The sequence below is a fragment of the Micromonospora thermarum genome, from assembly GCF_012034245.1.
In the GTDB taxonomy this organism is placed as follows: domain Bacteria; phylum Actinomycetota; class Actinomycetes; order Mycobacteriales; family Micromonosporaceae; genus Micromonospora; species Micromonospora thermarum.
Window position 1 is genome coordinate 57,672 of the sequence record NZ_JAATEO010000016.1, and the last position, 83,520, is coordinate 141,191.

Annotated in this window: 76 protein-coding genes and 2 pseudogenes; 42 read left to right on the forward strand and 36 right to left on the reverse strand. The window is 73.8% G+C overall.

The genetic code is table 11. The annotated features are described in order from the left end of the window. The first annotated feature begins 106 nt into the window (after positions 1 to 106). Together HCJ94_RS16110 and HCJ94_RS16115 are read left to right on the forward strand one after the other, a co-directional pair. A complete protein-coding gene (locus tag HCJ94_RS16110; protein WP_168001841.1) occupies positions 107 to 916 on the forward strand; it encodes an SAM-dependent methyltransferase in 810 nt (269 codons plus the stop codon). A gap of 307 nt (positions 917 to 1,223) precedes the next feature. Then, a complete protein-coding gene (locus HCJ94_RS16115; protein ID WP_168001910.1) occupies positions 1,224 to 2,879 on the forward strand; it encodes a putative bifunctional diguanylate cyclase/phosphodiesterase in 1,656 nt (551 codons plus the stop codon). A gap of 187 nt (positions 2,880 to 3,066) precedes the next feature. Here the strand turns inward: HCJ94_RS16115 and HCJ94_RS16120 are convergent, their stop codons facing one another. The 8 genes from HCJ94_RS16120 to HCJ94_RS16155 form a co-directional block, all read right to left on the reverse strand. After that, positions 3,067 to 4,191, reverse strand: coding sequence for a glycosyltransferase family 4 protein (locus HCJ94_RS16120; protein WP_168001842.1), 1,125 nt, complete (start codon positions 4,189 to 4,191; stop codon positions 3,067 to 3,069). Beyond that, positions 4,188 to 5,447 carry a M48 family metallopeptidase gene (locus HCJ94_RS16125; protein WP_168001843.1) on the reverse strand — a complete coding sequence of 420 codons (1,260 nt, stop codon included), beginning with the start codon at positions 5,445 to 5,447 and terminating at the stop codon, positions 4,188 to 4,190. Before HCJ94_RS16125 ends, HCJ94_RS16120 begins: the two co-directional genes overlap by 4 nt. Positions 5,448 to 5,667: 220 nt before the next feature. Beyond that, a complete protein-coding gene (locus tag HCJ94_RS16130; protein ID WP_168001844.1) occupies positions 5,668 to 6,459 on the reverse strand; it encodes an ABC transporter permease in 792 nt (263 codons plus the stop codon). Further along, positions 6,456 to 7,409, reverse strand: a complete 954-nt coding sequence (locus HCJ94_RS16135; protein WP_168001845.1) for an ATP-binding cassette domain-containing protein — start codon at positions 7,407 to 7,409, stop codon at positions 6,456 to 6,458. Before HCJ94_RS16135 ends, HCJ94_RS16130 begins: the two co-directional genes overlap by 4 nt. Positions 7,410 to 7,434: 25 nt before the next feature. Beyond that, positions 7,435 to 8,283 (reverse strand): DUF4097 family beta strand repeat-containing protein, encoded by an 849-nt coding sequence (locus tag HCJ94_RS16140; protein WP_168001846.1) that lies wholly within the window; start codon positions 8,281 to 8,283, stop codon positions 7,435 to 7,437. Between the two features lie 65 nt (positions 8,284 to 8,348). Continuing rightward, entirely contained in the window at positions 8,349 to 8,867 is a 519-nt protein-coding gene (locus HCJ94_RS16145) for a toxin-antitoxin system HicB family antitoxin (protein ID WP_168001847.1), read from the reverse strand. A gap of 166 nt (positions 8,868 to 9,033) precedes the next feature. Further along, complete coding sequence (locus HCJ94_RS16150) at positions 9,034 to 9,246, reverse strand: hypothetical protein (RefSeq protein WP_168001848.1); 213 nt, start codon at positions 9,244 to 9,246, stop codon at positions 9,034 to 9,036. Positions 9,247 to 9,452: 206 nt separating this feature from the next. Then, positions 9,453 to 10,901: an NYN domain-containing protein gene (locus HCJ94_RS16155; protein WP_168001849.1), complete on the reverse strand. Its 1,449-nt coding sequence runs from the start codon at positions 10,899 to 10,901 to the stop codon at positions 9,453 to 9,455. Positions 10,902 to 11,070: 169 nt separating this feature from the next. Here HCJ94_RS16155 and HCJ94_RS16160 point away from each other — a divergent pair, with 169 nt between their 5' ends. From HCJ94_RS16160 to HCJ94_RS16180, 5 genes are all read left to right on the forward strand, one after another. Continuing rightward, positions 11,071 to 12,828, forward strand: coding sequence for a DEDD exonuclease domain-containing protein (locus HCJ94_RS16160; protein WP_168001850.1), 1,758 nt, complete (start codon positions 11,071 to 11,073; stop codon positions 12,826 to 12,828). Positions 12,829 to 12,957: 129 nt separating this feature from the next. Next, on the forward strand, positions 12,958 to 14,748 hold the full coding sequence (locus HCJ94_RS16165) for a RelA/SpoT family protein (protein WP_168001851.1): 1,791 nt from the start codon (positions 12,958 to 12,960) through the stop codon (positions 14,746 to 14,748). 53 nt (positions 14,749 to 14,801) lie between these two features. Further along, positions 14,802 to 15,344 carry an NUDIX hydrolase gene (locus tag HCJ94_RS16170; protein WP_168001852.1) on the forward strand — a complete coding sequence of 181 codons (543 nt, stop codon included), beginning with the start codon at positions 14,802 to 14,804 and terminating at the stop codon, positions 15,342 to 15,344. A gap of 134 nt (positions 15,345 to 15,478) precedes the next feature. Continuing rightward, the gene (locus tag HCJ94_RS16175) at positions 15,479 to 16,372 is read left to right on the forward strand and encodes a nucleotidyltransferase family protein (RefSeq protein WP_168001911.1); all 894 of its coding nucleotides are present in this window, start codon (positions 15,479 to 15,481) and stop codon (positions 16,370 to 16,372) included. Further along, a complete protein-coding gene (locus HCJ94_RS16180; RefSeq protein ID WP_168001853.1) occupies positions 16,369 to 16,656 on the forward strand; it encodes an Lrp/AsnC family transcriptional regulator in 288 nt (95 codons plus the stop codon). The genes HCJ94_RS16175 and HCJ94_RS16180 overlap by 4 nt, the downstream gene beginning before the upstream one ends. 88 nt (positions 16,657 to 16,744) lie before the next feature. Here the strand turns inward: HCJ94_RS16180 and HCJ94_RS16185 are convergent, their stop codons facing one another. From HCJ94_RS16185 to ctaE, 5 genes are all read right to left on the reverse strand, one after another. Next, positions 16,745 to 17,410, reverse strand: a complete 666-nt coding sequence (locus HCJ94_RS16185; protein WP_168001854.1) for a DUF4142 domain-containing protein — start codon at positions 17,408 to 17,410, stop codon at positions 16,745 to 16,747. Between the two features lie 137 nt (positions 17,411 to 17,547). Continuing rightward, complete coding sequence (qcrB, locus tag HCJ94_RS16190) at positions 17,548 to 19,170, reverse strand: cytochrome bc1 complex cytochrome b subunit (RefSeq protein WP_168001855.1); 1,623 nt, start codon at positions 19,168 to 19,170, stop codon at positions 17,548 to 17,550. Beyond that, positions 19,167 to 20,255 carry a cytochrome bc1 complex Rieske iron-sulfur subunit gene (gene qcrA / locus HCJ94_RS16195; RefSeq protein WP_168001856.1) on the reverse strand — a complete coding sequence of 363 codons (1,089 nt, stop codon included), beginning with the start codon at positions 20,253 to 20,255 and terminating at the stop codon, positions 19,167 to 19,169. Before qcrA ends, qcrB begins: the two co-directional genes overlap by 4 nt. Before the next feature lie 67 nt (positions 20,256 to 20,322). Beyond that, on the reverse strand, positions 20,323 to 21,159 hold the full coding sequence (qcrC, locus tag HCJ94_RS16200) for a cytochrome bc1 complex diheme cytochrome c subunit (protein WP_168001857.1): 837 nt from the start codon (positions 21,157 to 21,159) through the stop codon (positions 20,323 to 20,325). 73 nt (positions 21,160 to 21,232) lie between these two features. Beyond that, positions 21,233 to 21,832, reverse strand: a complete 600-nt coding sequence (gene ctaE, locus HCJ94_RS16205) for an aa3-type cytochrome oxidase subunit III (protein WP_168001858.1) — start codon at positions 21,830 to 21,832, stop codon at positions 21,233 to 21,235. A 108-nt stretch (positions 21,833 to 21,940) separates the two neighbouring features. Between ctaE and HCJ94_RS16210 the strand changes: the two genes are divergently transcribed. The 4 genes from HCJ94_RS16210 (at position 21,941) to HCJ94_RS16225 (ending at position 24,840) form a co-directional block, all read left to right on the forward strand. Then, positions 21,941 to 22,885: a cytochrome c oxidase assembly protein gene (locus HCJ94_RS16210; protein WP_168001859.1), complete on the forward strand. Its 945-nt coding sequence runs from the start codon at positions 21,941 to 21,943 to the stop codon at positions 22,883 to 22,885. A gap of 95 nt (positions 22,886 to 22,980) precedes the next feature. Further along, complete coding sequence (locus HCJ94_RS16215; RefSeq protein ID WP_168001860.1) at positions 22,981 to 23,376, forward strand: helix-turn-helix domain-containing protein; 396 nt, start codon at positions 22,981 to 22,983, stop codon at positions 23,374 to 23,376. 84 nt (positions 23,377 to 23,460) lie between these two features. Beyond that, on the forward strand, positions 23,461 to 24,507 hold the full coding sequence (trpD, locus tag HCJ94_RS16220; protein WP_168001861.1) for an anthranilate phosphoribosyltransferase: 1,047 nt from the start codon (positions 23,461 to 23,463) through the stop codon (positions 24,505 to 24,507). 126 nt (positions 24,508 to 24,633) lie between these two features. Further along, positions 24,634 to 24,840, forward strand: coding sequence for a hypothetical protein (locus tag HCJ94_RS16225; RefSeq protein WP_168001862.1), 207 nt, complete (start codon positions 24,634 to 24,636; stop codon positions 24,838 to 24,840). A gap of 283 nt (positions 24,841 to 25,123) precedes the next feature. Here HCJ94_RS16225 and HCJ94_RS16230 read toward each other — a convergent pair whose 3' ends face one another. Together HCJ94_RS16230 and ctaC are read right to left on the reverse strand one after the other, a co-directional pair. Next, a complete protein-coding gene (locus HCJ94_RS16230; protein WP_168001863.1) occupies positions 25,124 to 25,549 on the reverse strand; it encodes a cytochrome c oxidase subunit 4 in 426 nt (141 codons plus the stop codon). 10 nt (positions 25,550 to 25,559) lie between these two features. Next, a complete protein-coding gene (ctaC, locus tag HCJ94_RS16235; protein ID WP_168001864.1) occupies positions 25,560 to 26,531 on the reverse strand; it encodes an aa3-type cytochrome oxidase subunit II in 972 nt (323 codons plus the stop codon). A 313-nt stretch (positions 26,532 to 26,844) separates the two neighbouring features. Between ctaC and HCJ94_RS16245 the strand changes: the two genes are divergently transcribed. After that, positions 26,845 to 27,996 (forward strand): cysteine desulfurase family protein, encoded by a 1,152-nt coding sequence (locus HCJ94_RS16245; protein WP_168001865.1) that lies wholly within the window; start codon positions 26,845 to 26,847, stop codon positions 27,994 to 27,996. Further along, positions 27,993 to 28,226 carry a sulfurtransferase TusA family protein gene (locus tag HCJ94_RS16250; RefSeq protein WP_168001866.1) on the forward strand — a complete coding sequence of 78 codons (234 nt, stop codon included), beginning with the start codon at positions 27,993 to 27,995 and terminating at the stop codon, positions 28,224 to 28,226. Before HCJ94_RS16245 ends, HCJ94_RS16250 begins: the two co-directional genes overlap by 4 nt. Positions 28,227 to 28,364: 138 nt before the next feature. Here the strand turns inward: HCJ94_RS16250 and HCJ94_RS16255 are convergent, their stop codons facing one another. From HCJ94_RS16255 to HCJ94_RS16270, 4 genes are all read right to left on the reverse strand, one after another. Continuing rightward, positions 28,365 to 29,564 carry an IS110 family RNA-guided transposase gene (locus HCJ94_RS16255; RefSeq protein WP_168001867.1) on the reverse strand — a complete coding sequence of 400 codons (1,200 nt, stop codon included), beginning with the start codon at positions 29,562 to 29,564 and terminating at the stop codon, positions 28,365 to 28,367. Positions 29,565 to 29,842: 278 nt separating this feature from the next. Continuing rightward, on the reverse strand, positions 29,843 to 30,820 hold the full coding sequence (locus HCJ94_RS16260; RefSeq protein WP_168001868.1) for a carbohydrate kinase family protein: 978 nt from the start codon (positions 30,818 to 30,820) through the stop codon (positions 29,843 to 29,845). Positions 30,821 to 30,986: 166 nt separating this feature from the next. Beyond that, positions 30,987 to 31,355 (reverse strand): iron-sulfur cluster insertion protein ErpA, encoded by a 369-nt coding sequence (erpA, locus tag HCJ94_RS16265; protein WP_168001869.1) that lies wholly within the window; start codon positions 31,353 to 31,355, stop codon positions 30,987 to 30,989. 164 nt (positions 31,356 to 31,519) lie between these two features. Next, complete coding sequence (locus tag HCJ94_RS16270) at positions 31,520 to 32,656, reverse strand: glycerate kinase family protein (RefSeq protein ID WP_168001870.1); 1,137 nt, start codon at positions 32,654 to 32,656, stop codon at positions 31,520 to 31,522. Positions 32,657 to 32,724: 68 nt separating this feature from the next. Between HCJ94_RS16270 and nadA the strand changes: the two genes are divergently transcribed. From nadA to HCJ94_RS16285, 3 genes are all read left to right on the forward strand, one after another. Beyond that, positions 32,725 to 33,924 carry a quinolinate synthase NadA gene (gene nadA, locus HCJ94_RS16275; protein ID WP_168001871.1) on the forward strand — a complete coding sequence of 400 codons (1,200 nt, stop codon included), beginning with the start codon at positions 32,725 to 32,727 and terminating at the stop codon, positions 33,922 to 33,924. Positions 33,925 to 34,135: 211 nt separating this feature from the next. Next, positions 34,136 to 35,491 (forward strand): UDP-N-acetylglucosamine 1-carboxyvinyltransferase, encoded by a 1,356-nt coding sequence (murA, locus tag HCJ94_RS16280; RefSeq protein WP_168001872.1) that lies wholly within the window; start codon positions 34,136 to 34,138, stop codon positions 35,489 to 35,491. A gap of 90 nt (positions 35,492 to 35,581) precedes the next feature. Beyond that, positions 35,582 to 36,178 carry a DUF3043 domain-containing protein gene (locus HCJ94_RS16285; RefSeq protein WP_168001873.1) on the forward strand — a complete coding sequence of 199 codons (597 nt, stop codon included), beginning with the start codon at positions 35,582 to 35,584 and terminating at the stop codon, positions 36,176 to 36,178. A 100-nt stretch (positions 36,179 to 36,278) separates the two neighbouring features. On the opposite strand, the gene HCJ94_RS16290 is transcribed toward HCJ94_RS16285, so the two are convergent. Beyond that, the gene (locus tag HCJ94_RS16290; RefSeq protein WP_168001874.1) at positions 36,279 to 36,587 is read right to left on the reverse strand and encodes an AzlD domain-containing protein; all 309 of its coding nucleotides are present in this window, start codon (positions 36,585 to 36,587) and stop codon (positions 36,279 to 36,281) included. Next, on the reverse strand, positions 36,572 to 36,808 hold the full coding sequence (locus HCJ94_RS30230; RefSeq protein ID WP_240944259.1) for a hypothetical protein: 237 nt from the start codon (positions 36,806 to 36,808) through the stop codon (positions 36,572 to 36,574). Before HCJ94_RS30230 ends, HCJ94_RS16290 begins: the two co-directional genes overlap by 16 nt. Here HCJ94_RS30230 and HCJ94_RS16300 point away from each other — a divergent pair. Then, the gene (locus tag HCJ94_RS16300) at positions 36,798 to 37,073 is read left to right on the forward strand and encodes a cupin domain-containing protein (RefSeq protein WP_309227309.1); all 276 of its coding nucleotides are present in this window, start codon (positions 36,798 to 36,800) and stop codon (positions 37,071 to 37,073) included. The two genes, HCJ94_RS30230 and HCJ94_RS16300, sit on opposite strands and share 11 nt — an antisense overlap. Here HCJ94_RS16300 and HCJ94_RS16305 read toward each other — a convergent pair. The 3 genes from HCJ94_RS16305 to HCJ94_RS16315 are packed head-to-tail and all read right to left on the reverse strand — an operon-like array spanning position 37,019 to position 39,694. Beyond that, on the reverse strand, positions 37,019 to 38,032 hold the full coding sequence (locus tag HCJ94_RS16305; RefSeq protein WP_168001875.1) for an ABC transporter ATP-binding protein: 1,014 nt from the start codon (positions 38,030 to 38,032) through the stop codon (positions 37,019 to 37,021). The two genes, HCJ94_RS16300 and HCJ94_RS16305, sit on opposite strands and share 55 nt — an antisense overlap. After that, on the reverse strand, positions 38,029 to 38,850 hold the full coding sequence (locus HCJ94_RS16310; protein WP_168001876.1) for an ABC transporter permease: 822 nt from the start codon (positions 38,848 to 38,850) through the stop codon (positions 38,029 to 38,031). The genes HCJ94_RS16305 and HCJ94_RS16310 overlap by 4 nt, the downstream gene beginning before the upstream one ends. Next, entirely contained in the window at positions 38,843 to 39,694 is an 852-nt protein-coding gene (locus tag HCJ94_RS16315) for an ABC transporter permease (protein WP_168001877.1), read from the reverse strand. The genes HCJ94_RS16310 and HCJ94_RS16315 overlap by 8 nt, the downstream gene beginning before the upstream one ends. 100 nt (positions 39,695 to 39,794) lie before the next feature. Between HCJ94_RS16315 and HCJ94_RS30780 the strand changes: the two genes are divergently transcribed. The 3 genes from HCJ94_RS30780 to HCJ94_RS16325 are packed head-to-tail and all read left to right on the forward strand — an operon-like array spanning position 39,795 to position 46,473. Continuing rightward, a complete protein-coding gene (locus HCJ94_RS30780) occupies positions 39,795 to 39,929 on the forward strand; it encodes a hypothetical protein (RefSeq protein WP_255481059.1) in 135 nt (44 codons plus the stop codon). Continuing rightward, positions 39,926 to 45,451: a WG repeat-containing protein gene (locus HCJ94_RS30235; RefSeq protein WP_240944260.1), complete on the forward strand. Its 5,526-nt coding sequence runs from the start codon at positions 39,926 to 39,928 to the stop codon at positions 45,449 to 45,451. Before HCJ94_RS30780 ends, HCJ94_RS30235 begins: the two co-directional genes overlap by 4 nt. Positions 45,452 to 45,474: 23 nt before the next feature. Then, a complete protein-coding gene (locus HCJ94_RS16325; RefSeq protein ID WP_168001878.1) occupies positions 45,475 to 46,473 on the forward strand; it encodes an aldo/keto reductase family protein in 999 nt (332 codons plus the stop codon). Positions 46,474 to 46,533: 60 nt separating this feature from the next. Here the strand turns inward: HCJ94_RS16325 and HCJ94_RS16330 are convergent, their stop codons facing one another. Then, positions 46,534 to 47,331, reverse strand: a complete 798-nt coding sequence (locus HCJ94_RS16330) for a site-2 protease family protein (RefSeq protein WP_168001879.1) — start codon at positions 47,329 to 47,331, stop codon at positions 46,534 to 46,536. Continuing rightward, positions 47,331 to 47,531 (reverse strand): hypothetical protein, encoded by a 201-nt coding sequence (locus HCJ94_RS16335; protein ID WP_168001880.1) that lies wholly within the window; start codon positions 47,529 to 47,531, stop codon positions 47,331 to 47,333. Before HCJ94_RS16335 ends, HCJ94_RS16330 begins: the two co-directional genes overlap by 1 nt. A 119-nt stretch (positions 47,532 to 47,650) precedes the next feature. Between HCJ94_RS16335 and HCJ94_RS16340 the strand changes: the two genes are divergently transcribed. From HCJ94_RS16340 to HCJ94_RS16355, 4 genes are all read left to right on the forward strand, one after another. Then, positions 47,651 to 49,576 (forward strand): serine/threonine-protein kinase, encoded by a 1,926-nt coding sequence (locus HCJ94_RS16340; protein ID WP_168001881.1) that lies wholly within the window; start codon positions 47,651 to 47,653, stop codon positions 49,574 to 49,576. Positions 49,577 to 49,647: 71 nt separating this feature from the next. Further along, on the forward strand, positions 49,648 to 51,588 hold the full coding sequence (locus HCJ94_RS16345) for a bifunctional adenosylcobinamide kinase/adenosylcobinamide-phosphate guanylyltransferase (protein WP_168001882.1): 1,941 nt from the start codon (positions 49,648 to 49,650) through the stop codon (positions 51,586 to 51,588). After that, positions 51,578 to 52,351 (forward strand): adenosylcobinamide-GDP ribazoletransferase, encoded by a 774-nt coding sequence (locus HCJ94_RS16350; RefSeq protein ID WP_168001883.1) that lies wholly within the window; start codon positions 51,578 to 51,580, stop codon positions 52,349 to 52,351. Before HCJ94_RS16345 ends, HCJ94_RS16350 begins: the two co-directional genes overlap by 11 nt. Positions 52,352 to 52,417: 66 nt before the next feature. Next, positions 52,418 to 53,713 (forward strand): DUF2314 domain-containing protein, encoded by a 1,296-nt coding sequence (locus HCJ94_RS16355; protein WP_168001884.1) that lies wholly within the window; start codon positions 52,418 to 52,420, stop codon positions 53,711 to 53,713. Between the two features lie 120 nt (positions 53,714 to 53,833). Here HCJ94_RS16355 and gcvT read toward each other — a convergent pair whose 3' ends face one another. Further along, the gene (gene gcvT, locus HCJ94_RS16360) at positions 53,834 to 54,964 is read right to left on the reverse strand and encodes a glycine cleavage system aminomethyltransferase GcvT (RefSeq protein ID WP_168001885.1); all 1,131 of its coding nucleotides are present in this window, start codon (positions 54,962 to 54,964) and stop codon (positions 53,834 to 53,836) included. A gap of 161 nt (positions 54,965 to 55,125) precedes the next feature. Between gcvT and HCJ94_RS16365 the strand changes: the two genes are divergently transcribed. After that, positions 55,126 to 56,697 carry a leucyl aminopeptidase gene (locus HCJ94_RS16365; protein ID WP_168001886.1) on the forward strand — a complete coding sequence of 524 codons (1,572 nt, stop codon included), beginning with the start codon at positions 55,126 to 55,128 and terminating at the stop codon, positions 56,695 to 56,697. Positions 56,698 to 56,751: 54 nt separating this feature from the next. Here the strand turns inward: HCJ94_RS16365 and HCJ94_RS16370 are convergent, their stop codons facing one another. Next, positions 56,752 to 57,081: a hypothetical protein gene (locus tag HCJ94_RS16370; RefSeq protein WP_168001887.1), complete on the reverse strand. Its 330-nt coding sequence runs from the start codon at positions 57,079 to 57,081 to the stop codon at positions 56,752 to 56,754. 180 nt (positions 57,082 to 57,261) lie between these two features. Between HCJ94_RS16370 and lpdA the strand changes: the two genes are divergently transcribed. Continuing rightward, on the forward strand, positions 57,262 to 58,650 hold the full coding sequence (gene lpdA / locus HCJ94_RS16375) for a dihydrolipoyl dehydrogenase (RefSeq protein ID WP_168001888.1): 1,389 nt from the start codon (positions 57,262 to 57,264) through the stop codon (positions 58,648 to 58,650). Between the two features lie 67 nt (positions 58,651 to 58,717). Continuing rightward, positions 58,718 to 60,523, forward strand: coding sequence for a 2-oxoglutarate dehydrogenase, E2 component, dihydrolipoamide succinyltransferase (sucB, locus tag HCJ94_RS16380; RefSeq protein ID WP_168001889.1), 1,806 nt, complete (start codon positions 58,718 to 58,720; stop codon positions 60,521 to 60,523). 61 nt (positions 60,524 to 60,584) lie between these two features. Here sucB and HCJ94_RS16385 read toward each other — a convergent pair whose 3' ends face one another. Continuing rightward, positions 60,585 to 61,535: an SDR family NAD(P)-dependent oxidoreductase gene (locus tag HCJ94_RS16385; protein ID WP_168001890.1), complete on the reverse strand. Its 951-nt coding sequence runs from the start codon at positions 61,533 to 61,535 to the stop codon at positions 60,585 to 60,587. Here HCJ94_RS16385 and HCJ94_RS16390 point away from each other — a divergent pair. From HCJ94_RS16390 to HCJ94_RS16410, 5 genes are all read left to right on the forward strand, one after another. Next, a complete protein-coding gene (locus tag HCJ94_RS16390) occupies positions 61,534 to 62,127 on the forward strand; it encodes a TetR/AcrR family transcriptional regulator (RefSeq protein WP_168001891.1) in 594 nt (197 codons plus the stop codon). The genes HCJ94_RS16385 and HCJ94_RS16390 overlap by 2 nt on opposite strands. A gap of 46 nt (positions 62,128 to 62,173) precedes the next feature. Further along, entirely contained in the window at positions 62,174 to 63,505 is a 1,332-nt protein-coding gene (locus HCJ94_RS16395; protein WP_168001892.1) for a low temperature requirement protein A, read from the forward strand. Between the two features lie 47 nt (positions 63,506 to 63,552). After that, positions 63,553 to 63,822, forward strand: coding sequence for a type II toxin-antitoxin system Phd/YefM family antitoxin (locus tag HCJ94_RS16400; RefSeq protein WP_168001893.1), 270 nt, complete (start codon positions 63,553 to 63,555; stop codon positions 63,820 to 63,822). After that, complete coding sequence (locus HCJ94_RS16405) at positions 63,755 to 64,228, forward strand: type II toxin-antitoxin system VapC family toxin (RefSeq protein ID WP_168001894.1); 474 nt, start codon at positions 63,755 to 63,757, stop codon at positions 64,226 to 64,228. Before HCJ94_RS16400 ends, HCJ94_RS16405 begins: the two co-directional genes overlap by 68 nt. Before the next feature lie 105 nt (positions 64,229 to 64,333). Further along, on the forward strand, positions 64,334 to 65,536 hold the full coding sequence (locus HCJ94_RS16410; protein WP_240944273.1) for an LLM class flavin-dependent oxidoreductase: 1,203 nt from the start codon (positions 64,334 to 64,336) through the stop codon (positions 65,534 to 65,536). Here HCJ94_RS16410 and HCJ94_RS31475 read toward each other — a convergent pair. From HCJ94_RS31475 to HCJ94_RS16425, 3 genes and pseudogenes are all read right to left on the reverse strand, one after another. Further along, a pseudogene (locus tag HCJ94_RS31475) lies at positions 65,524 to 66,081 on the reverse strand (RloB family protein); the annotation flags it as partial. The gene HCJ94_RS16410 and the pseudogene HCJ94_RS31475 overlap by 13 nt on opposite strands. After that, positions 66,081 to 67,328, reverse strand: a complete 1,248-nt coding sequence (locus HCJ94_RS16420; protein WP_168001896.1) for an AAA family ATPase — start codon at positions 67,326 to 67,328, stop codon at positions 66,081 to 66,083. The pseudogene HCJ94_RS31475 and the gene HCJ94_RS16420, both read right to left, overlap by 1 nt. Before the next feature lie 81 nt (positions 67,329 to 67,409). Next, positions 67,410 to 67,637, reverse strand: a complete 228-nt coding sequence (locus tag HCJ94_RS16425) for a GntR family transcriptional regulator (RefSeq protein ID WP_168001897.1) — start codon at positions 67,635 to 67,637, stop codon at positions 67,410 to 67,412. Between the two features lie 334 nt (positions 67,638 to 67,971). Between HCJ94_RS16425 and HCJ94_RS16430 the strand changes: the two genes are divergently transcribed. Both HCJ94_RS16430 and HCJ94_RS16435 read left to right on the forward strand, forming a co-directional pair. Further along, positions 67,972 to 68,307 carry a hypothetical protein gene (locus HCJ94_RS16430; RefSeq protein WP_168001800.1) on the forward strand — a complete coding sequence of 112 codons (336 nt, stop codon included), beginning with the start codon at positions 67,972 to 67,974 and terminating at the stop codon, positions 68,305 to 68,307. Between the two features lie 80 nt (positions 68,308 to 68,387). After that, positions 68,388 to 68,561 (forward strand): hypothetical protein, encoded by a 174-nt coding sequence (locus HCJ94_RS16435; protein WP_240944262.1) that lies wholly within the window; start codon positions 68,388 to 68,390, stop codon positions 68,559 to 68,561. Positions 68,562 to 68,599: 38 nt separating this feature from the next. On the opposite strand, the gene HCJ94_RS16440 is transcribed toward HCJ94_RS16435, so the two are convergent. Next, positions 68,600 to 68,956 carry a MerR family transcriptional regulator gene (locus HCJ94_RS16440; protein ID WP_168001898.1) on the reverse strand — a complete coding sequence of 119 codons (357 nt, stop codon included), beginning with the start codon at positions 68,954 to 68,956 and terminating at the stop codon, positions 68,600 to 68,602. Between the two features lie 53 nt (positions 68,957 to 69,009). Between HCJ94_RS16440 and HCJ94_RS16445 the strand changes: the two genes are divergently transcribed. Both HCJ94_RS16445 and HCJ94_RS16450 read left to right on the forward strand, forming a co-directional pair. Continuing rightward, complete coding sequence (locus HCJ94_RS16445) at positions 69,010 to 70,017, forward strand: aldo/keto reductase (protein ID WP_168001899.1); 1,008 nt, start codon at positions 69,010 to 69,012, stop codon at positions 70,015 to 70,017. Between the two features lie 46 nt (positions 70,018 to 70,063). Beyond that, positions 70,064 to 70,963 carry a TIGR01777 family oxidoreductase gene (locus HCJ94_RS16450; RefSeq protein WP_168001900.1) on the forward strand — a complete coding sequence of 300 codons (900 nt, stop codon included), beginning with the start codon at positions 70,064 to 70,066 and terminating at the stop codon, positions 70,961 to 70,963. A 54-nt stretch (positions 70,964 to 71,017) separates the two neighbouring features. Here the strand turns inward: HCJ94_RS16450 and HCJ94_RS16455 are convergent, their stop codons facing one another. Next, entirely contained in the window at positions 71,018 to 72,226 is a 1,209-nt protein-coding gene (locus HCJ94_RS16455) for an extracellular catalytic domain type 1 short-chain-length polyhydroxyalkanoate depolymerase (protein ID WP_168001901.1), read from the reverse strand. A gap of 209 nt (positions 72,227 to 72,435) precedes the next feature. On the opposite strand from HCJ94_RS16455, the gene HCJ94_RS16460 reads away from it, so the two are divergent. From HCJ94_RS16460 to HCJ94_RS16475, 4 genes are all read left to right on the forward strand, one after another. After that, positions 72,436 to 74,253 (forward strand): DUF6311 domain-containing protein, encoded by a 1,818-nt coding sequence (locus HCJ94_RS16460; protein WP_168001902.1) that lies wholly within the window; start codon positions 72,436 to 72,438, stop codon positions 74,251 to 74,253. 58 nt (positions 74,254 to 74,311) lie between these two features. Next, a complete protein-coding gene (lipB, locus tag HCJ94_RS16465; protein WP_168001903.1) occupies positions 74,312 to 74,950 on the forward strand; it encodes a lipoyl(octanoyl) transferase LipB in 639 nt (212 codons plus the stop codon). A 152-nt stretch (positions 74,951 to 75,102) separates the two neighbouring features. After that, positions 75,103 to 75,813 carry a hypothetical protein gene (locus HCJ94_RS16470; protein ID WP_168001904.1) on the forward strand — a complete coding sequence of 237 codons (711 nt, stop codon included), beginning with the start codon at positions 75,103 to 75,105 and terminating at the stop codon, positions 75,811 to 75,813. Beyond that, a complete protein-coding gene (locus HCJ94_RS16475) occupies positions 75,810 to 76,484 on the forward strand; it encodes a DUF4166 domain-containing protein (protein WP_168001905.1) in 675 nt (224 codons plus the stop codon). Before HCJ94_RS16470 ends, HCJ94_RS16475 begins: the two co-directional genes overlap by 4 nt. Positions 76,485 to 76,608: 124 nt before the next feature. Here HCJ94_RS16475 and HCJ94_RS16480 read toward each other — a convergent pair. Then, positions 76,609 to 77,287 (reverse strand): annotated as a pseudogene (locus HCJ94_RS16480) (amino acid--tRNA ligase-related protein); the annotation flags it as partial. A gap of 308 nt (positions 77,288 to 77,595) precedes the next feature. On the opposite strand from HCJ94_RS16480, the gene lipA reads away from it, so the two are divergent. Further along, a complete protein-coding gene (gene lipA, locus HCJ94_RS16485; RefSeq protein WP_168001906.1) occupies positions 77,596 to 78,645 on the forward strand; it encodes a lipoyl synthase in 1,050 nt (349 codons plus the stop codon). A gap of 66 nt (positions 78,646 to 78,711) precedes the next feature. Next, a complete protein-coding gene (locus HCJ94_RS16490) occupies positions 78,712 to 80,325 on the forward strand; it encodes a glycosyltransferase family protein (protein ID WP_168001907.1) in 1,614 nt (537 codons plus the stop codon). Between the two features lie 126 nt (positions 80,326 to 80,451). Here the strand turns inward: HCJ94_RS16490 and HCJ94_RS30925 are convergent, their stop codons facing one another. Then, positions 80,452 to 83,427, reverse strand: a complete 2,976-nt coding sequence (locus HCJ94_RS30925; protein WP_168001908.1) for an ATP-binding protein — start codon at positions 83,425 to 83,427, stop codon at positions 80,452 to 80,454. Positions 83,428 to 83,520 lie beyond the last annotated feature (93 nt).

Consider the following 83,520-nt stretch of genomic DNA (forward strand, 5'->3'; position numbering starts at 1 on the left):
TTTTCATCGACCGCCGTGTTCGGCCGGTGCGGTGACGCGCTATGGTCTCCCCCGGCGGAAGGCGGTCCACGGGCGGCGCGGCCCGTGCGCGCGAAGAGGGTGAGGCATGGGACGGCCGAACTGGGCACCCGACGAGATCGACATCGAACGCCCCAGCGTGGCCCGCATGTACGACTACTACCTTGGCGGGTCGCACAACTTCGCGGTGGACCGCGCGGCGGCGCAGGCGATGGTGGCGGCGGTGCCCGAGGCGCCGCTGATGGCCCAGGCCAACCGGGCCTTCCTCCGGCGGGCCGTGCAGTTCCTGGTCGACGCCGGCGTCCGGCAGTTCCTCGACATCGGCTCGGGCATCCCCACCGTCGGCAACGTGCACGAGATCGCGCAGCGGGCCGCGCCGGACGCCCGGGTCGTGTACGTCGACGTCGACCCGGTGGCCGTGGCGCACAGCCGGGAGATCCTCGCCGGCAACGACGGGGCGACGATCGTGCAGGAGGACCTGCGCCACCCCGAGCGCATCGTCGACCACCCCGACGTCCGCCGGCTGATCGACTTCGACCGGCCGGTCGCCGTGCTCATCGTCGCCGTCCTGCACTTCGTCCCCGACGACGACCGGCCCGCCGAGTTGCTGCGGACGCTGCGCGACGCGCTCGCCCCGGACAGCTGGCTGGTGCTGTCGCAGGCCAGCGCCGACGGGCGGGGTGACGACGAGCGGGCCGAGGCCGAGGCGGTCTACCGGCGCACCGACAATCCCCTGTGGATCCGTAGCCGGAGCGAGCTGACCGCTCTGTTCGACGGTTTCGAGCTGGTGGAACCGGGCGTGGTCTGGGTGCCCCAGTGGCGTCCGGAGTCGCCCGAGAGCGCCGAGGAGGCCGAGCGGTCGGCGTTCATCGGCGGGGTGGGGCGCCTCGGTGGCTGAGAGGCTGCCGGGGAGTTCCGGGGCGAGCGAGGCGGAGCCCAGGCGGCGGTCCGGCAAGGCGGGGACCGGTCCGGACACCACAGTGGTGTCCGGACCGGCCTCCGACGCCGCCGGTCGCCGGCTGGGCCCGCCGCCGTCGCGTGCTTTCCCGGCAGCCTCGGAACCGCCCGGAACGTTCGTGCCCGGTGGTCCGGCCGGGGGCGGCCCGGCGGCGTGGCCCGCGACCGGGGCCGGCGCCGCGACGTCCGGCGCGGCGACCTTCGCCGGCGCGTGGGCGAAGGCGGTCAGCGGGACGAGCTACCTGCCGATGACCCAGGCCCAGCTCGAGGCGCTGCTGTGCCGCCTCGCCCAGGACCTGGCGGCGGCCCTGCTCGCCGAGCCGTTCGACCTGCGGGCCGGGCAGCGGGTGGGTGCGGAACTGGTGGCCGCGCACATCGCGTCCGCCGAGGGGCTGGGTCGTACGGTCGAGGTCGTCCAGCTCCGGCTGGTACGCGACCTGGGGCTGGTCGCCGACGACGTCGAGGACCGGATGGCCCGGCTCCTCGCCGCGGTGGCAACCGGATACGCACGGGCGCTGCGCGACCGCACGCTGGACGAGCAGGAGTCGATCCGGCGGGCCGCGATGACCGCGCGGGCGGAGGCGGAGCGGGCGCTGCGGGCCAGTGAGGCCCGCTTCCGGCACCAGGCCACCCACGACCCGCTCACCGGCCTGCCGAACCGGGCGCTGTTCACCGAGCGCCTCGCCGCGGCCGTCAACACCCCCGGCCGGGCGGCCGACCGCGTCGGGCTCTGCTTCCTCGACCTGGACCGTTTCAAGCGGATCAACGACTCGTACGGGCACCAGGTCGGCGACGCCCTGCTCACCATGGTGGCCGACCGGTTCCGGCGGGCCCTCGACGGCCACCTCGTCGCGCGCCTCGGCGGCGACGCGTTCGTCGTCCTGATCGAGAACACCGGGGGCACCCGGGACGTCATCGCGGTCGCCGAGGCCGCCCTCGCCGCCGTGCACGAGCCGGCCCTGGTGGCGGGTCACGAGGTGGCCGTGACGGCGAGCGTCGGCCTCGTCGAGCGGCAGGTCGCCGGCACCTCCCCGGGCGAGCTGATGCGTGCCGCCGACTGCACCATGCACTGGGCCAAGTCGGCCGGCGGGGACTGTTGGGAGCTGTACGACGCCGAGCGCCACCACCGCCAACTGGCCCGGCAGGCCCTGTCGGCGGCGATCCCGGCCGCGCTGGAGCGGGGCGAGTTCTTCCTCGACTACCAGCCGCTGGCCTCCCTGCGCGACGGCCGTCTCATCGGTGTGGAGGCGCTGGTGCGCTGGCGCCACCCCCAGTTGGGTGTGCTGCGGCCGGACAGCTTCATCGACCTGGCCGAGGAGACCGGGCTGATCGTGCCGCTCGGCGGTTGGGTGCTCGCCGAGGCGTGCCGGGCGGCGGGGACCTGGTCGGCGAGCGGCGGGGCGGCGCCCTTCGTGAGCGTCAACCTGGCCGTACGCCAGGTGCACCGTCCGGGCCTGGTGCAGGAGGTCCGCACGCTGCTGCGGCACACCGGCCTGCCACCGGAGCGGCTGCAGCTGGAGATCACCGAGAGCACCATGATGAGCACCGCCGAGGAGCCGGTCCGGGCGCTGAGGGTGCTCGCCGACCTCGGCGTGCGGATCGCCATCGACGACTTCGGCACCGGCTACTGCAACCTGGCGTACCTGCGGGACCTGCCGGTGACCGAGCTGAAGGTGGCCGGCGAGTTCGTGGCCGGCCTACGGACCCCGGAGGCCCGGGCCGACGAGCGGATCCTCGCCTCGCTGGTGTCGCTGGCGCACGCGCTGGACCTGACGGTCACCGCCGAGGGCGTGGAGACGGCCGGCCAGGCCGAGCGGCTGCGCGCCATCGGCTGCGACGCGGGGCAGGGCTGGCACTTCGGCCGCCCGGAACCGGCCGACCGCATCCTGGCCCGCCTCTCCTGACCTCTCCTGACCTCTCCTGACCACCCCACATTCCCCCGCCCTCCCCGCGCGCCTTCCCCGTCGATCTTGCACTTTCGGTCCTCCTTATGGCCTTTTTGCTCCCTTATGTCGGGGCAGGAAGTGCAAGATCGACGCCGGAAGGAGCGCGGGGCGTGGCGCGCGCGGGGGCGTGGGGCCGTGGGGTGGGTCAGCTCTCGAGGAGGGTGGTCATCCTCTGGGCCTGGGTCTCCCAGCGCCACTCGCGTTCGACCCAGGCGCGGCCGGCGGCGCCGAACTGGCGGGCCAGGTCACGGTCGGCGAGCAGCGTCGCCACCCGGTCGGCGATCTGGGCGACGTCCCGTCCCCGCACCACGTAGCCCGTCTCCCCGTCGCGGACGGCGTCCGGCGCGCCGCCGGAGTCACCGGCGACCACAGGCAGGCCGGTCGCGGACGCCTCCAGGTAGACGATGCCGAGCCCTTCCACGTCCAGCCCGCGGTTGCGGGTGCGGCAGGGCATCGCGTACACGTCGCCGGCCGCGTAGTGGGCGGGCAGCTCGGCCGCCGGGACCGTGCCGGTGAACACGACGTCCCGCTCGACCCCGCTCTGCCGGGCCAGCTTCTCCAGCGTCGCCCGGTACGGGCCGCCCCCCACGACGAGCAGCGCGGCGTCCGGGACCCGACGGCGGATCTCCGGCAGCGCCCGGATCAGCACGTCCTGACCCTTGCGCGGCACCAGCCGGGACACGCAGACCACCACCGGGCGGTCGGCCAGCCCGAGCCGTACGCGCACCGGCTCGCCGTCGACCGACGGGTGGTACGCGTCCACGTCGACACCCGGCGCGAGGCGGTGCAGCTCGGTCACCCCGTGCAGCGCCCGCTCCAGCCGGACCCGGGTGTACTCCCCGAGGTAGGTCGTCACGTCGACGCCCCGCCCGATGCGGCGCAGCGCGGCCCGGGCGCCGGGCAGCGCGGCCCAGCCCACCTCGTGCCCGTGGGTCTGCGCCACGACGCGCCGGATCCCGGCCCGCCGGCGCAGGCCCGCCGCGAGCAGCCCGAGCGGGGCCGCCGCGCCGAACCACACGGTGTCGCAGTCGTACGCCCGCGCCAGCCGCGCCGCCCGCCGGGCCACCAGCGGGGTGGGCAGCAGCACGCGGGTACGTTCGCGGACCACCTCGAACGGCTGGTCGGCGTCGAACTTGTCGGCGCCCCGCCAACTGGACGCGTAGACGACCACCGACCCCGGGGGCTGCCGGACGGCGAGGTTGTGCACGAACGACTGGATGCCCCCGGGTCGGGGCGGGAAGTCGTTGGTGACGAGCAACGTCCGACTCATCGACCGGTCTTCCTGGCGTAGGCGCGGGCGGCGGCGATCCGCTCCACGGTGGACGGGTGGGAGGCGGAGTACAGGTACTCCAGGCGAGGTGGATCGGGGTCGGCGAGGTTGATGCCGGCGAGCCGCCGCTGCATCGCCTCGAAGGCTGTCGGATCGCCGGTGAGCGCGAGCGCGTGGGCGTCGGCGCGCGCCTCGACCCGCCGCGACATCAGCGCCTGCGCCGGCGCGGACAGCAGCCCGGCCACCGTCACCAGGGCCACCAGCAACGGGAACGCCCGGGGTTGGGCGACCGAGTCGACGCCGGCCAGGCGCAGCAGCGGGCCGGAGGAGCCGAGCAGGTAGAGCGCCACGACCGCCGCCGCCGCGCCCAGCGCGCCGGTGAGCGTGCCGGCCGCCACGTCCCGGTCCTTCGCGTGGCCCAGTTCGTGCGCCACCACGGCCGTCACCTCGGCCGGGCTGGCCTCGCGCAGCAGCGTGTCGTACACGACGATCCGCCGGGTCGGGCCGAGCCCGGAGACGTACGCGTTGACCGCGCGGGTGCGGCGGGACGCGTCGGCCACAAGCACGTCGCGGACCGGTACGCCGTCGCGGGCCGCCAGGTCCATCAGCTGGGTACGCAGCGGGCCCGGCTCCATCGGGGTGAACCGGTTGAACACCGGCTCCACCAGCACCGGCAGCACGAACGACAGCAGCACGACCAGGCCGGCCGCCCCGGCCGCGCCGAGCGCCCACCACCAGCGCGGCGCCAGCCGGATCACGCTGTAGAACCCGAGCAGGGCCACCGCGCCGATGACGGCGCTGACGGCGTACGACTTGAGCAGGTCGACCGACCAGCCGCCCCAGCCGTTGGTGGCCAGCCCGTAGCGGGTCAGCACGGTGTGCCGCCAAGCGGCGAAGGGCAGGGTGACCAGGTCGGCGAGGAGCACCACGGCGAGCCCGCCGAGCACCGCCTGCGCGGCCCAGTGCCCGCCGAAGGGGCGCCCGGCCAGCTCGACCAGGCGGCTGCCCAGCGGGGTGAGCCCGAGCGCGAGCGCCACCAGCAGCCCGATCCCGAGGGCGGCCCAGCCGCCGGGCCGCAGCGCCGCGCGGAACTCACGACCCCGGGCGACCTGCTCGGCCGGCAGGTCCCGCAAAGCGGCGAGCTGGTCGGCGCGGGGAGCCGGCGGGCGCTGCCACGGGATGAGGACGGCGGCGACGACGGCCAGCGCCACGAGCAGCCCGGCCAGCGTGAGCACGGCCCAGCCGCGGGGGCTCACGCCGTCATCTCCCGCGTGCCGCCGGGGTGGCCGACGGCCATCGCGACGGGGCCCTCGTCGCCCGGGCGTACCCGATTCATGCCGCCGCTCCTCCCGTCGTGACCGCCCATCGTAGTGCCCTCGCAGTTCGCCACGGCGGCGTGTCCACGACCTGACCCGCGGCGTGGAAAGCCGGCGACGGGTGCCACGTGGATCACGTGACAGCCGTCAACGGTGTGGATCAGCGGGAGGGGTCGCGGTTGTACAGCTTCCTGGCCCACAGGTAGCAGGCGACGGTGATGACGACGCTCCAGGCGATGGCGAGCCCGGCGCTGTTGCCGATGCCGGTGCCCAGGAGCAGGCCGCGGAGCGTTTCCATGACCGGGGTGAAGGGCTGGTACTCGGCGAACCAGCGCACCGCGGCCGGCATGGAGTCGGTGGGGACGAACCCGCTGCCGAGGAACGGCAGGAGGATCAGCGGCATGGGGAGGTTGCTCGCCGTCTCGACGGTCTTGCTGACCAGGCCACAGGCGACCGAGAACCAGATGACCGCGAAGGTGATCGCGGCGAGGATGCCGAGGGCGGCGAGCCATTCGATCGGGGTGGCCGTGGGTCGGAAGCCCACGAGCAGGGCCACCCCGGTGACGACCAGCAGTGCGAGCAGGGTCTGGATCATGCTGCCGACGACGTGGCCGGTCAGCACGGCGGGCCGGAAGATCGCCATGGTCCGGAAGCGGGCGATGATGCCCTCGGTCATGTCCATCGCGACGGAGATCGCCGTGCCCTGGACGACGCCGGCGATGGTGATCAGGAGGACGCCGGGGGTGATGTAGTTGGCGTAGTCCGCTCGGCCGCCGGAGACGCCGCCGAGCCCGGCGCCCATGGTGCCGCCGAAGACGTAGACGAACAGCAGCAGCAGGACGACCGGCATGCCGATGAGCATCAGCGTCATCGACGGGTAACGCTGCATGCGTCGCAGGTTGCGCCGCAGCATGGTGGTCGAGTCGCGTACGGCGTAGGTGGCGGAGCTCATCGCACGGTTGCCCTTTCCTTGTGGGGTTGCCCGGTGAGGGTGAGGAAGACGTCGTCGAGGTCCGGCGTGTGCACCGACAGTTCCTCGACCTCGATCGAGGCGTCGTCGAGCCGGCCGAGCAGGGTCCGCAGCGACCGGACCCGACCGTCGTTCGGGATCCGCAGCGTGAGCGCGTCGTCGTCGCGTGACCCGTCGCCGAACATGCGGGCGGCCAGGTCGAGGCCGGTGGGGTCGGTGAACCGCAGCTGGACGTGACCACCGGGAATGCGGCGCTTGAGCTCGTCGGGGGTGCCTTCGGCGACCAGGCGCCCGTGGTCGAGCAGCGCGATCCGGTCGGCGAGCTGGTCGGCCTCCTCCAGGTACTGCGTGGTGAGGAAGATGGTCACCCCACCGCCCACGAGGTCACGGATGACCTGCCACATGGTGCGGCGGCTGCGCGGGTCGAGGCCGCTGGTCGGCTCGTCGAGGAAGATGACGCGCGGGCTACCGACCAGGGTCATGGCGAGGTCGAGGCGGCGGCGCATGCCGCCGGAGTAGGTCACCACCGGCTTGCGGGCGGCCTCGACCAGGTCGAACCGGTCGAGCAGTTCGGCGACGCGTCGCCGCCCGGCGGCCCGGTCCAGGTGGCGCAGGTCCGCCATCAGCTTCAGGTTCTCCTCGCCGGTCAGCAGGTTGTCCACCGCGGAGAACTGCCCGGTGACGCCGATCGCGTCGCGTACGGCGTCGGGGTCGCGGGCCGGGTCCCGCCCGTCGATCCGGATGTCGCCGGCGTCGGCGTCGATCAGGGTGGAGAGGATCTGGACGGTGGTGGTCTTGCCGGCGCCGTTGGGGCCCAGCAGCGCGAAGATCGTTCCGGCCGGCACCTCCAGGTCGATGCCGTCGAGTACGAGCTTCTTGCCGTACGCCTTGCGCAGGCCGGTGACCCTGATCGCCGGGTGTGGTGTGGACACGGGATCTCCTCCAGGTAGCTACAGGTCAGGCGCGGCGGATGAGGATGTCGCCGGCGTAGGTGCGGGCCCGCACCTCGACGGTCTGGTCGGTGCTGTCCGGCCCCGGGGTGGTGGCGAGTTCGTTCCGGACGCGCCCGGCGGAGGTCTTGAGGTCGAGCCAGGCGGCCGTGCCGGCGCTGATGCCGACCTCCAGGGAGCCGGCCGCGGACTCGACCGTCACCGCGCCGCGGGTGACCTCGCCGATCCGTACGCCGCCGCTGGCGGTCTTCGCGGTGACGCCGGCGTGGGCCCGGTCCACGGTGACGTTGCCGTTCGCCGCGTTGACCCGCAGGTCGCCGGTGGCCTCCCCGATCCAGGTGTCGCCGTTGGAGTTCTTCACCCTTGCCGGTCCGGCGATCCGGCCGACGCGGACGACGCCGCTGCCGGTGGTGACCTCGGCACCCCCGTCGACGTGGTCGACGATGACGTCCCCGAAGCCGCTGCTCGCGTTCAGCTGGCCGGCCTCGTCGAGTCGGATCGGTCCGTGGCCGCTCCTGAGCCGGCAGTCGCCGAGCCGGCCCTCGCAGTGAAGCTCCCCCATCCCGGTGTCGGCCTGCACCTGGGAGCCCGACGGCAGTTCGATCGTGACGTCCACCCCACCGGTCCGGGTGAACAGGGAGCTGAGCTGCTTCGGCACCCTGACCGTGAGCGTGCCGTCGGCGTACTCGACGCGGGTCTGTTCGGCGACCTTCAGGTCCGCCTTGCTGGACCCGTCCATGGGTCGCACGTCGACGGTGGTGTCGCTGCGGTCGCTGGCGCTGATCCGTACGTTGCCGACGACGAAGCTGAGGCTGACCGAGGCGGAAATCGGGTTGGGAGTGTCAAAGGTTGGCATCGCTGATCCCCAATGGTGAGTGGCTACGGGATGGCCGGCCGGCTGGTCGAGGTTCCGCTGACGGGTCAGCGCACCCAGCCGGTGAAGCGCTGGCCGGAGCTGGCGGCGGGGCCGCTGACGGTGGGGCCGCTGCCCAGCGCGGCGCCGGCAGCCCGGACGAGCCAGGAGTTGACCGACAGCCGCTCGCGGGCGGCGGCTTCCTCGACCCGCGCCTTGAGGTCGTCCGGGAGGCGGAGGTTGATGCGAGCGGTGCCGCCCTTGTCGCCGGCGGACGACACGGGCTCGTCGATCGCCGCCGCGGGGACGGTCGGTGTCTGGTCGACGGCTACCGGCCGCTCAGTGGCCGCAGGGGTCACGACGAAGTCCGGGTCCCGCCCGTTGAGGCGCAGGTGGACCGAGCCGGGGGCCAGGTCACGGGTGATCTCGGTGGTGGCTGCCGAGAGCGCCTCGAGCAGGGTGAGCCGGATCGCCGACTCGAGGGGCGCGGTGAGGCGCTCGGCGAGCTCCCGCGCCTCGTCTCCGCCGGCCGCGGCAGCGACCGCCAATTCCCGTCGAAGCAGCTCGACATACGGCGTGAGGTTCATGGTGCCATGATGGCACCATGATGGCACCATGGGCAAGCCATCTTGGCTCTGCACGGTGCCATGAGGGTGACGCGTTGATGCCATAGCTGGCCTGAGCAGGGGCGACGGAAGGGCACCAGCACTCGCGTCGGCGAACTGCGCGCGCCGGCGGGGTGGGACGAACGCGTCAGGCCACCCGGCGGCGGCGAGTGCGGGAACGACCGGCGGGGGGCCCGGGCAGCACCTCCACCTCGAACCCGGCCCGGGCGAACACCTCGATGGCCCGGGCCTCGGCGGAGCCGAGCCCCGCCGTCGGGGACGCCTCGTCGAACAGGGCCGTCACCAGGCAGCCGGAGCAGCCGTCGCCCCGGATCCCGCACCGGTCACACTCGATCAGCATCTCCGCCTCCTGATGCGCTGGTGGCGGCCCTGCGCCGTCGTCGCCGCCTGACCACCGTCCGTCACATCGACGCTAGGCGCGGGGTACGACAGAAACCGGACAAGCGGCGGCCATCGGGGAGATCCTGGAAGGAAACGGCCCCTGGCCGGGAACCGACTCGCCCCGGATCCCGCGGCCGACGCGACGGCTGTCGGCGCAGGAGCCGGTCAGGAGCGGGCGAGGCGGCGCAGCAGCGCGTCGGCACCGAGCGGGTACGCGCCGTGCCTGCGGACCCCGTCGGCCACCTCGCGGTCCGAGGAGACCACCACCACCGGCCGGCCCGGCGGCTCCGCCCGGACCAGGCGCCGGATCAGCTCGTCGGCGGTCTCCCCCTTGCGGGAGAAGAGCACGCGTACGCCGCGCGGGCTCGGCGGCAGGCCATGCATCCGCTCCGCGCCGTCGAAGACGACCGTCACCTCGTCACCGGTCTGCGCGGCGATGCCGCCGAGACCGGTGATGAGCCGCTTGCGCTGCTGCTCCAGCGACATCTCGCCGAAACCGCGCTTGGTGACGTTGTAACCGTCGACCACCAGGTGCGCCCGGGGCAGGCCGAGCAGCTGGTCCAGCCGGGCCGGGTCGTCGGTGTCCCGGGCGCGGGCCGCCGTGCCGGCCGCCGTGGTGCCGGACTGGTCGGCGAAGGCGTCGGCGACGAAGTCGGCGGGCAGCTTGTCCACCGGTTCCAGCGCCAGCTCCCGCCGCAGCCCGACGGCGGCCTGGCCGATCGTCTCCAGCAGCAGCCACAGCCGGGCGTCGTCGACCGACCGGGCCTCCTTCGCGCTGGCCCGCGCGACCCCCGCCGCGGCCTCCGCCTCGGCCAGTCGCGCCCGGGCCCGGCGCAGCTCGGCGTCGGCGTCGGCCGCCGCCCGGGCCGCCCGGCCGCGCTCGGTGGCGAGCAGCTCGGCCGCCTTCCGTTCCCGGGCCTGCGTCTCGCGCAGCGACCGGGCGAGCTGCCGCGCCTCCTCGCGGATCTGCCCCAGCTCCTCCCGGACCCGGGCCAGCTCGTCGCGGAGCTTCTCCGCCTCGACCCGGGCCACCGCCCGGTCGTGCTCGGCGCGGGTGGCCCGCTGTTCGGCTTCCCGGACCAGCTCGGCCACGACCGCGCTGTCCGCCTCGGCGCGCACCGCCGCCCCGCTGGCCTCGACCAGCTCCCGCCAGCCGCTCGGACGCGCGAGGTACGCCAGTGCCGCCACCTCCACCGGGTCGGCGGCGGCCGGCGCGGTGCCCTCGACCACGGCCGCGCCGAGGTCGCCGGCGTCGGCGAGCACCCGGGCGGTGACCCGCTGGCGGAACAGCGGGTCGCCGGTGAGCTGGGCCGCGATCGCCGGCGCGCCGAGGCGCGCGCGGCGGTTGGGGGCGAACTTCGCCACCCGCCGCAGCGGGACCGGCACCTCGTCGGCCGGCAGGCCGGGCAGGACGGCGGCGGCCAGGGTCACGATCCGCTGGCGGACCGGCTCGGGCAGCACCGGCTCGGGCTCCGGACCGCCGTCGTCGGCGGTGGCGCCGGCCGCGACGGGGTCGTCGAGGGCGCCCCCCGTACCCTCGACGCCCGCGTCGGGCGCGGCGGCGACCGGTTCCTCCGCGGGGAGGTGGTCGTCGTACGGCTCGGCGAGGGGCATGGGCCAAGTCTCCCACCGCGAGCGGGCCTACCGCCCATCGAGTGAGCCGATCTCTCGTTGCGGCGGATTTCCCGAGCGTCCAACGGCGCTCCCGGGCATTTCGGGACGACCGTGGCCGGTGGGGGCGGTGGGGCGCGAGTGTCGGACCGGGCCGCTAGCGTGCCGGCCGATGGCACAACAGGAGTATGTCCAGGAGTCGCTCGCCGGTCTCGACCCGACCGTGGGCGGCGTCGACCCGGAGCTGCCGCTCCACGCGACCACGTTCGTCGTGGTCGACCTGGAGACCACCGGCGGCGCACCGGACGGCGGCGGGATCACCGAGATCGGCGCGGTGAAGGTCCGCGGCGGCGAGGAGCTGGGCGTGCTCGCCACCCTCGTCAACCCCGGCGTGCCGATCCCGCCCTTCATCACCGTGCTCACCGGCATCACGCAGGCGATGCTGCTGCCGGCCCCGCCGATCGAGCAGGTCCTGCCGAGCTTCCTGGAGTTCCTCTCCACCGACGCGGTCCTGGTCGCCCACAACGCCCCGTACGACGTGGGTTTCCTCAAGGCCGCCTGCGCCGCGCACGGCTACCGGTGGCCCAACCCCCGCGTGCTGGACACGGCCGCGCTGGCCCGGCGGGTGCTGACCCGGGACGAGGTGCCCAACCGCAAACTCGGCACCCTGGCGGCGTACTTCCGCACGGCCACCCAGCCGACGCACCGCGCGCTGGACGACGCGAAGGCCACCGTCGACGTGCTGCACGGGCTGATCGCCCGCCTGGGCGGGCACCGGGTGCACACGATCGGCGACGCGATCGAGTTCGCGCGTGCGGTCACGCCGACCCAGCGCCGCAAGCGGCACCTCGCCGAGGGGCTGCCCAAGGCCCCGGGCGTCTACATCTTCCGGGCCGCCGACGACCGCCCGCTCTACGTCGGCACCTCGATCGACATCGCCACCCGGGTCCGCAGCTACTTCACCGCGGCGGAGAAGCGGGCCCGCATCTCGGAGATGCTCGCCGCCGCCGAGCGGGTGGAGGCGGTGGAGTGCGCCCACTCGCTGGAGGCGGAGGTGCGGGAGCTGCGGCTGATCGGCGCGCACGCCCCGCCGTACAACCGGCGGTCGAAGTTCCCGGAGCGGGTGGTCTGGCTGAAGCTCACCGACGAGCCGTACCCCCGGTTGTCGGTGGTCCGCGACCTCGCTCCCGGCGACGAGGCCTACCTCGGGCCGTTCACCTCCCGCCGGGCCGCGGAGCTGGCCGCGGCGGGCTTCCACGACGCCGTGCCGCTGCGGCAGTGCACGCACCGGCTCTCGCTGCGGACCGTGACGCCGGCCTGCGCGTTGGCCGAGCTCGGCCGGTGCGCGGCGCCCTGCGAGCACCGGATCACCCCCGAGGAGTACGCGGCCCGCGCGGCCACGCCGTTCCGCACCGCCACCGCCAGCGACCCGCAGGTGGTGGTGGACGCCCTGCTCGCCCGGATCGAGGTGCTCTCCGGGAGCCAGCGCTACGAGGAGGCCGCCGTGGTGCGGTCCCGGCTGGCCGCGGTGCTGCACGCCGCCGTGCGCATGCAGCGGCTCGCCGCGCTCACCGGGATCGCCGAGCTGGCCGCCGCCCGGCCGGCCGCGCGCGGGGGCTGGGAGCTGGCGCTGGTCCGGCACGGGCGGCTCGCCGGCGCCGGCGTGTCACCGCCCGGCGTCCATCCACGACCGACGATCGCCGCGATCCGGGCCACCGCGGAGACCGTCCTGCCCGGCCACGGGCCGGTCCCCCGCGCCTCCGCCGAGGAGACCGAACGCATCCTGTCCTGGTTGGAGCGTCCGGAGACCCGGCTGGTCGAGATCTCCTCCGGCTGGGCGTCCCCGGTGGCCGGTGCGGGCCGCTTCCGCGACCTGCTGGCCAAGGCCGAGGGCGCGGCGTCCCACCAACTCTCGACCGAAAGCTCATGACCAAGTGACCGATCGGACGACGTCGACTCCCTTACGCTGTTAAGGAAGTGCAGTCCTGCCCGTTTCGTGGGCCTGCTCCCGGTTGCCGGGGTCCGGCGGCCGTGGGGCCGGGGTGAGGAGGTGTCCCACGTGGACGTCGACGCCGGACACGGCGCCGCCCTGGGGGGCGCGCTTCCGACCCAGCCGGGCGACCTGCCGCTGACCCGCCGTCTGCGTTCGCTGCTGACCTGGCCCACCGCCGAGACCGACCCGGTCGGCCACCTGGTCCGCACCCACCGCAACATCCACTCCGGGACCGACCCGTCGGTGCTGCGCCGGGCGTACACCATCGCCGAGACCATGCACCGGGGGCAGTTCCGCAAGAGCGGTGAGCCGTACATCACCCACCCGCTCGCGGTCGCCCAGATCTGCGCCGACCTCGGCATGGACACCACGACCCTGGTCGCTGCGCTGCTGCACGACACCGTCGAGGACACCCGCTACACCCTCCAGGCGCTCGCCGACGACTTCGGGCCGGAGGTCGCCCACCTGGTCGACGGGGTGACGAAGTTCGACAAGGCGTTCTACGGCCAGGCCGCCGAGGCGGAGACGATCCGCAAGATGATCATCGCGGCCGGCAAGGACGTCCGGGTGCTCATCATCAAGCTGGCCGACCGCCTGCACAACATGCGCACCCTCGGGGTCCGGTCGGCCGCGTCCCGCGAGCGGATCGCCCGCAAGACGCAGGAGGTGCTGGTCCCGCTCTGCGACCGGCTGGGCATCCAGACCCTCAAGCGCGAGCTGGACGACGTGGTGCTGCTGCACCTGGAACCGGAGGAGCACGCCCGGATCGCCCGCCACGTGCACGACCGGCCGGGCTGGGACGCGTACCTCCAGGAGGTCGTCGCCCGGGCGAAGACGGCACTGCGCCGCAGCCGGGTCGACGCCGAGGTGACCCCCCGACCACGGCACCTGTACTCGATCTGGAAGGACACGGTCGCCGGTGGCCACGCCGCGCCGTACGACCTGCCCCGCATCGCGGTCATCGTGGACGGTCCGGCCACCGACTGCTACGCGGCCCTCGGCGCCATCCACGGCGTCTGGCGCCCGGTGCCCGGCCGCTTCAAGGACTACATCGCCTCCCCGAAGAACAACCTGTACCGGTCCCTGCACACCAGCGTCTGCGGCCCCAAGGACCACACGGTGGAGGTGCTGATCCGCACGGCCGAGATGCACCGCTCCGCCGAGTACGGCATCGCCGCGAGCTACCGCTTCCCCCGCGCCGAGACCGGTGCCGCCGCCCGGGCCGAGCAGCTGGACTGGCTGCGCCGGGTGCTGGACTGGGAACAGGAGACGGCCGACCCGGCCCAGTTCCTGGAGTCGCTGCGCTGCGACCTCGCCGAGTCGCAGATCCAGGTCTTCGCCGACGGGCAACAGGTGGTGCTGCCGGCCGGCGCCACCCCGGTCGACCTGGCGTACGAGCTGGGCACCGAGCGCGGCGACCACTGCCTGGCCGCCCGGATCAACGGCCGGCTCGCCCCGCTGTCGTCCTGTCTGGAGGACGGCGACGTGGTCGAGATCTTCACCGAGACGGACGCGGCCAACGGCTTCGACGCCGACGTCGCGCCGCGCGGGCCCCGCAAGGAGTGGCTCGGCTTCGTCAAGTCGCCGCACGCGCAGATGCAAATCAACCGGTGGTTCGCCGACCACACCGAGCCCGGCATCTCGATCAGCGACAAGGTCCGGCTCGGCCGGGCCACGATCGGGCTGGCCCTGCGCAAGCACAATCGCGGCCTCGCCAGCGACCTGCCACTGCTGCGGCTCGCCGAGGAGCTGGGCTACCCCGACCTGGAGACGCTGCTCGTCGCGGTCTTCGACCGGGTCATCGAGCCGGACACGGTGGTCCAGCAGCTCATCGACCTGGTCGACCACCGGCAGTGACCGGTCGCGCCCCGGACCGACCGAAGGTTCCTCACGGGCACTAGCCTGGACGCATGATCCCCCGTTCCCGCGTCACCGGGCGCGCCGTGGCGTACCAGGTCTTCTACCGGCTGCCGCTGCCGGTGCGGCGCCGCCTGGTCCGGCTGGCCGTGCCGAAGTACATCGTCGGCGCGGTCACCCTGGTCCGCGACGCCGAAGCCGAGGGGGCGGGCCGACTGCTGCTGCTGCGCCAGCCGCCGGGCAACGGCTGGACACTGCCGGGCGGGCTGCTCGAGAAGCGGGAGGCGCCGGTGGTCGGCGCGGCCCGCGAGCTGCACGAGGAGACCGGCGTCCGGCTGTCGCCCCGCGACCTGCACCCGGCCGTGCCGAACGCGATCGTCCACGACAAGGGCTGGGTGGACTTGGTGTTCACCGCCGAGGTGCCCGCCTCGACCACCACCTTCACGGTCGACGGCGCGGAGGTCTTCGAGGCCGCCTGGCACCCGCTCGACGACCTGCCCCGGCTGACCTGGCCGACGGCACGCCTGCTCGCCTACTACGACATCGGGCCGCTGGCCGGGCAGTTCCCGCCGCCGGTACCCGACGTCCGGCCGTGACCCCGCCGAGCGGGTCTTCGCTCGCGACTGCGGGACTCGCAGGCCCGGCTCATTCCTCGCGCTCGCCGAGCGGGTCTTCGCTCGCGACTGCGGGACTCGCAGGCCCGGCTCATTCCTCGCGCTCGCCGAGCGGGATCTGTGCGGTGGTCCTCGCCGCCGGCGAGGGCACCCGGCTGCGGCCGTTGACCGAGCGGGTCCCCAAGGCGCTCTGCCCCGTGGGGAACGTGCCGTTGCTCGACCGGGCCCTCGCCCGCCTGGCCGGGCTCGACCTGACCGGCCCGGCGCGGGTGGCGGTCAACGCCAGCTACCTCGCCGACCAGGTGGTCCGTCACGTCGGCGACCGCGCGTACCTCTCGGTGGAGCCTGACGGGCCACTCGGCACCGCGGGGGGCGTGGCGAAACTGCGCGACTGGATCGACGGGCGGGGCGTCCTGGTGGGCAACGCCGACGCGTACCTCGCCGACCCGGCCCGTCCGCCCGGGGCGGACATCGCCGCGCTGCTGCGCGACTGGGACGGCGAGACCGTACGCCTGCTCGGCCAGCCCGCCCCGGACCCAGCCGCGCCGGGCACCTTCGACGGCCACGCCTTCACCGGGTTCTCGCTGCTGCCGTGGCGGCGGATCCGGGACCTGCCGGTGGAGTTCGGCGACCTCGTCCGGTCGGTATGGCGGCCCGCCGAGGCCGCCGGGGAACTGACCGTGGTCCCCTACCGGGGCACGTTCTACGACACCGGCACCCCCGCCGACTACCTCGCCGCCAACCTGCACGCGGCGGGCGGCGGCACCCTCGTCGACCCCGACGCCGTGGTGACCGGCCGGTGCCGGGAGGCGGTCGTCGGCGCGGGCGCGGTCGTACGCGGCGACGTCACCCGCGCCGTGGTCTGGCCGGGCGCCATGGTCCACCCGGGCGAGCACCTGCGGGACGCCGTCCGTGCGGGCACCGACCTCACCGTCGGCGTCGGCCAGCCGCCCCGCCTGGGAGCATCTAGCATAAGCGACGACGCCGACGAACGGAGAAATGTCCCGTGATCACCGCGATCGTGCTGATCGACTGCGCCACCGACTCGATCCCCGAGGTGGCCGAGGCCCTGGCCGCTCTGCCCGGCGTCAGCGAGGTCTACTCGGTGGCCGGGCACGTCGACCTGATCGCGATGGTCCGGGTGCGCGAGTTCGAGCAGATCGCCCAGGTCATCGCCGGGAGCATCTCGAAGGTGCCGGGCGTGCTCAACACGGAGTCCCACATCGCGTTCCGCGCGTACTCGCAGCACGACCTGGAGGAGGCCTTCGCGATCGGCCTCGCGGGCGCTGACTGACCACGGACGCCGGGCCGGCGCGGCCCGACCCGACGCAGGCGGCCGGCCCACCCGAAGGTGGACCGGCCGTCGTGCTGCGTACCGTCGGTCAGCTCTCGCCCGGAGCCGGCGTCTCGGTGTTACCCGGTGCCGGCGACTCGGTGGTGCCGCCCGGAGCCGGGGTCTCGGTGCCGGGACCGGGGGTGGTCCCACCCGGGCTCGGCGTACCGGTGCCGGTGGCCTGCGGGACCGGGATACCCAGCTGCTCCGCCAGCTTGACCAGTTCGTCGTAGTGCGCCTGCAGGGTCGGCAGGGCGGTCTGCGCCAGCTGGACCACCGTCTGCTCGGAGCCCTGCGAGATCTCCGTCTGGCTGGCCTGGATGGCCTGGACGTGGCCGGTCAGCTGGCTGGTCACCCAGAGCCGGTCGAACTCCTCGCCGTCGGCGTTGTTCAGCTGGTCGATCACCTGCTGCTGATCCGCCGTGGGCTCGTCCGGCAAATCCACGTTGAGCTGGTCGGCGAGGTCCTGGACCGACTCGTCCAACTGGGTGTGGTCGGTCTTGAACATCTCACCCAGGTTCTTGACCTGCTCGTTCTGGCCCTTCTCCTGGGCCAGCTCACCCGCGGTGATCTCGAACAGGTTCACCTGGTGAATCGCCTGCACGTACTGGGTGTCCTGTTGTGATGGCTGCACCGCGGCCTGGGCGGCCGCGGCGGGTGCGATACCCACCAGCACCAGTGCGGCCAGCAGGCCCAGGCGCTTGATTCCCAACATGCCTTCCCCCCCTTGAGACGTTGGACCGCACGGATACCCGGCTGGCCCGGGTTATTCCTCCGTCTCCATCGGTGGGAGAAACGCCGCGGCGCCCGCCGGACGAATCCGGCGGGCGCCGCGAGACGGTACGAGGTGGGTCAGCGGCGTTCGCCGCTGCCGATCTCCTCCCGCTCGGCGCGGGGCTCGACCGGCGGGTGCCCCGGCGAGACCGGCGCCTCGGCCGGCTTCTCGATCGGGTAGAAGAAGCCCCGGATCGCCGGGCCGAGGGCACCGAGCCGGTTCATCTTCTTCGGGACGACCCAGCCGCCGTACTCCAGAGCGCCGTGCCCGTCGTGGTCGGCCGCGCTGAGCGGCTGGTGGACCTCGATGAACCGGCCGTCCGGCAGCCGCCGGATGATGCCGGTCTCGACACCGTGGGCGAGAACCTCCCGGTCGTGCTGCTGGAGGCCCAGGCAGATCCGGTAGGTCACGTAGTACGCGAGCGGCGGCACCACGAGCAGACCGATCCGGCCGGCCCAGGTCATCGCGTTCAAGCTGATCTGGAACTTGTCGGCGATGACGTCGTTCGCCCCGGAGAGGGTCAGCACCATGTAGAACGAGACGGCCATGGCGCCCACCGCGGTGCGGGCCGGGACGTCCCGGGGCCGCTGCAGCAGGTTGTGGCTCTTGCGGTCCTTGAGGTGCCGGGCCTCCAGGAACGGGTAGAGCGTCGACAGGCCCACCAGGATGCCGGGGAGGACGACCGTCGGCCAGAACAGCGGCGGGATCACGTACCCGTCGCCGATCGGGATGTTGATCTCCCAGGCGGGCATGAGCCGGGTGGAGCCGTCGAGGAACATGACGTACCAGTCCGGCTGGCTGGCGGCCGAGACCACCCACGCCTCGTACGGGCCGAACAGCCAGATCGGGTTGATCTGGAACAGACCGCCCATCAGCGCGATCACGCCGAAGACGACCATGAAGAAGCCGCCCTGCTTGATCGCGTAGCGGGGGAACATCCGCTCGCCGACCACGTTGCCGTTGGTCCGGCCGGGGCCGGGCCACTGGGTGTGCTTCTGCTTGAAGACCAGGCCCAGGTGGACGCTGATCAGCGCGAGCAGCAGACCCGGGATCAGCAGCACGTGGGCGATGTAGAAGCGGCTGATGATGATCGTGCCGGGGAACTCACCGCCGAAGATCGACGAGGTGAGCCACGAGCCGATCACCGGGATCGACAGCATGATCGCGGAGGCGATCCGCAGGCCGGTGCCGGAGAGGCCGTCGTCCGGCAGCGAGTAGCCGGTGAAGCCGGCGAGGAAGCCCACCCAGAACAGCAGCGAACCGATGATCCAGTTCGTCTCGCGCGGCTTGCGGAACGCGCCGGTGAAGAAGACCCGCAGCATGTGCACCACGATCGCGGCCATGAACAGCAGGGCCGACCAGTGGTGCATCTGCCGCATGATCAGGCCACCCCGGACGTCGAACGAGATGTCCAGGCTGGAGGCGTACGCGGCCGACATCGGCGTGCCCCGCAGCGGGGCGTAGCTGCCGTTGTAGACCACCTCGGTCATCGCCGGCTCGAAGAAGAAGGTCAGGAAGACACCGGTCAGCAGCAGGACGATGAACGAGAAGAGCGCGATCTCGCCCAGCAGGAAGGACCAGTGGTCCGGGAAGACCTTGTTCAGCAGCCGGCGCAGCGGGGTGGCCACCTGGAAGCGGTCGTCCACCCCCCGGGCGGCGTTGCCCGGGACGGCTGCCATGTCAAACTTTCGCCGCTTCACGGCCGCTCCCAGAAGTCGGGCCCGACGGTCTCGGTGTAGTCGGACTTCGCCACGAAGTAGCCCTCGGCGTCGACCTCGATCGGCAGCTGGGGCAGCCGCCGGCTGGCCGGGCCGAAGATGGGCTTCGCGTTGTCGGTGATGAGGAACTGCGACTGGTGGCACGGGCAGAGCAGCCGGTTGGTCTGCTGCTCGTACAGGCTGGCGGGGCAGCCGGCGTGCGTGCAGATCTTCGAGTACGCGGCGTAGTTGCCCCACATGTAGTCGCCGTGGCCGATCCGCTCGTTGGCGCGGCGGGCCTCCTGCGCGTCGGAGTCACGCAGGTGGATCAGCAGCGTCGGCGAGTCGGCGTGCCGGTTGCTGACGCCGTGGTCGATGCCGGGGAACACGGTGAGCTGACCGCCGCTGCTGATGTCGGCCGGGCGGATCGGCCGGCCGTCCTCGCGGACCAGCCGGACCTTCTCGCCACCCTCGGCGGGCGCGAAGCCGGTGGTGAACATCTGGTTGTTCTTGTGCGGGTCGGAGATCAGGCCACCCACCAGCGGCGCCGCGGCCACCGCGCCGACCGGCGCCAGACCGGCCAGCAGCGAGATGCCGAGCAGCGGCCGGCGCTTGACACCCAGCTCGTCGGCCATGTAGAGCATCGTCTGGCCGGTGATGGTGCGCTCGTCCTCGGAGACGGCGCCCTCGTGCCGGTCCTGGATCGACACCTCCTTGGGCAGCAGCTTCTTGCCCCACGTGAGGATGCCGAAGCCGATGCCGAGCAGGGCGACGCCCAGGGTGACGCCGAGCAGCGGCGTGTACCACTTGTCCCCGCCGCGGCCCGGCGCGTACTCCCACGGCCACCAGATGTAGATCGCCAGGAAGGCCGTCGCGGCGAGGCCGGTCAGCAGGAAGAACGACGCGACCGTACGGACCAGCCGGCGCTCGGCCTTGCTGCCGGGGACGACCTGCGGCTCGTAGTGGACGATCTCGATGTCGTCCCGCCGCGCGCCCTCCTGCACGATCTCGAACCGGCTGAGCCGGGGGTCGTTCACGTCGAGCGGCTCCCGGCTCTGCTGAGCCTGGTGCTCGGTGTGGGTGGTCATGCCGTCACCTCGCTACGGACGGTGCCGACACGCGACACCAGCGCAATGTTACTCACGGGTCGCCCGGTCACGACTTGCCCGCAATCCACAGGCTGGCGAAGACCAGCGCGACGATGCCCACCAGGAAGATCGCCAGGCCCTCGGTCGAGGGGCCGTAGCGGCCGAGGTTGAAGCCGCCCGGGTCCTGGTCGTGCTTCAGGGTCTCCTGGATGTAGGCGATGATGTCCGCCTTCTGCTCCGGCGTGATCTGGTTGTCGCCGAAGACCGGCATGTTCTGCGGGCCGCTCAGCATCGCCGCGTAGATCTGGCGGTCGGTGGCCGGGCGCAGGCTCGGCGCGTACTTGCCCGAGGAGAGGGCGCCGCCGCCACCGCCGAAGGCGTGGCACTGCGAGCAGTTGATGCGGAACAGCTCGCCACCGGCGGCGATGTTCGCGTCCTCGTGGAGGTTGGCACCCTCCGGCACCACCGGGCCGCCGCCGAGCTCCTGGATGTACTGGGCGAGCTGGCGGGTCTCCTCGTCGTTGAAGACCTCCGGCTTGCGCTGCGCCTGGGCCTCCTGCCGGGCCATCGGCATCCGGCCCGTGCCCACCTGAAACTCGACCGAGGCGGCGCCGACGCCGATCAGGCTCGGGCCGCGGCCCTCGACACCCTGCGCGTTGCGACCGTGACAGGTCACACAGCTCACGTCGAACAGCGCCTTGCCCTCCGCGGCGGCGCCGGACAACGGCGGGTTGTCCTGCGCCTGCACGCCGGGGGCGAAGACGGTGTAGGCACCGCCGGCCAGCATGAGCGCGGCCAGCAGCCGGACCGCGGCACCCAGCCGGCGGCGGCCCCTGCTGCGCGCTGCGGGCCGCCCGCGCAGCCGCGCGAGCAGACCGCGTCGGCGGTCGTTGTCAGAAGTCATGACCTGTGTCCTTAACCGGTTGGACCTTGCCTGAGGGAGACGGAGCAGCGGCGCGGTTCGTGACGCGCCAAGATCACTGGAGCCAGTAGATCATGGCGTAGAGCCCGATCCACACGACGTCGACGAAGTGCCAGTAGTACGACACGACGATCGCCGCGGTGGCCTGTGCCGGCGTGAACCGGCCCATGGTGGTGCGGATCATGAAGACGATGAACGCGATCAGACCGCCGGTCACGTGCAGACCGTGGAAGCCGGTGGTCAGGTAGAACATCGACCCGTAACCGTCGGAGTTGATCTTGATGCCCTCGTGCACCAGCGCGCGGTACTCGTTGACCTGGCCGAGCACGAAGATCAGGCCCATCACGAAGGTGACGGTGAACCAGCGCCGCAGGGCGTGCACGTCGCCCTTCTCGGCGGCGAACACGCCGAGCTGGCAGGTCACCGACGAGAGCACCAGGATCACCGTGAACGTCGTCGCGTACGGGATGTTCAGGTGCGGGGTGTGCTCCGCCCACTGCTCCGGCGCCGCCGCGCGGATGGAGAAGTACATCGCGAACAGTGCCGCGAAGAACATGAGTTCGCTGGAGAGCCACACGATCGTCCCGACGCTGACCATGTTGGGTCGGGTCAGGGAGTGGATCCGGCTCTTGTCAATGGCTGGGGCCGCAGTCACGCGGTCATTATTGCCCTTGACCGGGGCCCGCGATCAGCGGGGTGCCAAACCGGTGGTCGAGGCAGCCCGATCGGGGTGGTCCGGTTCGCCTGACCTAGGCTGAAAAGCGTGTTGCACGTCGATCCGATCTCCACCGCGACCTCGGTCGCCGCGCCGGCGGTGACCGCGGCCACCCCGCCGCCGTTCACCGTCACCTCGGTGTTCACCGAGACGCGCCTGGACAGCTGGCTCGCCGTCGGCCTGGTGCTCGCCGCCGGACTCTACCTCTACGGGGTGCACCGTCTGCGGATCCGCGGCGACCGCTGGCCGGTCGCCCGCACGGTCTTCTTCCTCGGCCCGGGCCTCGGCGGCATCGCGGCGGTGACGGTCAGCGGGCTGCACGCGTACGACACCGCCCTGCTGTCGGTGCACATGGTCCAGCACATGGTGCTGTCCATGATCGCGCCGATCTTCCTCGCGCTCGGCGCGCCGATGACGCTGGCCCTACGGACGCTGCCGACCCGCCCGCGCAAGCGGCTCCTGGCGATCGTGCACAGCCGGATCGCCCGCGTCTACAGCTACCCGCTGGTCGCCTTCGCCATCTTCGTGGTGAACCCGTTCGCGCTCTACTTCACGGACCTGTACCGCTACACGCTCGAACACGCCTGGGCACACGAGCTGGTGCACGCGCACTTCATCCTGACCGGCTGCGTGTTCTTCTGGCCGCTGCTCGGCCTGGACCCGCTGCCGGGCCGCTGGCCGTACCCGGGCCGGGCCCTGCTGATGCTGCTGTCCGTGCCGTTCCACACCGTGCTCGGGCTCACGATCATGCAGTCGAGCACGCTCTTCGGCGGCGACTGGTACCCGTCGCTCGGGCTGACCTGGTCGGACCCGTGGGAGGACCAGGTCGTCGCCGGAGGCGTCCTCTGGGCCGGCGGCGAGTTCGTCAGCGTCACCATGCTGGCGGTGCTGGTCGTGCAGTGGATGCGGCACGCGGAGCGCGAGGCCCGCCGGATCGACCGCGAGCTGGACCGCCAGGAGGCCCGCCAGCGCGCCGCCGAGACCGCGGCCTGAGCTGCGCCGACGGGTACGCCCCGGGCAGGGCGTCACGTATCTCACACCGACCGGTACGATCGGCGGGCAGCTACGAGGTGGGAGCCAGTTGAGCCATGAGCGATCGTGAGTGCACCGTCCTGCTCTACAGCGACGACCCGCAGGTCCGCGACCGGATGCGGCTCGCCGTCGGCACCCGGCCCGCACCCGGCCTGCAGATCGAGTTCGTCGAGGCGTCGACCTACGCCGAGTGCGTCCGCCTCGTCGACGACTACGAGATCGACCTGATGCTGCTCGACGGTGAGGCGACCCCCGGCGGCGGCATCGGCATCGCCCGCCAGCTCAAGGACGACCGCGAGGACGCTCCCCCGACCTGCGTGGTGATCGCCCGCGCCGCCGACCGATGGCTCGCGGCGTACGCCGAGGTCGACGCCACCCTGGTGCACCCGCTCGATCCGGTGACCACCGGCACCACGGTGGCCGAGCTGCTGCGGACGCACGCCCCCGCCTGACGTCCCCCGCTCCGGCACCACCTCGGCGCCGGACCCGCCGGCGCCGGTTCCCCCCATCCACCTGGACCGCTCGGGAGGCCCGCCATGGGCGAACGGACCTGGCCGCACCTGCTCTCCGCGCTGCTGCGCGGTGAGGAACTCTCCACCGCCGACACCGCCTGGGCGATGGGCGAGATCATGTCCGGGTCCGCCGCACCGGCCCAGATCGCCGGCTTCGCGGTGGCGCTGCGCGCCAAGGGCGAGACGGCCGCCGAGGTGGCCGGCCTGGTGGAGGCGATGCTGGGGCACGCGGTGCTGGTCCAGCTCCCCGACGAGCTGCGGGCCACCGCCCTCGACGTGGTGGGCACCGGGGGTGACCTCGCGCACACCGTGAACATCTCCACCATGGCCTCGCTGGTGGTCGCCGGCGCCGGTGTCCGGGTGGTCAAGCACGGCAACCGGGCCGCCTCCTCGTCCTGCGGCACGGCCGACGTCCTGGAGCACCTCGGGCTGCCGCTCGACCTCGGCCCGGAGGGCGTGGCCACCTGCGTCGCCGAGGCGGGCATCGGCTTCTGCTTCGCCGCCCGCTTCCACCCGGGCATGCGGCACGCCGGCCCGGTCCGCCGCGAGCTGGGCGTGCCGACCGCCTTCAACTTCCTCGGCCCGCTCACCAACCCGGCGCGACCCCGGGCCGCCGCGGTCGGCTGTTTCGACGCCCGGATGGCTCCGGTGATGGCCGACGTCTTCGCGGCGCGCGGCGACTCGGTGCTCCTCATGCGCGGCGAGGACGGGCTGGACGAGTTCACCACCGCCGCGCCGACCCGGGTCTGGGCGGCGCAGGGCGGCACGGTCCGGGAGGCGCTGCTGGACGCGACGGACCTGGGCGTACCCCGGGCCACCCTGGCCGACCTGCGCGGCGGCGACGCCGCCTACAACGCCGGCGTGGTGCGCCGCCTGCTCGCCGGGGAGACCGGCCCGGTACGCGACGCGGTGCTGGTCAACGCGGCCGCCGCGCTGGCCACGCAGGGCCCGCTCGACGGGGACCTGACCGAGGCGCTGCGCGGCGGTATGGCCCGCGCCGCCGAATCGATCGACTCGGGCGCCGCCGCCCGCACCCTCGACCGCTGGATCGAGGTCGCCCGCTCCCTCTGATGCCGCCGCATTGAGCCGATCATGGCGCGGGTGGGTGGCGCACGGAGGAATGTCGGGGGTGCGTGGAAAACTACAGGCGAGTAGTTCTCCGCCCCGTCGGCGGAGCAGCAGCGAGAGGAGCCGCCCGTGTCGACCCGCGAGATGCACTGCGACGTCTGTGAGGGCGTGCGGCCGTTCGAGGTCCCGCCCTGCGTCGACGGCCACGGCACCGACTGTCCCGAGCTCATCTGCACCGGCTGTGGCGCGGCCGTGCTCATCGCCACGTTCGCCTTCCGCACCCCGCGCCTGACCACCCACCGGCGGCAGCCCGCCGTCCACCGCCGCGCCGCCTGAGCCACGCCACCCGACGCGCACCGGCCACCGCCGACGGACCGCCCGACACCACCGCCACCTCCCGCGTGGCACCAGCGGCGGCCATGCGGCTCGCAGACGACCACCGCCGGGCGATCTCGGAAGGTTGGCGCCCTGGAGGGGCGCAAATCGTCCACGACTGTGTGGGGGCACGACGCGCAGAGCGCGGGCACAGGCGCGGGTGCGGGAGTCGACGCGGCGGGCACACCGCACACGCAGGCCCGCCTCCCCTCGGGGGAGGCGGGCCTGCGTGTGCGTTACGGGCTCAGTGCTCGGCGGTGCGCCGGGTGCCGCTGTAGTACTCGAAGAGCAGGCCGCAGGCGGCGAAGATGACCGCCACGAGGCCGACGCCCAGCAGCCAGAACTGCCAGAACACCAGGCCGAGGCCCGCAGTCGACGCGGAGAGCGCCAGACCGAACGGCCAGTAGCTGCCCGGGCTGAAGAAGCCGACCTCGCCCGCTCCCTCGGCGATCTCCGCGTCCGGCCGGTCCTCCGGACGCAGGTCGATCCGGCGGGACACGAACCAGAAGAAGCCACCGCACATCGCGCAGAGCAGGAAGCTCAGCAGCAGGCCGATGGTGCCGACCCACTCGACCCGACCGCCGTCCGCGGCGGTCCAGCCGCCGTAGAGGAACGTGGCGAAGAGCAGGAACCCGGCGATGACGAGGAAGATGCGCCACTCGGTCTTCATGCGTGCCCCCTCAGTTGCCCGCGCCGGCGGACGCGTTGTCCGGGTTGAAGTTCGCTTCGGTACGCCGAGTCTCGAACGGGAAGGTCTTCGTCGCGTACGGCTCCTCGCCGATGGCGGTCAGCGCCTCCTGCGTCGACCGGCCCTCGCGCTTCGCGGCGAGGAACTGGTCGTACTTCTCCGGCGAGACGACCCGCAGCTCGAAGTTCATGAAGGCGTGGTAGCTGCCGCACAGCTCGGCGCAGCGGCCCACGTACGCGCCCTCGGTCTCGAGCTTGGAGACCTCGAAGACGTTGCGGACCTTGCCCGGGAAGACGTCCCGCTTGAACAGCATCTCCGGCACCCAGAAGGAGTGGATGACGTCGCGGCTGGTCTCCTCGAAGCGGATCGACCGGTCGGTCGGCAGCACGAGGACCGGGATGACCTCGCTGGTGCCGAGGACCGAGGCCACCGTGTTGGCCTCCGGGCCCTGCCCGTCGCGGTAGTTGAACTGCCAGTTCCACTTGAAGGCGACCACCTCGACGGTGACGTCGGGGTTCTTGGTCGTCCGCACCACGTTCGTCTGGACGATCGCCGTGTAGTAGAAGAGCACGGAGACGATCAGGATCGGCGCGATGGTGTAGAGGAACTCCATCGGCATGTTGTAGCGGGTCTGCACCGGCAGCTCGTTGCCCCGCTTCCGGTAGCGCACCACGCACCAGAAGATCAGGCCCCAGACGAACACGCCGACCGCGAGCGCCGCGATGCACGACGCGATCCACAGGTCGTACATCCGGTGCGCCTCGGGCGTGATGCCGCCCTGCGGCCAGCCGAAGCCGTCGAACGTGGCGCCGACGTCGCAGCCCGTGAGCAGGACCAGCAGCGCCGCTCCGCCGAGACCGAGCCCGGCGAGCCGACCGGCACCCCGCGCCCGGCGCCCACCGGCTCCCGGGGAAGCGCTGCGCCGTACGGCCGACGGCCGTACCTCCGAACTCCTTGCGACCACCTGGTCCTGCCTCCCTAGCGCGCCGCGGTGTATGTCTTGTCTGCCGGCTCCGCCGGGCGGAGCGACAGCACCGGCGGCAAAGGCGTCACCGACGGTCGCAGATTACTCGACCATGACGGGCTGGACCGTGTTGGGGTCGCTGTCCGCCCCCATCGGGGAGATCACGGGCCGGACGGCGCGATAGCGTGGGCTTCCGTGAGCGCGAGGAGTGAGCCGGGGTTGCGAGCCCCGCAGTCGCGAACAAAGGCGGCACCGTGAGCGCGAGGAGTGAGCCGGGGTTGCGAGCCCCGCAGTCGCGAACAAAGGCGGCACCGTGAGCGCGTCCCCGGTCTACCTGGACGCGGCGACCGCCGCGCCGCTGCACCCGGTCGCCCGGCAGGCGCTGCTGGCCGCGCTCGACGACGGCTGGGCCGACCCGGCACGCCTGTACACGCAGGCCCGCCGCGCCCGCCAACTCCTCGACGCCGCCCGCGAGGCGACCGCGGCCACGCTCGGTGTACGACCGGACGAGCTCTCCTTCACCCCCAGCGGCACGACGGCCGCGCACTCCGCCGTGCTCGGCGGCCTCACCGGCCGGCGCCGGGTCGGCGCCACGCTGGTGCACTCGGCGATCGAGCACTCGGCGGTGCTGCACGCCGCCGAGACGCACGTGGCCGGCGGCGGTACGGCGACGTCCGTACCGGTGGACCGGCTCGGCCGGGTCGACCTCGACGCCTGGTCGGCGGCGGTCGGCGCGCCCGGCGTGGCGCTCGCCGCGCTGATCGCCGCGAGTCATGAGGTCGGCACGGTGCAGCCGGTCGGCGTGGCGGCCGACGCCTGCACGGCGGCCGGGGTCCCGCTCTACGTCGACGCCGCCCAGGTGGTGGGCCGGGCGCCCGTTCCGGAGGGCTGGTCGGTGCTGACCGCGAGCGCCCACAAGTGGGGCGGGCCACCAGGAGTCGGGGTGCTGGTCGTCCGCAAGGGCACCCGCTGGGAGTCGCCGTGGCCGGCGGACGAGCGCGAGTCGGGGCGTACGCCGGGGGTGTTGAACCTCCCGGCGGTCGTGGCGGCGGCGGCGGGCCTGCGCGCGGCGGCGGCCGACGCCTCGACGGAGGCGGCCCGGCTCGCGCCCCTGGTGGACCGGATCCGGGCGCGGGTGGCGGCGGAGGTGCCGGACGTCGAGGTGGTGGGTGATCCGGATCACCGGCTCCCCCATCTGGTGACGTTCTCCTGCCTGTACGTGGACGGCGAGGCGTTGCTGCACGCGCTGGACCGGCACGGCTTCGCCGTCTCCTCCGGCTCCTCGTGCACGTCGTCGACGCTGCGCCCGTCGCACGTGCTGGAGGCGATGGGTGTGCTGTCGCACGGCAACGTACGGGTCTCGCTGCACCGGGAGACGACCGAGGCGGACGTGGAGCGTTTCCTCGCCGAGCTGCCGGGGATCGTGGCGGGGCTGCGCGCCGAGGCGGGGGTGGTGGGGCTGTGACGATGCCGGAGGAGGTGCTCGACTGCCGGGGGCAGCGCTGCCCGCTGCCGGTGATCGCCGTGGCGCGGCGCCTGCCGGACCTGCCGGTCGGCACGGTGGTGCGGGTGTTGGCGGACGACCCGGCGGCGGCCGTGGACATCCCCGCCTGGTGCCGCATGCGCGGCCAGGAGTTCGTGGGCCGGCTCGACGGCCCGGACGGCCCCGCCTACGACATCCGCCGCCGCCACTGACCCACCCTCACCCTCCCGCCCCCACCCCGCCATCCCCCGCGATCTTGCACTTTCTGCCTAGACGTAAGGCACAAATGCCGCAGAACGGGGGCCGAAAGTGCAAGATCGACGCGCAAGGGGGGGTCCCTATGGGTTTGGTCAAGTAGCGATCTGTGCTGTTGGGCGGTGCTGGTAGGGGATTTTGTCGCGGAGCATGGCGAACAGGACGTCGCAGCGGCGGCGGGCGAGGCAGATGAGGGCGGCGTTGTGACGCTTGCCTTCGGCTCGTTTGCGGTCGTAGTAGGCCCTGCTGGTGGGGTCGGCTAAAGCTGCGAACGCGGCGAGGAAGAATGCGCGTTTGAGGTTCTTGTTGCCGCCGCGGGGTGGGTGCTCGCCGCGGATGCTGGTGCCGGATCGTCGGGTGACAGGGGCGAGGCCGGCGTAGGCGGCGAGGTGGCCGGGGGTCGGGAAGGCGGTGCCGTCGCCGACTTCGAGCAGGATCCGGGCTGCGGTCCTGACGCCGATGCCGGGCATCGAGGTCAGGACCGGGGCAAGAGGGTGCGCATCAAGGATCCTCTCGACCTCGCCGGCGACCTGGTCGCGCTGACGCAGGACGTCGCGGAGGCTGTCGGCGAGGCGGGGCAGGATCGTCTCCGCAGCTTGGGTGCCCGGGACGGTGACGGTCTGCTCGTCGAGGGCGGTCATGATCTGCTCGACCAGGCGGTCGCCCATGCGTGGTGCGTGGACGGCGGCGATCGACAGCAGCTTGCGGCGGCCGGCTTTGCGGAGTCCGGCGGGGCCGCCGCAGCGTGACAGCAGCTCCAGCACGGCCTTGTGGTGCACTTTCGGGCCGAGGACTCGTTCCAGGGCGGGGTGGATCTGGGTGAGCAGTCCCCGGATGCGGTTGGACACGCGGGTGGCTTCGCCGGCGAGGTCGTCGTCGAAGCCGACGAGGACTTCCAGCTCGGCCAGAGCCTCGTCGCCGGTGTCGACCCGCCGCAGGGTGTGCGGCAGGGTGCGGGCGGCGTCAGCGATGACGTAGGCATCACGGGCGTCGGTCTTCGCCGTGCCGGGGTGCAGGTCAGCGATGCGACGCATGGCCAGTCCGGGCAGGTAGGCCACCTGATGCCCGCACGCCCGGGCGACCGCGACCGGCAGGGCGCCGATCGAGGCGGGCTGGTCGACCACGACCAGGACTCGGCCGTGACGGGCGAGTTTGTCGAACAGCTGCCGCAGCCGGGCCTCGGTGTTCGGCAACGCCGCGTCGTGCAGCCTCCTGCCGTCCGGCGCCAACCCGACCGCGTGGTGATCACCTTTACCGACGTCCAAGCCGAGGTATACGCCGTATCCGTCGTTCACCAGACCCCGCCTCCACGCATCGCATCGTGGCCTCGGCCGCTGGTCCAGGCGTCGGACTGCCGGCAGCCACGTTACGACGAGACCTACCCCAACACGGGTGGCCGTGTCCCTATCAGCGGTCCACCGACGCCACCCGACCCGGCGACAACACCCCCCGGATCATCCGTACGACAGGGGCAGTAAGTCATACCGGGCCGGGCGACCGAGGAGTCCCCGGCTGGGGACGATCAAAAAGGTAACGGGGGTAACGGGCGGGGGGCGCGGGGGCGCGCCGGGGGTTAGGGCAGGAGGTGCGGTCGCACGTCCTCGGCTGCCTCGTCGCCGTACGACTCGGCGAGGCGCTTGACGAACAGGTCACGGCGGACCTGGTACTCCTGGGTGCCGACGGTCTCCAGCACCAGCGTGGCGAGCAGCGACCCGACCTGGGCGGCCCGCTCCAGCCCGAGGCCCCAGGAGAGCGCGGTGAAGAAGCCGGCCCGGAACCCGTCGCCGACACCGGTGGGGTCGACCGCACGGATCTCCCGGGCGATCGGCACGTGGATCGGGTCGATGCCGCGCCCGGCGATCTCCACACCGTGCTTGCCCAGCGTGGTGACCCGGACCTTGACCATGTCGAGCAGCTGCTCGTCGCTGAGGCCGGCCTTGCTCTGCAGCAGCGACTTCTCGTAGTCGTTGGTCATCAGGTATTCCGCGCCGTCGATCAGCGCGACGACGTCCTCGCCGGGCATCCGGGCGAGCTGCTGGGAGGGGTCGGCCGCGAAGGCGTACCCCCGCTCGCGGCACTCGGCGGAGTGCCGCAGCATCGCGTCCGGGTCGTTGGCGCCGACCAGCACCAGGTCGAGGCCGTCCAGGCGGCGGGCGACCGGCTCCAGCTCGATGTTGCGCGCCTCGCTCATCGCGCCCGCGTAGAAGGACGCGATCTGGCACATCTCGGTGTCGGTGGTGCAGACGAAGCGGGCGGTGTGCGCGACCTCGCTCACGTGCACCGAGTCGCAGTCGACGCCGTGCCGCTCCAGCCAGGAGCGGTAGTCGGCGAAGTCCGCACCGACCGCGCCGATCAGGACCGGGCGCAGGCCGAGCTGCCCCATGCCGAAGGCGATGTTGGCGGCCACCCCGCCGCGGCGCAGCACCAGGTCGTCGACCAGGAAGGAGAGCGACACCTTGTGCAACTGGTCGGCGATGAACTGGTCGGCGAACCGACCGGGGAAGCTCATCAGGTGGTCGGTGGCGATCGAGCCCGTCACGGCGATCTTCATGTCAACCCTCGGGGGTCGGGAGCAGGGCGCGGTCAGCCTACCGGTCGGGCCACCGCGGGGTGACCGGTCGGTCGGACAGCGGCCACGTCCCGCACACCAAGCGGACACGCGACGGCGGGGCCGTCCCCCTCGACGACGAGGGGGACGGCCCCGCCGTCGGGAAGGCTCAGCTGAACGAGTCGCCGCAGGCGCAGGAGTTGCCCGCGTTCGGGTTGTCGATCGTGAAGCCCTGGGCGTCGATCCGGTCGGCGAAGTCGATGGTGGCGCCGGTCAGGTACGGGGCGCTCATGCGGTCGACGACGACCTCGACGCCGTCGAAGTCGCTGACGATGTCGCCGTCGAGCGAGCGCTCGTCGAAGAAGAGCTGGTACCGCAGGCCGGAGCAGCCGCCCGGCTGCACCGCGACGCGGAGCCGCAGGTCGTCACGGCCCTCCTGCTCGATCAGAGCCTTGACCTTCTGCGCCGCGACGTCGGTGAGGATGACGGTCGTGGGGGCCTTGGCCTCGGTCGACTCGGTCTGCGCTGGCGTGGTCACGTGGAATTCTCCCTGCACGCGTACGGTGTGGTCGTCCTGGCCAACGTCACCCGTCGGTCAGCGATTCCCACAGTGGTCCAATTTCCGATTGTAGGCCGCCGCGCGGGAGGTCACCCAGGTGACGCGGCCCGCACCGCCGCCCCACGCTCCGCGGGCCCCGCCGGTCACCGGCTCCACTGCCGGGCCAGCCGGGCGCCCAGCGCCCGCAGGCCCTCGGCCGGGCGGCCCATCGCCGCCTCGATCCCGCCGCGTTCCTCCCCGCCGAAGTGCTCCACCAGGCTGTACGCCTCCGTGACGCCGGCGGCGGCGGCCTCGCGGCGGCCGGTGCTCACCCGTCCCGCCAGCACCACGCAGGGCACCCCCCGGTCCCGGGCGGCGCCGGCCACCCCGGCGACCACCTTGCCGCGCAGCGACTGGTGGTCGAAGGACCCCTCGCCGGTGATCACCAGGTCGACGGTGTCGAGCGCGGTGTCCAGCCCGATCGCCCGGGTGACCAGGCCGATGCCGGACTCGCACGAGCCGCCGAGGGCCAGGATGGCGGCGCCCAGCCCGCCGGCCGCCCCGCCGCCGGGCAGGACGCCCAGCCCGGCGGGGCAGCCGGGCAGGTCCCGTTCCAGGACCGCGGCGAAACGCTCCAGCGCGGCGTCGAGCAGCAGCACGTCCGCCTTGTCGGCGCCCTTCTGGGGGCCGAAGACGTTGCTCGCGCCGTGCAGCCCCAGCAGCGGGTTGTCGACGTCCGTGGCGGCCACCAGGCGGGCGTCACGCAGCCGGGGTGCGCCGCCCAGCGCCGCGACGGCGGCCAGCGCCGCTCCCCCGTACGGGAGGGCGAGGCCGGCCTCGTCGAGGGGCGTCACGCCCAAAGCGGTGAGCATGCCGGCCCCGGCGTCGTTCGTGGCGGAGCCGCCGAGCCCGATCACCACCTGCCGGGCGCCGTGTTCGACGGCGGCGGAGATCAGCAGGCCGAGCCCGTACGAGGTGGTGGCCTTCGGGTCGCGTTCGGCCGGGCCGAGCAGGTGCAGGCCGCAGGCCTGGGCGCTCTCCACGTACGCGGTGCCGTCGGCGGTGACCAGGATCTCACCGGCCGCCGGCCGGCCGAGCGGGTCGACGGTCGGCACCGGCACCCGGCGGGCGTCCAGCGCGTCGGCGAGCACGTCCAGGAACCCCGGGCCGCCGTCGGCGAGGGGCCGCACGAGCAGTTCGTCGCCGCCCGCCACCTCGTGCCAGCCGTCGGCGACGGCCTCGGCCACGTCCGGGGCCGACAGCGTGCCGGCGAACTTGTCGGGACAGAGCAGCACGCGCATGCCGAGCAGTGTGGCAGCACACACCGGCGGAGGCGGCGGCGCGTCCGCGTTGTGGAACCATGGGGTACGTGACGTCGACCTGGGTAGAACCTTCCAACACGGCCACGGCACTGCTCCTGCTCGGTCGGGGCAGCGACCCCGCGACCGAGCGCGGCGTCGAGTGCCCGGGCGACCTGCCGGCGCCGAGCGACCCGGATCTGGTGGCCCGCGCGGCGGCGGCGAAGGCGAAGCTGGGCAGCAAGGTGTTCGTGCTGGGCCACCACTACCAGCGCGACGAGGTGATCCAGTTCGCCGACGTGACGGGTGACTCGTTCAAACTGGCCCGGGAGGCCGCGGCGCGGCCGGAGGCGGAGTACATCGTCTTCTGCGGCGTGCACTTCATGGCCGAGAGCGCCGACATCCTCACCTCGGACGCGCAGAAGGTGGTCCTGCCCGACCTGGCGGCCGGCTGCTCGATGGCCGACATGGCGGTGCTGTCGCAGGTCGAGACCGCCTGGGACGTGCTGACCGACCTCGGCATCGCCGCGCGCACCGTCCCGGTGACGTACATGAACTCCTCGGCGGACATCAAGGGCTTCGTCGGGCGCAACGGCGGCGTGGTCTGCACCTCGTCCAACGCGAAGCGCGCCCTGGAGTGGGCGTACCAGCAGGGTGAGAAGGTGCTCTTCCTGCCCGACCAGCACCTGGGCCGGAACACGGCGGTGCTGGAGATGGGCTTCTCGCTGGACGACTGCGTCCTCTACGACCCGCACAAGCCGAACGGCGGGCTCACCCCGGAGCAGCTGCGCGACGCGAAGATGATCCTGTGGCGGGGCCACTGCTCGGTGCACGGCCGGTTCACCCTCGACAGCGTCAACGACGTGCGGGAGCGGGTGCCGGGCGTGAACGTGCTGGTGCACCCGGAGTGCCGGCACGAGGTGGTCAACGCCGCCGACTTCGTCGGGTCGACCGAGTACATCATCAAGACGATCGAGGCCGCGCCGGCCGGTTCGGCGTGGGCGGTCGGCACCGAGCTGAACCTGGTCCGCCGGCTGGCGCTGGCCAACCCGGACAAGCAGATCATGTTCCTCGACAAGGCGGTCTGCTACTGCTCGACGATGAACCGCATCGACCTGCCCCACCTGGTGTGGGCGCTGGAGGAGCTGGTCGCCGGTCGGGTGGTCAACCAGATCACGGTGGACGCGGACACCGCGCACCACGCGCGGGTGGCGCTGGACCAGATGCTCGCCCTCCCCGGGGCCGACACGCCGCCGCCGATCGCGATCTGATCACTCTGTGTAGCAACATTGGTACGGGATAGTGCCTGATCGCCCATAAGTGCCCGGGAGGGCGAAGTGACCGGGTCCATTCTCGTCACGGAGGGCTATGCTGCCGGGGCGACGACGCACGGGGGTCCCGGTTACGGCCACCGCCGATCCGGGTAGCAGGACATCCCGCCCCATCATCTACACGGCACCACCCGACGCGCTGGAGGTTGCGTTGACCGACGACGTCCTGGTCGTACACGGAGGCACTCCGCTGGAAGGGCGGATCCGCGTGCGCGGCGCGAAGAACCTGGTCTCGAAGGCGATGGTCGCCGCCCTGCTGGGTGACAGCCCGAGCCGGCTGTACGACGTGCCGAAGATCCGTGACGTCGAGGTCGTCCGCGGGCTGCTCGGCCTGCACGGGGTCAAGGTCACCGACGGCGACGAGGACGGCGAACTGGTCTTCGACCCCGCCAACGTGGAGAGCGCCAGCACCGACCAGATCAACGTGCACGCCGGCTCCAGCCGCATCCCGATCCTCTTCTGCGGGCCGCTGCTGCACCGGCTGGGGCACGCGTTCATCCCGGACCTGGGCGGCTGCCACATCGGTCCCCGCCCGATCGACTTCCACCTCCAGGCGCTGCGCGAGTTCGGCGCCACCGTCGAGAAGCGGCCGGAGGGCCTGCACCTGTCGGCGCCGAACGGCCTGCACGGCACCAAGTTCGCCCTGCCGTACCCGAGCGTCGGCGCCACCGAGCAGGTGCTGCTCACCGCCGTGATGGCCGAGGGCGTCACCGAGCTGCGCAACGCGGCGGTCGAGCCGGAGATCATCGACCTGATCTGCGTCCTCCAGAAGATGGGCGCGATCATCAAGGTGCACACCGACCGGGTGATCGAGATCCAGGGCGTGCCCAAGCTGCACGGCTACACCCACCGGCCCATCCCGGACCGGATCGAGGCGGCGAGCTGGGCGGCGGCGGCGCTGGCGACCCGCGGCCACGTCGAGGTGCTCGGCGCGCAGCAGGCCGACATGATGACCTTCCTCAACATCTTCCGCTCGGTCGGCGGCGAGTACGAGGTGACCGACGCCCGGCCGCCGAAGCTGGGCGACCCGGGCCAGGAGGGCGGCATCCGCTTCTGGCACCCCGGTGGCGAGCTGAAGTCGGTCGCGCTGGAGACCGACGTGCACCCCGGCTTCATGACCGACTGGCAGCAGCCGCTCGTCGTGGCGCTGACCCAGGCGCGGGGGCTGTCGATCGTCCACGAGACGGTCTACGAGCAGCGGCTCGGCTACACCGAGGCGCTCAACTCGATGGGCGCCAACATCCAGGTCTACCGGGACTGCCTCGGCGGCACGCCGTGCCGCTTCGGCCGGCGCAACTTCAAGCACTCGGCGGTCATCGCCGGGCCGAGCAAGCTGCACGCCGCCGACCTGGTCATCCCGGACCTGCGGGCCGGCTTCAGCCACCTGATCGCCGCGCTCGCCGCCGAGGGCACCTCCCGGGTGTACGGCGTCGACCTGATCAACCGCGGCTACGAGGACTTCGAGGCCAAGCTCGCCGACCTCGGGGCGCACGTCGAGCGGCCGTGACGGTCGACCGGCCGTAACCTCGGCCACTGCTGTTCGCGCCCGGTGCACCGCGATGTGCACCGGGCGCCGGCGTTTGGCTACCCTTGCCGCGTGTCGCTGTTTCGCCGCAAGTCCGCCAACCTCGTCGAGGAGGCCACCGCCTCGGTGACCCCCGAGGAGGAGACCTCCTCCGCCCGTCCCCGCGGCTACACCCCCGCGAAGGGACGCGAGACGCCGAAGCGTCCGACGGCGGGCCGCCGTCCGGCCGGGCCGGCGAAGCCGCTGACCAAGGAGGAGCAGCGGGAGCGGCGGCGCCAGTTGCGCGCCGACGCGGCGGCGGAGTTCCGGCGCGAGGGCGGTCCCCGTGACCGCGGGCCGGAGCGGCTGCTCGCCCGCAACGTGGTCGACTCCCGGCGTACGGTGGGCACCTGGTTCTTCGGCGGCGCGCTGGTCGTGTTGATCGGTTCGAACCAGGCGATGCCCCCGGTGATCCAGCTGGTCTCCAACATCCTCTGGGGCGCGCTCGCGTTCGGTGTGATCGTCGACTCGATCCTGATCTCACGGAAGATCAAGAAGCTGGTCCGGGAGCGTTTCCCGAACACCGGGCAGCGGATGGGCTCCCTCTACCTCTACGCGATCATGCGGTCGATCACGTTCCGCCGGATGCGGGCCCCCGAGCCGCGCGTCAACATCGGCGACCCGATCTGACCTGGGCGGCCGTCGGGGAACCGCGCGGCCGCTGAGACGATCCGGCCCCTTCCCGCGCCGCGGGTAAGGGGCCGTCGTCGTTCCGGAGCGGGGTGGCGGATCACTCCACGCCGAGCAGCCGCAGCAGCGCGGTGGTGCCGGCGGCCCCGAGCACCACCAGCACGAACGGCGCGCGCCGCCAGGCCAGCAGCACGCCCACCAGCACGCCCGCCGGGCGGGCCCAACCGGCGAACCGGCCGGCCTCGGTGGGTGCGGCGGTGGCCGCCAGGGCGGCCAGCAGGGCCGCCGCGCCGACCGGCAGCACCTGCCGGGACCACTCCGGCAGGTCGAGCCGGTCGCGCAGCAGCACGCCGGCCACCCGGAAGCCGTACGTCCCGGCGGCCAGCGCCAGGATCACCGCCATCCGCACGGCCGCTCCCCCTCCCACCGGGCCGGCACGCCGGCCGCCGTTGCGACCGTGTCGCCGGCGCCGCCGGCCGGTCCGGTCGGCGGTGCGGTGTGGGTGGCCGGTGGCGGCGCGGCCTGACCGGTAGAGGCGGCGCGGCGGACGCTCCGGACGGCGAGGACCGCCGGACCGGCCAGCGCCAGCAGCACGGGCAACCCGGCCGGCAGCAGCGGTGTGGCCAGCACCGCGAGCACGGCACCGGCCAGCGCCGCCCGCCGGGACGTCTACCTGATGGAGCTGGAACCGGGGACCGTCCGCACCGCCGAGGCGCACACGGCCCGGAGCATCGAGCACATCGTGGTGGGCGCCGGGCGGCTCCGCGTCGGGCCGGAGCAGGAGCCGGTCGAGCTGGGGCCGGGCGACTACGCCACGTTCCCCGGCGACGTGCCGCACCGCTACGAGGCGCTGGCCCCCGGCACCTTCGCGGTGCTGGTGATGGAACACCCCTGATCCTCCCGCCGGTACAGGCGGGCCACCACGTCCTCGATGTCGGGCTCGACGATCGAGACGTCCCGCAGCGCGCCCAGGCCGGCGAGGGCGGCCACCACGTCGGCGACGCCCGCCGACTCCAGCGCGTACACCAGCCGGTGCCCGTCGGCCTCGACCCGCTCCAGCGGGGCGCCCGGCAACGCCGGCGGTCGGGCCGGCGCGGTCTCCAGGTCGGCGACGAGCAACCGGCGGGAGCCGTACCGCCGGTGCAGCTCGGCGATCGAGCCGTCGTGCACCACCCGCCCGTGGTCGACCACGACGAGCCGCGCACAGAGCCGCTCGATGTCGGCGAGGTCGTGGGTGGTCAGCACCAGCGTCGTGTCGCCCGCCCGGCCCAGCTCGGCGAGGAACCCCCGGACCGCCTGGCGGCTCACCACGTCCAGGCCGATGGTCGGCTCGTCGAGGAAGAGCACCTCCGGCCCGTGCAGCAGCGCGGCGGTCAGCTCGCCGCGCATCCGCTGGCCCAGCGAGAGCTGCCGCACCGGGACGTCCAGGAACGCGTCCAGGTCGAGCAGGCTCCGGCAGCGCCGCAGCCGGGCCGCGTGCGCGTCGGCGGGCACCCGGTACACGTGCCGCAGCAGCGCGAACGAGTCCCGCAGCGGCAGGTCCCACCACAGCTGCGAGCGCTGCCCGAACACGACCCCGATCCGCAGGGCGAGCCGGGTGCGCTCGGCGACCGGGCGCAGGCCGCACACCCGGACCTCCCCGGCGGACGGCATGAGCACGCCGGTGAGCATCTTCAGCGTCGTCGACTTTCCGGCCCCGTTCGGGCCGATGTAGCCGAGCATCTCGCCCCGGGCCACCCGCAGGTCGACGCCGTCGACGGCGGCCACCCGCCGCTTCTCCCGGCGCAGCCGGCCCGCCCGGACCCGCACCGTGAACTCCTTGCGCAGCCCCTCGGCCACGATCACGTCGGTCATGACCCCGTACTCCGGTAGTGACGGACACCCGTGCGCCAGGCCGCCGCCGCGAGGGCCGCCGCGACCAGCGCGACGGCCGGCGCGGCCCAGCCCACCGCGGCCGGCAGGCCCAGCGGGTCGGCCCGGCCCAGCAGCGCCAGTGCCGGGTGGTAGCTCACGAAGGCGAAACCCAGACCGTACGCGAACAGCGCCCGGAACCAGCCACCGTAGACGGTGACCGGGTACGCGGTGAAGTCCCGCCCGCCGTAGGTGACGGCGTTGGCCAGCTCGCCGGAGTCGACCCACCAGAACGAGACGGTCGCGGTGGCGACGAACACCGAGCCGAAGAACACCACCCCGGCCAGCGGGGCGACGACCACCAGCGCGACCCGGGCCGGTGTCCAGTCGATGCCGGCCGAGCCGAGCGCGACGACGAGGACGGCCAGGCCGAACACCGCCCGGGACACCTTGCGCAGCGGCAGGTCCATCAGCAGGAGTTGCGGCAGGGTGCCGAGCGGGCGGACCAGCACCGCGTCGAAGAGCCCGGTCCGCACGTACCGGGGCAGTCGCTCGATGTTGCCGACCAGCAGGTCCGCGGTGGCGAACGCGGCGGTGGCCAGCCCGACGATCACCATCGTCTCGCGGAGGGTGAAGCCACCCAGCTCCCGCGTCACTCCGAAGATCACCAGCACGGTCAACACGTCGAACACGGTGGAGCCGACGTTCCCGAGCACGTCGACGACGAACGACGCGCGGTACGCGGCCTGCGAGCGGGCCTGCGCGCCGAGCAGGGCCCGGTACGCCGCGAGCGCGCCACCGGGGCGGGGCCGCTCAGCCACCCTGCACCACCAGGTGGCGTTCGGCGCGCCGCTGCACCCAGCGGCAGGCGGCCAGGATCACCACCGTCCAGGCGAGCTGCAACCCGACCAGGGCGACCTGCACACCGGTCGGGTCCCGCTCGACCAGCACGTCGAGCGGGGTCTGCAACAGGCTCGGGAACGGCGTACCCAGCCACAGCACGGCCTGGAGCCACTCGGGCAGGAAGCGCAGCGGGAAGTAGAGCCCGGCGAGCACGCCGGAACAGACCGTCCAGAGGATCATCGCGCCCCGGACGTCGTGCAGCCAGTACGCGGTCGCGTTGACGAGGAACCGACAGCCGAAGCAGAGCACCACGGCGGCGAGCACGGACACCGCGAACAACGGTCCGGTGGCCCACCGCGACGGCACGTGGACCTCGAAGAAGAGCGGCCCGACCAGCACCGGCGGCAGCATCCGGACCAGCACGGCGTGCCCGGCCCGACCGAGGTCGGCGGCCAGGTAAGCGGTGACCGGGTGCACCGGCCGGAGCAGGTCGGCGGCGACCTCGCCGGAGCGGATCCGGTCGGCCAGCTCCGTCCAGCCCCACAGGAGGACGACGGCGAGCAGGCCCTGGCTCACCCAGACGAACGTGGCGAGCTGACCCCGGTCGTACCCGGCGACGGTGCCCGCCGCCCCGGCCGCCGCGAGCAGCACGTAGCAGCGCAGGAACCCGAAGACGACGTTGGTGACCAGCCCGGCGACCGAGGCTTGCCGGTAGGTCGCGTAACGTCGGAAGCCCGAACCGGTTATAGCCTTAAATGTCCGGAACCATAGGATAACGTTTGGGGCCCGGGACGGAGCCACAGTGGCGGTGACCGAGCCCACGCCGTTACCCTCCATCCGCAGCTACGCCGTGCCGGAACGGGGGACTCTACCGGCAGGCCGGATGCCCAGCGCGACAATGTGCAACGAGGTGACAATCGCCGTGAGCGAGCGGACGCGAGCCGGCCACCGGGGCGCGGCCGTGAGCGAGCGGACGCCCGCCGGCCGGTCCGGCGTGCCCGCCCGGGCGGGGCACGACCCCGCCGCCGCGCGCACCGACGACGGATCGTCCGGATGAGTCGCGGCTACGGCGACCGGTGGCACGACCCCGCCGAGCCGTCCTGGATGGTCGAGCCGACGAACGAGTGGCACCCCCAGTTCCCCGGCCAGCGCTACCCCGGTGACATCGGCATCGAGCACGCCCCGCCGCCGGCCCCGCGCGGCCGGGCCGCCGTGGTCGGCCGGGCCGAGGTGCCGCCGCTCGCGCCCACCCGCCCCGACGGGACGTACGTCGGCCGGTCCTGGGACGACGAACCGGACGGCTGGCGTGGTCACCACGACGACCGGCGTCCCGGCGACGAGGCGTACCGCCCGCCGGCCGACGGTCGGGCCAGGACGGACGAGCGGGGACGGGGCCAGCGGCCCGAGCAGCGCAACGGCCGGCCGGCCGGCGACCCGGGGTGGGGCGCCGACAGCCGGCGGGCCGACGGCCGTGGCCGCTACGACGACTCCGGCCGCTACGACGACCGTGGCCGGTACGACGACCGCCGCCCCCGGCACGAGCCGACCGGACGGGACCGGCCCGTCTCCCCGGCCGGGCACGCGGACCTGGACTGGCTGCGGGAACCGGAGGAGGACCACCCCCGGGGCCACGAGCCCTCCGACGCCGGTCACCGGGGCAGCCCGGAGCCGCGCCGGACGCGCTACCCCTGGGGGCACTCCGACGACCGGGGCCGGCCCGCCGCGGAGTCCCCGGACCGCCGCAACGGCGGACCGCGCGACCACCCGTCCAGCGGCCCGTGGGACCGCGCCGACGGTCCGCGGGACCGCGCCGTGGACGGGCCCCGCGACCGCATCGTCGACGGCCGGCGGGACCGCGCCCCGGACGGTCCTCGCGACCCCGGTGCCGAGAGGTCCCACGGCCACGCCCCCCGCGACCGGGCCGTGGACGGCCCCCGGGATCCCCGTGCGTCCCACGGCCACGTCGTCCACGACCCGCGCGACCGCGTCGACAGCCGGCGGGACCGCGCCCCCGAGGGTCCGCACGAGCCCGGCGCCGAGGGTCCGCGCGGGCACGCCGTGGACGGACCGCGCGACCGCGTCGTCGACGGCGCCCGCGGCCGTGGTGGCGAGGGGCCGCGCGACCGTGGTGCCGGCGGTTCCTGGAACCACGCGGGTCCGCCGCCGCCGGCGGACCGGCGTCGGGAGGCCGCTGGCGAGGGACCGTGGGACCGTTCCGGCGACGGGCCGTGGTACGGCCAGGCCGACCGTCGGCCGCATCCCGAGCACGCGCACGGCGAGCCGCCGCAGCGCGACGCTCGTCGTCCGGAGCACGACGAGCCGTGGGGCGCACGCGAGGCGGCGGCGCGCGCGGACGCGTATCCGCAGCGCCGTCCCGCCGAGCCGGACCGCCCGCCCGCGTACCGGGATCCCACACCCCACCGGGACGGCGAGCCGGGCGGCGACCGCCCGGCGGACCGGTACCGTGCCGAGCGGCCGTACGCCGACCGGCGGCCCGACGACCAGTTGCCCTGGCCGTCGCCCGGCCCGCTCCGCCCCGGCTTCGACCGCAACGCCCCCCGCCACGGCGAACCGCGCCCGGACCACCCCCGTCCCGCCGACCGTCCCCCTCACGACGCCCGACCCGCGCGGTACGACGAGGTGCACCCCGCCGCGGGCGCACGCCCCGCCGGCGCTCCGGTGTCGGTCCCGCCGTCCCCGGCGCACGACCGGCCCGTGTCCGGCGCGCCCGGCCGACCCGTCTCCCCCGGCGCGCCCGGCCGACCCGTCTCCCCCGGCGGACCCGTCCCGGCACCGCCCGCGCGGCCGGTCCCACCCGCACCGATCCCGAGCAGCGAGGACCGCCCGTTCCCGGACCGACCCGTCTCCCCCGGCGGACCCGTCCCGGCACCGCCCGCGCGGCCGGTCCCACCCGCACCGATCCCGAACGGCGAGGACCGCCGGTTCCCGGACCGACCCGTCTCCCCGGCACCTCACCCCGGCCGGCACGACGACCGGCCGGCGCCGCTCGCAGCCGGCACGGACGGGCCGGCCCGGTGGCCGGTCTCTCCCGCGCCCGGCCGGCCGGTGTCACCGGCTCCCACCGAGTTCCACCGGGAGCGGCGACACCTCGACCGTCCGGTGTCCCCGGCACCCGCGGCTTCCGGACACGACGGGCCTCCCGGCACCGCGCCCGCCCCGTACGCGCCGGACCGGCCGATCTCCCCCGCGCCCCGGCCGCACGAACCGGTCCCGCCGCATGCTCCCGTCGACCGACGGCCGGCACCGGAGCGTGGCGACCTCGGGGCGGATCGGGCGACCGCGCCGCACGGACCGCCGGAGGGCACGAGGCCGATCCCCCCGGACGACCGGCCCCGCCTGGAGTTCCGTCCAGCGCCGGAACGCGAGAGCCTGCCCGAGGACGTCCGGCCGACCGGCGCGTCCCCGGGGTCGGCGCACGGCGGAGCGGCGACGGCCGGACCGGCGCCCGACATCGCCTCGGACACCACGCCGGCCATCACGCCCTGGAATCCACGCCCGTACGTCCCGCCACCGCCGTCGGACCCGCCCACCGTCGAGCCGCCGCCCGCGAAGACCTCGCAACGGAGCGGCCCGACGGCCTGGTTCGGGTCGGCCGCACCGCCCGCCGATCCGGCTGCGACGCAACCGACCTCGTCGGCGGAGGCTGCCGGAGCCCCGCCGGTCGCGGAGAGCGCGGCGGGGTCCGCCAGGACCACCGACACGGACGGGCTGTCCGTGCCACCCGCACCCGCCGGCGACGAGGCTGCCGTCGGCGCCGCTGCCGCGTCCGCCCCGACCACTCCGCCGGTACGTCCCCAGGCGGGCGCCGGCCGTCCCGTCCCCTCTGGCTCCGCGCCGTCCGACTCCGTGGCGTCCGACCCGCTGGCGTCCGGCTTGTCGGACCCCCCGCCCACGCTCGCTCGACCTGTGTCGGCCCCGCCCACCCGGCCCGTCTCCGCACCACCGGCCCGGCCCGTCTGGGCGCCACCGGATCAGCCGGTGTCGGCACCACCGGCGGCCGACGCGGTACGACCCACCACACCGGACCCGGCGCCATCGGGGCCGGCCGTCGCCGACGTGACGACGGACCCGCCCGTCGTCCACAGGGTCTCCACGCCACCGGCCCCACCTGCCTTCGAGGCGCCGGGCCTCAACCCACCGCCGGCCGCACCACCCGCCGAGCCGTCACCGACTGCCGCATCGGGGTACGCGGCTGACCGGCCGGTCTCCGTACCGCCCGCCCGACCGGTCTCGGCGCCACCGGCGCAGCCCGTCCCAGCACCACCCGCCCAACCGCCCTCCGCGCTGTCGACCCAGCCGGTGCCCGCAGAGCCCGGCCGACCCGTGTCGGCCCCGCCCGCACCGCCCATCTCGGCACCACCCACCCGGCCCGCCTCGGCACCAGCGGCCGGCGTGGTCGGATCCACCACACCGGTATCGGCTCCGCCTGCCGCTCCCGTATCGGCACCGCCGGGCGCTGCTGCTGAGGCGCCGCCGGCCGACCTGGCGACAACCCCGTACGCGGTCGGTCCCGCGTCGGCGGCGCCGTACCAGGAGGTGCCGTCCGGAGCACCGGCGGCCCAACCGGTCTCCGGCGCCCCTGCGCAGCCAATGGCGGCGGCCAGCACCGTCACGCCGGTTTCGTCGCCACCGGCCGCACCCGGTTCGACCCCGTCGGCCGGTGACCTGTCGGGTGCGCCGGTCACGCCTGCGGTGACGGCTTCCCCGATCCCCCACCCGGCCCCGCCGTCGAACCCGACCAACGACCGGAGCGACCGGGCGCACGGTCCGGCCGAGCGGCGGGACATGGGCGATGCAGCGCCGTTCACCTCCGGTTCCGCATCCGTCCCACCGAACGCCGCTCCGGCATCGGCCGCACCGGCCGACGCTTCGGCAGACGCCACACCGTCCGACGCTTCGGCGTCCGCCGCGCCGGCCGAACCGGCAGTCGCGCCGGCCCGCCCGGCGGTGGAACCCCCGACCGTGACGCCCTCGACCGCGACGACCGCGCCCGCGAGCGACGACGTTCCGCGGCCGACATCGGGAGCACCCGTCGACGTCCCGGCCGACCCGGCGTCACCCCCCGCGCCGGACGCGGCGAGATCGGCGACGGACGCCGCCCCGACCGGGGCCGACGGTGACCGGGCTCTGCCGGCGACGCCCGAGGGCACCGGCGACACGACGGCGACCGGGACCGGGTCGACCGGTTCGGAGACGCAGGTCACCGAGGACGGACCCGGACCCCACCACGACGGCGCGCCGGGCGGGACGCGGTTGTCGGCGCAGGGCGATCCCGAGCAGATCCTCGCGAGCTACCGCTGGCAACTGGACCCGGCGACGCTCCGCGAGATCGTGACGGAGGCCGACGAGTTCCGGGTGATCCGTCGCCGCCTCACCGAGAAGCTCGGCACCGCCGTCGACAACCGGTCCCGTGCCCGGCTGCTCAGCCTGCGGGCGGTGGTGTCCCGGATCCTCGGCGACCTGGACGACGCCCTCGCCGACGGGCGGCTCGCCCTCACGTACGCGGAGACGACCGGTGAGCTTCGCCGGACGGCCCTGGCGCAGGCCCGGCTGGCGCACGTGCTGCGGTGGCGGGGTGAGTACGACGAGGCCGACCGGCTGCTCGCCGAGGCGAACTCGCCGGAGCTGCCCGACCGCCTGCGGGCGACGCTGCACGAGCACGCCGGGCGGTGCTGCTTCGACCAGGGCCGGCTGATGGAGGCGTGCGACCACTTCGAGCGGGCGCTGAACCTCCGGGGCGCCGCCGACCCCGAGCTGCTGGAGCGGGTCCGGATGAGCCTGGACGCGGTGACCGAGCGGGCCACGGGGGCGGGCTTCGGGCCGTACCCCCGGAGCCTGGAGGAGCTGCTGGAGCGGGACCGGCCCCCGGTGCCCGCGCGCGACGGCGAACGCTGGGGTTACGCCGACCCGGACGGCGACCTGGTGATCGACGCGGAGTACGCCGAGGCCCAGCCGTTCCGGGAGGGGGTGGCCTGGGTACGCCGGCCGACCACCGACCGGTGGTCCCTGATCGACCTCACCGGCGCGACCGTGCTGGAGCCGTCCTGGCTGGCGGTGCGCCCGTTCTCCGACGGGCTGGCGTGGGTGTCGCACGGCGAGCCCGGCGGCTGGCGGGCGATCGACGCGACCGGCGAGGTGGTCGTGCAGCCGGGGTTCGCCGAGGTACGCCCGTTCCGGCGCGGTGTCGCCGCGGTCCGCCGGGAGGGCTGGGGGGCGGTGGACCGCACCGGCCGGATCGTGGTGCCGACCCGCTACCACGGGTTCGCGACCACGCTCGCTGACGGCCGGCACGTCGACGGCTTCACGGACGAGGGCCTGGCCGTGGTGGACGTGGCCGGCCGGTACGGCGTGGTGGACCGGACCGGTCGCGTGGTGGTGCCGCCGGTGCACCCGGCGCTGGTGGTGCACCCCGTCGCGTTCCTGGTCGCCGTCGGCACCGGCCGCTGGGGAGCGCTGGACCGGCGGGGCGAGCCGTTGATCGACCCGGTGCACCCCGACCGGGACGAGGTGAGGGCCGAGATCGAACGGCTGCTCACCGACACCGTGCCGGTGATCTGACGCGCCCGGGCTAGGGTCGGGGGATGGAATTCCGACACCTGGGCCGCTCCGGCCTCATGGTCAGCGAAATCTCGTACGGCAACTGGATCACCCACGGCTCGCAGGTCGAGGAGGAGGCGGCGTTCGCGTGCGTCCGGGCCGCCCTGGACGCCGGCATCACCACCTTCGACACCGCCGACGTGTACGCGGGCACCCGCGCCGAGGACGTCCTCGGGCGGGCGCTGGAGAACGAACGGCGCGAGGGCATCGAGCTGTTCACGAAGGTGTACTGGCCGACCGGGCCGGGTCGTAACGACCGGGGCCTGTCCCGCAAGCACATCATGGAGTCGATCAACGGCTCGCTGCGCCGGCTGCGCACCGACTACGTCGACCTCTACCAGGCCCACCGGTACGACTACAGCACCCCCCTCGAAGAGACGATGGAGGCCTTCGCCGACGTCGTCCACTCCGGCAAGGCGCTCTACATCGGCGTCTCGGAGTGGAAGGCGTCGCAGATCCGCGAGGCCCACCAGCTGGCCCGTGAGCTGCGCATCCCGCTGGTCTCCAACCAGCCGCAGTACTCGATGCTCTGGCGGGTCATCGAGTCCGACGTGATCCCCACCAGCGAGGAGCTGGGCGTCGGGCAGATCGTCTGGTCCCCGATGGCGCAGGGCGTCCTGTCCGGCAAGTACCAGCCGGGCCAGCCGCCGCCGGCCGGCTCCCGCGCCACCGACGAGAAGTCGGGCGCGGGTTTCATCGCGCAGTGGATGACCGACGAGGTCCTGACCCGGGTGCAGCGGCTCAAGCCCCTCGCGGAGCAGGCCGGGCTCAGCATGGCCCAGCTCGCCATCGCCTGGGTGCTGCAGAACCCGAACGTGTCCTCGGCGATCGTCGGCGCGTCCCGCCCCGACCAGGTGCACGACAACGTCAAGGCGGCCGGCGTGAAGCTCGACGCCGCCCTGCTCAAGGCGATCGACGAGATCGTCGAGCCGGTCACCGAGCGCGATCCGTCCCGCACGGAGTCCCCCGCGCAGCGCCCGTGACGCGCACCGTCGCGGCCGGCGTACGACATCGGCGCCGGCCGCGACGGACGGGCACCGCCGTCAGCCCTGCCAGAAGCGCACCAGCTCCAGACCGCGGCCGTACAGGCCGGGGGGCAGGCCGAGGGCGTCGCCGACGGCGAAGACCGCCCCGAAGAACCAGCCGCCGATGGTGGGGTTCCACAGGAGCGCGAACAGCAGGATGAAGCCGTACGGCGCGAAGAGGTCGTACATCCGCCGGTACGGCGGGCTGAGCCAGGGCTGGATCATGTTGCCGCCGTCCAGGCCCGGCACCGGGAGCAGGTTGAGCAGGCTCGCGGTGAGCTGGAGGAAGGCGAGCAGCGCCACGGCGGCCCAGAACTCGACCGGCCCGCCACCGGGTGCGCCGACGCGGAGCGCGACGACCAGCACCAGGGTGAACAGCACGTTGGTGGCCGGCCCGGCGAGGCTCACCAGGGTGTGCCGCAGCCGCCCCGGGATGGCGTGCCGGTCCACCCAGACCGCACCGCCGGGCAGGCCGATGCCGCCGAGGAGCACCACCAGCACCGGAAGCGCGATGGACAGCAGCGGGTGGCTGTACTTCAACGGGTTGAGCGTCAGGTAGCCCTGGTGGGCGACGCTGCGGTCGCCGGCCCGGAACGCGACGAGCGCGTGCGCGTACTCGTGCAGGCAGAGCGAGACCAGCCAGCCCGAGACCACGAAGAGGAACACGTCGAACCGGACGTTGCCGTACCCGCGCCAGGTCATGACCGCGCTGGTGACGAAGAGCGCCACCAGGGCGAGGAAGACCGGGCTGGGCCGGAACGCCGCCCGGGGTACGCCGAGCAGCAGCGGCTCGCCACCCGGGCGGTCGCCGGCCATCACTCCGCCGGAGGCAGCAGGCTCATCCGGTACTCCACACGGTCGTCCTCGACGAGCGCGACCGAGGTGACGCCGGACGCCGCGAGCTCCCGCCAGGTCTGGCCGATCCAGGACTCGGCATCCGCCTGGCTGCCGAACGACTCCGCCGGACCCTGCACCGACTCGCCGTTCGTGCCCTCGTACCGCCAGCTCCACGCCATGTGCGCGTCTCCCCTCGCCGCTGATCTCCCGCCGCCAGAGTAGTCGTCCCGACGGACAACGGCTGCGCGTCGGGTGAGTGCTTGATCGCCCCGCAGTGGCCGGCCGGTACCGTGGCCCGGTGCTGACTCGAGGTGTGGTGCTCAGCGACCGGTACCGGTTGGACGAGCGGGTGGCGACCGGGGGCATGGGGGCGGTCTGGCGGTGCACGGACGTCGCGCTGGAACGCGTGGTGGCGGTGAAGGTGCTGCTCCCGGCGCTGACCGAGGACCCGGAGTTCACCTCCCGGTTCCGGTCCGAGGCCCGGATGCTGGCGGCGCTGCGCCACCCCGGCGTGGTCGCGGTGCACGACGTCGGGCGGGCCACCCTCGCCGACGGCGCCGCGGTCGACTACCTGGTGATGGAGTACGTCGACGGCGAGCCGCTCGGCACCTGGCTGCGCCGGGCGGGGCGGCTCGACCCGGCCTCGACCATGTCCGTGGTGGCGCAGGCCGCCGACGCGCTGCACGCCGCGCACGTCGCCGGCATCGTCCACCGGGACGTGAAGCCGGGGAACCTGCTGGTGAAGCGGGACGGCCGGGTGGTGCTGGTCGACTTCGGCATCGCCCGCTCCGGCACCACGGCCGGCCTCACCGCCGCCAACATGGTGCTCGGCACCGCCTCGTACATGTCCCCGGAGCAGGCCGCGAACCAGCCGGTCTCCGCCGCGACGGACATCTACGCCCTCGGCGCCGTGGCGTACGCCTGCCTCGCCGGCCAGCCGCCGTTCGACGGGGACAACCCGTTGCAGGTGGCCCTGCGCCACCTCCAGGACGAGCCGGCGCCGCTGCCCCCGGAGACCCCGGCGGCGGTCGTCGCCGTGGTGGAGCGCGCCATGGCGAAGCGCCCGGCCGACCGCTGGCCCGACGCGGCGGCGCTGGCCGACGCCGCGAGCGCGGCACGGGAGACGACGCTCGCGGTGGTGCCGGACTCGGCGCGTCCACCGTGGGCGGTCGCCGGCGCGTCACCGGCCGCCGGCCCGCCGGGACTCGCCACCGCCGCGCCGATCCCGCCGGCCACCGCCGCGCCGGATCCGGTGGCCGTGCCACCGTCGGTCCCCGGCCACTCCGGCCCGGCACCCGCGCCAGCCGCCACGGGGGCGGTCGCCCCGGCGGGTCCGGCTCCCGGCCACACCGGCCCGGTCCCCTCGCACACCGGCCCGGCACCGTCGCACACCACCGCGCGGCCCGCCGCGTACGCCGCCGGGGGCGTCACGGGCCCGGCCGGCTCCGGGCCGGCCGCGCCGCCGTGGCAACCGTCCGCGTACCAGACGGACCCGGCGCTGTCGCCCACCCTGGAGGAGCCCTCCGGCCGGCGGCCGGGCCGGCGAACCGCCCTCGTCGGCGCGGCGGCCGCGGTCGCCGTGGTGACCGTCGGCGCCGTCGCCGCCGCGGCGCTGCTCACCGACGGAAGCACCGCCGCACCCGAGACGGGCGGCGGCACGCCGGTCGCCGCCGCGTCCGCGGCCGGGACCAGCCCCGAGAGCCCGACGCCCAGCGTGGCGGCCCCGACCGGCACCCGGCGTCCGGCCGCCTCCGCCACCCCACCGGCGGGGCGCACCTCGGCTCCCGCGTCCGGAGCGCCGGCGCCCGCGCCGTCGGACGCGGGCAGCGCCACCGCCACGTCGCCGCGCCCCGGGCCGACCGCCACCACGGCGGCTCCCCCGAAGCCCAACCAGTACACCCCGGTCGAGGTGTGCGGCAGCGGCTACCAGGTGATCGACTCCGCCACGCTGACCGCCGGCGGCACCCGGCAGGGGCGCGTCTACCTGCTCTACCACACCGGCACCGGCACCAACTGCGTCGTGACGCTCAAGGACAGCGCGGTGGGCACGGCCACCGCCACGTCGGCCTGGCTGGAGGTGCAGGGGCGGGCCCGCAGCACCGACAGCGGGTCGTTCGCGTACTACGCCGGCCCGGTCCGCGCCGAGGCCGCCGGGGTCTGCGTCAAGTGGGGCGGGTCGACCGGCGGCGCCAGCTACGGCAGCGGTTTCGAACACTGCGGATGAGGTCGCGCGAACCGGTCGGCGGCGTCCGGGCCGGGGGGCGGCGGGACACCGGGCGGCTTTAAGGTACGGGCATGTCCGTTGACGGGTGGAACACGGTCCTGGTGCTCGGCGGTATCCGGTCCGGCAAGTCCGAGTTCGCCGAGTCCCTGGTCGCCGACGCGCCCCTGGTCCGTTACGTGGCCACCGCCGCCGACGCCGGCGCCGACGACGAGGAGTGGGCGACGCGGCTGGCGGCCCACCGGGCGCGCCGCCCGGAGACCTGGACCACCGAGGAGACCGCCGGGGAGCCGCGCCGGCTGGCGGACGTGATCTCCGCCGCCGAGTCGCACGAGACGCTGCTCGTCGACGACCTGGGCGGCTGGGTGACGGTCCTGCTCGACCCGGCCCACCAGCCGGCCGACGACACCGCCACCATCGCCGAACTGGCCGAGGCGGTGCGCTCCTGCCGGGCCCGGCTGGTGGTGGTCAGCCCGGAGGTCGGGCTCTCCCTGGTGCCGACCACCCCGCTCGGCCGGGCCTTCACCGACGCGCTCGGCGCGGCCAACCGCGCGGTCGCCGACGCCTGCGACGCGGTCGTCCTGGTGGTCGCCGGTCAGCCGGCCTGGCTCAAGCCCGCCGCGCCGGCGGCCCCCGTACCACAGCCGAGTGTGACCGTCGGAGCGGCCGGCGCCCCCACGCTGGACGGCGGGGCCGGCGAGCCGACCGACGAGACCGTGGTGACGCCGGCCGGGGAGCCGGAGGCGCTGCCCGAGGTGTTGACCCCGACCGCCCCGCCCGCTCAGGCGGGCCCCGCCGACGGCGGCGGCACCCCGTGGGCGGCCCCGACGATGGCGCTGCCGATGGTGGCCACCGGCCTGGTCATCCAGCCGGGCATGGAGCTGCCCATGCCGGACGAGTACGCCGGGCCGCAGGCCGTGGACCGGCTCGCCACCCTGGACGTGCCCGGCGCCGGGTTCGGCGTGCTCGACGGGGTGGTCGGCTTCGCCGCCGCGACCCAGGGCACCCCGACGCCGGCGCCCTGGGCCTCGGTGCGGGTGCTGCTGGTGCACGGCGACCACGCGGGCGGCGCCGCCGCCGGCACGGTCCCCGGCGACTCCACCCGCCGCGCCCAGGACGCCCGGGCGGGCCGCGGACCCCTGGCCCGGCTCGCCGCGGAGTCCGGTGCCAGCCTGCAGGTGGTGGACGCCCCGACGGCCGGCCCGATGGAGGTCGAGCCGGCGCTGACCCTGGACCAGGTCGAGTCCGCGCTGCGCCAGGGCTGGCGGTTGGCCGAGCAGGCCGCCGACGCCGGCGTACGGCTGCTGGTGCTGGGCGCGTGCGGCGCCGGCACCGAGGCGGCCGCCGCGGCGGTGCTGGCCGCCACGGCCGGCGCCGAGCCGCCCACCGTGCTCGGCCGGGTGATCACCGCCGGCGAGTACGACGACGCCTCCTGGATGGTCCGCTGCGCGGCCGTCCGGGACGCCCTGCACCGCAGTCGGCACTCGCCGCGGGGCGCCAAGGACATCCTGGCCGAGCTGGGGGGCGGTGACATCGCCGTGGCCACCGGCGTGCTGCTCGGGGCGACCGCGCGGCGGCTGCCGGTGCTGCTGGACGGGCCGGTCGGCGTGGCCGCCGGCCTGGTCAGCCGGGACCTGGCCGGTCAGGCCCGGCACTGGTGCCTGCTCGCCGACCACGGCGGGCAGCCGGCGGTACGGCTGGCCGCCGACGTGCTCGGCCTGACCCCGCTGCTCGACCTCCGGCTGGACCTGGGCGAGGGCGCGAACGCTCTGGCGGCGCTGCCGCTGCTGCGCTCGGTGCTCGGCCTGGCCGCCGCCCTGCCGGTGCACCCGGCGCTGGGCGGCGGCATCCCGGACGAGGCCGAGCCGGAGGTCGAGCCGGAGACCGAGCCGGAGACCGAGGAACCGGACACCGAGGAGCCGGACTTCCACGAGCCGGAGCCGGCGGGGCCCGGGCCGACCACCACCGAGCCGGAGTCCGCGTCCCTGGACCCGTCCGGCTGGCGTGCCGGCTGACTCGCGGCTCGCCGCCGGGGCGCGGCTGGCGCTGACGACGTTCACCACCCTGCCGGTGCGCGCCGGCCGGATCGACCGGGCGGTCGCGGGCACCGCGATGGCGCTCGCCCCGGCCGTCGGGGCACTGCTCGGCGCCGTCCTCGCCGGGGTGCTGCTGCTCGTCGGCGCGCTCGCGCCGCCGCTGGTGGCGGCCGGCGTGACGGTCGGTGTCGGTGCGCTGCTCACCCGGGGCCTGCACCTCGACGGGCTGGCCGACACCGTGGACGCGCTCGGGTCGTACCGGCGGGGAGCCGCGGCGCTGGAGATCATGAAGAAGCCGGACGTGGGCCCGTTCGGCGTGGTCGCGCTGGTGGTCGTACTCCTCGTGCAGGCGGCGGTGCTCGCGGAGCTGGCCGGGCGGTCGGCGCCCGCAGTGCTCGCGGCGGTGGTGACCGCGACCGCCGCCGGCCGGCTCGGGGTCGCCGTGGCCTGCCGGCGCGGGGTGCCGGCGGCCCGGCCGGAGGGGCTGGGCGCGCTGGTCGCCGGCACGGTCGGGCCGGTCGCCCTGGCCGCCGGCACGGCCGCCGTCGCGCTGGTGGCGGTCGCGGCCGTGCCGGGCCGCCCGTGGCAGGGGCCGCTCGCCGTCGCCGCCGCCCTCGCCGTCGCGGTGGGGCTGCTGCGGCACGTGGTACGCCGCCTGGGCGGCGTCACCGGCGACGTGCTGGGCGCGACGGTGGAGGTGGTCACCACGCTGACCTACCTGGGACTGGTGTTGTCCGGCTGAGTTCCGCCCCGCCCGGCGGGTAGCGTTCGGGGCGACAGCACCGGCGCGGCCACCCCGGGGGACGACATGCTCATCACGGACGACTTCCTGCCCGTACCGGTCCCCGAGTCGCTGAGCGCGACCTACCTGGTGCCGATGGCGGGGCTGCCGGCGGTGGGCACGAAGACGGCGGTGGAGCGGCTCGCCGGGCGGCTGGCCGAGCCGGTGCACGGGCTCGCGCGGCAGATGCTGGACAGCCCGCTGATGAGCGTGGACACCCGGCCGGTCGGCGAGTTTCCCGCGCTGCCGCCGGACCTGCTGACCGCGTTCGGCGCGACCGAGGCGCAGCTGGCCCGGCTGGCGGCGGCGACACACCTGGTGGTGGTGCAGGCCGAGTACCGGCCGGGTTGGCCGCCGGCGCACGAGTGGGCGGCCCGGGCGGTGGCCGCCGCCGTCGCCGACACGGTCGACGGTGACGTGGTGGACGTGTTCGGGCTCCAGTTCCTGGACCCGGCGACCGCGCTGCGGTCGCTGCCGGACGCGCAGGGGCGGATCCGGCTGGTCGACTGGGTGCTGGTGCCGTACTCGTCCGACGCCGAGGGACTGTGGTTCACCACGAAGGGGCTGCGCCGCTTCGGCCTGTTGGAGCTTCAGACGCAGGGTGTCCCCGACCACCTCACCCGGGCGTGGGGCGCGGTGATGACCGGGGCGGCGCGTCGGCTGCTGCGGGACTGGACCGACGGGCTGGCCGGGGAGGAGGTGCCGGCGTTCGTGCAGCTGCCGGTGCTGGCCACGGTCACCGGGCACGACATCGCGGTGGCGTACGGCAATCCGGAGCAGCACGGGGCGACCGCGCCGGTGCTGCTGCGGCTGGAACTGGACCCGGCGACCGATCCGGAGGCCGACTCGTTCCTCAGCCTGCGCCCGCCGGCCGGGCACCCCGGCCCGGACGCCCGCTACTACGCCGCCGCCTGCGCCACGCTCTTCAACGGCATCCAGCCGGACGTGCGGTACGCGCGCCCCGGGGACGCGATGAGCCGGGCGGTCGCCACCGCCCGCGCCTCGCTGGGCGACATCCGGGCGCGGTTCCTCGCCGGGCAGCTCCCGCCGGAGACGCAGCTCGTGGTCAAGTACGGGCTGCCGGGCGACGACGGCCCCGAGTACGTGTGGGCCGGGGTGACGTCCTGGGACGTGCCGGAGCGGATCGAGGGGGCGAGCGCCAGCGACGCGAACACCGACCCGACCGTCCGGATCGGTTCCCCGGTGGTGGTGGAGGCGACCGACGTGGTCGACTGGGCGGTCCTCGACGGCACCGGCGTCATCGAGGGCGGCTGGACCCAGGCCGTCCTCGACGCCGGCGAACGCCCCGCCCCACCGGTCTGACCCCCACCAGGCCCCGCCCCGCCCCGCCCCCACCCACCCCCCGCCAGCGTGATCATGGAGTTAGCGGGCGAGTGGATCTTCAGATCACCCGCTAACTCCATGATCAACGCGGACCCGGGGTCAGCGAACCGAGGGGTTCACGAACGGGGGGCGCACAAGGCGCATGCCGGCGCGGCGGCCGCGGATGTCCACCTCTACCTCGGTGCCGTCGGTCAGGCCGGGGGCCGTGTCGATGAGTGCCAGGGCGATGCCCTGCTTGCGCGTCGGGCTGAAGGTGCCGCTGGTGACGGTGCCGACCTGGGTGTCGCCCACGTACACGGCCATGCCGGGGCGCGGGATGGCGCGGTCGACCGCCTCCAGGCCGCGCAGCGTCCGCCGGGGGCCGGCGGCCTTCTCCGCGAGCAGCGCGTCCCGGCCCCAGAAGGCCGGCTTGTCCCAGCCCACCGCCCAGCCCGAGCGGGCCTGCACCGGGGTGATGTCCAGCGAGAGGTCCTGCCCGTGCAGGGGGTAGCCCATCTCGGTGCGCAGCGTGTCCCGGGCCGCCAGGCCACAGGCTCGCAGGTCGTACGCCTCCCCCGCGGCGAACAGCGCGTCCCACACGGCGACCGCGTCGGCCGCGGGCACGACCAGCTCGTACCCCAGCTCGCCGGTGTAGCCGGTGCGGCAGACGGTCAGCTCGGCGCCGGCGAGGGTGGCGGTCGAGAAGCTCATGTACCCGTGCTCGGTGGGCAGGCCCAGGGCGGCGAGCAGTTCCGCCGAGCGCGGGCCCTGCACGGCGAGGACCGCGTACGCCTCGTGCTCGTCGCTGACCGTGACCGACGGCGGCGCGGCGGCGCGCAGGCGGCGCACGACCTCGGCGGTGTTCGCGGCGTTCGGGACGAGGAAGACGTGGTCGTCGCCGTGCAGGTAGGCGATGATGTCGTCCACCACGCCGCCGGTGGCGTCGTCGCAGCACAGCGTGTACTGCGCCCGGCCCGGCCCGATCCGGCCCAGGTCGTTGCTCAGGCATGCGTTGACGAAGTCCGCCGCGCCGGAGCCGGTCACCCGGGCCTTGCCCAGGTGGGACACGTCGAAGACGCCGACCGAGGCGCGGACCGCGGTGTGCTCCTTGAGCACGCCACCGCCGGCGTACTCCAGCGGCATCTCCCACCCGCCGAACGGGGCGAACTTGGCGCCGGCGGCGGTGTGCCGGTCGTGCAGCGGGGAACGGCGCAGCCGGGTCTCGGCCGGGCCGGAGGTCACGTCGGTCATGGGTGGGAACTTACCGGGGCCTGAACCGCTGGTTAGCATCGGCGGGACCCGCCGGAACCGTCGGCGGGACAGCCCCGACCTCCGGCGGGTACGGTCCGCCGGAGACCTTCATCGCCGGTACGCGACGATGCGACCGGCCCGGCCCGCCCGGAGTAGCTTCAGTGACATCGCCCAGCACCACCCTGAGCCTGGTCGACACCGACCCCGCCGAGCTCGCCGTCGACGCCATCGTCATCGGCGTGCACAGCCAGACCGGTGAGCCGGACGCCACGAGCGGCCGCGCCGCCACCCTGCTGCTGGCCAGCGGCGCGGAGAGCATCGCCGCGGCCTTCGACGGAAAGCTGACCGAGACGCTGGCGCTGCTCGGCGCGACCGGCGGCCCCGGCGAGGTGATCAAGCTCGCCACGCTCGGCACGGTCACCGCCCCGGTGGTCGCCGCGGTGGGTCTCGGGCCGGAGCCGACCGGCGCCGCCCCCGCCCCGGAGGTCCTGCGCCGGGCGGCCGGCGCCGCCGTGCGGGCCCTGGCGGGCGCGTCGCGGGTGGCCCTGGCCCTGCCGTTGCCGGACGACACCGACGCGCCGGCCGCGCTGCGGGCGGTCGCGGAGGGCGCGCTGCTCGGCGGGTACCGGTTCGCCGGCTACAAGACCCGTCCGCAGCCCGCCCGCCGCGAGCCGGTGGCCGAGGTGCTGGTGGCGGTGCCCGACGCGGGCGACGCGGTCGCCACGGCCGAGGTGGCCCGGGCGCGGGCGGTGACCGACGCGGTGCGCCGCACCCGGGACTGGGTGAACACCGCCCCGAACGAGCTGCGCCCGCCGGCGTTCGCCGACTCCGTGGCCGCCGCCGCGCGCGAGGCCGGCCTGGAGGTCGAGGTGCTCGACGAGACCGCGCTGCGCGAGGGCGGGTACGGCGGGATCGTCGCCGTGGGCCAGGGCTCGGAGGCCCCGCCGCGGCTGGTGCGGATCAGCTACACCCCGGCCGGCGGCGGCGCCGGCAAGCGGGTCGCGCTGGTCGGCAAGGGCATCACCTTCGACACCGGCGGCATCTCGATCAAGCCCGCCCAGGGCATGTGGGAGATGAAGTCCGACATGGCCGGCGCCGCCGCCGTGGCCGCCGCCATGCTGGCCGTCGCCGCGCTCAAGCCGTCCGTGCCGGTGACCGCGTACCTGCCGATGGCGGAGAACATGCCGTCGGGCACGTCGTACCGGCCGGGCGACGTGATCACGATGTTCGACGGGAAGCGGGTCGAGGTGCTCAACACCGACGCCGAGGGCCGGATGATCCTCGCCGACGCGATCGCCCGCGCCTGCGCCGACGGCTGCGACTACCTCTTCGAGACCTCCACGCTGACCGGCGGCCAGGTCGTCGCGCTGGGCAAGAAGGTGGCCGGCGTGATGGGCACGCCGGAGCTGTGCGACCGGGTGAAGGTGGCCGGCGACGCGGTCGGCGAGCCGGCCTGGCCGATGCCGCTGCCGGACGACGTGCGCAAGGGGATGGACTCCGACGTCGCGGACATCTCCCAGGTCAACGCCGGTATGGACCGGGCGGGTCACATGCTCCAGGGCGGGGTGTTCCTGCGCGAGTTCGTCACCGCGGACGTGTCGTGGGCGCACATCGACATCGCCGGGCCGAGCTACCACTCCGGCGAGCCGACCGGCTACTGGACCAAGGGCGGTACCGGCGTCCCGGTCCGTACCCTGCTGCACCTGATCGAGGACGTCGCCGCCAACGGCTGACGGGCACACGACGAATGGGCGCCCCGACGAGGGGCGCCCATTCGTGTCTCACGCTCAGAACAGCTCGGGGCGGCGCTTGCGGCGTTCGTTGTAGTCGCGCATCCGCTGCGGGTAGCCCATCAGGCGGACGTCGTAGACCGGGATGCCCAGCCGGTACGCGAAGCGGCGGGCGCCGTCCGGGCCGTCGATGCGGCGGCGGGTCCACTCGCCGTCGCTGGCGATCAGCATGACCGTGGTCTCGGTGACCGTCGTCCGGGGCTCGATGTACGCCTCGACGCCCTGCCGGGTGCGGACGAAGTTCTCAAGGTGCTCCAGATCGGCACGGTCGGCCGCCCGGTCCAGGCTGACCGGACGCGCCTTCTTCCGTCGTCGGAACAGTCCCACCCGTCGTCTCCCCCAACGTGCGTCATCGAAGCCCGTGCCAAGCGTACGTGTCGACGACGTGTCGTTGGGCACCTCGTTACGCGGGCGGAGCGCAGTGGTGACAAGATGACCGAGGTGGGGTGTGTCCGCATTACCCTGCCGTGACCCCCCGAATGCAGCGACGCGACCTGGGAGTTGGACGTGAGCGAGCCGAACCAGACCTTCGACATCGTCATCCTCGGAGGTGGCAGCGGCGGCTACGCGACGGCGCTGCGCGCCGCCCAGCTGGGCCTCTCCGTCGCGCTGGTCGAGAAGGGCAAGCTCGGCGGCACCTGCCTGCACAACGGCTGCATCCCCACCAAGGCGCTGCTGCACGCGGCCGAGATCGCCGACCAGACCCGCGAGTCGGAGCAGTTCGGTGTCAAGGCCGAGCTGGTCGGCATCGACATGGCGGCGGTCAACGCGTACAAGGACGGGGTCGTCTCGCGGCTGTACAAGGGCCTCCAGGGCCTGGTGGGCGGCGCGAAGAACATCACCTTCGTGGCCGGTGCCGGCAAGCTGGTCGCGCCGAACGCCGTCGAGGTCGACGGCAGGCGCTACACCGGCCGCAACATCGTCCTGGCCTCCGGCTCGTACGCGAAGAGCCTGCCCGGCCTGGAAATCGACGGCGAGCGGGTCATCACGAGCGACCACGCCCTCGTCCTGGACCGCGTCCCGTCGTCGGTGATCGTGCTCGGCGGCGGCGTGATCGGCGTCGAGTTCGCCAGCGTGTGGAAGTCCTTCGGCGTGGACGTCACGATCATCGAGGCGCTGCCCCGGCTGGTCGCCGCCGAGGACGAGGAGTCGTCGAAGGCGCTGGAGCGGGCCTTCCGCAAGCGGAAGATCAACTTCAAGGTCGGCAAGCCGTTCGAGAAGGTCGAGAAGACCGACAACGGCGTCAAGGTGACGATCGCCGGCGGCGACACCGTCGAGGCCGAGCTGCTGCTGGTCGCCGTCGGCCGCGGCCCGAACACCGCCAGCCTCGGTTACGAGGAGCAGGGCGTGAAGATGGACCGCGGCTACGTGCTGACCGACGAGCGGCTGCGCACGAACGTGCCGAACGTCTACGCCGTCGGCGACATCGTGCCCGGCCTCCAGCTCGCCCACCGGGGCTTCCAGCAGGGCATCTTCGTCGCCGAGGAGATCGCCGGGCAGAACCCCGCCGTAATCGACGAGGCCGGCATCCCCCGGGTCACGTACTCCGACCCGGAGCTGGCGTCGGTCGGCCTGACCGAGGCGAAGGCCAAGGAGCAGTACGGCGCCGACAAGGTCAAGACCTACAACTACAACCTGGGTGGCAACGGCAAGAGCCAGATCCTCAAGACCACCGGCTTCGTGAAGCTGGTGCGGGTCGAGGACGGGCCGGTCGTCGGCGTGCACATGGTGGGCGCCCGGGTCGGTGAGCTGATCGGCGAGGCCCAGCTCATCTACAACTGGGAGGCGTACCCGGCCGAGGTGGCGCAGCTCGTGCACGCCCACCCGACGCAGAACGAGGCCCTGGGCGAGGCGCACCTGGCCCTCGCCGGCAAGCCGCTGCACGCGCACGCCTGACACGACAACCGCGGCGTCCGGCGACGGGCGACGATCCCACCAGGGGAACCGAAGGAGTCTGGAGAACATGCCGGTATCGGTCACCATGCCCCGGCTCGGCGAGAGCGTCACCGAGGGCACCGTCACGCGCTGGCTCAAGCAGGAGGGCGACACCGTCGAGGTCGACGAGCCGCTGCTCGAGGTGTCGACCGACAAGGTCGACACCGAGATCCCGTCGCCCGCGGCCGGCGTGCTGACCCGGATCGTGGTCGGCGAGGACGAGACCGCCGAGGTCGGCAGCGAGCTGGCCGTGATCGACGGTGAGGGCGGCGCGGCCGGTGGCGGCGAGGCCGCCGCGCAGCCGCAGGCCGCGCCGGAGCCGGAGCCGACGGCCGCCGCCGAGGGCACCGCCGCGCAGGTCGCGCAGGAGGAGGCCCCGCAGGCCGAGGCCCCGAAGGCCGCCCCGGCGCCGTCGGGCGAGGGCACCCCGGTCACCATGCCGGCCCTCGGCGAGAGCGTCACCGAGGGTACGGTGACCCGCTGGCTCAAGCAGGTCGGCGAGACCGTCGAGGTGGACGAGGCGCTGCTGGAGGTCTCCACCGACAAGGTGGACACCGAGATCCCGTCGCCGGTCGCCGGTACCGTCCTGGAGATCAAGGTCGCCGAGGACGAGACCGCCGAGGTCGGCGCGACCCTGGCGATCGTCGGCGCGGCCGGTGCCGCCCCGGCCGAGGCGAAGCCGGAGCCGAAGCCCGAGCCGAAGGCGGAGGCGCCCGCACCGAAGCCGGAGCCGCAGGTCAGCGAGCCGACCCCGGGCCTGTCGTACAACGAGCCGGCCGCCGAGGCCGAGGTCGCCCCCGAGCCGGTGAAGGCCGAGCAGGCTGCCACTCCCCCGGCCCCGACGCCGCGGCAGCGCCCGTCGGCGCCCGCCCCGGCCGGGGGCGAGGAGGCCGCCGGGTACGTGACCCCGCTGGTCCGCAAGCTCGCCGGCGAGCACGGTGTCGACCTGTCCACGGTCAACGGCACCGGCGTGGGTGGCCGGATCCGCAAGCAGGACGTGCTGGAGGCGGCGGAGAAGGCCCGCGCGGCCAAGGCCGCCCCGGCTCCGGCCGCTCAGCCGGCCGCGGCGGCGGCCCCGGCGAAGCCGGCGGTCAAGCCGACGCCGAGCGGCAAGCGGGGCACCACCGAGAAGCTGACCCGGATCCGCTCGGCGATCGCCAAGCGAATGCAGGAGTCGCTGCACGAGATGGCGCAGCTCACCACGGTGATCGAGGTGGACGTCACCAGGATCGCCAAGCTGCGGGCGCAGGCGAAGGACTCCTTCCAGCAGCGGCACGGCGTGAAGCTGTCCTTCCTGCCGTTCTTCGCCCTCGCCGCGGTCGAGGCGCTGCAGGCGTACCCGATCGTCAACGCCCGGATGGACCTGGAGGCCGGGACGATCACCTACCCGGACGCGGAGCACCTCGGCATCGCCGTGGACACCGAGCGCGGGCTCCTGGTGCCGGTCATCCACAACGCCGGTGACCTCAACCTGGGCGGCATCGCCAAGCGCGTCGCCGACCTGGCCGAGCGCACCCGCATCAACAAGATCAGCCCGGACGAGATCGCCGGTGCGACGTTCACGCTGACCAACACCGGCAGCCGGGGCGCCCTCTTCGACACCCCGATCGTGCCGTCGCCGCAGTCGGCGATGCTCGGCACGGGTGCCGTCGTCAAGCGCCCGGTCGTGGTCAACGACCCGGAGCTGGGCGAGGTCGTCGCCGTGCGGTCGATGGTGTACCTGGCCCTGTCGTACGACCACCGGCTCATCGACGGCGCGGACGCCGCGCGCTTCCTGGTCGCCGTCAAGGAGCGGCTGGAGGCCGGCAACTTCGAGGCCGAGCTGGGCCTGTAGGGCGCACACTCCACGACGAAGGGCTCCCCGGGTGACCGGGGAGCCCTTCATCGTTGCGGTGTCACGCCGCCTTGAGGGTCTCCTCGGAGACCTCCCACAGCCGCTGCGCGGCCTCCGGGTCCAGCGCGTACGGCGCGTACCCGGTGCGGGTGCCCGGCTGGTTCGGGCCGGCCTCCTGGCAGTCCTCGAAGTAGCGCCCGCCGACGCCGTCGAGCAGCGGCGAGGTGGCCACCAGCACGGAGGTGGCGGCACCCTGCTGGACCGTCTTCCAGGTCGGCGCCGCCGGCCCGCCGCTGGCGGCGCGCAGCCGGGCCAGGTCCTCCTCGGTGATGTAGCGCTGAAGGTTGGTGCGGATCGCACCCGGCATCAGCGCGTTGGTGAGGATGCCGTCGCCGGCCCAGCGCCGGGTCGCCTCGACCGCGAAGAGCACGTTCGCGGTCTTCGACTGCCCGTACGCGGCCCACGGCTCGTAGGGCCGCTCGTGGAAGTGGATGTCCTCGAAGACGACCGGCGAGCGCAGGTGCGCCGCCGAGCTGACCGAGACCACGCGCGCTCCCCCGGCCGCCGCGAGCGCCCGGTGCAGGCTGGTGGCCAGCGCGAAGTGGCCCAGGTGGTTGGTCGCGAACTGCATCTCCCAGCCCTGCGGCGTCCGCATCTCGGGCGAGGCCATGATGCCGGCGTTGTTGACCAGGATGTGCAGCGGACCGTCCCAGGTCCGCACGAACGCGGCGACGGAGCCCTGGTCGGCCAGGTCGAGCGGGGCGACCAGGATCCGGTCGTTGCCGGTCGTGGCCGTGATGTCGTCGGCGGCCCGCCGCCCCTGGTCGGGGTTGCGGACGGCGAGGGTGACGTCGGCGCCGGCGGACGCCAGCGCCCGGGCGGTCTCCACGCCGATGCCGGATCCCCCGCCGGTGACGACGGCGCGGCGGCCGGTGAGGTCGATGCCCTGGATCACCTCGAGGGCGGTGGACTCTGCGGTGAACGGGGTGCTGACAGGTGTGCTGGTGGTCATGATCCGTCCTTGTCAGAGGTGGCACGGCGGAACCCGGTCCGGCGCCGACGCGCAGCGCAACCGCGAGCGGCTGCTGGACGCGGCGGTCCGGGCGTTTTCCCAGGCCGGGGCCGACGTAACCCTGGAGGCCATCGCCAAGGACGCCGGGGTCGGCATCGGCACCCTCTACCGGCACTTCCCCACCCGGGAGGCGCTGGTCGAGGCGGCCTACCGCAACGAGTTGGCCAAGCTCTGCGACGCGGCGGAGGACCTGCTGGAGCGGCTACCGCCGGCCGACGCGACCCGCGCCTGGATGGACCGGTTCATCGACTACCTGTCCACCAAACGGGGCATGGCCGACGCGCTCCGGCTGGTCATCGCGGCCGGCACCAACCCGTACGCGCAGAGCCGCGACCGCCTGATCGCCGCCCTGACCCGGTTGCTCTCGGCGGGCGCGGCAGCCGGCACCGTCCGCGCCGACGTCGAGCCGGCCGACGTGCTCGCCGGCCTGAGCGGCGTCTCCCTCGCCGCCGGCGGCCCCGAGCAGCGCGACCAGGCCCGGCGGCTGCTGGACCTCCTCATGGACGGCCTGCGCTACCGCCCCGCCGGCTGACCCGATTCCGGCCCGTCCGCCCCCCGGGCGCTGAGAGAGTGGGCGGGTGGGCGGGAAGCGGTTGCGGGACCGACTGGGGCCGGCCGTCCCCATCGCCCCCGGCGCCCGGGTCGACAAGTTCGAGGTCTTCTTCGACCTGGTCTTCGTCTTCTCGTTCTTCATCATCACCCGGGCCACCGCCGTCAACATCACCGGTCGCAATCTGCTGCACGCGTTGCTCGTACTCGCCGTGCTCTGGTGGTGCTGGGTGGTCCACAGCGTGGTCGCCACCCGGGTCCGCCTGGGGCTCGGCTTCGTACCGGTGCTGATGGTGGTCGGGATGGCGGCGCTCTTCTGCTTCGCGCTGGCCCTCCCGCAGGCGTTCGGCGATCCCCGTGAGGGCGCGGCCGGGCCGGTGGTGGTGGCGATCAGCTACATCGTGATCCGGGCGGTGCACTTCCTGCTCTTCTGGCACGTCGCGCGCGACAGCCCGGACGAGCGGCGGCAGCTCCGCCGGTTCTCCCCGGAGGTGCTGTTCAGCACCCTCCTGCTGGTGGCCGCGGCCATGGCGCCGGCCGTGATCGACGATCCGGGGGCGGCCACGCTCGCCCGGGACGGGCTGTGGCTGACCCTCGTGCTGCTCCAGTACACCACTGGCATCCTCGTCGGCACCTGGGGCTGGAACGTCACGTCCGCCGAGCACTGGACCGAGCGCTACGACCTGATCCTGATCATCGCCCTGGGCGAGTCGGTGATCTCCGTCGGCGTGGGCAGCAACCTGCTCGGCCAGCCGCCGACCTGGTCGGCGGTGGCGGCGGCCGTCCTCGGCATCGTCTTCACCGCCGCCCTCTGGTGGGCCCACTACGACATGATCGGGCCGGCCGCCCGCATCGCCCTGCACGCCGCCAAGGACGGTCCGCGGGTCGCGATGGCCCGCGACGCGTACGCCTACCTCTACCTGCCGATGATCGCCGGGATCATCCTCTTCGCGCTGGGCGCCGAGGGCATCGTGCACGAGATCGCCGATCCCCTGGTGCCGATGACGCAGCCGGCACAGGGGCCCGACGTACCGCTGCTGTTCGGTGGGGTGATCTGCTACCTGTCGGCGAACATGCTGTTCCAGCTCCGTACGCTGCACACCCTGTCGTGGACCCGGGTCGGCGCGGTGCTGGTGCTCGCCGTGAGCATCCCGATCGCCGCCCACCTCCCCGGCCTGGCCGCCCTCACCCTGCTCACCGCCATCTGCGTCGGGCTGGTCACGACCGAAGTGCTGCTCTTCTCCGAGGCCCGGGGTGCCCTGTACGCCGCCATCTTCCAGGAGCGCACCACGCACGAGGCGCACGAGGCCGCCTTCCGGGCCCGCTGGCACGACACCGCCCCCGACGACCCCTCGACGTAGCACGCCAGTCGTAGCACTTGGTAGCACCCTGGACTAGTATCAGGTTCATGGCCGAGCATGCTCATCGCGAGATCACCCAGCGCGAGCTGCGCAACGAGTCCGGTGCCATCATGCGCGGGGTCGAGCGGGGTGAGTCATACGTAATCACGCGCAACGGCACACCGATCGGCAAACTCATTCCTCTCCGCCGGAGAACCTTCGTACCGCGCGCCGAGGTCATGGCGACGTTCGCCACCGCACCGGTCCTCGATGCCGACAGATTCCGCGAGGACATCGACTCAGCCGTCGACCAGGACCCGTTCAGCCGTGAGTGGTGACGCCGCGAGTCGCGGACTCGTCGACACCAACGTCGTCATCCACCTGGCCGCCCTGGACCCGGCGGAACTGCCCGAGGAGATGGTGATCTCCGCAGTCACGCTCGCCGAACTCTCCGCAGGCCCGCACCACGCCGACGATCGCACTGAACGAGCACGCCGGATGAGCGTGCTCCAGCACGCCGAGGCGACCTTCGATCCCTTACCCTTCGACGCCGAGGCGGCGCGCGCCTTCGGCATGGTCACAGGTGCGGTCCTCGCCACCGGCCGGACAACCCGTCGGCGGATCGCAGACCTGATGATCGCCTCGATCGCGTACGCGAACGGGCTGGCGCTCTACACAACGAACCCGGCCGATTTCGTCGGTCTCGATGATTTCGTGACGGTCCGACCGGTACGACGCCCCTGACCACCCACCCGGCGGCCATGACCACCGTTTCCACTCACGACACACGTGCCCTTCCCGGCCCGGCGGATGGATTCCATTGGTGATCCCCACCGTCGCGAGCGGATGATGGTCAGTCGGTCGACGCCCCGTGCCCACACCGCCTCACCGACATCCGACCAACGGGCACGGTCTGCCGTCGGCAGAACCGGGCCGCTCGGGGTCGCCGGGCGCGTCGACGCGCGGCAGGCTGGGGCGGTGATCACCTTCAGCCTCCAGGCCTCCCCGACCGACGCCGCCGAGTGGCTCGCGCTCGCCCGCAGGGCGGAAGCGGCCGGCTACGACGCCCTGTACGCGGCCGACCATCCCGGTGTGGCGGCGTCACCGTTCGTCGCCCTGGCCGCCGCGGCGGCGGTGACCACGACGCTGGGGCTCGGCACCAACGTCTCCAACGCCGGCGTCCGCGAGCCGGCACTGCTCGCCTCGGATGTCGCGACGCTCGACCTGATCTCCGCCGGCCGGGCCCGGCTCGGTCTGGGCGCCGGTCACACCCCGGCGGAGTGGCACGCGGTGGGCCGCGAGCGCCCCGACGTCGCCGGCCGGGTCCGTCGCTGCATCGCGGTCGCCGAGGCCGTCCGCGCCCTGCTCAACGGCAAGGAGGTCAGCGTGGACACGTCCGACCTGGTGATGCGGGCGGCCCGCCTGGAGAAGCCCCGGCCGGTGCAGGCCCGGATCCCGCTCACCATCGGCACCGCCAACTCCCGTCTGCTGCGCTGGGCGGGAGCACACGCCGACGTGGTCGGCCTCGCCGGGCTCGGTCGTACCAAGCCGGACGGCTACCGGCACGAGGTGCGCTGGCGGGAGGCCGAGATCGAGGCGCAACTCGCCGAGGTGGCGGCGGGCGCGGCGGACCGGGACTCACCGCCGGAGTTGGAGGCCCTGGTGCAGCAGGTCGTCGTCACCGACGACGCGGAGACGGCAGCCGCGTCGATGGCACAGGACACCGGCCTGAGCGTGCCCGAACTGCTGGCCACCCGTTCGTCCTCATCGGCACCGAGGACGAGATCGTCGCGGCGGTCGCCGAACACCGGCGCCGCTGGGGCGTCACCCGTTTCGTGGTACGCCGCGACGCCCTCGACCCGCTCACACCGGTGCTGGCCCGCCTCGCCGCCTGACCGAGGTTCCCGGGGCGGTTCAGTACGAGGTCACTCCAATATCCTCGACGAACTGCCAGACGTCGGTGTACGGATCTCGTTGGCTGAGCGGGTACGGTCGTCGTGCTGCTCGTTGATCTGTATGGCCCGTTTCTTAGCCTCCAGAAACCCGCCGTGAATCTGTTGCCAGGTGACGGCCTTGCGCTGTTGAGCGGTGGTCCCAGGAGGGAAGCGGATGCGACGTGCAGCCTCCTCGCAGCTCCCTCCGAACGTGGACGTGTAGGCCTGCTGGTGTAGCAACCGCCATAACTCGAAGCAAGGGTGGGAGAAGGCAATCTTGACCCCCGCCTGTCGCGCACGGCGGACCGCCTGGTCGATGCCCTCGTGCTGATCGCGGTCGAAGATGCACCACACAACTGGCGCGAACTCGTCCGGCACGGCGCCAACCTGCCGTCTCAGCTTGACGAGCAGCGCGACCGCTGCCTCCACCAATTCTCTGGGCTTGCGATCCGACCGACCGTCACCGCTACCGCGTCTTCCTCCATCCCGGCGCGTGTCGTTGGCGATGTGAACCTGGTAGCGCCGTACCGGCTGCATGTCCTTTACAAGGTCCACGTACTGCGGCTCGGTGAGCTCACCCTCAGTGAATACCCACACGTCCCGTCTGCGCCGGCTCACGCGACGCCGAGCTTCGAATGAGTCGCGACCGCGGGCGCTGGGCATCAGGCGGCCCCTTCGGTTGCCCGCAACGCCCGAAGCCACCGGCCGATCTGCCCTTCGGCGAGAGCGGGCACTGCACCGAACCGACCAGCAAGGTACGACAGGGCGAGATCCTCACCGGCCCGCGGCTCCGCATCTGCCAGCGGGAACAGCTCGCTCGCGCCAGCCTTGTCCTTCTCCACCAACCACACCTGTCCTGGGTCGAGCAGACGCATCTCCGCTTGACCGCCCAGAATCGTCACGTCGTGCGAGGTGAAGATCAGTTGGCTGCCTCGCTTGTTGACGTCGGGGTCTTGAAAGAGGCGGATGATCTCGGCGGCGAACCGCGGGTGAAGACTCGCGTCAAGCTCATCGACGAGCAGTGCGCGACCCTCGTCCAATGCGATCAGCATGGGTCCGAGGAGGGCGAACCAGGAGCGGGTGCCGAACGACTCATCCTCCCACTTCACCGGATAGGCATCCCCGCCCGCCCCCCCATGCCACAAGCGCACTTCCTCCTTGCCTGGCTCGGTGGCGTTGATGACCTCCACACCGCGGATTCCCAGATCTGCGACTCGAAGCAGTTCCTGGATTCGCTCCCGTTTAGGGCCCTGCAGTTCATCGCGCGTGAACGCTTCGCGAACGTGCAGATTTTTGTCCGGGCTCACCCATAGCAGGTTCCGTCTGAACCACTCGAAGATCGGGCCCAGCTGCGGATGATTACTTGCGCCAGCGACGGAGAGGAAGAGCGCGTCCGGCCGGGTCAGTCGGACGAGTTGGGAGCGATCCTTCAGCCGCCCGCCGGGAAACTCGAACTCCTTAATGCGACCAACCGCCCGATCGAACCATATCTGTCGATGTCCGCGTGGGTAGGCGTGCAGCCACTCCCCTTCGACCCGCTCCGTGCCCAACTCGAAGCCGTAGGCATATCGCACGCCGTCATGCACGAAATCCAGCTCGAAGAACGACGTTCTGCCGACGGCCTGGGGATCGAGGCTGAAGACCTCCCGAGGCACGTCGGAACGAGACGCCCAGTCGGCGTAAGAACGGAGTACCGCCTGGCGCATCTCGAACAGCGCCGTCAGGAGGTTGGACTTGCCGGAGGCGTTAGCACCGAACACCCCGATCACTGGATAGACGTTCAGGTTCTCACCGGCGGCGAGCTGGACCTCACGAGTCCAGGCCGGCTCGGCCCCGTCAGGAGCGACGAGCACAAGCTCCTGCTCATCACGGAACGATCGCACGTTGGCGACCCGAAACCTCAACAGCATGCCGCCTCCTTACCGCCGTCAGCGTATAGACATGCCGTGCCGGATCTCCGACATGACGGCCGCGCAGGTTCCCGGGCGCGGCTAACCCTCGGGGCGCTCTGCGACGAACACGCCCACGCCGTGCACGCCCTCGACGAGGCCCTGCATCTGTAGGACAAGGATCGCCTGGCGCACGACGCCAGCCGACACACCGTGCTGCTCTCTCAGCTGAGCGGTGGACGGCAGTTTGTCGCCTGGGGCGAGTTCTCCGGACGCAATCTGCTCGCGGATGAGCTCCGCAAGCTGCGCCCACTTTGGTTTGGCGGGCATGGTGACTCCCTGGTCTGCACCCGCCATCTGATCACAAGAAACTTGTCAGTACAAGTACGAAGTAGTCCGTTGACTTTGCCAGACTAGTCTGACAAAGTTCCCATCGATCGGCTCCCTGGTCTGCAACCGGGGCTGGTCACTCCGTGAAAACGCGCCCGGCCGGTCGCCATTCCCCCGGTGGTCGGTCGGGTGCCACGCCCTGCCCGACACCCACCCGTCGGGCAGCACCAGCAGGCCCGGGGCGGGTGCCGGGCTCCAGCCGTCATGCGCGGACCCGAACCGTGCGGCGGCTGTCCCCGCCCGTCCCGGCGCCGTCGACCGGAGAGGAGTCGACGTGCGTTCACCCCTCCCCCGGCCGCCCGGCCCGGTGCGCGTGGCGCACGGCGGCCCGGCTGTCCGCGTACTCCTCGGGAGGTGGCGGCGTCGCGACCCGCCGGTGCCGCTCGGGCCTCGGCACCGGCGGACCTGGCGGGGGTTGCGGCGCTGGTGCTCGTGCGGCCTGCGCTGGACCGCGTGCCCGGACCGGCACGCGCCGACTCCGACCGAGCCGCCCACGCCGCCGCGCAACACCCGGTGGCGCGACGAGCCGACGCGGGCGAACCCGCAGGTCGGCCGGGTCGGGCGGCTGACGCCCGCGCAGACCTGGCGGGCCAACGGCGGACGCTGGTGACCGCCCGCCCGCACACGCCGTTGCGCCCCCTGTGGCTGTGCCGGGCGTGCGCCGGACCGTGGCCGTGCGGGTCCGCGCGGGTGACGTTGCTGCGGGAGTACGCGCACGACCGCGTGGCCCTGCTGATCCACCTCGGTGGGCTGCTGCACGACGCGGCCGGACAGCTCCACACACTCAACCCGCACGACGGACCGGACCCGGCGCAGCTCTTCGACCGCTTCCTCGGCTGGGCGCTCATCTGTCGCTCAACCTGACCCACTGAAAATCTTGGAAGGAAACGGCCCGGGAATCGTCAGGTGCCGTCGTAGTAGCGGATCTTTTCCCGCAGGTGGTCGTACTGGCGCTGGAGCAGGTGCATCTGTTCCTCGACCCGCTCGGCGTGCCGCTGGAGCAGGGCCTGCCGCTCGCCGGCCGTGTGCTCGCCTTCCCGGGCGAGTTCGGCGTACCGGCACATCTCCGCGATCGGCATGCCGGTGTCCCGCAGGCAGCGGAACAGCGTCAGCCAGCTCAGGTCGTCGTCGGTGAAGACGCGCCGGCCGCCGGAGGTGCGGCCGATGCCGCTGAGCAGGCCGATCTTCTCGTAGTACCGCAGGGTGTCGAGGCTGAAGCCGCTGCGGCGGGCCGCCTCGGAGGGTGCGTACCCGGACATGGCCGCAGCCTAGCGCTTGACCTGGAGCGCACTCCAGGTTGAAGGCTTGGGGCATGACGACGACACGGACACTGGGCCGCAGCGGGATCGAGGTCGGCGCGATCGGCATGGGTTGCTGGGCGATCGGCGGGCCACTGTGGGGGGACGACGGGCAGCCCTTCGGCTGGGGCGAGGTCGACGACGACGAGTCGGTCCGCACCGTGCACGCCGCCCTCGACCTCGGCGCGACCCTCTTCGACACCGCCAGCAACTACGGCGCCGGGCACAGCGAAGGGATCCTCGGCCGGGCACTCGCCGGCCGCCGCGACCGCGCGGTGATCGCCACCAAGTTCGGCAACCGTTCCGACGAGGTGACCCGCCGGTGGACCGGCACCGACCACAGCCCGGCGTACGCGGTGGAGAGCCTCGAGCAGTCGCTGCGCCGACTCGGCACCGACCACGTCGACCTCTACCAGTTGCACATCAACGACCTGCCGGCGTCCGCCGCGCTCGACCTGGTCGACACCCTGGAGGGCCTGGTCACCCAGGGCAAGATCCGGGCGTACGGCTGGAGCACGGACAACCCGGAGTCGGCGGCGGCGTTCGCGGCGGCCGCCCCGCACTGCGCGGCGATCCAGCACGACCAGTCGGTGCTGCTGGACAACGCGGCGATGCTGGCGGTCTGCGACACGTACGACCTGGCCAGCGTCAACCGGGGCCCGCTGGCGATGGGCCTGCTCACCGGTTCGACCCGCGCGGTCGGCACCGACGACGTCCGCGGGAGGGCGCCGGAGTGGCTGGTCTGGTTCACCGACGGGCGGCCGTCGCCTCGGTGGGCGGAGCGCGTCGCGCAGGTCCGCGCGGCGTTGACGGCCGACGGCCGCACCCTGGCGCAGGGCGCGTTGGGCTGGCTGCTCGCCCGCAGTCCCCGCACCGTCCCGATCCCGGGCTGCCGGACCGTCGCCCAGGCCGAGGAGAATCTCGGCGCGCTCGCCCTCGGGCCGCTGCCGGCCGACGCGGTCGCCGAGGTCGAACGCCTACTGTCGGATCTTCGGCAGACATCGGCCGAATCGGGGGTGTGATCCGCTCAACGCATCCGGATCGTCACCCGTATCCGAAGATATGAGCATGCGGATCCTCATGGCCGGCGCGTCCGGCTTCCTCGGCACCCGGCTGGCCGACCTGCTCACCGCCGACGGCCACGAGGTGACCCGGCTGGTCCGCCGGCCGCCGCGCACCGTCGACGAGCGGCAGTGGAACCCGTCGGCGGCCCAGCTCGACCCGGCCGTGATGGCGGCGGCCGACGTGGTGGTCAACCTGGCCGGTGCCGGCGTCGGCGACCGGCGGTGGAACGACGAGTACAAGCGGGTCATCCGATCCAGCCGGGTGGACACCACCACCACGCTGGCGATCACCATCGCCGGTCTGCCCGCCGCGGACCGGCCGCAGGTGCTGGTCAACTCGTCGGCGGTCGGGTGGTACGGCGACACCGGCGACCGCACGGTCGAGGAGGACGCACCCGCCGGCGACGGGTTCCTCGCCGACGTCTGCCGGGTGTGGGAGGCCGCGACCCGGCCGGCGGAGGACGCGGGCGTACGGGTGGTGCGGCTGCGGACCGGGCTGCCGCTGCACCGCGCCGGCGGGATGCTCAAGCCGCAACTGCTGCCGTTCCGGCTCGGCATCGCGGGCCGGCTGGGCAGCGGGCGGCAGTGGCTGCCGTGGATCTCGATGGAGGACTGGCTGAACGCGGCCGCGTACACGATCGCGCGGGCCGACCTGGCCGGGCCGGTCAACGCGGTCGGGGCGGCGCCGGTGACCAACGCCGAGTTCACGCGGGAGCTGGCCCGGCAGTTGCACCGTCCGGCGATCATCCCGATCCCGGCGCTGGCGCTGAAGGTGGCGCTGGGCGGCTTCGCGCACGAGGCGCTGACCAGCGCGCGGGTCCTCCCCGGCGTGCTGACGAAGGCCGGCTTCACCTACCGCCACCCGGATCTGCGCAGCGCCCTGCACGCCGCCCTGGTCGAGTGAGGAAGGGCCCCTGGTCACCGCCGGGCGGTGACCAGGGGCCCCTGTCGACCCCCGTCAGCAGCCGATCACCCAGTAGTTCGGGCCGGTCTGCTTGAGGGTGGTCGAGTAGAAGGTGTTGTAGAGGCCCATCCGCTGGTTCGACCCGTTGGCGTAGGCGTACCCCCCGGACTGGTAGGCCCGGCCGGCGGTGACGTGCGCGTAGTTGCTCGCGGTGACGCAGGTCGGGCTGGTCGTCGGCGTCGGGGTGGGCGACGGGGACGCCGTCGGGGTCGGGGTCGGGTTGGTGCCGCCGCCGTTGAGGCCGAAGAAGACGGCGTCGTGGTAGGTCGAGCAGATGGTGTCCAGGATGTACGCGGCGGCGGTGCCGCACTGGTCCGGCGCCGTACCGGGATCGACCGGGGTGCCGTGACCCATGCCGGAGACGCGGTAGACCCGGACGTCGTTGTTGCCGTACACCTCGAGGCTGGTGTTGGCGGGCAGCGACGCGGTGCTGGTCGGGGTCTGCGACACACCCCGGACGTTGGTCCACTGGTCCCGCAGCTCGGTGGCGTTGGCCGGGACCACGGTGTAGTCCGAGGTGCCGTGCCAGATCGAGACCCGGGGGTACGGCCCGGAGTAGCCCGGGTACGCGGCGCGCACCAGGTCACCCCAGGCCGCGGGGGTCTTGTCGACGCCGCTGTACTGGCAGGTGCTGGTCGAGGCCGGCGGCGAGCAGCGGTAGGGCAGGCCGGCGATGACCGAGCCGGCGCGGAACACGTCCGGGTACGTGGCGAGCATGACCGCGCTCATCGCCCCACCGGCGGAGAGGCCGCTGACGAAGACCCGGGCCGGGTCGGTGCCGTAGGTGTTCTTCGCGTAGTCGACCATCTGCTTGATCGACAGCGCCTCACCCGAGCCGCGCTGGATGTCGCCCTCGACGAACCAGTTGAAGCAGGAGTTGCTCTGGTTCGCGCTGGACTGCTGGGCCACGATGACGGCGAACTTCCACTGGTCGGCGTACTTCTGCCAACCGGTGTTGCCGAAGTAGCCGGTCGCGTTCTGGGTGCAGCCGTGCAGCAGCACCACGGCGGGCGCGCCGCCCGGCAGGTCGTCCGGCCGGTACGCGTACATGGCGAGGTTGCCGGGGTTGGAGCCGAAGCCGGTCACCTGCTGGAGGCTGGCGGCCTGGGCGGGGGTGGCGACGGCGACGGCCGCCGTGGCGGCCAGGACGAGGCCGGCGGCCGCGCCGGCCAGCCGGGCGAGGAAAGAGGGGTTGCGGCGCACGGGAGCCTCCTGACGGGGATGTGAAGTGGGTCACCCGCGAATTGCCGCGACGTTACGCCGGTGTGTCGAAGTGATGACATGGGCCGCCTTCACACATTCACCACTGTGGACGTGTGTGCGCACGCGGTGCGCCCGTGGACGACGCGAGGCGTGACTCTTCCTCGCAGGTCTGTCCGGCCTGTCCAGGTCCGATTGGTAACGTCCGCTGCGTGCCGACCTCCCCGTTTCTGGCGCCCGCGCCCGTCCCGCCGGTCCGTGTCGCCCGTGACCGCCGGGCCGACCTGGTCGTCGCCCTCGTCGCGCTCGCCCTGGCCCTGTGGGTGACCAGTGGGCTGTGGCGGGACCCGAACGGGCGGGCGATCACGGTGAACTCCAGCGACCAGGCGCTGTTCGAGTGGCTGCTGGCCTTCGGCGGGCACGCCCTCACGCACGGGCAGAACCCGCTCTTCACCGATCTGATCAACGTCCCGGACGGGGTGAACCTCGCGGTCAACACCTCGATCACCGTGTACGCGGCCGTCTTCGCGCCGCTGACCTACCTGATCGGACCGCCGGCGACCTTCCTGGTGATCCTCACGCTCAACCTCACCGCCACGGCGCTCGCCTGGTACTGGCTGCTCAACCGGCAGTTCGGCCGCAGTCCCCTCGCCGCCGGCCTCGGCGGGTTGTTCGTCGGCTTCTCCCCCGGCATGGTCTCGCACGCCAACGCCCACCTGAACTGGACCGCCGGCTGGCTGGTGCCGCTGCTGGTCTGGCGGACGTTCGCGCTGCGCCGCCCCGAGCACCGGATCCGCAACGGGGTGATCCTCGGCGTGCTGGTCGCGGTGGCGTTCTCCATCGCGGCCGAGGGGCTCTTCTTCACCGCGCTCGCCCTCGGCCTCTTCGTCATCGTCCGGGCGCTGCACCCGGACGGTCGCGCCGAGGCCCGGGCGGCGCTGCCCGGCTTCCTCGGCGGCCTCGGCGTGACGGCGCTGGTGGCCGCGGTGCTGCTGGCGTACCCGCTGTGGCTGCACTTCGCCGGCCCGCAGCGGTTCCACGGCACCGGCTTCGACGCGGTGATCCACTCCGAGGACGTCGCCGCGTACGCGGCGTACCCCAGCCGTTCGCTCGCCGGTGAGGCCGGGCTGCGGACCGACCTCGCGCCGAACCCCACCGAGGAGAACTCGTTCTTCGGCCTCCCACTGCTGCTCCTGACCGTCGCCGCCGTCGTGCTGCTGTGGCGGGCTCCGGCGCCGCGCCGGGCCACCCTCTGGGCTCTCGGTGCGGTGACGGTCGCCTTCACGGTGCTGTCGTTCGGCCCGGTGGCCAAGGTCGACGGCCGGCGCACCGACCTGCCGATGCCCTTCGACCTGGTGGGCCACCTTCCCGTGGTGAACGCCGCGCTGCCGGCCCGCCTGGCCCTGGTGGTGGCGCCGGTGATCGGCGTGCTGCTCGCGTACGCGGTCGACGCGCTGCGCGCCGACCCGCCGCGGTCCCGGCCGGCCCGCGCGGCGTGGCTGGCGGCGTTCGCCGTGGCCCTGGTGCCGCTGCTGCCCGTGCCGCTGCTGACGCTCGAGCGGGAGCCGATCCCCCGGTTCTTCACCTCCGGCACCTGGCGGGAGTACGTGTCGCCCGGCGGGGTGCTCACGCCCGTGCCGCTGACCCTCGACGTCTACCCGGACGGGCAGCGCTGGCAGGCGTACGCCCTCTCCCACCGGCAGGGCGAGTTCGCCATCCCGTCCGGGTTCTTCCTCGGCCCCGGCGGTCCGGACGGGCGGGGCCGGATCGGCCCGCCACCGCGGCTGCTGAGCTCGCTGATGGACCAGGCCGCCACCTTCGGGGCGGTACCGATCGTCACCGAGGGCACCACCAGGGAGGTGCAGGCCGACCTCCGGCACTGGCGGATCGAGGCGGTGGTGCTCCCCGACCGGGTGCACGGCGCGAAGTGGGCGGTCAACCAGGAGGCGGTCCGCCGTGCCGCCACCGCCCTGTTCGGCGAGCCGGAACGCGTCGAGGACGTGTGGGTCTGGCGGATCCGGCAGGACTGACCCGGTGAGCCGGCTCACGGAACGAGGTGACCGGTGGGTACGGGACTACGCTGGGGCCGTGACCACGACGACCTCCGGCCTCACGGCCGTCCGTGCCGGCGTCCTCGACTACGAGGCCGCCTGGGAGGAGCAGCGCCGGCTGCACGAGTCCGTGGCGGCCGGCGAGCGCGGCGACACCGTGCTGCTGCTGGAGCACCACAGCGTCTACACCGCCGGCAAGCGCACCGAGCCCTGGGACCGGCCGATGGACGGCACCCCGGTCATCGACGTCGACCGCGGCGGCAAGATCACCTGGCACGGCCCGGGTCAGCTGGTCGGCTACCCGATCGTGCGCCTGCCCGACCCGGTCGACGTGGTCGCGTACGTGCGGCGCACCGAGCAGATGCTGATCGACGTGTGCGCCGAATTCGGGCTGACCGCCGGCCGGGTCGAGGGGCGCAGCGGCGTGTGGGTGCCGGAGGACGACCGCGGCCCCGCCCGCAAGGTCGCCGCCATCGGCATCCGGGTCGCCCGCGGCGTCACCCTGCACGGCTTCTCGATCAACTGCGACTGCGACCTGGCGTACTTCGACCGGATCGTGCCCTGCGGCATCCGCGACGCCGGCGTCACCTCGCTCACCGCCGAGCTGGGCCGCCGGGTCACCGTGGCGGACGTGCTCCCCGTGGTGGAGCGCCGCCTGCCGACCCTGCTCGCCTGAGAGCGCGTCAGGCCGGCGCCTCGGGCGGGCCCGGCTGGTCGAGTCGATCCGGCGGCTCGGCACGCCGGACTGAGCGGAGATCCCCCTCTTGAGCGATCGCTCAAACCGCTCTACCCTCACTCTTGAGCAGTCGCTCAAAGAGTGAGGGCGGTATGCGACCCATCTACGTCGAGACAGTCATCGGCGCACCGATCGCCGAGGTGTGGCGGGTGACGCAGGATCCCGTGGAGCACCGCCGGTGGGACGTCCGCTTCGGCCGGATCGACCCGCTGCCGGGTGGCCCGCCCGCCCGGTTCCGGTACGCCACGCCGGTGGCCCCCGGCGTCACGATCGCCGGCTGGGGCGTGCACGCCGGCGAGCGGGACCGGCCGGACGGCAGCCGCACCTCCGCGCTGCGGTTCGGATCCGACGACCCCCGCTCGTTGATCGCGGCCGGTGCCGGCTACTGGCGCTACCTGCCGGGTGCGGAGGGCGTGCGGTTCCTCACCGGCTACACCTACACACCGCGCTGGGGACCGCTGGGGCGCGCCGCCGACCTGGGGTTCCGCCCGGTGTTCGGGTGGGCCACCGCCTGGTCGTTCGACCGGCTACGGCTCTGGCTGGAGCACGGGGTCACCCCGGAGCGCGCCCGACGCAACGCGGCCCGGGAGACCGCCGTACGGCTCCTCGGGGTGCTGGCCGCCGGAGCGCTCGCCGCCGGCTCCGGCGGCCCGGCCGCCACGGTGGCGCTCGCCGTCCTGGGCGCGTCGCTGGCCGCGCTGGCCGTACCACCGCGCCCGCACACCCCCGCGGCCCGCCGCTGCCGGCGCCGGCCACCGGACCGCCTCGCCGCGCGGGCGCCCGAGGAGTTGGAGAAGCTGTGACCGCCGTGTTCCGTACCGCCCTGGGTACCGCCTTCGACCGGCTCCACCCCGAGTTGCAACGCCGTTTCGATGTCGACGGCGACACCCACCTGGGCTGCGTGGGCACCGGGGTGATGGACCGCGTCTGGCGGGGTGCCGCCTTCACCCTGCCGTTCCTGCACCTCGGCACCCTGCGGCACATCCTGTTCCCGGAGACCGGCGTCGGCATCCCCTTCACCATCGAGAACTATGCCTACACCGACTCCTACGGCCGCCCGACGCTGACCTTCGTCCGGACCTTCCAGGTCGCGCCCGACCGCCGGCGGCGCTTCGACGCCACGATGGTGTGGAGCGAACGGCGCGGTGTGCTGGTCGACTACCTCGGGACCCACCAGCACCTGGCGGTCGACCTGCACCCCACCGTCGACGCCGCCGGCGCCCTCACGATCCGCAGCGGCGCCTACCGGTCGCGCGGCGGGCTGCGCTGCCCGGCCACGGTGACCGGGGAGGCCCGCCTGCGCGAGTGGTACGACGAGCGGGCCGGCCGGTTCCGCATCGAGGTGGCGGTGACGAACCGCCGGTTCGGGCCCCTGTTCGGCTACACCGGCAGCTTCACCGTCCGCTACGTACGGCCGGACCGCGCGCCGGTCCCCGCCGCCGTCCGGCCGCTCCGGGAGAACCCCCGGGAGTGACCGCCGCACCGGACGCCACCTGAGTCGATCAAGAGGTTTGCGTCGCGGTGACGGTTCATCCGTGACGCAAACCTCTTGATCAACCGGCATCCGTCCGGGCACCCGTCCGGGGCGTCCGAGAGGGTCACGGCGTGAGGCGGTGCAGGTCGCGCGGGAAGGCGGTCACCTCCCGGACGTTGGTCGCGCCGGTCAGCCGGGCCACGAAGCGTTCCAGGCCGATGGCGAAGCCGCCGTGAGGCGGCATCCCGTGCCGGAACGCGTCCACGTAGCCGGCGTACGGCTCGACCGGCTCGCCGCGCGCCGCGAGCGCCGCCAGGTAGTCGGCGTGCCGGTGCAGCCGCTGTCCACCCGTGACCAACTCCACGCCACGGAAGAGCAGGTCGAACCCGTTGGAGTACGCCGGCCGCACCGGGTCCGGACGGGTGTAGAAGGGCCGCGTCCAGCATCCCGGCGAGGGTGTCCCGCAGCACCGCCATCACGTCCCGGTGGTCGGCGACGAAACCCAGTTCGGCGTCGAGGGTGGCCCGGAAACCGGCGACCGCCGCCGCCGAGACGCGCAGCGCCGCCGAGCGCACCGGGTGCCGCAGCGCGACGGGCGCGTGGTCCAGTTGGGTGGGGAGGCCGGCGGTGAGCGCCGGCCGGTACAGGTCGAACGGCGGCGGCACGGCGGGCGGGCCGAGGGGGCGTACCGTCGGCTCGGTGAGCTCGACCCCGGCGGGCGCCGCCGGGTTGGCGACCACCGTGGCGACCACCTCGACGACGGTCTCCTCGGTCAGGGCCTCGACGGCCGCGCGGGCCTCGGGGAGCGGGAACCTCGCGGTGCCACCACACCTTCGCCCCCGCCGGAGCGGGAGCCTCGTTCGTCGCCTTTTCACCGGGGCCGGCCGGGCGGGTTCTACTGGGCGCACGCGCCGTTCTTCCCGCAGCTCGGGAGGGTCTTCGCGCACCGGTGCCAGACCGCCTCGCAGCAACCGGCGGCTCTCTTCAACTGGCGGGTCGGGGCGCTACTCGGCTCCGTCGCAGCTCTGCGGCGCACGCTAGCACCCGGGCGACGGGACTGTGACGGAGATTTTTCCACCCGGGTGTCCGGCGTCACAACATTCGGGGCGTGATGGCGGTCGCCCGACGTACATCGACAGGTGCCGTCGGGCGTAGGCTCGGTTCTGTGACGATCGAGCACTCCGCGCCGACGACCGGCCAGGCATCGCGCACCGCGACGCCCGCCCCCGAGGGGCGGCGCCTCCTGCGGATCGAGGCGCGCAACGCCGAGACGCCGATCGAGCGCAAGCCGCCGTGGATCAAGGTCAAGGCCAAGATGGGCCCGGAGTACACCCAGCTGCGCGGGCTCGTCTCGCGCGAGGGGCTGCACACCGTCTGCCAGGAGGCCGGCTGCCCCAACATCTACGAGTGCTGGGAGGACCGGGAGGCCACCTTCCTCATCGGCGGTGACCAGTGCACCCGCCGCTGCGACTTCTGCCAGATCGACACCGGAAAGCCGGCCGAGTTCGACGCCGACGAGCCGCGCCGGGTCGCCGAGTCGGTGGTCTCGATGGGCCTGCGCTACGCCACCATCACCGGCGTCGCCCGCGACGACCTGCCCGACGGCGGGGCCTGGCTCTACGCCGAGACCGTCCGGCAGATCCACGCCCTCCAGCCCGGCTGCGGCGTCGAGCTGCTGATCCCCGACTTCAACGCCGTCCCCGAGCAACTCGCCGAGGTGTTCGGGTCGCGGCCGGAGGTGCTCGCCCACAACGTCGAGACCGTGCCGCGGATCTTCAAGCGGATCCGGCCCGCGTTCCGCTACGAGCGATCCCTCGACGTGATCCGGCAGGCCCGCGCCGACGGCCTGGTCACCAAGAGCAACCTGATCCTGGGCATGGGCGAGGAGCGCGCCGAGGTCTCCCAGGCCCTGCGCGACCTGCACGAGGCCGGCTGCGAGCTGATCACCATCACGCAGTACCTGCGCCCCTCCCCCCGCCACCACCCGGTCGAGCGGTGGGTCAAGCCGGAGGAGTTCGTCGAGCTGCGCGAGGAGGCCGAGGAGATCGGCTTCGCCGGGGTGATGAGCGGCCCGCTGGTGCGTTCGTCGTACCGCGCCGGCCGGCTCTACCAACAGGCCCTGGAGGCCCGCCAGGCCGCCCCGGTCGGCACCGCCGGCTGACGACACCCGGCCGCCGCGTGGGGCACCGCGCCGCGCGGACCGCCCGCCGGGTGCCATGATCGGCCCATGACCACCGGGGTACGCGAGGAGCACCGCGCCGCGCTGCGCGCGCTGCCGCGGGCCCGCTGGTCCCGGCTGCCCGACGCGCTGGCCCTCGTGGCGGTCCTCGCCGGGGTCGCGTACCGCCTCGGCCTGCTGCTCCACGACACGCCCCCGACCAACAGCGACGAGGCCACCATGGGGCTCGCCGCCCTGCACATCGCGCAGGGGCGGGAGTTCCCGGTCTGGTTCTACGGCCAGGCGTACATGGGGACGCTCGAGGCGTACCTGGCCGCACCGCTGTTCGCGCTCGCCGGCCCGTCGACCCTGGCGCTGCGCCTGCCCACCCTGGCCCTGTACGCGGTGTTCGTGCTGCTGGCCTGGCGGCTCGCGGTGCGGCTCACCGGGGACCGGTGGTACGGGCTGCTGGTCGCGGCGCTGCTCGCGTTCGGCTCGGACCGGGTCGTCAAGAACCAGCTCATCGCCGGTGGCGGGTACCCGGAGATGAACGCCGCCGGGGTGGCACTCGTCCTGCTCGCGTACGACCTGGCGGCCGGCCGGCCCGGACGCCGGCTGCCCCGCTGGGCGGTGTGGGGGTTCCTCGCCGGCCTGCTGGTGTGGGTGGACCCGCTGGTCCTGCCGTACGTGGCCACCGCCGGGGCGGTGCTGGTGGCGTTCCGGTGGCGGGAACTGCGCGGCCGGGCGGGCGCCCTGCTCGGTCTCGGCGCGCTGGTCGGTGCGGCACCGCTGCTGGTCGACAGCCTCGTGTCGGGCCGCAGCCCGCTCGCCGCCGTCCTGGCCGCCGGTGGCGCCGGGCAGCCCGCCGGCTGGGCCGAGCGGCTGCACGGCGCGCTGGTGCTCGGGCCGGCGCTGGGCATCGGCTTCTGCTCGCCCGGCCGCTGCGCCGGCTGGCAGCTGTGGTGGTCGGCCGTCCTGCCGCTGCTCCTGCTCGCCGCCGCCGTCGCGGCGTGGCACCGGCTGCGCGCCCCGGCCGAGCCGGGCGCCCCGGGCGGGCGATCCGACGAGGCCGCCCGTCCGGTCGGCGCGGCCCTCGCGCTGGCCCTGGTCGGGGGGGCCGTGCTGACGCTGGCCGTCTACGTGGGGAGCAGCGCGTCGGGCCGTACCCCGGTCGAGAGTTCGCGGTACCTGTCCTGCCTGCTCATCTCCGTACCCGTGCTGCTGTGGCCGGTGTGGGACGCGGCCCGGCGGCGATCGGGGCGGGCCGGAACCGCCCGCCGGGCCGCCGCCGTCGGGGTGCTCGCCGCGACGCTCGGCACCGCGGCGGTCGCCACCGGTGGGGCGGTCGCCGCAGCGCCCGCGTACCGGGCCGCCGAGGCCCGGCACGCCGACCTCGTGCGCGCCCTGCGCGCGCTGGACGTGCGGCACGTCTACGGCGGCTACTGGACCTGCAACCGGCTCACCTTCGCCACCCGGGAGGACGTCCTCTGCGCGGTCGTCGACGACGACCTGAGCCCCGGCCACGACCGGTACCGCCCATACCGACGCGCGGTGGACGCGGCGCCCGGAGCGGCCTGGGTGGCCCCGGAGGGCTCACCCCTCGCCGCCCGCCTGGACGCCGAACCGGACCGGTTCACCAGGCACACCGTCCCCGGCTGGCACGTCTACCTGCCCCACCGTTGATCCGCCGTCGATCTTGGAGTTGTGGTGCCGGACAGAACGGCACCGGTCAGGACGGAACGCCCACCACGACTCCATGATCGACCCGAGGCAGCGGGTGGGTGGGTGGGTGGGTGGGTGGGTGGTGGGTCAGTGGGTTTCGGTCAGGAGGCCCAGGCGGTGGGCCAGGGCGGCCGCCTCGACGCGGTTGTGCACGTCCAGCTTCGCGATGATGCGGGAGACGTGGACGCTGGCCGTCTTCGGCGAGATGAACAGCTCCTCGGCGATCCGGCTGTTGCTGTGCCCCTCGGCGACCAGCCGCAGCACTTCCCGCTCGCGCTCGGTCAGCAGGTCCGCCCCGGGACGGCCCCGGGTCGCGCCCCGCAGCCCCACCCGGCGGGCCAGGGTCGCGGCCTGCTCGGCCAGCGACGCGGCACCGAGCCGGTCGGCGAGCGCGGCTGCCTCGGCGACGGCCGCCGCCACCTCGTCCCGCTCCCCCGTCGCGGCGGCCGCCTCGGCCAGCGCGAGCAGCGCCCGGGCCAGCGGGTACGGCTGACCGTCGGCCCGCCAGGCCGCCACGGCGGCCCGCCACCGGGTGAGCGCGTCCGCGCCGCCGGCCTCCACGGCGGCGCGGGCGGCGGGCACGATCACCGGCCGGGTGTCCCCGTCGCCGGGACCGTCCACGCCGGCGGTCGGGATCGACGCCGAGAGGGTGGCCGCGACCTGGGCGGCGTGCGCCCGCTCGGCGGGGAAGCGCACCGGCACGGTGGCGGCGAGGGCGGCGGTCCGGGCGGCGAGATCGTCGTCGCCGACGTGGCGGGCGGCGCGGGCGAGGGCGGTGAGCACCGGCCTGCCGTACCGGGGATGGTCGGCGATGCTGCTGTCGGCCAGTGCCGCCTCGGCTGCCCGCCGCGCCTCGGGCCGGTCGTCGGCGGCGAGGGCGGCCTCCAGCCGCAGCTCGATCAGGGGCAGCCGCTGGTGCGGGTGCAGGTACGGCTTGGTGAGGAAGCTCAACGACCGGCCGATCGTCTCGTCGGCGGCCGGATGGCCCTGGGCCAACCGCAGCGCGGCGCACAGTTGGAGCCAGTGCGAGCCGGTGACGCCCGGCGGGTCGATCCGGGCGGCGTCGGCGAGCACCTCGCCCGCCTCCGCCCACCGGCCCAGCGCGAGCAGCGCCTCGGCCCGGTTCGACAGCAGGTACGCCCCGGTCGAGCGGCTGATCCCGACCCGCCGCGCCTCGGTCACGCCGTCGGCGGCGGCGCGGGCCGACTCCTCGTACCGGCCCAGCTCGAACAGCACGTCGGAGATGTGCACCAGGGCGCTGACCAGTGCCGGCGCGGTGCCGGCGGCCCGGGCCAGCGCCTCGGAGCGGCGCAGCTCGGCCAGGCCCAGGTCCGGCGCGTTGTCGGCCCGGCGCAGCATCGCGAGCTGCACCGGAAGCTCGGCGCTGTCGGCACCGGCGGCCCGCGCCGCCGCGAGCACGTCGGCGGCCAGTAGCGCGCCCTCCGCCCGGTCGACGCGGGCGACGTGGGCGGCGACGTCGGCGAGCAGGTGCAACCGGTGGGGGCCGTCCGGCGCCCCGGCCGCCAGCCGGTACGCCTCCCGCAGCTCGGCGGCGCCGTCGCTCTTGCCGAGCATGGCGAGCATCCGGCCGCGCCGGTCGAGCAGCCGGGCGGCGCGCAGCGGCTCCGCCGTTCCGTCCACCTCGGCCAGCGCGGCCCGGGTCAGGGTGAGGGCGCGCTGGTAGTCCCCGGCGGTCGTGGCCGCCGCGATCGTCTCCTCCAGCAGGGCGAGGTGGTCCATGCCGAGCCGGTCGGCCGCGTCGGGGACCAGCTCCCACAGCTCCAGCGCCCGTTCCAGCAGCCGGCTCTGCTCGGCGTACGCGTAGCGGTCGGCCGCCGCGCAGGCCGCCGTCCGGGCGGCCGCCAGCGCGCGGGGGTGGTCGTGCGCGGCGTACCAGTGGTGGGCGATCTCGGCGGGCGCGCGGCCGGCGGCGACCAGGCGGGGCTGAGCCTCGATCGCGGCGGCCCAGCGGGCGTGCAGCCGGGCGTGTTCCCCGGGCAGCAGCTCGTCGTGGACGGCCTCCCGGACCAGTGCGTGCCGGAACTCGTAGTCCCCCTCCGGGTCGGCCACCACGAGCTGGGCGGCGACGGCGGCGCGCAGCGCGTCCTCCAGTTCGGCGTCCGGCAGTCCGGCGACCTCGGCGAGCAGTTCGTGGGCGAACCGGGTTCCGCCGGCGGCGGCGATGCGCAGCACCCGCTGCGCCGGCTCCGGAAGCTGGTCCACCCGGGCGAGCAGCAGGTCGCGCAGCGTCTCCGGCAGGGCGGCGCAGCCAATCGGGTCACCGGCGGCGGCCAGCTCCTCGATGAACAGGGGGTTGCCCTGCGTACGGTCGTGGATGTCGTCGACCGCGCGGGCGGCCGGCTCGGCGCCCAGCAGGCCGGCCAGGACCGCCCCGGTGCCGTCCCGGTCCAGCCGGCCCAGCTCGATCCGCTCGACGCCCCGGGCCCGGTCCAGCTCGGCCAGGAACGGCCGGAGCGGGTGCCCCCGGTGCAGCTCGTCGCTGCGGTAGGTGCAGACCAGCAGCAGGCGGTCGGCGCGGGCCGCCCGGACGAGGAAGCCGATCAGGTCCCGGGTGGAGCGGTCGGCCCAGTGCAGGTCCTCGATGACCAGCACCAGCGGCTGCTCGTCGGCGAGGCGCGCGAACAGCTCGGCGACCAGGTCGAACAGGTAGCCGCGCGGAGCGTCGGAGACCGGGGGCGGTGCGGCACCGAGCGGGCCCCGGGCCAGCTCCGGCAGGAGTCGGGCGAACTCCGCCTCGTACCCGTCGAAGACGGCGGGACCGTCGCGGCGCAGCACCGCGCGCAGCGCCGCCGCGATCGGTGCGAAGGGCAGGCCCGCCTCGCCGAGTTCCAGGCACTGCCCGACGAGCAGTCGGGACCCGTCGGCGACGCCGCCGAACTCGTCGAGCAAGCGGGTCTTGCCGACCCCGGCCTCGCCACCCACCAGGACGGTGGTCGGCTCCCCGGCGCGGGCCCGCGCGAGCGCGTCCCGCAGTGCGGCCAGTTCACGCTGGCGGCCGACGAGGACGGAACAGGCGGCGCGTGCGGTCACGGCACCGAGCATGCCACGCCCGCTGCCGCCCGCGGTCCCGCCGACCCCGTCGGCGGGCGACGGCCCCGTCGCGACGACGCCTCGTCCGGACGACGCGACGGGCGC

Bases quoted from the DNA above. Each gene is read 5' to 3' on its own strand.
- HCJ94_RS16140 (WP_168001846.1), bottom strand. From the start codon at position 8,283: ATGCCAACCTTTGACACTCCCAACCCGATTTCCGCCTCGGTCAGCCTC.
- HCJ94_RS16325 (WP_168001878.1), top strand. From the start codon at position 45,475: ATGGAATTCCGACACCTGGGCCGCTCCGGCCTCATGGTCAGCGAAATC.
- HCJ94_RS16305 (WP_168001875.1), bottom strand. From the start codon at position 38,032: ATGACCGACGTGATCGTGGCCGAGGGGCTGCGCAAGGAGTTCACGGTG.
- HCJ94_RS16185 (WP_168001854.1), bottom strand. From the start codon at position 17,410: ATGTTGGGAATCAAGCGCCTGGGCCTGCTGGCCGCACTGGTGCTGGTG.
- HCJ94_RS16155 (WP_168001849.1), bottom strand. From the start codon at position 10,901: ATGCCCCTCGCCGAGCCGTACGACGACCACCTCCCCGCGGAGGAACCG.
- HCJ94_RS16470 (WP_168001904.1), top strand. From the start codon at position 75,103: ATGCGACCCATCTACGTCGAGACAGTCATCGGCGCACCGATCGCCGAG.
- gcvT (WP_168001885.1), bottom strand. From the start codon at position 54,964: ATGACCGACGTGACCTCCGGCCCGGCCGAGACCCGGCTGCGCCGTTCC.
- qcrA (WP_168001856.1), bottom strand. From the start codon at position 20,255: ATGACCACCCACACCGAGCACCAGGCTCAGCAGAGCCGGGAGCCGCTC.
- HCJ94_RS16120 (WP_168001842.1), bottom strand. From the start codon at position 4,191: ATGAGTCGGACGTTGCTCGTCACCAACGACTTCCCGCCCCGACCCGGG.
- HCJ94_RS16410 (WP_240944273.1), top strand. From the start codon at position 64,334: ATGGTCAGTCGGTCGACGCCCCGTGCCCACACCGCCTCACCGACATCC.
- HCJ94_RS16490 (WP_168001907.1), top strand. From the start codon at position 78,712: ATGACCACCGGGGTACGCGAGGAGCACCGCGCCGCGCTGCGCGCGCTG.
- HCJ94_RS16110 (WP_168001841.1), top strand. From the start codon at position 107: ATGGGACGGCCGAACTGGGCACCCGACGAGATCGACATCGAACGCCCC.
- HCJ94_RS16420 (WP_168001896.1), bottom strand. From the start codon at position 67,328: ATGCTGTTGAGGTTTCGGGTCGCCAACGTGCGATCGTTCCGTGATGAG.
- HCJ94_RS16215 (WP_168001860.1), top strand. From the start codon at position 22,981: ATGAGCGATCGTGAGTGCACCGTCCTGCTCTACAGCGACGACCCGCAG.
- HCJ94_RS16130 (WP_168001844.1), bottom strand. From the start codon at position 6,459: ATGAGCTCCGCCACCTACGCCGTACGCGACTCGACCACCATGCTGCGG.
- trpD (WP_168001861.1), top strand. From the start codon at position 23,461: ATGGGCGAACGGACCTGGCCGCACCTGCTCTCCGCGCTGCTGCGCGGT.
- HCJ94_RS16230 (WP_168001863.1), bottom strand. From the start codon at position 25,549: ATGAAGACCGAGTGGCGCATCTTCCTCGTCATCGCCGGGTTCCTGCTC.
- HCJ94_RS16270 (WP_168001870.1), bottom strand. From the start codon at position 32,656: ATGCGCGTGCTGCTCTGTCCCGACAAGTTCGCCGGCACGCTGTCGGCC.
- sucB (WP_168001889.1), top strand. From the start codon at position 58,718: ATGCCGGTATCGGTCACCATGCCCCGGCTCGGCGAGAGCGTCACCGAG.
- HCJ94_RS16390 (WP_168001891.1), top strand. From the start codon at position 61,534: ATGATCCGTCCTTGTCAGAGGTGGCACGGCGGAACCCGGTCCGGCGCC.
- HCJ94_RS30235 (WP_240944260.1), top strand. From the start codon at position 39,926: ATGAGTCGCGGCTACGGCGACCGGTGGCACGACCCCGCCGAGCCGTCC.
- HCJ94_RS16355 (WP_168001884.1), top strand. From the start codon at position 52,418: ATGCTCATCACGGACGACTTCCTGCCCGTACCGGTCCCCGAGTCGCTG.
- HCJ94_RS16260 (WP_168001868.1), bottom strand. From the start codon at position 30,820: ATGAAGATCGCCGTGACGGGCTCGATCGCCACCGACCACCTGATGAGC.
- HCJ94_RS16160 (WP_168001850.1), top strand. From the start codon at position 11,071: ATGGCACAACAGGAGTATGTCCAGGAGTCGCTCGCCGGTCTCGACCCG.
- lipA (WP_168001906.1), top strand. From the start codon at position 77,596: ATGGCGGTCGCCCGACGTACATCGACAGGTGCCGTCGGGCGTAGGCTC.
- HCJ94_RS16440 (WP_168001898.1), bottom strand. From the start codon at position 68,956: ATGTCCGGGTACGCACCCTCCGAGGCGGCCCGCCGCAGCGGCTTCAGC.
- qcrC (WP_168001857.1), bottom strand. From the start codon at position 21,159: ATGACTTCTGACAACGACCGCCGACGCGGTCTGCTCGCGCGGCTGCGC.
- HCJ94_RS16385 (WP_168001890.1), bottom strand. From the start codon at position 61,535: ATGACCACCAGCACACCTGTCAGCACCCCGTTCACCGCAGAGTCCACC.
- HCJ94_RS16405 (WP_168001894.1), top strand. From the start codon at position 63,755: ATGCCGACAGATTCCGCGAGGACATCGACTCAGCCGTCGACCAGGACC.
- HCJ94_RS16345 (WP_168001882.1), top strand. From the start codon at position 49,648: ATGTCCGTTGACGGGTGGAACACGGTCCTGGTGCTCGGCGGTATCCGG.
- HCJ94_RS16170 (WP_168001852.1), top strand. From the start codon at position 14,802: ATGATCCCCCGTTCCCGCGTCACCGGGCGCGCCGTGGCGTACCAGGTC.
- HCJ94_RS16145 (WP_168001847.1), bottom strand. From the start codon at position 8,867: ATGAACCTCACGCCGTATGTCGAGCTGCTTCGACGGGAATTGGCGGTC.
- HCJ94_RS30925 (WP_168001908.1), bottom strand. From the start codon at position 83,427: ATGCTCGGTGCCGTGACCGCACGCGCCGCCTGTTCCGTCCTCGTCGGC.
- HCJ94_RS16335 (WP_168001880.1), bottom strand. From the start codon at position 47,531: ATGGCGTGGAGCTGGCGGTACGAGGGCACGAACGGCGAGTCGGTGCAG.
- HCJ94_RS16400 (WP_168001893.1), top strand. From the start codon at position 63,553: ATGGCCGAGCATGCTCATCGCGAGATCACCCAGCGCGAGCTGCGCAAC.
- HCJ94_RS16330 (WP_168001879.1), bottom strand. From the start codon at position 47,331: ATGGCCGGCGACCGCCCGGGTGGCGAGCCGCTGCTGCTCGGCGTACCC.
- HCJ94_RS16445 (WP_168001899.1), top strand. From the start codon at position 69,010: ATGACGACGACACGGACACTGGGCCGCAGCGGGATCGAGGTCGGCGCG.
- HCJ94_RS16425 (WP_168001897.1), bottom strand. From the start codon at position 67,637: ATGCCCGCCAAACCAAAGTGGGCGCAGCTTGCGGAGCTCATCCGCGAG.
- HCJ94_RS16450 (WP_168001900.1), top strand. From the start codon at position 70,064: ATGCGGATCCTCATGGCCGGCGCGTCCGGCTTCCTCGGCACCCGGCTG.
- HCJ94_RS16115 (WP_168001910.1), top strand. From the start codon at position 1,224: ATGACCCAGGCCCAGCTCGAGGCGCTGCTGTGCCGCCTCGCCCAGGAC.
- HCJ94_RS16150 (WP_168001848.1), bottom strand. From the start codon at position 9,246: ATGCTGATCGAGTGTGACCGGTGCGGGATCCGGGGCGACGGCTGCTCC.